Here is a 113,422-nt window from a genome sequence, read left to right on the forward strand (position 1 = left end):
GCAAGCGATACGATTTTCATGAAGTTCGCGTAGCGCACTTCACGGCTCACGGGTCCGAAAATACGCGTTCCGATCGGCTCCTTCTTCGCATCGAGGATAACCGCCGCGTTGTCGTCGAAACGGATAAGAGAACCGTTTTCGCGCTGGATCTCTTTTTTCGTGCGGACGACGACCGCTTTGACGACCTGTCCCTTCTTCACTTTGCCGTTGGGCAGCGCTTTCTTGACGGATGCCACGATGATGTCGCCGACGCTGGCGTACCGGCGCTTGCTGCCGCCCAGGACCTTGATACACATGATCTCTTTCGCGCCGCTGTTGTCCGCGACGTTCAGTCTTGTGAAACTTTGAATCATGATCCGACTCCTCTACTCACGATCTCTTTGAGACGGAACGACTTGGTTTTGGAGATCGGTCGGCATTCGATGGCCGTCACCACATCGCCAACGTTGGTCGTGTTGTTCTCGTCGTGAATCAGATATTTCTTGAATCGTTTGACAGTTTTGTGATAGCGCGGGTGCATGATGCGACGCTCGACCAGAATGGTCGCCGTCTTGTCGCCCGCTTTCTTGACAACTGTTCCTTGAATAATACGTTTATGAGACGCCATAATCTAAATCCTTATGCATTCTTCTGCGCGCTGATGGCAGTCTTGATGCGTGCGATATCCTTGCGGCACGCACGAATCTCGTTCGGGTTTGTCAGCTGCATCGTCTTGAGCTTGAGTTTGAGCTCAAACAGCTCCATCTTCTTCTCTTTCAACATCTTTTCGAGCTCTTCGCGGCTCTTTTCGCTGATTTCAGTATATTTCATTGCTAGCCTCTTGCGTGACGATTTTTGTTTTGAAAGGAAGTTTGTGCATCGCAAGCGTCAGCGCTTCGCGCGCCAGCTTCTCTTCGACACCCGCCATTTCGTAAATGATGCGGCCGGGCTTGATGTTCATGACCCATTTGTCCACCGCACCTTTACCTTTACCCATCCGTGTTTCGAGAGGCTTGGCAGTGATCGGCTTGTCCGGGAAGACACGGATCCAGACTTTGCCGCTACGCTTGACGTGACGTGTCATCGCGACACGCGCCGCTTCGATCTGGCGGCTGTCGATACGTCCGGCTTCGGTCGCTTTGATTCCGATGCTGCCGAATGCCAGCTGGTTGCCGCGATACGCTTTGCCGCGGTTTCGGCCTTTCTGCTGTTTTCGATATTTTGTTCGTTTAGGCATCAACATGATTAACTCCTCCCACGTCTCGGTGCTCGGCGACCGCGTTTCTCTTCAACAGGCTCGGGCTGGATTCCTTTTTGCAGAACCTCGCCTTTGAAAATCCATACTTTGACACCGATGATTCCGTAAGTTGTATAGGCCTGCGCGAAACCGTAGTCGATCTTCGCCCGCAGCGTATGCAGCGGCACGCGGCCTTCGAGATACCATTCGGTACGCGCCATTTCGGCACCGCCGAGGCGTCCGGCGACCTGGACCTTGATCCCCTTCGCGCCCGCTTTCTGGGCGGCCTGGATCACCTTCTTCATCGCGCGTCTAAAGGCGACGCGGCGCTCAAGCTGTGTCGCGATGTTCTCCGCCGCCAGCTGGGCGCTCGCCTGGGGACGCTTCTCTTCGCGGATGTTCAGTGCCACCGGCTTGCCCACCATGTTCTGCAGACGCGTTTTCAGTTTCTCGATGTCGGCGCCTTTTTTGCCGATGATGATGCCGGGGCGCGCCGCGACGATCGTCACGCGAAGGCGTTTGGCGGTCCGCTCGATGATAATGTCCGCGATACCCGCATAGTAGAGCTCCTTTTTCAGGAATCGGCGGATTTTCTCGTCCTCCGCGACGAAAGCGGGGACGCGCTGCCAGTTCGGATACCAGCGGGACGACCAGTTACGGTTGATACCAAGGCGCAAACCAATCGGATTGACTTTCTGACCCATTACTTATCCTTCGCTTCTGTGACTTCGACGATCACGTGAGATGTTGGTTTCATGATGCGTGATGCACGGCCGCGTGCACGGGGCTTCCAGCGCTTGAGAACCGGACCCTTGTCGATACGGCAGGAAGAGATGACAACCTCTTCGGGTTCGTACCCGCCGTTGGCGACTGCCGACGCGATCACCTTGGAGATGACTTTCGCCGCCTTGTTGGGCATGAACTCCAGGCTGGCCAGCGCCAGCTCGGCGTTCATCCCCTGTACTTCGCGGGCGATCAGCCGTGCTTTCGTTGGGCTGAGGCGAATGAATTTCAGTGTTGCTCTACTCATGCTCACCCCTTACTTCCCGATCTTTTTCTGTACCGAGCCCTTGTGGCCGCGGAACGTGCGTGTCGGAGCAAACTCGCCGAGTTTGTAGCCGACGTGGTTCTCTGTAATGTATACAGGAACGAACTGGCGTCCGTTGTGGACGTTGATGGTCAAACCGATCATCTCCGGGAAGATGGTGCTTCGGCGTGACCAGGTCTTAATCGGTTTCGTATCACCGGTCTCTTTCGCTTTGAGCACTTTTTTCATCAGATGCTCGTCGATAAAAGGACCTTTTTTAATCGATCTTGCCATGTCTACCTATCCTCTTATTTTTTCTTGCGTCGTGAAATGATCAGTTTATCGCTGGCTTTCTTACGACGGGTTTTGAAACCTTTGGTCGGCATACCCCAGGGCGTCACCGGATGGCGTCCCGCATTGGTCTTGCCTTCACCACCACCGTGCGGGTGATCGACCGGGTTCATCGCGCTACCGCGTGTCTGCGGACGGATACCCAGATGTCGGCTGCGACCCGCTTTGCCGATAACGATGTTGCTGAACTCCTCGTTTCCGACGGTACCGACTGTGGCCATGCACTCGCCGAGAATCTTGCGCATCTCGGAGCTAGGCATGCGGAGAATGACATATTTGTCTTCGCGTCCCATGATCTGGGCGTATCCGCCGGCGCTTCGCACAAGCTGTCCGCCCTTGCCCGGCTTCATCTCGATGTTGTGCACGAGCGTACCGACCGGAATGTTTTTGAGCTTCATCGCGTTGCCCGGCTTGATGTCCAGCCCGCCTTCTGCCGCCTGGATCTTGTCGCCCACTTTCAGACCGCTGGGCTGAAGGATGTAGCGCTTCTCGCCGTCTGCGTAGTTGATCAGGCAGATGCGGCAGTTTCGGTACGGATCGTATTCGATCGTCGCCACAGTCCCTTCGATGCCGAACTTGTTGCGCTTGAAGTCGATGATACGGTAGAGTTTCTTCGCGCCCGCCTCTTTGTGGCGTGACGTGATGCGGCCGCGGTTGTTGCGTCCCGCTTTGGCGGGAAGCTTCTTCAGCAGTTTGCGGACCGTCGGTTTGCTTGTGATGTCGCTGCTGTCGACGACGCTCATGTAGCGTCGGCTCGGTGTATACGGTTTGTATGTTTTGATTGCCATTGCCTATCCCTTACGCACTCAAGCTCTCGATGTTCGCGCCTTCCGGCAGCTTCACATAGAACTTTTTGAAATCCGGACGTTTCCCCTCTTTGCCGCGGAAACGCTTCACTTTGCCGCTCTGGCGAAGCGAATTGACCTTCAGCGGGTTGACGCCGAAATACTCTTTGAAGATCGCTTTGAGCTGATTCTTCGTCACTTTCGGAGAGGTCTGTACCACGATGACACCCTCTTCCTGAAGGCCCAGTGTCTTTTCAGTATAAAGTATCGATTTGATATCTGTAATATCCGCCATCTCAGCCCTCTTTCGTCAGATTTTCCCAAACCGCTCTCTCGATGACAACCGCGCGATACGCCGCTGCAAGATAGCCGTTGAGTTCATTCTCTTCGATCAAATAACAGTTCGGAAGATTTCTAAATGCCAGGTAGGTTTTGTCATCGATCAGAGACTTGACCCACAGAGCATCACGCTCGCCCAGTTTGTTCATCATCGCCGACGCGTCTTTCGTCTTGCCGCTGGCCACTTCGATGGTGTCGACGATATAGAGTTTGCCGTTGGCCGCTTTTTCGGCCAGAGCGTGCATCAGTGCCAGGCGCTTCTGCTTCTTGTTGACTTTCTGGTCGTAATTGCGGTTCGCTTTCGGTCCGAACGCGACGCCGCCGCCCACGAAGAGCGGAGAGCGGATGGAGCCGGCGCGGGCGCCACCGCGGCCTTTCTGGCTCCAGGGTTTCTTGCCGCCGCCGCTGACAGCCGAACGGTTTTTGCTGTGTGCGGTATTGGCGCGAAGTGCCGCCTGATACGACTTGACATATAAATATAGGTTGTGCGGACTCGCTTCGAGGAAGTTCGCGGGAACTTCCGCTTCGCCCGCTTTTTCCAGGTTTTCGTTCAAAACTACTGCTGTACTCATTTGGTAATCCTTACTCGACCCATACCGCCGTTCGGTCCCGGTACCGCACCCTTGACGACAAGGATCCTGTTTTCCGGATCGAACGATACGATCTCGTTTTTGACTGTCACTTTCGCGTTGCCGTACTGACCCGGCATCTTCTGTCCCGGCTGGACACGTCCGGGCCATTCGCAGTTACCGATGGAACCCGGTGCTCTGTGGAAACGGGAACCGTGGCTTCGGGGACCGCCCGCGAAGTTCCATCGCTTCATGACGCCCGAAAAGCCGCGACCTTTGCTGGTGAACGTGACTTTGACCTTCTTCGCTTCGGCAAGCGGCGTCAAGTCGATATCACCCGCTTCGGTATTGGCGACTTTCAGTGTCGCGAAACGGTTGTACTCGGGGCTCAGCCCGTACTTCTTCTGCTGACCTTCGATCGCCTTGTTGCGTTTCTTGCCGCTGGCATACGCAACGATAGCACGACCGTCTTCGGTGATTTCGCATACTTTGATATCCTGCACTTTCAAAAGCGTGACAGGGATACTCGGTACATTGATTGTCCGGCTCATGCCGATTTTTTCTACGATGAATTCCATCCGTTACCCCTTGTTACCCATAGATCGTACTTCGACGTCTACCTCAGGTGCCAGATCCAGCTTCATCAGCGAATCGACGGTATCGGGCGTCGCAGAGACGATGTCGATCATGCGTGCGTGAATTCTGATTTCGAATTGTTCGCGTGAATCTTTGTTGATATGAGGCGATCTGAGCACTGTATAGCGTCGGATCTTTGTAGGCATAGGAATTGGGCCGCGTATTTCCGCTCCCGTTCGCTTGACTGCTTCCACGATTGCAGCAACTGACCGATCAAGCACACGGTGATCGTACGCTTTAAGCTTAAGTCGAATTTTTTCCATAGGTTTTCCCTTAAAAGAACTTGTTGGTATGCGACCAACGCTTTTTGGAGCCAAGATTATACTCAAAACTTTTTGCAAAATCAACGCATTACAGGTATTTTCTCGTTTTTTGCCTCCATTTTGTTTCCTTTCAGAAAGGAAAACTATTGAAGATTGGGCCATTTCAGACTCCCGGCGGCCAAAAACTGTTTTGGCTCTGAAATTTTTCTTGATACAATTACGAACAGCGATACAGCAAGAAGGTTTTTCATGGACGCAAACAGCACCGCATCGACCCTCACCGGCAAACTGCCCGATCTGCCCTATCTGCATATGGGCTCCGGCTTCATGATCGGGCTGGCTGTCGGCTATTTCCTGAAGAAGAGTTTCAAACTGCTTCTGCTGCTGCTGGGCATCGCCCTGGTTCTGATGTTCGTACTCGAGCACTACGGCATCGTCGCCATCAACGAAACGGGCCTGGAGCATACCGTTTCGGCCGGAACGAGCGCGTTCAGAGAGTTCGGCACGTTTCTCAAAGAGCGTCTCGACGAGTTCGGATTCGCCGGAAGCGCTTCGGCGATCGGCGGCTTCGCGGTGGGCCTGAAGATCGGCTGATTCCGGCCGCTTCGCTCAATGCAGCAGCTCGAAGCGTTCTACGAATCGACCCCGAAAGCGGTCGGGTTCATCGAACGAAAAATCACGATCCCCTCCCATACGCTCAATCTCTACGGGCCGCCCCGCTCCGGAAAGAGCTGGGCCGTTTTGGACTATCTCGCGACGATTCCCAAACGAAAACAGATCTACATCGACCTGGCCGATCTGCGGGTGGAGAAAAGCTCTCTGGCCAAAGAGGTCCAGGGGTTCATCGACATGCACGGCATCGAAACCGTTGTCATCGACCACTACGACGGCTCCTTTCCGATGCCCAGGAGCCGCCAGACGATCCTGGTGACCCAGGCCCCCTATACCGAAAACCCCATGATGCCGCTTCTGGAGCTTCCTCCTCTCGATTTCGAGGAGTACCTCGCTTTCGAAAAGCGCCCCACCCATCCGGAGCACTCCTTCTCCCTCTATCTTCGCACCGGCTCCCTCCCGGCCATGGCCGCCGTGCACGAATCGATCCTGACACTCCGGCTCCACGACCATATCCGTGCGATTTTCCCCACCGACGGCGAACGGACCCTCTTCCGCTACGCGTCACGCTTTCTCGGCAAACCCGTCACCCCCAACCAGCTCTACACGGCGATGAAAAGGGAGCACAGGGTCTCGAAAGACTGGCTCTACAAAACCATCAAATCGTGGGAAGAGAGACGGATTCTCCGATGGCTCGGGAAATACGGCCAGCCCAAAGCGGCCCGTCGCCTGCTTCTCTACGACTTCGCGATGCCCGCTTCGATGTATTTCGAAAAGTCGCTGATGGGGCAGCTCTACACGATCGCGGCCCGCAGACTCCTTCGGGACAGACCCGACATCGCATATACCGACCTGCTCGACTTCTACGACCCTGCGACGAAAAGCGCCATTTTGCTTTCCCCCTTCGCCAACCCCCAAAGCGCCGCCGCGAAGGTGGGCGGAATGATCGCAGAGATCGACCGGCTCGGCGTCGCCTCGGTCACGATTCTAACCATCTCCAACAGCTTCGCATTCCATTTCGATACGATGGAAGTGACGGCCAAGCCTTTTTTCATGTGGATTCTGGAAGAGTAGTCCCTGGCTTGCATCTTCTTCAAATATGCCACCCTCTTTGCCGATTCTTGATGGCCCACTCCCCCGAGCCGCTGTAACCATTCGACAACAATATGCCAAACTGTTTTTCAAATACGATACTTTGTACGCGGCTTTTGAGTTTTTTCCAAAGCGTCTAGAATTTCAAATCGCTTCGAAGACGTTCGAACGCATCGGAGGCATCTTTTTCATCGGCGGGATGGGAAAGGTCGATATAGTAACTGTACAGCGGTGTCAGGCCCCGACGCACCTCCAGACGCAGAAAATGGTGGGGGAATGCCGTGAGCGCCTTGCGCTGGGCATTCTGGTTGCTGTTGCAGCAGATATTCTCCTTGTGCTTGACCTCCAGGACGACATCGCACCGCTTGGAAAACGGGTAAAGAGAGCGCAGAGTCGCCTCAAGATCCTTTTGCGGCGGATAGATACTCAGCCGAAGGCATGTGATCGGCCGTTCATGTGCTGCCTTGTAGAGTTTGACGACGGGCTTTTGCGTACAGCCGACCCACACCGCCGCGACGATCGCCAACCCGGCCCTCTTCATCAACCAACCCATCGCCAAATCTCTCCTTCAGCATGAAATCTATATGATTCTGGCATGAAAAGTCTATGCGGCATCGACGAAGCCGGACGGGGTCCCCTGGCGGGGCCGCTGGTCATGGCGGGCGTCATTCTCTACGAACCGATCGAAGGGCTCACCGACTCCAAGAAGCTCACCGAAAAACGGCGCGAAGCGCTTTATGAGACCATTGTCAAAGATGCCGCGTGGCATATCGTCTCCTTCGATGCCGCCGCGATCGACAAAAAAGGGATCAGCGCCTGCCTGATCGCCGGATTGAAAGAGATCATGCGGACCCTCTTGGCCGCCGAATACCTTTTCGACGGCAACACGACATTCGGCATTGCGGGCCTGCGATGCCAAGTCAAAGCCGACCTGACGGTTCCCCAAGTGAGTGCCGCGAGCATCCTGGCCAAGGTGACGCGGGACAGAACCATGGTCGAGCTTGCGAAAGCCTACCCGGCCTACGGATTCGAGCGTCACAAAGGGTACGGGACCCAAAGCCACATCGAAGCGATTCGCAAAAACGGATACACACCCGTCCATCGCAGAAGCTACCGAATCAAAGCGCTCGAACAGCCCACCTTCGATTTTTAAAGGGCGTCGAGCAGATCCTCGTCGAACATCGTATTGTCGGTGCTGTTGATCTCGAAGGTCGTTTCGACGGTCTCGTTGGTGTCCAGGTCGGTCACTCTCACATGCCATACCCCTTTCGCGCGCCCGGGCAGAAAACGGTAGTCGTAGACCGAACCGTGCTGCGGAGGCACCTGAAAATGGCGTATCCGGTTGTCCGCCGCCGAGGCCGGCGAGATCCATTCGAACTCCACGTTCTTGCCGTTCTGGTTGTCCGACCTGTTGAGATAGTAGGTACAGTATATTCTTTCGCTCTCTATATTGCACTGCACTTTGGCAGCCATCAGCACGCTCGCGAAAATCGGGAAAAGAAAGAGTGTTACGCGTTTCATAGCTACGATTATACCATGTCGCCCTGAAGTGTCGCGACCAGATGGCGCGCGCCGCCACGGTTTCTCGCCTCGATCAGGTAGATTCCCTGCCACGTGCCCAGAGCGAACCTTCCGTGTGTCACCGGAATCGTCAGCTGGCATCCAAACAGCATCGACTTGAGATGGGCCGGCATATCGTCGCGTCCCTCCAGCAGATGGGAGAATTTCGGGTACCCGTCGGGAATCAGGTCGTCGATGAAGGTTTCGGTGTCATACCGCACGTCCGGATCGGCGTTTTCGTTGATCGCCAGACCTGCGCTCGTGTGCTGTAGAAAAAGGTGAAGAAGCCCCTTTTCGCACCGTTGGATCTGCGGCAGCTGCGAAAGGATCTCCTCTGTCACCAGGTGGACGCCGCGGGGTTTGGCCTGAAGCCGGATCCTGGCCTGCAGAATCTCCATCACGACCCGAAGATGAACTTGAAGACCCTCTTGATGACGCAGGTCTCGTCTTCGCGCTCTTCGCGCTCCTCTTCGACCGTTTGGGTCACCGTCACCGTGTCGTCGATATAGCCGATGCGCTCCTTCGCCTTGGCGAGCGCCTCGGTATCGCTCGAAGCCATCGTCAGGACAACCGCCATGCGCCGCCCGGCGTGGCTTTCGGGCTTGCCGAAGATCCGTACGAAAGAGTCGGGCGCGAACGTCCCCTCCTCGACCCGCAGCACCGGTGCCACGCTCTCGCTTTTTGCCTTGTATGCGGCGCTCGCGCCGGGCGTGAAGAACGTGAACCCCAGGGGCAACCCCAAAACCGCCCTCAGATGGAGGGCGAACTCGCTCTGACTCTGGGTGATCAGCGTCACCATACCCGTATCGTGGGGCCTCGGGCTCACTTCGGAGAAGTAGACCTCATCCCCTTTGACGAAGAGCTCGACACCGAAGATGCCGCGGCCGCCCAGGCCGTCCGTCACTTTTTTCGCGATCGTCTGCGCCTTTTTGAGCGCCTCGGGCGTCATGAAGGCCGGCTGCCAGCTGAAGATGTAGTCGCCATCCTTCTGCTCGTGGGCGATCGGCTCGCAAAAGACCGTCTCCTTCTCCGTGCGCGCCGTCAAAAGGGTGATTTCGTAATCGAACCGCACGAACTCCTCGACAATCAGTTCGCTGGCGTCCCCCCGCGCCTCCTTGGCGATCTCCCACGAAACCTGCAGATCTTCGGGGCTTTTGGCCACGCTCTGACCGTGCCCCGACGAGCTCATCACCGGTTTGATGACACAGGGGTACCCGACCGCTTCCGCCGCCTCTTTCAGCTCCTCGAAAGTCGAGACGAAGCGGTAGGCGCTCGTCACAAGCCCCAGCTCCTCGGCCGCGAATTTGCGGATGTTCTTGCGGTTCATCGTCTTGTTGACCGCTTCGGCGTTGGGAATGACATGGAACCCCTCCCTTTCCGCCTCGAAGAGCGCCTCGATGCTGATCGCCTCGATCTCGGGGAGAATGTAGGTGGGCCTGACGCGACGGATCAGGTCGAGCACCGCCTCCTTGTTCTGCATGTCGATGACGTGCGCTTCGTGGGCCACCTGATGCGCCGGCGCGTCGGGATAGCGGTCCACCGCGATCACTTCGATGCCCAGCCGCTGCGCCTCGATCGCGACCTCCTTGCCGAGTTCGCCGCTTCCAAGCAGCATGATTTTCAGGGCGTTCGATTTCAAAGGTGTCGGAAAATGCATGCGCAATCCTTACTGCTTTTTTGGTAATATATCCTAAAACTTATAAAGGAAGTGTTATGGCATGTCAAATGGGAACACAGGATCGTCTGAGCCGGATCGTCGCGGGTGTCATTCTCATCGGATTCGCAATGATCACCGGCAATCCCATCGGCTGGCTCGGCATCATTCCACTGGTCACCGGCGTCATCGGATGGTGCCTCATCTACGGACCGCTGGGCATCAATACATGCGAAGAGAGATCCCAAGAGCACGGCGGGCATTGATTGGCAGATAGCAGGCGACGAAGAGTTCGCTTGCGTGTGGGTCAAAAAGCCCCGGGCGGGGCTTTGCCGCTTAGAGACGGGATTCGTATCTGCGCAGCATGAAAAGACGCTTGAGCAGTTTTTTGCGTGCCGCAATCTTCTGCTTCTTGCGCTTTTCGGTCATCGGCTCATAGAACCGACGGGCACGAGCTTCCGTGACGATCAGGTTGCGATCGACCTGCTTCTTGAAGCGGCGATACGCCTCGTCGAAAGACTCGTTTTCGCGTACGAGGATGCCAGGCATACTGACATCACCCCCTTTCGGTGAAATTTTTGCGAGCGAAATTATAGCATAGTTTTGTTATCATTCCGATATGACGCGCAGAACGGAGACAGCCCGTTTTCGGCGGGGGGCGACCTCCCCCGCGTCCTGCGAAACTTCGAAACCATCCGTTTTCGAGACGACGCGCTTTTTGGGAAATCGCGTCGTGTCGGGTCATTGAAATTCCGTTTCGCCAAGCGGACGAAAGGTGAGCCATGCAAAAGATTTTCGACAACTGTTACGATCTTGACAGGCGCTGCTACGAGAAGTACGGCCTGAACGAAGATATTCTGATGGAGCATGCCGCCGAAGCGATGGCGCGGCACATCCGCGACCGCGGGCAAGGCTCCGAGAGCATCCTGATCGTCGCGGGTCCGGGCAACAACGGGGCGGACGGCATCACGCTGGCGCGCCTTCTGCATGCCGATTTTGATGTCACCCTCCATCTTCCCTACGGGGCGAAATCGGCCATGGCCAAACTCCAGCTCGAACGCCTCTGCCAGCTGGGCCTCGAGCCGACCCCTTCGCTCCCCGAACGGGCCGACATCGTCGTCGACGCCCTTTTCGGAGCCGGTTTCTCCAAACCGCTGGATACCCGAGGCATCGATACCGTCGATGCCCTCAACCGGATGGAGGGGTACAAAATCGCCTGCGACATCCCCACCGGCATCGATCCGAAAGGCAATCCCAACCCCATCGCTTTCCGGGCCGACGTCACGATCACGATGGGCGCGCTGAAGATCGCCCTCTACGGCGATCACGCCAAACCCTACGTCGGCGCCATCGAGGTGGCCGATCTGGGGGTGAGCCGGACTCTCTACGAGCAGCACAGCAGCACCTTTCTTCTCGATGCCGAAGATTTCAATCCGCCCCTGCGGACCAACCCCGCCTCCCACAAGGGCAATTTCGGGCATCTGTGTGTCGTGGCGGGCAGCAAGCGGGGCGCCGCCGTACTCTGCGCAATGGCGGGGCTTCGCTTCGGCGCCGGACTCGTGACGCTTATTAGCGACAGACCGATCGAGCATCTGCCCTACTCCCTGATGCAGAGCCACGAACTGCCCGAGAGCGTCAGCGCCGTCGCCATGGGCATGGGGATGGGGTACGACTACGACCCGATCATGGTCAAAACGAAGATTCTGGAAGAGGACATCCCCCTTCTGATGGATGCCGACATCTGCCATCTGCCCTGGGTCGCGACCCTTCTTGAAAAATGCAGCAAAACCGTCATCACCCCCCACCCCAAAGAGTTTTCCGTACTCCTCAAAACGCTCGGTATCGAGGATGTGAGCGTCGCGCAGATCCAGAGGGAGCGTTTCGACTGGGCGAAGCGCTTCTCGGAGCGCTACCCCGATACGGTGCTGATTTTAAAAGGGGCCAATACGCTCATCGCCCACCGGGAGATTCTCTACGTCAATCCCCTCGGCACACCGGTACTCTCCCAGGCGGGCAGCGGCGACATCCTCAGCGGGCTCGTCGCCTCGCTGCTGGCACAGGGCTACACGCCGCTCAACGCCGCCATCAACGGGTCGCTCGCCCATACCTTCTGCGCCCGCAATTTCGAAGGGGCGAACTTCAGCGCCGTACCGGAAGATCTGATCGGGGAGATCCGTTGGCTCGCGACATAAAGATCGCCGTCCTCTTCAGCGGCGAGGGGACCAATCTCGAAAATCTGATCCGCCATTTTCACGGCAAAAGGTTCGGAGAGAAAACCATCGGGATCGTTCCGATCACGAACCGGCCGGAAGCTGGGGGGATCGAACGGGCGAAGAGGCATGGAATCGACACGATCGTCATCGACCACCGGGATTTCCCCAACAGGGAATCGTTCGACGGAAAACTGGTCGAGACACTCCGCGCCCTCGCTCCGGATCTTGTCGTGATGGCGGGGTTCATGCGCATCCTGACGCCGGTTTTCACGTCCCAAATCGAAGCGATCAACCTCCACCCCTCCCTTCTTCCGCTTTTCAAGGGCGCCGACGCGATCAGAAAAAGCTTCGAAAGCGGCATGAAAGTGGGCGGCGTGACGATTCACCGTGTCACGCAGGAGCTCGACAGCGGCAAGATTCTGGCGCAGTCGTGCGTTTCCCTTGAAAACCACGACACGCTGGAGAGTTTCACCCACAAAATCCGGCAGACCGAATACCGCCTCCTGCCCGAAACGATCCGGGAGCTGCTGGGGATCTGTGGCTGGTAGCGAGGCCTTTCGCCCAAAATCGCGCTAATCGATCCGCTTGGCGCCGCAGAAGCGGATGCCGTGGAATTTGGGTTCGCTGTGGTAGACCACTTCGAAGCGGATTTTCTCAAGGCCGTTGACCGGCCTGTCGAATGTCACCACGCCTTTGACGCCTTCAAGACCGGCTGCGTTGCAGTGGTTCGCCTCGTCGATCCCGTAGAACGAGAGGCCTTTCTCCGACACGTCGAAAACGAATCCCCGGTCGACGATGCCGTTTTCGTACTCGATCGTGATGGCGACCGGCGGCGAGACGATGGTCCTGGGCATCTTTCTTTGGTTCACGACCGTTTCGAATCCGTCGCTGAGCACCTTGAGTTCGGCACTCTCTTCGGAGATCATCGTCATCACCGACTCGACATTCTTCGTGCTTTCGACGATGCGCCGGTTGCCTTCCGTCACCGAATCGAGCCGGTCCAGAATCTTCGCATACGCTTCGTACTCCTTGGCGAACTCCTGGCCGAAATGGTCCATCGTCCTGATCGTTTCGCGCTGGGTCGACTCGATCTCCTGAAAATAGTTTCCGACCCGTTCCGAACTCTCCTGAAGATTGAGGAAGAAGGATTTCGTATGGGTGGCGTTTTGGACGACACCGTCGATGTTTCTGACCATCGACTGGATGATGCGGCGGGTATTGTTCGCATTCTCCATCGACACTTCCGCCAGCTCCCGCACCTTCTCCGCCACGACGGCGAACCCCCGGCCGTGCTCGCCGGCACGGGCCGCTTCGATCGCCGCGTTGAGCGCGATGAGATTGGTCTCGTCGGCGATCTCCGAAATGAGTTCGATCGTTTTTGAGACGCTTTCCGAGAAGCCTTTGAGCTCCTCGATCGAATGGATCGTGTCCTCCAGCGCTTCCGAAGCCTTCCGGGTCTCTTTCGCGTTCTCCCGCATCTGCTCCTGCCCCCGCTCGATCAGCCGGACCGACGCGTCCACGTGGGTCACGAGCTCTTCGAGCTGGCCGCTGAGGGCCTGGTTCATCCGGCCGATCTCCCGGAGGCTCTCGGCGACATGTTCCACCTCTTTGGTCTGATCCATCACCGACTCGTTGGAGGCTTTCAGGCGAACCAGCCCGTAGGAGGCCTCGAAAGCGACGTTTTTCGACTGGGTCACCACCTTCGCGATCACCGGACGCAGGACATCGACCATCTGCTTGAGATGGAGAAAGAGCTGGTCGATCTCGTTCCGGCTCTTCTCGTCGATCTTCGCGTCCTCCCCCAGAATGTCGTCGATGATGAACTTCCCCCTCTCCACACGCTTGAAGATCTGCAGCAGCTTCTCAAGCCGCTCGGCGATCACCCGCCGGAAGAGAAAATGGATCACCAGCAACACCACGGCGACGTTGACGAACCAGTTCAAAAAGGAGTAGAGAATGTTGCCTTCGAGCGCCGCTTTGTAGTCGCTCAGATCGATCCTCGCCGCCTCGATGGCGATGACGTCGCCGGGTGTCCATGTGGGATGGCAGAGTTTGCACCGCTTTTCCGCGATCATCGGCCTGGCGAGCATGTAGTACGATTTGCCCTTCTGCTCGACCTCCGTCGCGTACTCTTTTTTATCCCTGTGCTGCTGGAAATAGTCGATCGCCCGCTCTTCGAAGGGCAGCGCCCTGTTTTTCGGGTCCATCGGCATTTTGGAGGCCTCCTTGAAGAAGACCTTGCCCTCGCTGACTGCCGTGAATTTGTCGAATACCTCGTTCTGGATCATCTGGGGAACCTCGGGCGATTCGCCCGAGAAGAACTTTTCGTTGCGGCTTTGCAGCAAAACGTCGGCGAAATTGAGCACGCTTTTCGCTTCGTTGTAGAGGTTCTGTTTCAGCGCCTTTTTGTTCTCGTCGAACTGGTACCAGTAGATGGCCGCGGAGATCACGACCATGGCGCCGGCGATCAGAATCGAGAACATGACGGAGAGCGGTTGTTTGCGGATATATTCGGGAATATACATGAAGAGGACCTTCCGTGCTGTCTGAATGAATTTCCGATAAATACATTATAGTATCGTCCAACGGGAAAATCACTTGACAGACATCAACGATCTTCGCTTCTTTCCGTCGCGGTCGCCTCCTCGGCCAGCTCCTTGGGCATCTGCCTGCTGACTCGGGCGCCGAGTTCTCTGAGATCCTCGATCTGCCGGACGATATTGCCCCGCCCCTCTTTGAGCCTGCTGAACGCGCCGGCATAGGTTCGCTGGAGGGTCTCGAGCTGCCTGCCCACTTTCTGGAGCTCCTCCGCGAATCCGACGAATTTGTCGTAAAGGAGTCCGGCCCGCCTGGCGATCTCCATCGCGTTGCGGTTCTGCCGGTCGTGCCGCCATGTGTTCTCCACCGCCCGCAGCGCCACGAGCAGCGTCGTCGGGCTCACCAGGACGATCCGCTTGGCAAACGCTTTGTCGTAGAGCTTCGGATCGCTCTGAAGCGCCAGCGTCAGCGCCCCTTCGATCGGCATGAACATGAAGACGAAATCGAGGGTGTTGAGCCCTTCAAGCTGCGTGTAGCTTTTGTCGCCGAGTCTGTCGATATGGCTTTTGACCGCCGCAAGATGGCGCTTCGCGTAGAGCGCTTTCTCCTCTTCGGTTTCGGCGTTGACGTAGCGCTCGTAGGCCACCAGCGACGTCTTCGCGTCGATGACGATGTCGCGATCGTCGGGCAGGTGAACGATCACGTCGGGCCGGTACCGCCTGCTCTGGGCGTCGTGCAGGCTCACCTCCCGCTCGTACTCCTCCCCCTCCCTCAGGCCCGAAGCCTCCAGGACCCGCTCCAGCACCATCTCGCCCCAGATCCCCCGGGTTTTGCTTTCGCCGCGCAGCGCCCGGGTCAGATTCACCGCCTCTTCGCCGATTTTTTGGTTGATCTCCCTGAGATTCCTGATCTCCGTCAAAAGGGAGGAGAGGCTCTTCGTCTCTTCGGTATGCACCGTCTCCAGACGTCTTTTGAACTCCCCCACCTGCTCCCTGAGAGGCTTGAGCACGGCTTCTACGCCCTCTTTGGAGAGGTCGCCGAACCGTTTGCTGTTCTCCTCCATGATGCCGGAGGCGAGCACTTTGAACTCTTTTCGCATCGCCTCCCGCGCCTCTTTGAGCTCCTCCAGGCGGACGGCGGCCTGCTTGCGCTCCGCCTCCAGCCGCGTCCGCAGTTCGGCCAGCTCCTTTTCCAGGGCCACGTTGCGCTCCCGGGCTCCGTGAAGCTCCGCATCGCTGCGCTCAAGCTCCTTTTCGAGGGTTTTTAATTGCGTGACGCGCTCCTGAAGCGTCGCCACGGTGATGTTCGCCTCCTGCAGCATGCGGTCGAGCCGCTGCGTCTGCTGCCGCGATTCACGCAGCTGGACCATGTCCGACTCCTTCCGCCGCTCCGCCTCCGCGCGGAGCGCCTCCAGCCGCTTCGCGTGTTCGGCCTCTCTTCTGCTTAGAAGAATATAAGCGACAAGGGTCGCCGCCAGCACGCCCGCTGCGGCACCGGCGGCGAAATAGAGCCATATCAGGGGTATCTGCATCGTTCAACCTTTACGAATGGTGGGCGCATGGGATACAAAGGGGAAGAAACCGTCATCTCCGTCTCTCAACGGCTGGAGTAAAAGGGGAATGGAAGGGATGAGGGGGAGCTTACGACGTCTTTTTGGCCACCTCCTTGATCGCCTCCTGGACCGCCCTGCTGATTTTGCGTTTCATGTCTTCGATCTGATCGAGCTGGCGCTCTATGTTTTCCGCTTCCGCCGCCATCTGCGCCTCCAGTTTTCCGATCATCTGCTCCAGTTCCGCGATCCGTTCGTTGAGTTTCATGTTGATCGTCCGCTCGTGCTCGAGTTCCCGCCGCACGTCACCCAGCTGTTTGAGCCGCTCAAGCAGCGACGCCTTTTCCACATACTCCTGGTTCAGCGTGCTCTCAAGCTCTTTGAAGCGCCGTTTGAGGGGCCGAAGCTCCTGTTCGAGCTCCTCGTTCGCCTGAAGCAGCTCGTCGATCTCCACCTGGAACATCGCCTGCTTCCGGTCCGCCTTGCTTCGTGCGAGAATATACCCCGCCACGAACGCGATGATGGCGCCGGCGCTGATTCCCAACAACAAAAAAACAAACTCTTTTCCCATCGTCCGTGCCTTCTACCAAATTGCGCAATGGTATCACAAATTCACTATATCTTTCTTGAAATCGGCATCGGAGGAGGAACGGAAGATGCTTGGGCGATGCCATGAACAAATCGCACGACTACGACAAAATCCTGACCCGGCTGACGACGATTCTGCAGCGGCTCTACAGCGGGGAGACGCTCGGCGTCACGGAACTGGCCGAAGAGTTCAACGTCTCGCCCAAAACGATCCAGCGCGACTTCAACGAACGGCTAATCCGCTTCCCGATCGAAAAGGCGGGCCGACGCTGGAGGATGCAGCCGGGCCATCGGATCGAAAAGGTCCAGGACATTGACAACCTATTGACACTCCAGATACTCGAAACCATCGCCGAAGGGATCGGCAGCGGCTTCGCCGAACGGTCGAAGTCACTGCTCGGACGGCTCAAGAACGACACGGGACCGATCATACGGAGCTACCTTTCCATCGAGGATGTCACCTCCCACACCCTCCTTTTCAAACAGATCGAGGAGGCGATCGTGTCAACCCGCTGTCTGCGTTTTGACTACCACAAAAAACGCCGTCATGTCCACCCCTACCGCATTGTCAATTTCGACGGCTACTGGTATCTGCTGGCGCGCGAGCCGGCCAGCGGCCTGGTCAAGAAGTTCTATATCAAGGAGATCACGAACGCCGACGTCACCACAGAACCTTTCACCCCCGACGCGACGCTCCACGAGCGGATCGCCGGAGCGCTCAACGCATGGTTCGACCCCAACCGCGACCCCTTCGAACTGCACCTGCTCGCCAAGGCGCCCATCGTCAAGTACCTCAAAAGACGCCCCCTGAGCCCGACCCAGTGCATCGTCGCCGAACACGCCGGCAGGGACCTGGAACTGACGGTCAGGGCCACTTCGACGCAGGAGGCCCTGGGCCTCGTGAAGGCGTGGCTTCCCGACCTGATCGTGCTGGGACCCCCCGACGTGAGAGAGGCGTTCGAAAATCTCCTGCAAAAAACGCTCCGTCGGCAAACCGGACACGACGCCGTCTAAGACCTCCTCTATCATGGCATCATCCATCCAGACAAGGAGATGCCATGATCATAAAGAGTCTCGAAACCCTCTCGGCCAACCCCAACGTCGTGTGGGGAACCTTCGCCCTGGGATTTCTGCTTCCCTGGTGTTTTCTGCCCTTTTTGATTCTCGCCGCCATGGCCGCGTTCAGAGAGCTTGGCGGCGAATACGGGGAGGTCACCGCCTTCTGGCGGCAAAGAGTCGAAGAGACGGCCCGATCGATCGAAGCGAAGGCCGCGCCCTCCTGCCGCGCGGGCGTGGCGGCATAAAGGGAAGCGGAACGAAAGAGCCGGCACCTTTTAAAATGTTATAATCCCGGAAACTCTATCCGTTCACATCCGTTCCCAAGGAATCCCATGGAAGACCGCTTTTTCAAACGGCTTTTCGCCACGGCGCTGGCCATCATGGTGTTGATGCTCTTTTGGCAGAGCATCCCCTTCATCCAGAGTCTGCTTGTCTTGCAGAAGGCGCAGCCGCGTCCCGTCACGCCCCGCGGGAATCTGGCCGAAGACGAGAAGGCGACCATCGAACTCTTCGAGCGCACCAAAAACTCGGTCGTCTACATCGCCACGACCAAGGCGGTCATCGACCCCTGGACCCGCAACATCTACAATATCCCCCGGGGAACCGGCTCCGGATTCGTCTGGGACGAGCTGGGGCACATCGTCACGAACTACCATGTCATCGAAGGGGCCAGCGAAGCGCGCGTCAGGCTCAGCGACGGGCGCGACTACCACGCCGTGCTGGTCGGCGCCTCCGCCCGCCACGACCTGGCGGTGCTGCGCATCAATGTCCCCTTCAAACGCCCCACCCCCGTCATGATAGGCACCAGCCACGACCTGAAAGTGGGGCAGAAAACCTTCGCCATCGGCAACCCCTTCGGGCTCGACTGGACCCTCACCACCGGCATCGTCTCCGCTCTCGATCGCACCATGACCGAAAACACGGGCGCCGTGATCCACAATCTCATACAGACCGATGCCGCCATCAACCCCGGAAACTCCGGCGGGCCGCTGCTTGACAGCGCCGGGCGGCTCATCGGCGTCAACACCGCCATCTTCAGCCCCTCCGGCGCCTATGCCGGCATCGGGTTCGCCATCCCCGTCGACACCGTCAACCGCATCGTTCCCCAGCTCATCGCCTACGGCAGATATCTCGAACCCTCGCTGGGCATCCGGACCGACGAACGCATCAACCGCCTCGCCAAGGCCCGGCTCGGATTCGACGGCGTCATGGTGCTGCAGGTTATTCCTGGCACCTCCGCGGAGAAGGCGGGACTGCGGGGCATCACCCTCTACCCGGACGGCTCCTTCGACCCGGGCGACATCATCCTCTCTATCGACGGCAAGCCGGTCCATTCGGTCAAAGAGCTGAACGATATCCTCGAAAACTACAGCATCGGCGACGTCGTCACGGTTGAAATCGCCAGAGAGGGCCGCGTCGTAAAGAAAAAACTGATGCTCGAGCCGGCCAGGAGCGGATGAAAAAATGGAGAAGGAGAGAGTGAAGACAATGGGAAGAGTTCCGAAATTCCTCCTTTTTGCCGGCGCTGCGCTACTCTTTCTTTCGTTCCTTTTTTTCAATCTCGGCAGTTTTCTGGACACATCCCAGCCTCCCGTGAAAGCCGATCTCGTTGTCTCTCTCGGAGGCGACAGAAACTACGACCACATCCAAAAAGCGTACGAACTCCTCCAAAAAGGGTATTCGAAAGAGGGCTTTATCATGGTCAACGGCTTCGACTATATCGAAAAAGAAAGGGTTCGCGACATTTTTGCAACCCCGACCAGCCGATTCCTGCTGCAAAAAGGCATCCCGAAAAAAAGAATTCTCTTCATGCACCATGCAGGCAATACCATGGAAGAGCTCCGCTATGTCAAAAACTATCTCGTCTCCCGGCGGCTGCATTCGGTCATCATCGTCTCCAGTCCTCCCCACCTGCGCCGCATACGTTTTCTGGCATGGATGAACGGGTATGACAAAGCCGGCATTTGTCTGATTACCGTAGGCTCCGACGCTGCATGGTGGGACCCCCACCGCTGGTATAAAAACCCCGTTGCGCGGGCTTTCGTATTCAGCGAACTGGTCAAATTCCCGTACAATTTCGTCAAATACGCCATTCTCGAACCGTTGGGACCGCTGCAAAGCTGTCGGGACACTTGCCGCCCCCTGCTGTTACGCCTGCACAGACTTTTCGATTTTGCCCTTTTTCACATCAGACGATGTTGATACATGCGATAGACGGGATTTTTGTATAATTTGATGCGTCATGATTATGCTTTTTTTTAAATGGGGACCATTTGGAAATCCTTACAGACAAACGAATGTGTGAAAAGATCCTGGCCGGACTGGACAACTCCATTCTCGACGGTTTCGGCTACAAAAAGATACTCAATGACTGGTATCGGCCGCAAACATATCTTTTCTTCCGTTTCGGCCGAGAGATTGTTCCCCTCGTGATCAAGGATAACCTTGTGACATTTTACGGCGGTTCACAGTTTAATCATGCGAACTTTCTTCCCGAAAATCCCGAGCTCATCAATTCGACCATCCGATACCTCATGAAACATCACCGCCACTTTCGTCTCACATCCATTACCAATGACATCTTTCCCCTTCTGGAGAAAGCCCATATGCGGTTCGATGTTCCCTACCCACCTGAATGGCATTACGAAAAAGGAGAGATTTTCCATCCGGAAACTTTCATCAGCCGCCTTCAAGGATATAAAATCCGGCGTTCCTTCAAATACGCCTTCAACAAAAAAAAGGGGTACTCCTTTCAGACGCTTGCCTTTGATCAATTTCATACATTGTTTCCAAAACTTGTGCAAAAACATATTGAGTATTTCAAAGAAAGGGGGCTGGAATCCGCCTGGGAAGGCAAAGAGAATCTGCTCTTTTCCATTTTGGAATATTTCGAAAAAAACATGCATCTGCTCATTCGGTACATTTCCCATCGTGGGAATCCCGCCGCTCTCTACACGATCGTCTACAGCGAAAAAGAGATGATTCTCTACTTCGGAGGTTCGCTCAACAAGGATGACCATTACATTTCCAAAATCTGGTATTACGACATGCTGGAGCAGGCCACCACGATCGCCGACAGGCTTCAAATCCCAACCATCAATGCATTGCGAGGCAATTTCGCAAACAAAAGGCGCTTCGGTTTCACACCCCGTCCCCTCTATGCTTTGGTCAATGATCCCGAATGGGAGATCCGCAAAGATCCCAACATAAGGGAAGAGGAGTACGAAAACTTATATGGAAGAGCCTTCGGATCGGAAATGTTTGAGAAGGCATGAATTGATTCAAAAAGCAGCCAATCCTTTTTCGCGCCGCATTCAACTCTTTAAAAGCGCAAATTCACTAAAATCCACCAAATTCCGATTATGTGCAAAGAAAATTATTCCGAGGTAAACCGTTTCATGACCAATATCATTCTCTGCGGAGGCAACGGCACGCGGTTGTGGCCCATCAGCCGCAAGCTGATGCCCAAGCAGTTCATCAAGCTTTTCGACGGCCAGTCGCTTTTCCAGATGACCGTCAAACGCAACAGCGCGTTCTGCCGCTCCCAGTTCATCGTCTCCAACGAAGATCAGTACTTCCTGGCCATCGACCAGATCGAGGAGATCAACGACGGGAGGGCCTACAACATCCGCCACACGGCCTTTTTGCTCGAACCCGTGGGCAGAAACACGGCGCCCGCCATCGCCCTGGCCTGCTTCGCCATCGATGCGGAGCAGGTGGTGCTGGTGACGCCGAGCGACCACCTCATCAAGGACCAGGCCGCCTACGAAAAGGTGATAAAAAGGGCCGCGAAGCTCGCCGAAGCGGGCCACATGGTCACCTTCGGCATCCAGCCCGACTCCCCCAACACGGGCTACGGCTACATCGAGGCCAACGGCGAGGATGTCGTGGCATTCCACGAAAAACCGGACGCCCAAACGGCACGCAGCTATCTTGAGAGCGGCAGATTTTTCTGGAACAGCGGCATGTTCTGTTTCAAAGCCGGGGTCTACCTGGAGGAGCTTCAAACCCACGCCCCCGAAATCTTCGAAGCCTCCAAAAAGGCTTACGAGCGGGCGAAACTCAACGGCATGATCCGCATCGGGCTCGACGAGATGGAGAGCATCCCCGAGGAGAGCATCGACTACGCCGTCATGGAAAAGAGCCGCAACGTCAAAGTGGTTCCCGCCGACATCGGATGGAACGACGTGGGCAGCTTCGATGCCCTCGATGAAGAGTACCCCAAAGATAGCGACGGCAACACCGCCACGGAGAAGCTGATCGCCATAAACAGCCGGAACAACCTGATCGTGGGCCACGAGCGCACGATCGCCACGATCGAGGTGGAGGACCTCTACATCGTCGATACGCCCGACGCCCTGCTCGTGGGCAAAAAAGGCACCTCCCAGAAGATCAAGGAGGTGGTCGCGCGTCTTAAAAAGCAGGAGAGCGAACTTCCCAACATCCACCTGACCGTCCACCGGCCCTGGGGCACCTACACGGTGCTGGAAAACAGCGACCGCTACAAGATCAAGAAGATCATGGTCAAACCGGGCAAGCGCCTGAGCCTGCAGAAGCACTACCACCGCAACGAGCACTGGATCGTCGTCAGCGGCACCGCGCTGGTCCGTGTCGGCGACGACGAGAGGATCGTAAGGGCCAACGAATCGACCTATATCCCGATGGGCGAACTGCACCGTCTCGAAAATCCCGGCAAGATTCCGCTGATCCTCATCGAGGCGCAGGTGGGCGAGTACACGGGCGAAGACGACATTGTCCGCATCGACGACGATTTCGACCGCTGCTGAGGGAGAGGATGAAGAGACTGGCGCCGGAGATTTTCGAGTGCGTCGTCGAGCATACGCCGCTCGTATCAATCGACCTGATCCTGGTGCGCGAAGGGCGCGTGCTGCTGGGAAGACGGAAAAACCCGCCGGCCAAAGGCTACTGGTTCACCCTGGGCGGACGCGTCTTCAAAAACGAGCGCATCCGGGAGGCGATACGGCGCATCATGCGCGAGGAGACGGGGCGCGAAGTGATAGGTGAACAGACGTTCATAGGCGTTTTCGAGCACCTCTACGACGACGGCATCTTCGAAAACGTCTCGACCCACTACATCAACCTCGCCTACCGAATCGCCGTCGAGGAGATGGGCACTCTCCCAACGGACCAGCACGAGGCGTACCGGTGGTTCACCCTCAAGGAGCTGATGGAAAGCCCCGAGGTGCACCCCTATGTCAAAGACTATTTCACCCAAGAGAAAGGAACCATACCCCAATGAACAACGAAAAGAAAGTGGCACTCATCACAGGCATCACGGGCCAGGACGGCTCCTACCTGGCCGAGTTTCTGCTCAAAAAAGGCTACATCGTCCACGGCATCAAACGCCGTGCCTCGCTTTTTAACACCGACCGCATCGACCACCTCTACCAGGACCCCCATGTCGAAAACCGCGACTTCATCCTCCACTACGGCGACATGACCGACTCCATGAACCTCACCCGCATCATCCAGGAGGTCCAGCCCGACGAGATCTACAACCTCGCCGCCATGAGCCACGTCGCCGTCAGTTTCGAAACCCCCGAATACACGGCCAACGCCGACGGCATCGGGACCCTGCGCATCCTCGAGGCGGTGCGCCTGCTGGGGCTGGAGAAGAAAACCAAGATCTACCAGGCCTCCACGTCCGAACTCTACGGCAAGGTCCAGGAGATCCCCCAGACCGAAAAGACCCCCTTCTACCCCAGAAGCCCCTACGCCGTGGCCAAGATGTACGCCTTCTGGATCACCGTCAACTACCGCGAGGCATACGACATGTTCGCCTGCAACGGCATCCTCTTCAACCACGAGTCCCCGGTGCGGGGCGAAACCTTCGTCACCCGCAAGATCACCCGCGCCGCCAGCAAGATCGCCCTGGGGCTGCAAAACAAGCTCTACCTGGGCAACCTCGACGCCAAGCGCGACTGGGGCCACGCCAAGGACTACATCCGCATGATGTGGATGATCCTCCAGGCCGACAAACCCGAAGACTGGGTCATCGCCACGGGCCAGACCACCAGCGTCAGGGATTTCGTGCGCATGGCCTTCGGGTACGCCGGCATCGAGATCGCCTTCAAAGGCACCGGCGTCGACGAAACCGGTTTCGTGGCTTCCATCGACGCGGAGCGCATGAAAGAGCTGGGGCTTGATCCCTCGATCCTCAAAGAGGGCCGCGAGATCGTCGCCGTCGATCCCCGCTATTTCCGCCCCACCGAAGTGGATCTGCTCATCGGCGACGCCACCAAGGCCAGGGAGAAGCTGGGGTGGGTCCCCGAATACAGCCTCGAGGAGCTCGTCCACGACATGATGGCAAGCGACCTGAAACTGATGAAAAAAGACGAATACCTCAAAGAGGGCGGCTACACGATCATGAACTATTTCGAGTGATGTTTGACTGGAAGATATAATTATTATATTATATTGTAAAACATTCAGAGGGTCAGGGGATGCATTCTCTAAAAGAGCTGGAAAAACAACAGGTAGGCCTGAGACTGCCGAAATACCTTATCGACGAGATCGATGAATTGACCGCAAAATTTTCGCTCAATCGCACGGAAGTGATCATAGAGGCTGTCAAATCGTATGTCGAGGCGCAAAAAGAGGAACTTTTTTATGAAGAGTTCGACAACGCTTCAAAGGAGCTCAAAAAAGTGTTGAAAAAGGAGGATCATCACAACCTTCAGACACTGGATGCCCTGATCGATGAACTTGAAAATCGTTAGTCTGGGCACCTTCACCAAAGAGGTAAAAAGGCTTCATAAAAAATACAAAAACATCGCCAAAGATCTCAAAGATCTGGAAGAGATACTGCGAGCCGACCCGAATGCCGGGACGGAACTGGGCAGGCACTGCTACAAAATACGGCTTGCCAACTCATCGATTTCTGTCGGAAAAAGCGGAGGTTTCAGAGTGGTCTATTATTACCGTCAACAGGAGTTCATCTACTTGATGAGTATCTATTTGAAAACGGAACTGCCCACTATCAGTGATGAGAGAATCACTGAAATTTTAGAAGAAAATGGATTGTTGTAAATGCAAAAAGAGTCAAAAATTTTCGTCGCCGGAGGCACGGGCCTCGTAGGTTCGGCCATTGTCAAAAACCTGATAGCAAAAGGCTACACGAACATCGTCGCCAACTACCACAGCCGCGAACCCGAAAACGGCCTGCCCGTACAGTGGGAAAGGCTCGATCTCCTCGATCCGTCGGCCGTGAAAGCGTTTTTCGAAAAACAAAAGCCCGACTTTGTCTTTCTCGCGGCCGCCAAAGTGGGCGGCATCGTCGCCAACAACGTCTACCGGGCCGACTTTATCTACCAGAACCTGAGAATTCAGAACAACGTCATCCACCAAAGCTACCTCAACGGCGTCAAGAAGCTGATGTTTCTGGGCAGCACCTGCATCTACCCCAAAGAGTGCCCCCAGCCGATGAAAGAGGAGTACCTCCTCACCGGTGAGCTGGAGTACACCAACGAGCCCTACGCCATCGCCAAGATCGCCGGCATCAAGATGTGCGAAAGCTACAACCTCCAGTACGGCACCAACTACATCAGCGTCATGCCCACCAATCTCTACGGCCCCAACGACAATTTCGACCTCGAAAAATCCCACGTCCTGCCGGCGCTGATTAGAAAGATCCACCTGGGCAGAGCCCTGGAAAACAACGACTGGCAGGCGATCCGAAAAGATCTGGACGCCCTCCCCATCGAAGGCGTCGACGGCGGCGCCACCGAAGAGGAGATTCTTGCCATTTTGGGAAAATACGGCATCACGATCGGCGACATGCAGCGGGTCTCCATCGAAATCTGGGGGTCGGGCAGACCGATGAGGGAGTTCCTCTGGAGCGAAGACATGGCCGACGCGTGCGTCTTTTTGATGGAGCGCGTCGATTTTTCCGATATCGTGAGAAACCAGTTCGGTCCCGAAGCGGCCCTCTCGACGGAAGGCGACGGAAAGAGCTGCGAAGCGTTGACGGCGCCGAAAGCGCCGGCCGCCGAGATCCGAAACACCCACATCAACATCGGCACCGGCATCGATATCTCCATCCGCGACCTCGCCCATCTTGTGAAGAAAATCGTAGGTTTCGGCGGCGACTTTGTTTTCAACACCGACAAACCCGACGGCACGATGAAAAAACTCACCGATGTGACCCGGCTCAACGCTCTGGGATGGCGGCACCGCGTGGAGCTGAAAGAGGGGATCGAAAAGATGTACGCCTGGTACTCCCAAAAGGCCGAGTCCAAATGATCCCTGCGCGCCGCGACGGGGATTTTGGGACCGGTTCTAACAAAAAACCTCAAAAATACCGATATAATATCGCTGAAATTTCAAAGATCATTTGACCCAACGGAGTAAAAACATGAAAATAGCCATCGCCGGAACCGGCTATGTGGGCCTCTCCAACGGCCTGCTGCTGGCACAGCACAACGAAGTGGTCGCGCTGGACATCGTCCCCGAAAAGGTCGAGATGCTCAACCGCGGCGAGTCCCCCATCGAAGACAGGGAGATCGAAGCGTTTTTGCATCCCGAAAAAGCGCGGAGCATGGCTCTCGACGATGCGGTGCGCGAACGTGTGGAAAATCTCGACCTCGACTTCCGCGCCACCCTCGATAAAGAGGAGGCCTACAAAGGCGCCGACTACGTCATCATCGCCACGCCGACCGACTACGACCCCATCACCAACTACTTCAACACCAAAAGCGTCGAAGCGGTCATCGGGGATGTCCTGGCGATCAACCCCGACACGACGATGGTCATCAAATCGACCGTACCCGTCGGCTACACCAGGGAGGTTCGCGAACGCTTCGGCACCGACAACATCCTCTTCTCACCCGAATTCCTCAGAGAGGGCAAGGCGCTCTACGACAACCTCTTCCCTTCGCGCATCATCGTCGGCGAACGGAGCGAGCGCGCCGAAACCTTCGCCAACCTCCTCAAGGAGGGGGCCATCAAGGAGGATATCCCCGTCCTCTTCACCGACAGCACCGAAGCCGAGGCGATCAAACTCTTCGCCAACACCTACCTGGCCATGCGCGTCGCCTTCTTCAACGAACTCGACAGCTACGCCGAAACCCACGGGCTCGACACACGCCAGATCATCGAAGGGGTCGGCCTCGATCCGCGTATCGGCATGCACTACAACAACCCCTCCTTCGGCTACGGCGGCTACTGCCTCCCCAAAGACACCAAGCAGCTGCTGGCCAACTACGCCAACGTGCCCAGCAACCTCATCCGCGCCATCGTCGACGCCAACCGTACCCGCAAGGATTTCATCGCCGATCGCATCGTCGCCAAAAATCCCAAAATCGTCGGTGTCTACCGCCTCGTCATGAAAGCGGGCTCCGACAACTTCCGCAGCTCCGCCATCCAGGGCATCATGAAGCGCGTCAAGGCCAAAGGCATCGAAGTGGTCGTCTACGAACCGGTACTCAAAGAAGAGGAGTTCTTCCGCTCGCGTGTCATCCGCGACCTCGACGAGTTCAAACGCATCTCCGATGTCATCGTCGCCAACCGCCACGCCCCCGAACTCGAAGATGTCAGGGAGAAAGTCTACACCCGGGACCTCTTCGGCAACGACTGAGACGCATCCTCTTGCGTGCCAGTCGGCCACTTTGTCCCAGTGGTCCGATTGGGATACCGCATCCTTTTTACCGCCGCGTTTCCTGATACCCGATATCGTCACGATAGTATGCACTCAAGTTCGCAATTTCGCTTGAAAGCCTCCGAAGGAGTTGGATGGATTTTCCGGTGAGAAAAAACAGGATAGAGAAGTCTACCCATGAACATGAAAAATGAAAGCGAAATTTTCCAAGAGATCCTAACCGGATTCGTCACAGAAGAGGATCCATTGTTGTCCATTAGAAAAAGATGATGGATCCGTTGATGCAGATCGAGGCGCAGGTGAAAGTGGGCGCATCCAAAGGAGAGCACCGTAGTGAGCGAAAGAGCCATTTCATAGAGAATGCAATCAGGTTTATACCCTTGGTCATATTCTACAACTTTGATATAAGGATATCTCTTTTTTAGGTCAAAGCTATGTACTTCTTTTTTTCTACAAGATGCGGTGGCATCGCAAGTTCAGTTAGCCGTCAAGTCGTCTTGCTATAGAGGTATCCACCATGATTATCTCAACCCTATATCAAGCCTCATCCCAAGTGCTTCGGCATATTTCATAAGCGTAGCAAGGTTGGGCATATAGTTATTGTTTAAACTTTCAAGTCTTGATATATTTGATTTGGAAGTTCCGATTTTCTTAGCAATTTCCTCTTGCGTAAGCCCTTTGGAAATACGTGCTGCCACCAGCTATTTTTTATGGCAAAAAGAGGTTTGAGTGCATCATATTCCTTGCGTACCTCTTCATTTTGCAGTGCTTTTTTCTTGAAGTTGGCAAATGTAGGTCTTTTAGTTGTTTGCATTGTCTATCTCCTTTTTGCGTTTAAGAGCAATTTGCAAATCTTTTTTTGGTGTTTTTTGATCCTTTTTTACAGGCAAATGGCGGAAGGCGGCTACGGTCTTGTACGCACGAGTCTCGCGCATTGCCCGACACCCGGTAGGAAGGCTTTTTCTCTTTTTTCGCCGATGCGGGAGACTTCGCATTCGCGCCCGATGACGCCTTCGTCTGCGGCATTTGGCCGCAACGGCTACAATCCTCGGTGCCGCCGGGGATTGTATATGTTTTGCGCAAAACTCTTTTCGACGACGCGCTGAAGGATCTCCATACGGTTCTCTTCGATCAGCGCAGCAATTGCCTCAGTGTTTCTGCGAGTCGTTGCGTAACATTGTCCATGACGCTGGAAAATTGCATTTGTTGTTTTTCGAGCGAACTTTCCAACGCCTTTGAGTATTTCAGCAAGCCTCTGTTCAATGCCGTTTCGAATTTTTCCACAAAATGCAAATCGTCGGATTCCTTCTGCAGCTCCTCCAATAACGCCTGCATGAGTTTTTCCAAACCATCCATCCTCTTTCCCAGATGCGCCAAGTACGCTTGATTTTGCGTTTGCGTCTTTTGATTTTCCGAGAGTACGCTCGAGATGATTTGCAAGCTCTTTAAAATTTCCAATGACATATTCATGATACATCTCTTCCTTTATGAGAGTATAATTCAGACTTTCAGGCACCGGAGGCACCTGTTCCAGCGCCATATGACGCAACCGGGAGTTGTAACCGAACATTTCGTGTATCTCAACCGGACCGTCACGCTCTCTGTATTGTCTCATCGTCTCGAAATCTTTTTTTACGCCGGATGTCTTGCGCTTGACCTCCACGGCATGGGTGCTGCCGCGTTTTTCATCGTAAAAGAGAAGGCGTACCGTGACGTATTTTTCGTTGCTGTTCACCTGGACCCCCTCAAAACCGACATGCCTAAACGCCCTTTTCAGCGCCTCAAAACCCGTCACGTTCTTGAACACTTCGCTGGCGATGTCGTTGACGATGTTCCCGTAATAGTTCTCATCCTTCAGGGGCCTTTGGGCTATGCGTCTTGCAAGGTCCGCGGCGAGCGCCCTGTCGTACTTAATGTCGTCGAGCAAAAGGGTGTATCGCTCAAAAATGTCGAACAGACGCGAAGGCAGGCCGAAAGTCCGTTTTACATATTCCCTGATAATCTGCGACCTGAAAACGACCCTCTCCTCCAAGCTGCCCGACTCCCCGCCGCTGCGCAGCCACTCGATCGCCCTGACCTCGCTCGTTAACAGAAAAATCGGAAAATCCCGCCACAGGTCGTGCCCCCTGTAGCGGATCTTTATGCCGTTGTCACAAAGCCTGGTTTGCAGATGCTGCATCACCTTGGCGTAATAGGAGAGGTTTCCGTATTTTTCGAGTATTTGTAAAAACTGTCCAACTGTTTCAGAAAATTCTTTCTTTGGACAAATTGTATGAAATCGCTTTCACTCGATCCGGAGATAGCCCACGTAAACCGGCTCATTTTCGCTTTTTCCGATCTGGGCGGCTCCAGATGATTGATCTCGTCATAATGCGGCACCACGCCGAACTCTTTGCAAACGTGACGGATCGCATTTTTGACGATGACGTAATTCTCGCCTCTTTTGACACTCTGAGGCATTAGAATATGAAAGTGGTAGTGCGTGGCGTTGCCGTACTGGTCGTTCGCATGCAGCGCGATCAGCGCCTTCCCGCCCAGCCGGAAAGCGACCTTCGTCCATTTCTGCACCTTTTTTCTTTCGCTCTTTTTGTATCGCCACCCGTTTTTCACGCGAATCTCGATCGTTTGCTGCAGACGTTCGAACATCTCGGTCAGCCTCTGCTCCACATACTCTCTGGCATCCTCGTTCTCTTTGAGATTCGTCAGCAGTCCGATGATTTCCATCGAAAATTTGAAGTGGTGGCACACATGAGGCGCCAATTCTTCCAGGGTCGGATTCTTCGTAATCAACATGGCGTGATGCGCGATGTATATGTATTGCTTGATCGTTTCCGTCATGGAAATCATTTTTATTATTTCTTTAAGGAAATTGTTCACACAAAAGAATTGTTTCACATTTTACATTACTATTTTCTTAAACTATTTGTGCCTCAATCAATTTCTCTGGGATAACAAGACCATAAATACGAAGTTTCAGTCGCAAAATCTCTTGCATTTCAAGCAGCCAACGGGAATACAAACATGCATATTTGTAATTGTCTCCCCAGGGAAGGCCCACGTCATTTTGTCGGATTTCCAGCCGATAATGCAATATTTCCCGATATTGTGGTACCATTCCACAAAAGGAGCGACGATGGAACCAAGGGACGGTTTTGAAAAAATCACTATCAAGGAGTACGCCTCGCTGACGGGCAAAAGTCTGCGGACCATCTACTATATGATCGAAAGGGGAGAGCTGACAACCATCAAAGAGCAAAACAGGATGTACGTCCTGGTCAACAAAAACGAATTCTCACTCATCCAGCGGCTCGAAAAGGAGGTCGAAGATCTGAGAAAAGAGATCACGCTGCTTCGGCACGAATACGACATGTTGAAGTCCGATCTGGAGACATTTGAAAAATTCACCAAACAGAAGTTCAAGGAGATCCTGAAAAAGCTCCATGAGAAATAGACCAAAACACGAGAAACCGCAAACACCATAGAACTCGGCCGCGGCGCAGAAGCGACTCAAAATGCCCCGCCGGTCTCTCTTGCTGCGATCGTGCCAGCGGCAATGCCGCGATCGCACTTCCTGCTTCTTAAAGAAATAGCGAATTCGTCGATAATTAACGTATACATCTGACAAATTTTAGATGGCTTTTATTAAAATAAAAACAAAAAAAGAAGGAATGTTTCCCATGCAAACCGACCAATGTTATCAGCCGAATGTCCCCAAAGTTGTCGACGAAATATTCGAAGACGAGATTATCGTTATCAACTTTGATAATGGCGACTATTTCAGTCTCAGAAAGAGTGCCATCGATATCTGGAAGGGCATCAAAGAGGGGCAGAGTGTCGGCTCCATTCTCGAAAACCTTCAAGACAAATATGAGGCCGAAGCAGAAGAGATCCGCAACTCCATCGACGAGATGATCGGCACCTTTCTGAAAGAAAATCTCATCAGCGAAGCCGATGCATCCACTCAGAAAAAAGAGACATCCGACCAGAAAACCGGCGGAAAAGTTCCCTTCCAACCGCCGGTTTTCGAAAAATTCACCGATATGAACGATCTGCTCGTCCTCGACCCTGTGCACGACGTCGACGAAAGCGGATGGCCCCACGTCAACCCCAACACCCAGGCCAAATAACCGATGCACAAAGCGGAAAAACTTTTCGAAAAAATCGAAAAAGTCTCTTACGACGCGATGGAAAAGGAAACCATCGCAAAAGATTATCGCATCGCGGGCCATCATGTCCGGCTGCTCTTCGCAGGGCCGGCCCTCGTTCCCCGCATCACGCCGGCTCTGGAGCATCTCGCCTGCGAAAAACCGGACAATCCCGACCTCACCGTACACCTATGGGACACCGCTTCAACCGGCTGCAGCCTACCACCCGTCGAATGGGGTCCCGACGACTACCTGGAACACGGCCTCATCCGAGGATACAACACCCAGAACATCGCCACCACGTTCAATCTCGACTCGGGTACCCTTAACATTTTCAACACCGAAAAAAACCTCGCCCTTTTCTGGGTCAGGGATGCCCGAACGCTTCCCTATTACGAAACGGGTTCTCCCCTCCGCAACGCATTTTTCTGGTGGGGCATCCGAAAAGGGCTTCAGTACGCTCACGCCGCCGCCATCGGTACGGACGAAGGCGCAGTCCTGCTGGTCGGCAAAGGCGGCTCCGGCAAATCGACCTCGGCACTTTCGTGCCTGTCGCATCCGGATCTTTTCTATATCGGGGACGACTATGTACTCGTGCAGAAAGATCCTGTACCCGTCGTCCACAGTCTCTACAACTCGGCCAAACTCAACGCCGACCATGCCATCAACTTCCCCCACCTGTTGAAACACGCCAGCAACGCCGACCGACTCGACACTGAAAAAGCGCTTCTTTTCATTAACGAATTCCAGCCGCAAAAGTTGAGAAAATCACTGCCGCTGCGCGCCATCGTCATGCCCCATGTCACAGGCAGACCCGAAAGCGGGTACGACAAGGCATCGGCATCGGCCGCTTTGCGCGCCCTGGCTCCCAGCAGCATGTTTCAGCTGCCAGGAAGCGACCGCGGCACATTCGCTTATTTCGCACAGCTCGTCCGAAAGCTTCCGGCCTACAACCTTCGCGCCGGAACGCGCTACGAAGAGATACCAGAAACGATACTCTCTATTTTGAAGGAGGCTTCCCATGCCGGCTGAGACTCCCCTGGTTTCCGTCATCATACCCACTTACAACGCCGCCAGACACCTTCCGGACGCCATCGAAAGCATTCTGCGGCAAGAATACCCGAATCTCGAAATCATCGTCGTCGACGACGGCTCCACAGACAATACGGAAGAGGTTCTGCAACCCTACCGCGACCTCATCTCCTACCACCGCAAGGAAAACGGCGGCCCCGCCTCCGCCAGAAACTACGGCCTCAGACTGGCCCGTGGCGAATTCATCGCTTTTTTGGACGCCGACGATATCTGGCCCGACGACAAGCTGGCACGGCAGCTCGCGCACTTCCGAAAGCATCCGGACGCGCTGATCGTTCTTGGACGTCAGAGGGTCGACTATCTTCCCGACGCCAGGGAACTCGCCTACGGCGACGACCTGGTTACCGAGCCGCAGATTTGCCAAAGCATGCCCGTCGCGCTGGTGCGCCGCGAAGCTTTCGACAAGATCGGCCTTTTCGACGAAGAGCTCATCTACTACGAGGACTGGGACTGGCATCTGCGTGCCAGGGAGAAGGAGCTGAAGATCCTGGCCTACGACGAAGTCACCAACATTCACCGGCGTCACGACGCCAACATGACCCATGACATGCGCCGCATGAGCAAATACGCTTTTCAGATGTTTCGCAAATCCCTCAAACGCCGCCGTGAAAACCCGAACATCAAGGCGAAACTCCCCTCCTACAGCGACCTGGAAGGAAAATCGGAACATGCCTGAGCGAACCGATCCCTCCGTCAGCGTCATCATCCCTACATACAACCGTCGAAGATATCTGGACGAAGCCATCGAGAGCGTTTTGGCCCAGCGCTACGAACCCCTCGAACTCATCGTCGTCGATGACGGCTCGACCGACGGAACGCAGGAGATCGTAGCCCGCTACCCCTTCATTCGCTACATCTATCAGGAAAACGCGGGACAGGCGGCGGCCAGAAACAGGGGCATACGGGAGGCCACCGGCGAGTTTCTGGCTTTTCTCGACTCCGACGACCTCTGGATGCCGGGCAAGCTCCGGCGCCAGGTGGCCTACCTGCAGGACCATCCGCATGTCCAAATGCTTTTCGCCCATGTCGAGCAGTTCAGCACCGAAGAGCACAGGCATCTTCATAAAGCGGAAGCGGGAAAGACCCTTCCCGGCCTCGTGTTCGGGACGCTGCTCATCCGTCGGGAGGATTTTTTGCAAGTCGGTTACCTGCAGGAAAAATGGCGGGTGGGAGAGTTTGTCGAGTGGTTCGGCCGCGCCACGGAAGCGGGGCTTGCCTTTCACACCCTTGACGAAACGCTGTTAAGGCGCCGCCTCCACGATACCAACATCGGCCTGGAAAACAGGGCCGGCCGCAACGATTTCGCCCGCATCCTGCAGGAGAGACTCCGCAAAAAACGCGCCCGGAAACAAGAGAGGGAGGATCACTCCGATGAAAACACCCACTGACTACCACGGCGGCTACTGGCCCTCGCAAGAGGACACATACCTTCTCGAAGCCATTCTCCTGCCCAAAGACGCCGCCCTCGAAGCCTGGGAAAAGTGGCTGCGGACCGTAAACTACGAAGCGCTGCAGGAGGGGCCGCAGCGCATGTTTCCCCTGCTCTACATGAAGCTAAGAAAAGAGGGCGTGGAGCATCCTTTGATGCAGCGTTTCAAAGGAATCTACAGACGGGCCTGGTACAAAAACCAGATGACGTTCCATCGCATCCGCCCGCTCATGGAAGCCCTCGACGAAGCGGGGGTGCGGACCGTCATCCTCAAAGGCGCGGCGATGATCGCACTGTATTACAGAGACCTTGGCTTGCGCCCCATGAACGACTTCGACTTTCTGATCCGGCTTTCCGACGTGGCAAAAGCCCTCCCCGTCCTTAAAAAAGAGGGGTACGAACCCATCGACGGCACCTGGGAGATGTTCGACGAGGAACTCTTCTACTTTATGCACGGCTTCGGCTTCAGACACACGCAGACCGGACAGGAGCTCGACCTGCACTGGCATCTGCTCAGGGAGAACTGCGGCACCCATGACGACGATGCCCTCTGGCAACGCGTTCAACCCGTGGATTTCAACGGTTTTTCCACCTATACTCTCGATGCCACGGACCACCTCATGCATACATGCGTCCATGGCCTCGAATGGAACCCTGTCGCCTCCATTCGCTGGATCGCCGACGCGAAAACCATCATCGACAACAGCGAAATCGACTGGCCGCGGCTTCTCGACGACGCGCGGACCCGGCATGTCGTTCTGCCGCTTCTTTACTCGCTGCGCTACCTGTGGGAGCGGTTTCATGCATCGATTCCAGAGGATGCCCTGACGGGACTTGAGGCTATCGAACCCAAAAGAATCGAATACTACCGGGATGCCGTCAAACGCTACGGTGAGAACCTCACCTTCAAAGAAGAGCTGCTTAAAAGAATCTACATGTACCTCAACTATGTGCAGGCCCGCTCCAAACGCCCCTACGCTTTTTTGAACCCCGTGTGGGCCTTCTCCTTTTTGAAGCTGTACTGGCGGCTCTCCTCCATATGGCAGATACCGGGGGAGCTGGCCGGGCTTTCCGTACGTGTTTTCAAAAGAGCCGTCACATGAAACCCGACCAGGCGGCACCGCTTCTCTAGCGGCCATGCGAACCGGACGCAAAACGCAAAGAGACCGAAACATGCATACACTGACCGAAGACAAAAAGAGGCTTCTTTCGAACTTCTTTTCGCTCTCGGCTCTGCACGGCATCAACATGCTCCTGCCCCTTGTCACGCTGCCGTATCTCGTCAGGGTGCTGGGCGTGGAAAACTACGGTCTTGTCAACTTCGCCCTCTCCGTCATCATGTATTTCAACATCCTCGTAAGTTTCGGTTTCGAGCTCTCAGCGACCCGAGAGATCTCCGTCAACAGAGACGACAGTCGCAAAGTGACGGAAATCTTCTCCACCGTCATGCTCATCAAGGCTTTTTTCGCGTTCGTCTCCTTTCTTCTGCTCGGACTGCTTGTAAACGGCATCGAACTACTCAGCCGCCACGCGGCGCTCTACTATGCTACATTCGGCCTGGTCGTCGGAAACGTCCTCTTTCCCACCTGGTTTTTTCAGGGGATGGAGAGAATGAAATACATCACATTCATCAACGTCGCTTCGCGCATCGCCTTTACCGTGCTCATTTTCGTTTTCGTCAAAGAGAGCGACGACTACATCTACGTACCCATTCTCAACGCATCGGGCGCCATTCTCGGGGGGCTCTACTCCCTGTGGCTCATATTTCGGCGTTTCGGCATAAAAAAAATCGTCCTGCCCACCCGGGCAACGCTCCGCGGCCAACTGCGGGAGAGCTTTCATTTTTTCCTCTCCCGCGTCGCGGGAAACGGCGCGCAGCATCTGGCCACCGTCATCGTCGGTCTCTGCTTCGGCAACCTCATCGTCGGCTACTTCTCCATGGTGGGCAAGCTGACCATGGCCTTTTCGAGTCTGGGAGGCATCCTCTCCCAAACCATCTATCCCTACATGAGCCGCACCAGAAATATCCGCTTTTTCAAAAAGCTCTTTTACGGCACGACCGTTTTCGCGACACTCGCCATCCTTCCGATTCTCTATTTCAACGAATCCCTCTTTCTTTTCGTATTCGGCGTCCAAAACAGTACCCTGTCGCACCTTTTCATCATCATCTTCGGCGCCTCCGTGTTCGGCATCATGAACGCGCTTGTAGGGTACCCCCTGCTTGCCGCTTTCGGCTACACCAAAGAGGCGAACAACTCTCTCATTTACGCATCCGCTCTCTACATTCTCTTCGTGCTCATAGGCGCACTGGTTTTTCGCGACTTCTACCTGGTGGCCTACGCGCACGTTTTCAACATGCTCACCGCCCTTGCCATCAGATTCCACTACATCCGCAAACATCGCCTGTGGAACATCTGAGCGCAATTTTTCTACCATCATGCTCCCCCCTTCCGGCCTTTGGGCCGCAACGCCGCGATCTTCGCTTCCAGTTTGCCGCCATTTTCCTGCAAAGCGCTTTCAAAGCCAAAATTCACTACAATTCCTAAAAATTTAACAATTTAAAATATTACAAATATGCCGATATTGGGATGCGCAAGCAAAACGGTACCGGCCAAAAACCATAGAGAACGAGTGTAGCGATAGAACAGAATACAATGACCATTTGCCGCGGTGAACTGCGATGAGCAAACGAAAAAACAGCAATATCATGGGTTACAATGTCTTTTGTGACGATCTGAAAAAGATACAGATTCCGAAAAACGGCAAAAAGATCATCAATACCCTAAATCCCCACTCCTATGTGGAAGCCAAAAAAGATCCTCTTTTTCAGAAAGCCCTGCACGCTTCGGACATGCTGATGCCCGACGGAACCGGCATCGCGATGGCTTCGAAATTCGTGAACAACGACCCCATAGAAAGAATCGCGGGAGCGGACCTGCACAAGCACCTGCTGGAACTTCTCAACGCCGAGCACGGCAGATGCTTTTACATGGGCTCTACATGGGACACACTGGAAAAGATAAAAGAAAGACTGGACAGAGAATACCCCAACATCGACGCCGGATTCCACTCGCCCCCCTTCAAAGAGAAGTTTACGAAAGAGGACAACGAGGAAATTCTCGCCGCCATCCATGCGCACAGTCCCGATGTGCTCTTCATCGGCATGACGGCGCCCAAGCAGGAAAAATGGCTCTACGAGCACAAAGACAAAATCGATGCCAACATCATCTGCTCCATCGGAGCCGTCTTCGACTTTTACGCCGGCACCATCAAAAGGCCGTCGGAATTCTGGCAAAAAAGAGGACTGGAGTGGCTGCCCAGACTGGTCAACGAGCCCAGACGCCTGTGGAAAAGAAATTTCGTCTCCACGCCCAAGTTTCTTTTCGAGATGATGCTGTACAAAGTCAAAAAATATTAATAATGTTTTTTTCAAATATTTTTAATAATTTAAAAGTTTTAAAAAATCTTGATCCTGCTTCAATGAATTTATTTAAGCATATTGGATTATCCAGTATTTTTAAAGTCGGTTCAATCATTGTAAGTTTTTTTCTTGTGCCTTTGTCTATCAATTATTTAGGGAAAGAAAATTATGGTTTATGGTTAACTTTGTTTTCTTTTTTGGGATGGTTCGCTATAGCTGACTTTGGAATTGGCAATGGACTTAGAAACAAACTTGCCCAAACTCTTGCTAGCGATAATTATGAGTTAGCAAAAGGATATGTTAGTACAGCTTATATAAGCACTGCCATTATTTCTTTTATAACTTTTATTTTATTTATTACAATTTTCCCTTTTATCCCTTGGCATTCTATTTTCAACTATAATCCAATCGACCTTTCCGTATCTCACCTTATTTTGATATCTTTCTTTTTCTTTTCAATCAACTTATCTTTAAAAAATATTTCTATTCTTTTTTATGCAGATCAAAAAGCATCCATTCCCGAATTGCTTACTTTCATTGGACAACTATTTATTTTAATTTGTGTATATATAATGATGCATATCACAACTACATCTATATTTCTTTATGGAATGATAGTACTTGGTATCCCAGTTATTATACATATGGTTGTAACCTTTATGGCATTTACTGGAAAATACAACATAATAAAACCCAGTTTTAAATATTTCAAAAAAGAACTGATAACAGATATTCTGAATTTGGGTGGAAAATTTTTTATTATTCAAATAAGCTATATTATTTTATATACAACTGATAACTTTATAATCAACAAAATATTGGGCTCTAGTGATGTAACTGCATATAATATTACATATAAATACTTCATGGTTATGCTAACAATAACCACATTGATCACCACTCCATATTGGTCAGCATTTACTAATGCTTATACTAAAAATGACTCTATCTGGCTTCATAAATCAATGAAATTATTGACAAAAATTAGTATTATCATATCGATACTGACCTTTTTAATGATATTCATTGCCAATAGAATATATGATATATGGATAGGAAATGTAATAGATATACCATTTTTACTTACATTTTTCATGGGAATAACAACAATTCTAAGAATTTATAGATACCCATTTGTAATGTTTATTAATGGGACAGGAAAGATTCAAATTCAACTTTATTTAGGTTTCTTCCTAGCATTAACAAATATACCTCTTTCAATTTATTTGGCAAAAAATGCACATTTTGGTGTTTCAGGGGTAATATTGGCTACATTGCTTGTTAATGCAATTGAAATTATTGTGTTCCCTATTCAAGTGAATAAAATAATTCACAATAAAGCTTCGGGTATATGGAATAAATGAAAATCAACCAAGAAAAAGCGATAAAAATAATTTTGTTATTTTCACTTATCAATATTTCTTCTTATTATGCATTCAACTTGGGTGCATATAGCATTTATGTAAAAATATTTCTTTCATTATTAATGAATATTTCAGGTATTTTACTCATTATTTATTTTTTTAAACTCAAAAAAAAGATAAACAAACACATACATTTATATTTTAAAACTTTACTTTATTTATCTATTTTTTGGGGATTGATCACGATTATGAGAAGTTTATCATTTGACTTAAAAGCAATGATGTCATTATTCGGCAACTTTCTTATGGGCTGGACTTGGTTAATGCCTTTGGCATATGTTTTTGGAGCAAAATTACAAAACTGGATTGCCCTCTTTGGCTTTTTAAGAAAATTATTATATACAGGCACTTTTCTGTTATTCTCCAATCTTATATTTCCATTAGGTCTCTATGGTATATTAAAATGGTTGAAATTTTGGCCAGTATTCCTTATGACTTATCCATACCAAACCAAAAAAAATATATTGAGTCTAATTATTTCACTTATTGCCTTCGTTATAGCCAGTATTTGGTCATCACAACGAACCAATGCTTTATTTTTGGGACTTTTTTTCATTTTTTTTACTATTGAATACTTGAGGCAAACAAATAATACCCTTTTTTATAAAAAATTAGCTTTTTTTTTAATAGGAATATCTTTTGCTATCATTATTATTGTTCAATTTAATTCATATATTAATGGCTTGAAAAAAAATGAAGATTTGACAAGAGACACTAGAACATTTGTAGTAATTGAAATGCTAGATGACATGTCTTTATCTGATGAGATAATAGGGCGTGGTGCCATGGGAACTTTTTTCAGTCCTTATTTCTATCGTTTAAAAAAAGCAGGTATTGAAGGAGGAGATGCAGCAAATCGGCAAGTTAATGAAGTTGGATTTATGCATATTGTTCTAAAGGGTGGTTATATCATGCTTTTTTTATGGATATCCATCCTTTTACCCGCCTCCTTCCTAGGTATTTTAAGATCAAAAAATATTATCTCCAAAATGAGTGGATATTATATTTTATCATATTTGCTAACATGGTTTATCAGCTATGCCCCTTTTTTTTCCCCAGAGTTTATACTTTTATGGATGGCCACAGGAACTTGTATCTCAAAAAAAGTCCGAGAAACGAAAAATGAAGATTTCATGAAAAAAATAAATGGGAAACTATTTTTCAATGTCTAAAACAAAAAAACCACTTGTCAGTATTATAACTGTGGTTTACAATGGCGAAAAATATTTGGAACAGACCATTCAAAGCGTCATAAAACAGACTTACGAAAATATTGAATACATTATTGTTGATGGCGGCTCCACCGATGGCACGCTCGACATCATAAAAAAGTATGAAAAAAATATATCCAAATGGGTCAGTGAGCCGGATGAAGGTCTTTATGACGCAATGAACAAAGGCATCAGAATGGCAAATGGCGAACTTATAGGTATGATCAACAGCGACGACTGGTATGAAACCGATGCTGTAGAAACGATGGTAAAAGCTTATTTGGAGCATCCGAGCAAACATATTTTTCATGCGGATCGGTACGATATTAAAGAAGATGGTTCTCGAGCTATCAAAAAGTTTCATCCATCGGTTTTCAAGTTCAAATATTATGGCATGACATACAACCATCCTTCGATGTTTATTACAAAAAAAGAGTACGAAAAACATCTTTACAATACGAAATTAAAGGCCTTGTCTGATTATCAATTCGTTCTCGAGGCATTTCTACGGGATCCAAATATTTTTCAATACATAGAAAAACCCATTGTCAATTATAGGCTTGAAGGGGTAAGCGCCCAAATGCATATTAAAGAAAAACTAGAAGAAGGTTTTGCAGCAAGAAAAAATGCAGATATGAATCTTTATGAAAATATTTTTTCAGTAATATTCAGGTTTATAATTGCAACATTTTATAAATTAAAAGGAACTTTATGAAAAAAATTTATCTTTTGTTCTATTATAGTTTTATTCAGTTTCTTCCAATGCAGCCTTTCCCCGGATACAAACTATATTATAAAATTAGATATTTTTTTACTAAAAAAATTATAAAAAATTGTGGAAAAGATGTAATTGTAAAAAATAGATGTTATTTTGGTAATGGTGATAGGCTGAGTGTCGGCAATAGAAGCCAATTGGGACAAAATGCAAGATTAGGAGGCACCATTACCATAGGGGATGATGTTTTAATGGGGCCAGATGTAGTTATGATGGCAACTTCTCATGCTTATGATAGAGCAAATATCCCAATAAATCAACAAGGAGCAATAAAAGAAAAGCCCATTTTCATTGGTAATGATGTTTGGATAGGCACAAGAGTAATTATTTTGCCAGGTGTTGAAATAGGGGATCATTCTATTATAGCTGCGGGTTCAGTGGTCACAAAATCGTGTGAGCCGTATAGTATAATCGGTGGAGTGCCTGCCAAGCTTATTAAGAAAAGAACTTGATGATATTTGAGCTTTTCACATTTTTTAAAAAAAATAAAATTAACTTTTGTCTTATAAATGGATACGAGGATATTGTCTATAATCAGCAGACAGATTCAGACATAGATATATTACTAAAAAAGCAGCATTTTCGAAAAATAGAAAGCCTTTTAGAACAGTTTTGTCTGGAAAAAGATCTTTTAATAGTTCAAGTTTTACACCATGATCTGTGGGCAAAAAACATCTTTTTATATGATCTGAAAAACAATAGTTATCTAAACCTTGACCTGTATGGAGAACTCTCTCGAAAAGAAATTGAATTTTTTAAAGAAGATGATATTTTTAATACTTTAACAACCTATGAAAATATTCCTATTTTATCTTCAGAGAAAGAATTTTTAAACTATTTTATTAAAAAATTGGATAAAAATGATCTAAATATAGAGACGTTTGAACACTTATATACATTGTACTTTAAAAGTAAAAACAGAAACAAAAATATTTTAAGAAAATTTTTTCCAAAATATCATAATTTAATAATTAATGCTTTTTCCAACAATACTTTTTCAGTTATTTTTGATAACAGACAAAGGTTAATATCTGATTTTTACAGTACTCGCAAAATTAATATAAAACGTAGAATTTTAAATACTCTTCGTGTTATAAAGCGTATTGTTCAACCGACAGGCTTAATTATTTCTATTCTCGGGCCTGATGGTTCTGGTAAATCCACTGTTATTGATACACTGATAACTCAACAACTTCCTTTTCGCAGAAAAAACTATTTTCATCTCAAACCCATTAAAAGCCAAAAAACCGATATTGATACTGTAGTGACTGATCCACATAAATTTCCACCATACTCAAAAGTCAAGTCATATGTAAAGCTTTTATACTTTATATATCAATACAATTTTGGGTGGATAAAAAATATATTACCACTGAAAATAAAATCTTCTTTAATCATTTTTGATCGATATTACGATGATATTCTTGTCGATTATAGACGTTATCGCTACGGAGGTTGGCGAAGCATAGCTAAGTTTGCACGGTTTTTTATACCAAAACCTGATATCTACTTCATTCTTATCGCAGAACCAGAAGTCATCTACGTACGAAAAAAAGAAGTTCCATTCGAAGAACTGAAGAGGCAAATTACAGCTTATAACTCTCTGGCCGATGGAAAAAAATATTTTAGAATTGATGTAAATCGATCCCCTGATGAGATAACTAAAGAGATCGTGGCTATTATGATGGAAAAAATGAATGAACGCTTCTAATTGCTTTTCATCGAATGAATATCTCTTTTTGCCTACAAAAAAAGATCCAAAAGTGGCACTGGTTATTGACAATGCTGCTTTGTCGAACAATTCATTCAAACTTTACAATCCATTTTCGAAGAAAGCCAGACTGCTTAAAAAAATGACGAAAAAAGCTTTTACAGATTACAATATGCTTTCGAAAAAGCTTTTCAGTACCGAGACAAAAAAAAAGTTTAACTTCATTAAGTTCATGGAAGAGAGGCTGGGAGAGCAGCTGGTCGTATCCGTCTATTTTGCCACGGCAAGAGACAAGCTGGTATTGCAGCTTCAAACACCTGACGCAAAGATCATAGGATATATAAAGTTTCCGTTGAGCGAAACTGGTTTGAAACGTCTGAACAATGAAAAAAAGGCTTTGGACATCCTCTCGTCAAAACGGATAGTCGAAAAATATTTACTCTGGGAGAAATACGAAAATATACCGTTTCTACTGCTATCCGAAACAAATGGAAACATAGGTCATCCCAACAGCAAGGCCATCGATGATTTGCTTTTGCGTTTCAGAAGAAAAGAGTCCTATTCGCTGGCAAATCATCCCCGCATTCAATATATGATAGACAAAGCAAAACAGTTGAATGTATCAAAACTTGAAAAAACGATAGAAAAAATTCGACGCGAATCTGCAACAAAATATTTTCTGGTTTACGAACACGGAGATTTCGCCCCATGGAACATCATAAATACAAGTAAAGGCACAGTGCCTTTTGATTTCGAATATTTCGTAGAAGATGGCCTGGAATATTTCGACCTCATCAAATACCACTATCAGATTGGCAAGCTTTTAAAAGGAATGCGACCCGATACATTGGCCAATTATGTGATAGAAAAAATTCTTGTAGACGAAGCAAACATTCTTTTGAAACTTTTTCTGGCAAAAGAGATTTTGGTAAAAATGGAAGAGTGTGAAGATTACGGCTTCGAACAAAAAATGCTCGATTTTTTGGAGAAATAGATGAATATATTGCTTGAAGCTTATGCCTGCGAACCCCACAAAGGAAGCGAGCCGGAAGTGGGTTGGCAAATGGCCAATGAAATCGCGAAAATTTTTCCGAACGATACTATACATGTCATTACAAAAGCGAACAATCAAGAGGTCATAGAAAAAGAGAGTTATCCGCCAAATCTGAAGTTTTACTATTACGAACCACCAAAATGGTTGACTTTCTGGAAGAAGGGGGGGCACGGGGTTCGCACTTATTACTATTTATGGCTGATAGGTGCGGCTCTTTTTCTGAAAAAGCGGAAAATTGATTTCGACATTATCCATCATGTAACTTTCGTAAACGATTGGTTACCGAGTTATCTCTTTTTATTGAAAAACAGGAATAACAGTTTTATCTGGGGACCCATAGGAAGCCATGACCCGATCGATCCAAAGTTTCTCGAAAGCCAAAAGCGAAAAACCGTAGAAAAAATTCGCATTGGTCTGCAAATATTTTTTAGAAATTTCGACCCCGCTTTTTATATTTGCAAAGCGAAATCAGACTGTATTGTCGGAATAAACAGCAATGTCCGCCACAAACTCGGGTTGCGAAAAAACGATTGCTTCATCGCCGAACCGGCCATCGCCTTGAAAAAAAGCGATACCGAAAATATACAGCACTTTAAAAGCGAATCAGACTGCTTCACCATCGTTTCGGTGGGCCGCCTAATGTATATAAAAAACTTCGCGATGTCTCTTCGTATTTTCGCAAAATTTGTGAAAAATGTTCCAAGCACCAAAGCAAAACTGCAAATCATAGGGGATGGAGAAGATCGGAAAGAGCTGGAAAAACTGGCTAAAGAACTGAATATTAAAAAGAATGTAGAATTTATGGGCAACATTCCCCGAAAAAAAGTCATGGCACAATTTGCCCATGCCGATGTGTTTATGTTCCCTACACTTGAAAACGCCGGATTCGTGATCTTGGAAGCCATGGCCTACGCTTTGCCTGTACTCGCGATGAAGTATGGTGGTCCACAGCAGTTTGTGCTCAATTATAAAGATGAACAACTGGTTTCGCCACATTTGGCTTATAAAGAAATCGTCGAAATGCTGGCCGAACGCCTCGAAACGCTATACAGAAACGAAGATTTGCGCAAGAAAATCGGCATACAAAACAGGCAAGATGTTCTAGAGCACTTCACATGGGAAGCCAAAGCTAGGAAAATGAAAGATATTTATACAAAGGTGCTTCATGAAAAAACCTAAGCTTCTTTGCATATTGCACCGCTCTCCACCCGCACATGGTGCGGCGAAAGTGGGGGATTTCATAGCATCCAGCATTAAACTCAAAGAAGTATACGACTGCAGATTCGTAACGATAAGATCGTCGGATACCATTGGCGACATAGGAAAAGTGAGCTTCAAAAAAATTTACCTGTTAACGGAGCTTTATGCCAAAGTATTATGGGCATTAGTAACATTCAGGCCGGATAAAATATATTATACCGCTTCAGTACAGGGTGTGGCGTTTTACAGAGACTTGCTCATCTCGACATTGTGGAAAGCATACAGAACTTTCAAAGATGGGGAGGTTTTTTACCATTATCACACCAAAGGTGTCGATGAGTTTGTTTCGGCATCCAGACGCAATCTGATATTGACGCGTTTTTTCGTGAAAGATGTAAACCTGATACTGCTCAGTCCTTGGCTAGAAAAAGATTTCGAAAAAGTGAAGACATACAAAAAAGTTCTTTATCTACCCAATGGCGTAGAAGATCCCATGGCCAATGAAAACTTCGAAGCGTATATTGACAAGAAATATTCGAATATAAAAACGATCAATGTCTTATATCTCGCTCATATGATGAAAGAAAAAGGATATTGGGAAGTTCTAGAATTAGCCAATAAAACGAAAGATTTCGATATTCATTACGATTTCGCGGGAAGTTGGCAAAGTATTGAAGATGAAAAGGGGTTTTTTAATTTTTTGGAAACACGCAATCTCAAAAAGAGAGTGACTTATCATGGATATGTCTCCGGAAAAAAGAAACACAACCTTTTCAAAAAAGCGCATTTACTTATGTACCCGTCAAAGAATGATGCTTTTCCACTTACATTGATCGAATCACTTTCTTATGGCATACCCGCCATAGCAACTGATGAAGGATCTATTCCATTTATATTGAATGAAAAATGTGGCATTGTATTGAATAAGAACAATATGGATTTGTATGAAGCATTGCAAAAAGGGAAAGAAAAGTTTTTAAACAAAAAGACTGCCCAGTATTGCAGGAAACGATATTCGAAATATTTCACTCTCGAACAGTTCGAAAAGAACCTCGTGAAGATTTTCGATGATGATATGAAAGAGAAAATATACTGACCAAGCTTTGCGCGACATTCCTTCCTTGGCCCCATGTGGGACATTGACCAAAATGTTGTGGATAGTATACATTTTATATTTTATTCAATTTGATGAACTTCAAATACGGAAAGTATTAAGGCAACTGTATACCTATTTTTTCATAAGGCAATGGTTTAAACGAAGTTGATTTTTCGTTTACAGGAGAATCACTAAAATAGGTATAATACCCAAAGTTATTCTTAAAAGGTCCCCTCGCCCACTTTAAGTATTCTGCGCCAGCATTGTTTTTAAAACTGTTGCCTTCGGGATACAACCAGTGACTTCCTTTTATCTGGCTCCAATTATTGGGTATTGCCGCCAATTTGGGATAGGTGCTTTTCCATATACCTGATTGATATTGAACACCATCTTCTTTTAATCTCTCAAGTAGATTATGGCTGCTCCCAGATATATTATTGATATATTTTGAACCATAATTTGTTCCAACGTATACTGTTGCCACATGATAAAACAAATTATTTTCAATTTTGTTGTCACGTCCACCATTTATGAAAACCGCATTTCCATCGATATTGTAAAAAATATTTCCAACCACGTCATTACCACTTAGTGAATCATCAAAATAGACTCCCACAATCATACGATTTCCATAATTATTTATAATATCATGTATGAAATTATAATGCACTTCGTTCCCACGCCATCCCCAATGCCTCCCTGAGTAGATGCCCCCGGCATCTTCTGCATAAAGGTTGCAACGATAGATATTGTTATACCTGATTTTATGATTGTTTCCCTGGAAGTTGATCGCCTGGTGAAACATATCGTGAATATCGTTGTGTTCCACTATATTTCCAACTCCGTTTATTCTAAAAGCGCCAGTGCTGGTCCAATGCCAACGATTAATATGATGAATATGGTTATTAATGGCAAAATTGTATGCCGAAACCAAACGAGCACGATCTCCTCCGGAAATTTCGATAGCTTGCAAACCAGAATCTGTTAAATCACTATATGTTATTCCATTGAATTTTCCTGTAATTTTGATAAGTGATTTGCCTGATGCTCGCAACTTAGTGAAAGTAAATAGATTATGGTCACCTTCTTTTATTTCAATAAGATTGCCTCGATTGCACTCTATAGTCATTCCATTAAATTCTATCCATGAGGTGTCGTTGAGCCGAATTACGCCCTTTTTGTTTATAGACACAAAAAAACGGCTTTTTTTAATGTTTTTTTCTGGCCATAGATAGAGTTTCCCTCTTTTTCTATCGATATAATATTCACCTGGTGATGTAAGTTCTTCTAAAATGTTGTATGCATAGTACGCTTTTTTCTGCCGTCCTCGCAATATTCCGTAAAGTGGCGCTTTTTCGAGGTGGAAAATGTGGTTGACTTTGTCGATTTTTTTTATTTTCATCCGAGAATTGGACCAGGCGTATTTCAGCATCCCATTAATCCAGAGATCGCCATCGTTTTTCCATCGGTTTGGCCTGTCACCATAATATCGGAATGCCGTATCGGTAAGGCCTTCCATAGTGAATGCAAAACCGAATTGTTTCTCCCCGGGTTTTACAAGTGATGGTGTACCTTTTGCGCCATTGTGCCGTGATAAAAACTCTTTCGGAAGGCCATAGCCAAGTCCATCCTGTTTCCAGAACACTTTCCCGTCATCCCGGACAATTCTCCAAGAACGCCTTTCACTAATGGTTTTGCCTTCTACCCTCTTTATATAAAATTGATGGCCATTAACAAGTCCAACTCTTTTGTAAACAGGAAATTTTGAACCGATTTTTACATACGTTCCCGCAACATTAGGCCGAAGTTTTCCATAAACATGTACCTCAGCATCTTTCAAAGAAGGAATGTAAGTAGTTTCGTTCTTGTCCGGCCATCGTGCAAGACTTAGCATCTTGTCATCTTCGAAAAGTTCCATATGCACTGCGTCTTTGTATCGGTTCCAATCCATTTTTCCATAATCAAATATCCCATGCTTCATGAGTTCGACCACATAGACATGGCTGCGTGCATCTTTGTTCAGTCTGTACCATGCCGGATCGTTTGGCGAAAGAGGTTTTAGCCACTCTTTTTTCAACTCAATTCCACCTGTAAAATGCACATCTTCCCCAGGATACGCTCTGTAGACCACTCTGCGGCCTTCCACTCCGGAGTCGGCGTAGTACAAATCGAAGGGTTCTAAAAAAGTATATGTTCCACCCCGTATCCAAACCACGATACCACCTATCGGTAGATTATGATTCTGCTTGTACTCAAAAACCGCTCTCCTTGCTCTCTCCAAGGTTTTAAAAGGTTTCGTTTTGATACCAGGATTTTCATCCGAACCCTGTGTACTTACGAAAAACTCCATGCCATAATTTGGAATGTGGGGATTTTTCTTCAACATTTTCATCAAAGCACTTTTTGCATCAGATGTTCTGATCAACAAATTTTTAATTTTTGTTTCTATTATTTCATGTATTCCGTTATGTTGTTTTGCATCTTCTTTGTCTACGGAGAGGTCCTTTTTTTTGATATTAAAAGCATTCGCTTCTGAACTTTTTAGGGCCAATTCATCGTCGGCGGCTTGAGAGACTGTGATTATTAATAAAATAAAAAAGGATATAAACAGTTTCAAGGACAAATTTTGCATTTCATGGATCCATAAGAAAAAGATGAGGCATTTCAGGTTATTATATCTTTAAAAACCACAGAGAAAATGCCTTTTGAACAAAAAAAATGATTTATTTTTACTTACAACACTACTTACACATGACATTGGTGATCAGAATATCGACTTTCTAAATATTGTATCAATTGCCAATCGCCAATATTTGACCGCGGCGCTGTTTTGGTCTCTTTATAAACATGGCTTTTTTTCAAAAAGCCGTGATAAAGAACTTCATGCATATCTGTATGAAATTTTTCAGATAAATGCACAACGAAACAGATTGATTATCGAACAAATCAAGGAAATCGTCTCCCTTTTGAATCACGAGGGAATCGAACCGCTTTTGCTCAAAGGTTCAGCCGCATTGGTTGAAAATGATTTCGAACATATCGGTATAAGATTTTTGTCCGATATCGATTTGATGGTGAATAAAGAGGATATCGACAGAGCCTACAGATTACTGCAGGATGCAGGGTATTCCGAAGCAAAAATAGCGAACATTCGGGCAACATACCATCACATGCCACCAGTGCAAAAATCAGACAGACCGGTCATCGTCGAACTGCATAAAAGAGTGTCAGGCGGACATAGTAAGATAGAGTATATCCCTTTCAATTCAGAAACTTCTATGAGATGCACACATTCCGATTTTTCAGGAGCATGGGTTCTGAAGCCGACATATCGTCTCTATCACGCTTTTTTGCATACGGAGATCGATGACAAAAATTATATGTTGAGGCGACTCGATCTTCGTCATCTTCACGATTTCTGTGTACTGGCAAACAAATATGCCGATAAAATCGAATGGGATAAACTGGATGCACTGGTTCGATCACGCAAACTGCAAAAGCATTTTAATGCCTATCTGTACCAGGCAAAAGTGTTTTTTTCGCTCGATACGCCTTTGACTGTTGAAACCAAAGAGGTAAAGAAACATCTTGAAGGGGTTTTAAAATCTTTCGAAATGGAAGGCTCTGTACGTGGCGAATTCTATCCGTTAATGCAGAAACTACAAGTGTGGTATCACCCTGAAACATTAAAAGATCGTTATAACTATCAATCAATGTGGCTGTATCCTTACTATCTGATTATCCAAATAATCGATCAACTAACACGATACGTTTTCTGCAAAGGCTGTCTTAAAGAGATCATCTCGAAGTGGTGACTCCCTACTCCTCCAGTCTGATCATCTCGTCAATCGCCCGCACCGCCTCGTCGCGGTCCGAAAACATCAGCTCGTACTTCGGCAGGGCGACGAGGTTGGCGAGGATCTTCTCGAACTTGCGTTCGTCCATGTTGTACTGCACCTGGTAGCTGGCCTCTTTGATGCGGGCGAGGGCCTCTTTGGCGCTCAGGGGGCGCAGCGCGGTTTTGGCGCCGGGGCGGTAGGTGGGAAAGAGAAGGTGGCTGGCTTTTCGCGGGCCGGCGTGCATGTTTTTTGGCGGCAGAAAGCGGATGCTCTGGCCGTCAAAACGTTTGTGGACGTCGCGGCCCCCAAGTTCGGGGTACTCTTTTTCCAGGACTTTCCAGCTTCCCTCTTTGATGTTCATGCAAAAAGGCAGCGGCTGCACGCAGCCCTCGTAGTCCAGGGCCGCCACCTCGTCGCTGAAGAGGCTAAAGCCCCGGGCGACGAGCGTGGCGATGAGGGTGGTCTTGCCCGACTCGGCGGTGGCGGGCATGACGATGACTCTTCCTTCTCTTTCCACCGCGCCGGCATGCAGGGCGATGAGGTATTTGCGCGCCTGGTAGGCGCCGGTCATCATCTTCTCCTGCAAGAAGGTGGCCATCTGGGGCTGGGGCACCTCCATCTGCACCGGCTTGCCGTTCCAGTAGATGACCCACCCCTCCGGGGCCTCCTGGAAATCGACGGCGACCTTGTTGCGCAGGTGCCTGGGCTCGGCGGGCGTGTGCAGGTGCAAAAAGACGGGGTGAATGCGCCGCGCGAAGGCTTCGTCGGGGTAGTGGACGCCGTAGGCGATGCTCTCTGTCACGTACCAAAAGCGCGTCTTTTCGTCCGGCACGTAGCGCCCCGGCTCGATGTCGGCCTCGTACTCGACGACATCCAGCTCCTCCCGGCCCGACGCCAGCTCGACCATCTCCTTCAGCACGGCGGGATCGACGCCGGGGAAGGCCTCGGCGATCTCTTCGGGGGTGCGGCTTTTGACCATCTCGTCGATCTTCAGAAAGAGCGCCGCGCCCTCTTTTTCGAAGCCGTAGACGTTCTGCGTGTTTTTGGAATAGACCAGCAGGCTCTCGTCCAGCAGATAGGCCGAAAGCGCCGCGGATGCGAGTGGGAGTTTGTAGATTTCGTCGGTTTTCATGGGTGTTCCGGTTGTTTGTTTGATTGTAAAAACATATCGTCAATTAATCATTTATTTTAACATATATCACGCTACTTTGCGGAGGGGCATTGAAGCCGGAAGCAAGATGGGGCCCTTTGGCGCGCCTCGGCGTCAACGTTTCATCTTTTTTGCCGATTATTAATCTGACTTTTGAAATTTTATTACTTTTGAAACGAAAGGATCGACAATGGTAGTGCTTTACGACTGCTTGAAGAAGACTCCCAAAAAGGTGGAGGAGTGGAACGACGAAAACGAGTTTCTGCACAGCGGCTTCATGAAACGCTCGGAGCTTTTCTACCTTCTGGCCCACTCCAACGAAGTGATCACCCGGGACGAAGACCTCTACGGCTACATGCTCAAGGTGGACAAAGCCCCAAAAACAACAGCAGATTCGCCGCGAAGCGGCAACCCCTACGACGCCGCGGCCTCGTGACGTGCGGCGAACGCCGCGCGTGAAGCCTCGCGGCGCGCCTCTTCTTCTTTTTGACCCTGTTGTCAACGTGTTGTCAACGTTGTCAAAGGGTGGGAAGCCGCCCTTTCCCTACCGGCGCGTCTGGTCGCCGGCTGGGTGGCTCTTCATTATCCGCTCGAGCTCTTTTTGCGCCTCCTGCGGGGTGATGTGCCGATACTGCCGGGGGACGGGTATTTTCTTGCATCCCAGAAACTCCTCCTGTTTCGCCTCGACGTAGCAGGCGAGCTGCTCCGCCAGGCCCGGGCCGTCGAGCCGAAGCTCCCAGACGAAAACTCCTTTTCTCGACCTGTCGCCAAAACCCGGGGCCCGGTGCATGTACTCCGCCGGCGCCAGGTTGGCTCTCAGTTTCACACGGGGGTGGGCGCGCCACCACGGCCCCATTTCGTGACGCATGGCGGCCTCGATGGCCTTTTCCGGCGTGAGCGCGACCCCTTCAATACGGATGCGCGAATAGCTGGACTCCCGCATGCCGAGGTATCGGCCGTTGGCAAAGTCGAGCCTGTAGCACTTGGACTCTTCGTGCGCCGCCTCCTTTTTTGGCGAGAAGAAGGTGAAGGAGCCGCCCGCAAACGTCAGGTCGCGCGTGCCCCCGTCGTAGGCCACACGCACCAGATAGGCGGAAGGGTCCGTCGCATGGGCCTTTTTTACGGCCATTTGCAGAAGCTCTTCGGCCCCCATCGCCCCCTTCTGCGCGGCTGCCGCCGTGCCGCAGGATAGGAGCACCGCTAGGCCCAGAGCCCATGCCGCCGCCGTTTTTCTAATGCGCCACATAGGTCATCTTCACCGAACTTTTTTTGACGGCGGTATGGCCCATGCTGCGGCCTCTTCCTTCGTTGGAGACCTCGATGACGATGGGCGATTTGAAGGTGCACTTGACGGTGTATTTGACGCATCCGTGGCTGGGGTAGCCGATGCCGTGCGAATTGCCCGCACCCGCAAGGTCTTTGAGCAGCGGGCAGTCGTTTTTCAAAGTCAGACGTTTCCTTGCCCCGTGCCCAAGATGCACCTGCAGAGTAGAATCGTGTCCGGCGCCGCCGTTGACGCCGTTGGTCGAAAGGGTCGAGAAGCAGAACACGACCTCCCCTCCAAACAATCCCCCCGGGCAGGCGAAGACCCATTTGGCCTTCTCGCCCCGGTGGCGCAGCCAGTGCCAGCCGGCGATCTTCGGGCCGTTGGACGAGAAGCTGGTGGCCGATGCCTGCTTTAGCGTCCCCGCTTGCGACGAAAGCGCGCCGAGCACCAGGATGCCCGCGACGCAAACTGCCAATTTTTTCATACTCTCTCCTTTTTCCTGGCTCATGCGGTTGGGCGCAGAAAGACGCCGCTACCAATGACCCAGCGTGACACGGGTGCTTTTGTAGCCTCCGGCCTCCGGATCCCACTCGAGCACCCAGTAGTTACTCGGTACATACAGCAGAATCTGCATTTTGATATTAGAGCGCGGGATGCCTTTGTCGTGCATGAAATCGCCGCGCCATTCGTGTTTGCCGGTGTGTCCCCTTTTGATCCGCTTGTTGTCACTGGCGGACCAGAGCACCGAGTCGTCATCCTTGTTGACGATGCGCACGCCTTTGACCCAGAAATCGAGGCGGTTGCCGTTGCGCTTGGTGCCCGTGTTTCTCAGTTCGTACTTCACCTGGTCCAAAATACCCTCGTGGCCGCGCCAGCCGATTCTGAGCTTCGCCTCGAAAAGGGCGGTCTTGTCGTTGGAGTCGATGATGGAATGGATATGATGTTTGGGATTGGTTTGGTGATGGCCCGCCCATCCCGCCGTCGCTATGCCAAGCAGCATGACGAATGCCAAAAGGGTGGTTCGCCACAGCGTTGTCTCTTTCATTGTCGCTCCTTTCGTTCGACTTTTGCCGATGCCGCGGATGGCGGCACCTCTTTCGCCCGCCGCGCGCCGAGAGGGCGCGGAGGGCACCGCGCTTTCATGTTGGTTAAAGAGTGGGTTTAATCTATTGTAAAAAAGGAAAATTGAATGTTCAATTAAAATCCCCCGGGCAAGAGAGGGCGCCCGGGCATGGAAGAAAAAAGGAGCGGCTCAGCCCTCCTCTTCGCTGTCGCGCATCTGCTTCATGATCCAGTCGGCGGCGTTGCCGTCGTTCCATCGGCGGCGGAAGGAGGTGACGTACTGGTGGTTGCGGTAGCGTTTTTCGACGAAGATGACCTGCTGCTTTTTGTTGACGACGACTTTGTGGATCTCCTTCCAGAAGTCGCCGGCGCGGTCCTTGTAGCGGTAGACCTTGCGCTCGATGGTTCCGGGTTTGACATAGGTGACAACGGACGAGGAGGAGGGGTCCATGAGCACGTCGATGCTCTCGCCGTGCAGCCGGATGCTCTGATAGTTTTGAAGAAACCGCTTCTTGTGGCCTTCGTCCTCGACAATCGAAACGGTTTTTTGGATTCGCTTTTCCTCGGATGCCACGACTGCGTCCCGCCTTTTTAAGAGTGATGATAGGGGATTATACAAGAGCCTCTCTCAAAAGTCTCTTTGCGCGCTCCCTTTGAAGGAAAAAACAGTGAAAGCGGCGCGCGGGGTCGGCGGGGCGAAGGCGCCCCGGGCATCAAAGACCGGCGCCGGCAAGAGGGCGCGCGCTCCACGCAAAGCGGGAGCGGGAGGCTTTCAAAGGCCCGTGACCGTCCAGCGGATTTTGTCGCTTCCCGCCTTTCTCCAGGCTTTCCAGTGGCCGTCGACGGTGCCGTCGTTGCCGATGTCGACGACCCCCTTGCCGACCCATTTGTTTTTGTTCTCCCTGTAGTTCCACACGCCTTTCCATGTGCCGCTTTGCAGATTGCCCCGCTCTTTGTACGTGAAGATGCCGGTACTTTTGTACCGGTCCTCATCGACGCGGTGGAAGTAGCCGTCCCAGTTTCGCTCTCCGGCGTGGATCGCCTTGCTTCTCCATTTGCCGCCGGCGATGATGTCGCCTTCGTTTTCTCCGGGCATGGAAAATTTGACTTTCGCCCTGCCTTTGATGGCGTAGTTGTTGGCCGAGGAGAGCGAGGGCGTCATCAGCGTCGCCATGCCCGCGCCCACGACGGCGTACTTTCCGAATTTTTTCATGAACGCCCGTTTTTTGGCGTCGACTCGTTCCGTTTCCGGTGTCTTGATGGTTTCTACAGACATCGGCATCCCCTTGAAAAAGATTTCGCGTATTCGGTATGCATACACGAGATGGGTCATTATCGCCTACTCTCGCTTAATCTTTGCTCAAAACAGCGGGGTCGCGGTACGGGGAAAAGGGGAGTTTTGCCGGCGGATGAAGGGGAGAGGGCTCTCCCCTTGCCTTACGTGCCGGGACAGTAGGTCCAGGTGATGTCACGGGTCGCGGGATCGCCGATGGCTTCCCATGCCCATGTCTGGCCCTGGAAATCGGCGGTGCCGCTGCCTTTCCAGAGATTGTCCTCTTCGGGCCAGAGGCGGCCGGTGAAGGTGCCCGCGTGCAGATTGTCATCGGTCGAGATGGTGCCCTGGGCGATCTCGTAGCCGGTGTCGGTCCGTCGAAGCTGCGCCATCCACCCCTCTTCGTTGTAGATCCGGTCGGCGTCCCATGTGCCGTGAAGAACGCGGGCGTCGCCGACCTCCATCTCCGTCGAGACGTGGCCGCTGCCCTCTCCGCAGTAGCTGTTGGCCGACGAGAGCGTCGGCGTCATCAGCGTCGCCATGCCCGCGCCCACGACGGCGTATTTTCCGAACTTTTTCATGAACGCGCGTTTTCGCACGTCGACGATACTTCCTTCCGTTGCCGCTTTGATCATTCGTGCAGACATCGGTACCCCCTTCTATCGATTTGGGTCGTCATTTGTGAAAAAACGGACAACCGAAAACAAGATCGGCGCAATCGCTCAAAGGTTGAGGGGTGAGGGGAAAAGAGGAGAGAAAACCTGGCGCGGCGGGGGTCCCCGCCGGCGCGTCACATGGATTGCGGGCAGTAACTCCAGGTGATGTCGCGGGTTGAGGCGTCGCCCAGCGCCGTCCAGCTCCACGACTGGCCCTGGAAGACGGCCGTGCCCTGGCCGTTCCAGAGGTTCTCATCTATGGGCCACAGATCGCCGGTGAAGGTGCCGGCATGGAGGTTGTCGGTCGTCGAGATGGTGCCCTGCTCGATGTGGTACCCCGTCTCGGTCCGGTCGAGCTGGGCCATCCAGCCGTCTTCGTTGTCGATGGCATTGGTGTCCCACGTGCCCGAGACGACACGCGAATCGCCCACCTGCATTTCGTTGGTGACGTGGCCGCTGCCGCTTCCGCAGTAGTTGTTGGCCGACGAGAGCGTCGGCGTCATCAGCGTCGCCATGCCGGCGCCCACGACCGCGTACTTTCCGAACTTCTTCATGAACGCCCGTTTTTTGGCGTCGACTACTTCCACTTCCGGTGTCTTGATGATTTCTGCAGACATCGGCATCCCCTTGACTGGATTTTCGCATGCGGCTTTGAAACCGTACGCGAATTGACTGATTATCACAATTTTTCGCTTAATGTTTGGTGAAACGGGCGTTGGAGCGGCCAGGAGGCCGCTTCAATGTTTCTTAGACGTAGTACTTGTTGCTGTAGCCGTAGTTGGCGCCGTAGGCGAACCCGTAGGCCCCTTTCTTGGCGCTGACCTTGACGTCGTTGAGGATGATGCCGGCGGTGATGTCGTATTCGGCGGCCAGCCAGTTGATGTTTTTGAGGAAGGCTTTCTTCGAATAGTCGGCACGCATGACAAAAAGGGTGATGTCCGAGATGCGCATCGGCGCCATGGCGTCGGAGACGACCCCGATGGGGGGCGAGTCAAGAAGGATGTAGTCGTACTCGCTCTGCAGCGAGGCGATGAGGCTGCGGAAGCTTTTGGACATCAGCAGCTCGGAGGGGTTCGGGGGCGTCGGGCCCGCCGTAATGACGTGAAAGCCCTTCTCCTGGGTGTACTGCACGCTCTCCTTGAGGGTCGATTTGTTGACCAGCAGGGTGCTCACCCCCCTCTCGTTGGCGAGGCGGAAGAGCTGGTGGACCCGGGCGCGGCGCAGGTCGAGGTCGAGGAGGATCACCCTCTTGCCGCTTTTGGCGATGATCTTGCCCAGCTCGGTCACGATGGAGGATTTCCCCTCCTTGGGGACCGTGGAGGTGATCGTGATCACCTTGGAGCTGCCTTTGTTCTGCAAAAACTCCAGGTTGGTCCGGATCACCCGCAGCGCCTCGTGGAAGGCGCTGATGTTCTTGCGCCCCGTGAAGTGGGGCACGACGCCGTAGAGGGGGATCTTGGTCAGGCGCTCGAGCCCCTCGGCGCTCTTGATCGTGTCATCGAGGAAGTTGCGCAAGAACGCGAAAGCGATGCCCAGGATGAGCCCCAGCACGACGCCCAGCACGATGATCAGGCCGCGCTTGGGCTTGACGGGCCGCTCCCCGACGAAGGCGTTTTCGGCCACCCTGACCTTCGGCACGGCGGAGGCGGCGACGATGGCGGTCTCGGCCCGTTTTTCCAGCAGGTAGTTGTAGATCTTCTCGTTGACCATGAAGTTGCGGTTGAGCTGGGCGAGTTTGCGCTCCTCTTCGGGAAGCGCCTGCAGCTCCTTCTCGTTCTCCTCGATGATGCCCAGCAGCGACTGCTTGCGGTTTTCGAGCCCGCGGATGCTGCTTTTGATCGATTCGATCAGGGAGTGGCGGAGGCTCTCGAGCTCCTTGGTCACCTTCACGACGTCAGGATGCGATTCGGTCACCGACGCCAGCAGCGTGTCGCGCTGGGCGTAAAGCTCCTGGATCTTGAGGATCAGCGAGGTGATCGTCGGGTTGGAGGCGGACATCGTCTCGACGTTGATCCCTTTGATGTTGCGGTGGGTCTTGAGGTATTCGAGCAGGTTTTTGAGCACCGAGAGGCGCATGTCGATTTCGTAGAGCTGGCGCTGGAGTTCGCTGATCTTCTCGGCCGTCAGCGTCGCCTTCTGGCCGATCTTGGTGATGATGTGGCTGCTCTTGAACTCCTGCAGCTTCTCGGCGGACCCCTGCAGGGCTTTGTTGATGGCGGCGAGCTGCTCGTCGAGGAACTTGAGCTTCTTCTGCGCGCTCTGGGCGGAGAGATCGATCGACTCGCCCATGTAGGCGTTGATCAGGGCGTTGACGATCTCCTTGGCCCGCTGCGGCACCGGGTCCAAAAAGGAGATCTCGACGATGGTCCCCTCCTTCGAGAGGGGCGCGACGGAGAGATTTTGCTGGATGAAGCCCAGCATCATCGGGTTGGGGGTGAGGGTGAAGGCGTACTCTCCGTCCGCGGGGTCGTAGACTTTCTGCACGGTCAGGGAGAACCATTGCGAATCGATCTCCTCGCCGTAGTTGTGGGCGTGGTCGTAGGAGAAGGGGCGTTCCTCGGGCGGGACGTCGCCGATCAGGCCGCGCACGCCGTCTGCGATCTTCTCCTTGAGGCTCGGCTCGACCACGAGACGGAACGACTCCTCGTTGATGGGGAAGATTTTAAAGGTGCTGCGCAGAGCGTTGGGGGCGGTCATCTTCGGGATGACGACGAAAGGGGAGTTGCGGTAGAGCTCGCGCTTTCTGAAGTTCTTTATCAGGTAGTAGCGTATGCCGATCGTGACCTGCTCGAGGGCCTTGAGGCCGATGTGGGGCATCTGGAAGGTGTCGATGACGTTGTTGATGTTGGCTCCGACACCGGAGGAGGCCATGGCCAGGAAGTCCCGCATGTTGCCGGGACCGTTTTCGTCCTCCTGGACCTCGATGTAGGCCTTGGCCTGGTAGATGCTCGGCGCGACGTAGGCGTAGAGGGCGGCGCCCAGCGTCAGCAGCAGCGTAATGACGACGATCGAGATTTTGTAGCGCTTGAGGGTGTCGAATATCTCCTTGATATCGATCTCGTCCTCGTCGATCTCATGCTTTGTTTCGGTTGCCATAACTTTTTCCTGCGGTTTTTCATCGTAATAGATATAATCGGCAATTGTACAAAAAAGTTATTGATACTTTGCTGACGCAAAAAGGCCGGAAGCGGCGAAAACCCAAAGGCCCCCTTCGCGCACATCCCGCACGCCGCCGGGGCCTCGGCGAACCTTATTTTAAAATATCTTATGAGTGAATATGCTATCGTTATAGACCAGACCAGGAGGAAAAGGAGCGGTTATGGTTCTGTACATACACGGTTTCGCCAGCAGCGGACGGGGCGAAAAGGCGCGGATGGTCCGGCGATATTTCGGCAAGAAGTCGCTGGCCCCGACCCTTTCGCACATTCCCGACCTGGCCCTCGACACGCTTTCGCAGATCGTGGAGCGAACGATCGTTCACGAACCGGTCCACGTCATCGGCTCGTCGCTCGGGGGCTTCTACGCCATCGAACTGGCGGAGCTCTACGACCTCAAGGCGGTGCTCGTGAACCCCTCCACGGAGCCGCACAAAACCCTGACGCAAAGCGGCATGGTTCCCAACTTCTACGACCTCAGCCGCTTCGAATGGAGCCCCAGCCACATCGAAACCCTCAAACGAATCCGCATCGAGACCATCGAGCACCCCGAAAAGTATATGCTCCTGCTGCAGACCGGCGACGAGGTGCTCGACTACCGCGTCGCGATGGAGCGGCTCAAAGGGGCCAGAACGATCGTCGAGGAGGGGGGCTCCCACGTCTTCGAGGGGTTCGAGAAGCATCTGCCGACGATCGAAGCCTTCTTTCACGGCGCGGCGTGAACCCTGCGGCGGAAGGATCGAACGATCCACGTCCCCTGCCGCTCCATCGCTGGCAGCATCCCAAATAGACGATGAGAGAGCCGGAGTGACGCATGCCGGCATCAGAGTGTGTCGCATGTTGAAACATTCAAATCCTCACTCTGTGCGATCTGATCCAGGGATCTTCCCATCAGGTTTTCGTAGAGGTCTCTTCCCAGCTCGATTCCCTCCAGATCGACGGCGTACTCCATCGTATCGGTGAGGATGTCTCCGGAGACCGCGCCTTCGGCCAGCAGCGCGACCCTTTCGGGATCGAGAAGATCGATGTCGATCTCCGAGGCCCGGTCGGGGTGCTCGCTGAAGTAGGCGTAGGCGAACGCGTAGAGGGCCATCCCGAAGAGATGGTAGCGCGCGCCGCTTTCGTCCCCGCCGTCGCCCCGGTAGTTCTGCAGCGCGCGCTGGATGGAGGCGTCGCGCCGGTGTTCCCGCAGGAGGTTGTGGGCCGCCACGAGGGCCAGGAAGATATCGCCCCCGCTCAGGCTCGCGGCCTCCCCGAAAAGCGCCGCCAGCGTCGTGCCATGCTCGGGACTCTCGCCCCGTGCCGTCGCGTCGGCACGCGCCCGCATCCATGCCAGCAGCGCCTCTTCGGTGCCGCTTTCGACCCGCCCTTTTTCGAAGCCCAGATAGTTGATGAGCGCGACAAGGGAGGGGATGCGGTCCGCATCGGCGTCGGGCGCTTCGCTCCTGCAGTAGAGCACTTCGGCGAACTCCCCGAACGTATTTTGGGGCAGTTGGGCCCTCGCCTGCGCCACCCGCTCGTCGGTGGGAACGTCGAGCGCTTCGAGCATCGCTTCGATCTGCTCCTCGTAATAGGCCGATACGGCGTCGGCCACGCTCTTTTCGGCGCCGCCCCCGCCGCAGCCTCCCAGTACCAGTGCCAGGCCCACGAAGAGTCCCGCTGCCACCCTTTTGACCATCGCGCCCCTCCTTTGCGCCCCACTCCCCCGCTGCAGCCGGGCAGGGAGCGGGTTTTTTGTATTATACCAGTTAAAGGGCATCGGACGCGGCATCAGCGGGTTTCACAGAGCGTGCAGTTGACGAAGACATACTCCTCGTCGCGCTTGACGGAGGCGTCCGTACCGCCCAGCCCCAGCACCCTCCGCAGCGCGTCGTCGCTCATGCCTTCGACATCCTCCCGGGCGAAGATGCAGGTGCGGACGACGATCTCCTCCCACACCCACTCTTCGTAGACGCAGCGAAGCGAGCCCACTTCGATCTCCCGGCGGCTCAGCAACTTCGTTCCGGTATCGGATCTAAGATCCCTGAATTTTTCGCTCAGCTCCTCTATCGGTGTGATTTTCATGGTTCACTCCTCCTGACAATTTATCTTCATACCCTCATGATGCCGCTTTCACGCGCCAAGCGCCAGAGCATTTTTCATAGAAGAGGCCGGGAAGAAACGGCTACCTCTTTCGCGATCTGTCGAAATTTCGATAAAGTTCCATAAAAAAAGATGCAAAGGGAAGACGCATGAACCGGACATCCATCACCTGCCCCAACTGCGGCACCGAGATCGATATCAGCCAGAGTCTCTACGCCAAACTGGAGCACGAGGCGAAGGCGAAACTGCAAAAAGAGGTGGCGGAGCACCGCGCCCGATACAAAGAGGCGATGGAGCAGCTCAAGCAGAAAGAGGAGGCGATCAGGGCCCAGGAGGCGGCGTTTCAAAAAGAGCTGGAGCGCGCGACCCGCGAGCAGGTGGCCCAACAGCTCAAGCGCGAACGGCGGCAGCTCGAAGAGGAGCTCAAGACAAAAATCGCGGAGGAGCAGAAAGAGCAGATAGAGATGCTCAACAAGGAACTGGCCGAAAAGAGCGAGCAGGTCAAGGAGCTCAACCGGGCCAAGGCCCAGATCGAGCAGCTCAAGCGCGCCGGCGAGGAGGCCGTAGAAAAGGCGAAGCTCGAAGCGGAGAAGATGCTGAGCGAGCGGCTGGCGAAGGAGCGCGACAAGATCGCCAAAACCCTGGCCGAGCAGAGCGAACTGAAACTCAAAGAGAAGGAGAGCCAGCTCGAGCAGCTGCGGCGGCAGCTGGAGGAGGCGAAACGGAAGGCGGAGCAGGGAAGCCAGCAGATGCAAGGAGAAGTCCAGGAGCTCGCCATCGAAACGTGGCTGAGCGCGCACTTCCCTTTCGATACGATCGAGGAGATCAGAAAAGGGGTGCGGGGTGCCGATTGCCTGCAGATCGTCAACACCCGCGAAATCCCCAACTGCGGCACCATCTACTACGAGAGCAAACGCACGAAAGAGTTCCAGAAAAGCTGGATCGAAAAGTTCAAGGCCGACATCCGGGAAAAGGGGGCCGACATCGGCGTGCTGGTGACCGAGGCGCTTCCGAAAGGGATGGAGCGAATGGGGCTCGTGGAGGGCGTGTGGGTCTGCACCTACGAAGAGTTCAAAGCGCTTTCGGCCATTTTGCGGGAACAGATCATCCGCGTGGCTCTGACCGCGCAGTCGCAGGAGAACCGAAGCGACAAGATGAGCCTGCTCTACAGCTACCTCACCTCCAACGAGTTTCGGATGCAGATCGAAGCGATCGTGGAAGGGTTCACCCAGATGCAGGCGGATCTGGAGAGCGAAAAAAGGGCGATGATGCGGATCTGGAAGCAAAGAGAGAAGCAGATCGCCAAAGTCCTCGACAACACCACCGCCCTCTACGGCTCGATCCGGGGCATCGCCGGCAACGCCATCGGCCATATCCGGGCGCTGGAACTCCCCCATGCGGGGGAGGAGGAGGCCTAAACGTTTTTTTCACTACGCCCCCTTCTCTCTTTCGGCCCGCACGAACAGGTCGAATTTAAAAAAACGATCGTGGAAATATGCCCTTCTCCCCCGCCGCCGATTTCGCCACAATGGCATCAACGGAGCCAGGAAGGAAAAAGAATGAGAAGCAAGAGACCATCTTCCCGCACGGCCGCGCGGAGGTGCCGCCGGGGATCGGGGCAGCGGGCATGATGCCTTTTTCAAAGAGCCCAAAGCAGAGGATCTATCCGTTCGACGACGACACCGAAGAGGAATTTTCCATCGGGCTTAAAGCGCTCTATCGGCAACGGCACGACCTCTACCGCCGTCTCAAAGAGGGGAGTCTCTCCCGGGAGGGCTATCTGCTATCGATCGCCCCGCTCGATAGCGAAATCGACCGGCTGGAACTTTCGCTTCTTAGCGGTTGCGATGTTTTGAAAAAAGTATTCGGATCATCGTCTCGGAAGAGAGCATCGCGAAAAGATCGTTGCGGTAGGCGTTGATCGCCGTGTCGCCGTCTGTGTAGGTATCGGTATGTTCGAGCGGCATATTCTGGGCGATGCGGACCGTTTCGGGCATGGATGAGACGAAACCGACCTCTTCGATCTCGGACTGATGGGCGATGAGATGGGCATAGAGCCTGGCCGAAAGCAGCGTGCCTATCTGCTGGGTCAGGGAGAAAAAGGCGAGAAGATAGATGCAAGCGGGCTCCCCCGCCATGGCGAAATCCTCCTCTTTGAGCTCATTTTTGCGCTTTTTAAACCGCATGAGGGCATCGAAACTCTCCGGCTTCAGACGGAGCATGAAAAAGAACCCGAGAAAGGTGTCCTTGTAGGCGGCGGCGACGAAAAGATGGTCGGGATACGCCATCCAGCGCTTCAGGCGCTCAGCGGAAACGCGGGTATAGGGAGAGTTGGTTTCGTCGATCATCATGGCCGTCAGTTCGAGAATCTCGCCGGCACGGGGATGCCCCCGCAGAGACAGAAGCGAAAACCCCTTCGCGAAATCGACCGAAAGAGGTGTGTTTTGCACCATTCTCCTGGGATGTCCCAACATTCGGGAGACCTCTCCGCTGTAGGTCAACGTCTCGACATCGCGCTCTTTCATCGCGCCCCAACAGGGCAGCGGCTTGCCGCTTTTTGCCTGGAAGAAGCGTATCAACGCCGACATGCGCGCAACGGGAGGATGGGTGACTCCCCTCTCCCATTTGCTGATTGTCGTCATATCGACACCCTGAAAACGGTCGTCGTCGAAAAGATAGAGCGCTTCCGCAAGCCCCTCCTGCGTCAGCCCCAATCTCTCGCGACACTCTCTGATGTAATGACCATGCTGCATGACAACTCCATCGTTTCGATGCTATATTCTAATAAAAAAATCCCGGGGTCACAAATGCAAGGAGAGAAAAGCGAGAGAATGGATGGGTAAATAGGTCGAACGGGACAAAAGGTATGGTGTGGATAAGGATTCAATCCGATAGCACCCTGGATACTTCTGTCAAGTATTATTACGAAACCCACCAAAAACCACCTGGATGGACGTTAAACGACGACGTCCAAAAATGTACCAGCGACGACGTCCAAATTTGCATGATGCACTTCTTGAAATACCGAACAGCGTGATGAAATTGGTTTTTCAAAAGTCCTGTCATTGGCAAGAGACCCAAAAACACCGATCGGCAGATGCAAAATTCAAACGAGAAATCGGCATCGACAATCTCTTTTATATGAGGAATATTCTGGTATCCACCTTGACGGAAAACAATATCAGGCAATTGTCTTGAGAGGAATTCTCGGTCACAAGGACATAGGTTCAATCAACAAACGTCTATCAGCCAACCATTTCAAAAAAGCCAGAAAGGAAAACGAAAAGTTGGACCGTATCTTGAAACAAAAAGGGTGAATACATAACACGGGACCGTTAGAAATTTTGTGTCAACGTAGTGGAATGTTGGATTTATCAGGCCGATAAACAATTTCCAACGGTCCCCTTGTTTTCACATAAGAACATATCGCAATCGCGGTTTGTCGCTCGACCTTTCGATATGACGATTCATTCCCGGCTACTTCGTTGTTGGCATACGCGTTTGTTCATACCACACACTTCCGCCTTCATTCGAACATCTCTACGTCATTTCACTTAGATTGGCGGAACCAATACTTCATTCGAAATCGGATAGATCCCAACTCACTTCGAACAAATGAAAAATTTAAGAAAACCCTCCAAACCCAATACCGATACCGATTCTTCAATTTTTTCGTTCATCTCAATATTTTCCAAAGAAGAATTCCAGGCCGTCAGGAACGTGGAGCAAGAGCTTCCCTCGGCCAATTCTTTTTCGAAATCGAATACATCGATGGTTTCACCCAACTAGACAGTCCCGATTTTTTCCAAGTTTTGAAAAAAATGGATTCAGCATGATTGTCAGAACGGATAAATTATTTCCGATTTCGAAATCACCCGACAAGAATACGATGTCCATTTTCGGACTAAATGGATCGACGATTCGCCTCCATACAATGTGACAATGGATTTGTCGAACGTTCTTTCGAAATCCGCTTCGCGACTTTCGGAAAATAGATGAGGATGCGATCTCTAAAGACGAACCAAAAATTACCGAATCTTTCATTCTTTCGACAGTCGACTCCTTTACCATAAATGCGTCATCAAGCGATTCGAAATGCCATGTTTCTCATCCACATTCGATTTTCCGATCGTAAATCACGAGTCGTCCAATAATTTTTCTTCCAATCCCGAAACATCGTCTATCGAATCGTTCGGTACTTCCGCGAATCGTACGTCGGACTTCAACCAACGGACGACTTCTTCGATCGTTCGTTCCACTTTCCCGGTATCTTTCCCTTTCAACGAGCACTCCCATACGACGAGTACTCTCCATCCCATTTCGAGAAGTTTCTCGACGTTGCGGCGATCTCGTGCGACATTGTCCTCGAACTTCTTCGTCCAGAACTCGACACGGCTCTTCGGCATGGTGGCGTATTTGCACCCTTCGTGCCGATGCCAGAAACAACCGTGTACGAAAATCGCCGCCTTGTATTTCGGCAGTACGATATCCGGAGATCCCGGTAATTTCTTCACGTTGAGCCGGTATCGGAATCCTCTGGCGAACAGGGCTTTTCGCAGTTTCATCTCCGGTCCCGTCGCTTCGCGTCCGACTTTCGACATGATCTTCGATCGAGTGGCTCTGTCGACGGTATCCATCACTCCACTCTCTTTATCTTTTTCGTCGTCACCAGGGCTTCCAGGTGTTCGTGGAGTCTTTTCGGTACCTCTCCACCTTCGATCAGAACACCAAGCTCCATGTTCCGTTCCATCGCCGCACCTGTGAGATTGGCACTCGTGATGAACGCGTTTTTCCCATCGACCACGGCACCTTTGGCGTGAACCGAAGCGTTCTCTTCGTCCCACCAGTAGAATATGGCTCCGGGCAATTTCTCACGTAGGAGTCCGATCGAATCCATGGTCACTCTCCCACCATGAGCCTCCGTCGATTCCATCAGCAACTCGATCTTCACTCCCCGTTCCAGCGCTTTTCCGAGCGCCTGGACGATAGAATCCACGTCGTAAGCGACGTAGCTGACCAGAAAGAGAGAACTTCTCGCCCGCCCGACGATGTCGATCAGAACGCTTTTCGTGCTCCTCGTGGATACGAAAGGGGTTGTCGGTCCAGTCCACACCAGTGAGACTTTTTCACGGCTTCTTTCGTTTTCCAGAGTCATCGTGGCAGTACGCAACGCTTCGGCACAGAGGGAAGAATCCAGATCGGACGAACGTTCGCACATTTCGGCAAGCGTTTCCAGATCGTCGGTATTCATCCACCCACCCAATCGATTCACGATCGAAGGTAATTTCTCCATCGTCGAAATTCCATCGAGAAGCTTGGCCAGATATTCGCTTTTCTCCCTCCCGTATCTGGAGGCCAGTTCGACGAGAAAGGAGCGCAGCTCCGGATTCATCGTGAACTCTCGTCGAAGAACGCGGTGCCTTTCGTGGCGTAGGTCTCCACGACGAACGCCCGATCGACATGACGATTGCCTCTTTCGCAGGAAGTTTCGGAAACGAAGACACAGGCGTGGCATGCCGCTCCGTGGGTCGTCGCGTCCCTGTCCGGTTCATGCTCGGCGCAGAGAGGATCCGAAGCGCAGACTTTCGCTCTCTCGAGTGCCTGTCGAATGGTACGGCCCAGCGCTTCGGGTTCGGCCAGTTCGACGAGACCGCCAAGAGTACCGTCCGAATCCGGTGCGGCGGTGTAGATCAGTACACCGGCCATCCCCTCGTCGGCATAGATCCGTTCTCGCAGGCTGGCCGAATTGTATCCGCATTCGAGCGCCAGCTCGCGAATCAACAGATGGGCGAAGGTGTGGATCATGACGTAACGAGCCCCCGGATATCCGATGGAAGGATCCAGTCCACGTGCGTTACGCCACCCCACATGTCCTTTTCTCAACGATTCGTCTCGCTCACGGACGGCTGTCCTCTCTTCCCACCGTTTCACGGCCTCTTCGTCGAAACGGAGGAAAATCCCCTCACCGTGCACTTCCGAGACCGGAACCCATTCGGGGGCCGTGCGCGAGAGTGGCGCCGAGGGCGGACGCTCTTCCTCCTCCACCGCTTCGTCGAGCGCTTCGATACGCGTGAAACCCACGAGCGCGACCACCTCCCGTAGGCGTTTCAACTGGAGAACGCTTCGGAACTCACTTTCGAAACCTTTCGGAGGTCCCACCTCCTCCGCGAGGAAATGGGGCCAGTCCTTCGGCGGTTCGGAGCTCGTCAACACTTTCCATTCGGGCCTCTTCACGTCTTCCTCCTTCACGGAAGTCGTCTCGCCCTTTCGTTTCCTTTCGATCGCTTTCCACAGTTCTTCGAGATCGTATTTCTCGATTCCATGCAGTTTGTTGGCCTTCTTCAACGTCTTCAGCACCACCTTCAATTCCGCTTCGTCTTCCACGTCTTCGAAGTAATCCCAACCGTCCTCCACGAACTGATCCAGCGATTCTTCCAATGGAATGGCGAGTACGGAGACGGTGGTCGGAAACCAGGCGTTGGAGGCTCCCAGCAATATCGCTTTCGCCTCCTCCTCGCAATCTCCATCGAACATATGTAGATGTGGATGTCGCCCCCTACAAGCCGGTAGATTGTTCACTCCCGCCTTCCCGAAGGCCCGGGCCATCGATTTTTTCTTGCCGCACGTCTTGCATTCCACCCAGAGGTTCTCGGTCTGCAAGGAAGCGCCCGTTTCGTAGAATTTCAACACTCCTCGACAATCGGAAGGGCCGTCGTGAACGAACCAGTGCCAGGGAAAATCGTCGAGATGTCCCGCCCGACAGGCCAGCATGAAACGTGTGGGCACCGCGGGTGCCGGTCGTCCACGATTCTTATCGCAAGTCACGTGTTCGTAGTGAGTCGTGTCCGGTCTGTAGGGATTGGTTCTGACTTTGAACAGTCCCGAATCCACCGTGGCGAGAGTGCCGCACTTCACGCAACGGAGCCATCGAGGAAAGACGAGTACCGGAACTCCCACCTTAGCTTCGGCCGAGAAGGGATCGGCCTCCTCGTTCTCCGGTATGGGTGGGAGAAAGAGGTTTTTCACCTGTGGACCGAGCGTCCTGCGAACGATGGAGAGCAGGCGGGCCTCTTCGACCCGCTCGCATCGACCGACGTCCCAATGATCCAGTCCCATCGTCACCACCGAAAGGTTCGGTAGGTCGATCATCGCACCGGGACCGTAGGTCCAGAGCAGTTGGCTGGGGCGTATCGATCCCACCACGTATCTATCGGCCATCGTTCTCCCCTTTCCTTTCGCGTATTCTCCATGTCGGCATGTCGCTCTCCTGCAGCGTTCTCTCTTCCAAGACGAGTCTCACGCCGGGCTCCACCTCCCGCATCGAGGTGGGTACCGTGAAGATATCCCAGGGTTCGACACCTGGCCGCTTCAACAACGCGGCGACCTCTCCTTTCTTCCTTTTCACGTCGTAACCGAGTCTGCGGCCTTTCTCGTTCGCCTCCTTCGTCCATCGATCCACCCGTTCCTCCATCATACTTCTAGCCAGTTGACCGGCGGATACATCCTTCACTCTTTCCATCCGCGCGACGATCTCCTCTTCCACGGACACGATTCTGGAGTCCGACGGACTCTTCAGCTCGCCGGCCCCCTCGTTGGGGGCCAACTCTTCGTATCTCGTACGTGCCATGGACACCATCGTACCCGTCAGTCCCCTGTCCATCGCTCTCGGAGAGAAAGGGGTCACCGATTGGGCCTCGACGTGCTTGTAGAAGCAATCGTGGTAGTGTTCGAAGGTTTCGTAGTGCGAAAGGTCGCGGGGTCTAGCCCAGGTGAGAACGGTGTAGACTATCCCGGGATAGGAACGCCCCACACGGCTGGTGGCCTGGATGTATTCGGCGGTGTTCTTCGGTTGTCCGTTGACCACCATGAGACCGATGCGGTCCACGTCGACGCCGACCGAGAGCATGTTGGTCGCCAGGACGATGTCCACGGCCGATTCTTTCCCTTTTTTCACCACTTTCCACCCGTCGCCATCGGCTCGCTCCACGACGAACGGCTTTTCGAGCTCGTCCAGCATCTTCGGAATGTCCGCGCTGGCCACCCTCGACGTGAGCTCCACGATGGTGGAGGGATCCCTCTGTGCCAGATGGGGCCTTTCGATGTTTCGATCCATCCGGACCTTGTAGGAGCGTGTCCGTACGTCGTCTTCGGCTAGACGGCGCATCCCTCCCAGTTCCCTCAAGGAGTTGAAGTAACCCACCAGAGTCATGTACGGATCGGCCGCCTCTCCGAAACGCTCCGCCAGTTCCTGCGCCGCCGTCAGGAGCGCGACGTAGACACGGATCAGCATGGCCGGACGGGAACTTCCCGCGGAAAAAATCCCCACGTACTTCCGCCCGGGCACTTCGTTCGTAGGACGTTGGACGGAAAAGAAGTTGTCTTCGATATCGATACCCGACGGCGGGAAGATCGAAACCCGTCGGACGAAGACGTTCTTCACCTGCTCGTCGGCCTTTCGTACCGTCGCCGTGGAAGCGACGATCTTGGGACGCACGCGCTTTCCGTCGCACTCCCAGGAACACGCGTCGTCCACCGCCGTTTCGTAGAGTCCCACCATCGTACCGAGTGGGCCGGAAATCAGGTGGAACTCGTCCTGAATCACGAGATCGGGTGGACGGAGCGGATCGATGGGCCTGGCTTTCGTCGCCTCCGAACGGCCCTTTTTCCGGTGATCGCCGCAATGGAGAGAATCCGGGGCGATCAGACCGTGACGGGGGCACTCCATCGTCGCCTTTCCGAAAAGCGTTCTCACCTCCCCTTTCCACGCCATCTGGGCGAACTTGTCGACCGTGGCGATCAGCATGGATGGAGGCCGTCTATAGAGCTCTTCGTCGACCACGACGACGGGAACGCCGATTCCAGGCGATCTTCTTCTGGAAAAATCGCATTTTCCACGCGGATCTCCACAGTACAGTACGGTACGCGTACGATCCTTGTCGACCTCTATGTCCCGTCCCGGTGCGATCTCCGAGCCGCACCAGGGACAGCTCGACAGCTGGGTCGGAGAGGAGGCGGTGACCTTCTTGCCGTTTCGTATCTCCTCTATCGCCCTATGAGCCTCTTCCGTCGTGTTGGGTGTCACTTTCTGTCCGACCCACAACCCGATGCGAAAAGGTTCCTCGCCCCACTTTTCGGGATTCCTTCTCCTTTCCACCTCCATGGCGCATATCAAGGTGGTCGCCCGTTGGAACTGCTGGATCGTCAGGAGACGCAAGGTGTATCGCATGATCACCCCGAGCCCTCGCGTCGCGTCGTATCCATCCGCCTTTCCCTGTAGTCTACGTATCCCCATCGCGAAGGCGGCGACACCCAGATAGGCTTCGGTCTTTCCTCCCCCTGTCGGGAACCAGAGCAGATCGGCGTAGGCTTCCAACGGCGAAGTTCGGTCACGATGCGTGGGATCGGCGAGTGCGGGAACCGAAAGCAGCAGGAAGGCGAGCTGGAAGGCACGCCAGGATCGGTTACCCGGAACTCGTAGCGAGTCGAGATCCACCGCCTTTCCTCGTCGCCGTTTCAGGGTGTAGATACTGTGGATGCGCTGTTCCGCCATCGCTCGATTGGCGAAACGAAAGGCTTCGAGCGCTCTTTCGTCCTTTTTCAGCGTTTCGACCCCCTCCACGAGCCGCTCATGGATTTCCCGGCACCGATTCATCGAATCCCGTGCACTTCTCCTTCTCGATTCGGGCAACTCTTCGTCGATTCGCGCTTCGTTCTCTTCGATCCATCGTGCGTAGTCGTCGGTGAGCGTGCGTAACGCCGTTTCCAAAGCTTCCACTTCCATCGAAGCCAGACGCTCCATGTCGAGATGACCTTTTTCGACCATCTCCCTCATCGCGGGACGATCCCGGTCTCGCAGACCCGGTGTCTCCGTGACGGCTATTTCCTTTTCGGGCATCGTCACGGTCTCCACACGCATCGCTCGCTCCGAATTCCCTTCGGAGACTTCGGCGTGGACGGATACGCCGTGACCGATGGCGAATTCCACCCGCTTGCGGTAGAGTGTCTCCAACGTCTCCCGCTCCGGATCGTAGGCACTCTCTTCGAGCACGGGACGTCTGCGGAAGATCGCCTCCCCTTCGGGGTGCGAAACCGAGAGTTTCGGCTGGAAGACCCACGCGGCGTCGCGATTTTCCAATGGTTCCTGCTGAGTGTCGACCAGAAAGAGCGTCACGAGTCTGTCGCCGTTCTCCAGAGGCTGCGAGATCTTTCCCTGTATCACCACGCCTGGAGCCGTTGGATCGGGTTCCTTCGGTTCCACGATTCCTTCCTTCACGTCGAGAACGATCTTCCCTCCACAGGGTATCCTTTTCCAGCAACGCAACGGTTTTTCGTTCTCACCCACTTTCGTCTCGCTTTCGGTCCTCTCGTAGCGCCCCCATTCCGCTTCCACGGACAGCTGCCGTACGGCGGCATCCACACAGAATGTGAGTCCGAACGACGAGGGGACGAGCGACTGGTTGGAAGTGGTGTCGACCTCTTTCGTCGAGTCGTCCTCGTTCGACTCTTCCGCCGAATCCAGTTCCACCATCTCCGTCTGTTCCGGTTTCGCGTTCACCGGTGCGAGTTTACCCATCAGATAGCGCTCACGCACGCTCATGCCGATAATCTCTTCGTGCGGTCCCATGGCGGGTCCCAAAAGATCGTCCTGCACGGCGAGCTGCAGCAAGGACCGTATATACGCCCTCTCCATCGGATCTTTCCCTTCGATCGGCGGAATCTCTTCGAAAGAGACCCCACAAGCACGACGACACGCCTCTTCGAATCGATCGTGGCCCAGACGTCGGACGACGATATTTTCAGGTGACGATTCCAGTCCGAGTTCCGCCAGTGACATGAAAGAGTCCAGTCGATGGATCTTGTCGAAGTAGAAGGTCGTCTCTTTCGTGGTTTCACGGATACGATAGATGCGAGCGAAAGCGACGATGCCGTCGGTATCGTTCACGAGTAGGAAAGCATCACCTTCTTCGATATCGGGGAAGGAGATGCTTCCAGTGTGACGAAAGGTCACGTGGAATCTTTTCAGAATCGTATTTCGGGTGATTTTCAATATCCAAGCGGTGGTATTGTTCATAGGCATCATGTTGTTTCCTTTTCTTCGGTAGTGGGCAGACACAATTCCTTTACAACCAAATCTTTGATAATAGCATTCGCTTCTTCGTCGTATGCATCGAACTCGTAAGAACTTCTCAGAAAAGTATTGATGTCTTGATGAGTCTTGTGATAATCTTTCAAATAATCCTCAAGTACTTTCGGTATTGGCTGTCCACATGTCATCGACAACATCTCCAAAGACTCTATATCCATAATGTAAAAATCGCTCATTGTGACGGCAGTACGTACTTCTTTGACCAAGGATGCCATTACGAGATGAGGGATATCGTAATAAACCAATATTTTGACGATTTTTTTAGCTCGTTCCGTTTCGGTCAATCTGCATTTCACGAATCTTTCAATGTTCTTTTCCGACTTCGACACGTCGTCTTTCATTCTTTCCAAATGCGTCGGCTCCCTTTCCTTTAGTAGTCCCAGAGAAAAAGGTGTGCTTTTACATTCGATACAGAGTATGTAATCGTCGGTTTTGAACACGATATCCGGCTCGTCGTACTCGTTCTTGCCTACTTTGTATTTTTCGTTACCACCTATGAATCCATCCAAGTCGTTTTCTCTGTCGTATCGAAAAAAGAGATCACGAACGTAATCCTCGAATAGTGGTCCCGCATATCTCGATTTGAATTCGATATCCGCGAATTCTTCGGTCATCGTTCTATAGAAGCCCCTCAGCTTGAGATATTCTTTATATGCGGTGTAGGAAACCAAAGTATACGTTCCATTTTCGTTGTCGATCATTGGATAGAAATAAGAAACTTTTGGCAATCCTCTGTCGAACGCTTCACGTTGCTCCCATCCGTACCAAGATCCGTCCGGTGTTTGTCTCAATGAAAAATATCTCTTCCTGAACACCTCCCTCCTCAACGCTATCAGATTGAAAAAAGATTCGATCTCTTCCGAACTCACATCGATAGACTTGCAAAAATCGATAAAAGAATTCTTATCGATCGTTCCACTCATCTTTTCATCCTTCGAAAGAAAGGTGAAGAGTACCCAGGACAGAATGATGCTTTTTTTGAGTGATAGACCTTTTCTCTCTTCGAAAATTTCGTTTATTTCTTCGTTGATAGCATAAATTTTATGGAATCTCACAAAAGACGACATATATTTATCTTGCAATTCCATTTGTTCGTATATTATAGGTAGTATCAAATCAGCCAAAGGGTCGATTTTAGGAACACGATGTACGTGAATATCATTGAATGTATTGTAAAGTTTCGAAAAAAGCAATCTATCTGAATGTGAAACTTTCTGTCCCTCCACATTCGACCAATACTCGGTATCTATGAAAAGCCTTTTCCTCCCATGGGCATAGACGACATACATTTCCAGAATGTAACTCGAGAATATTATCGTCCGTAACCATCTCGTTTCGTCAGGGTCTTCGATCGTACCGGTTATTCGATCGATTTTCTTGAAAGGATCGATTCCCTTGTCACCCAATGCACCGAAACGATCGATAGCCAAAAAAACTCCATAGTTGTAAGGTTCATACGACAGTTCTCCAACAAAACGAATCAATTTTTTCAATTTGGACATCGTTTCTATATCTATACGAACGAATCCGGATCACTATCTTCCATTTTTTTCGTGACGACGGTGGTACCGTCGCAATCGGAGGTTTCTACGTAGTTGTCCTCATCCGATGCTTCTGTCACCTCTGTCAAAATCGTATCCGCTGCTGAATAGGTTTTTGTCCTCATATCGGTTTCGTAATTCGAAATATAAGGTTTTTTATACATCCTTCATTCCCCTTTCGTAAAGCTTGTCTTCATCGCTGATTTCGATTGTACGAGTAAGTGTAGTATCGTCCTTCGACAATTTCTTCTCCTCGTTGGACGACCTATTTTCATTGTCTTTCTCTTCATATTTGGATATATAGGGCTTTTTCATCGTATCTACCTCCATAAAAATTTGAATATCGTCAAAATCAAATACCAAAAAAACAATATTCTTATAAATTTTTCGGTATTCAATATAAAATTGGTGTCTTTCCAAGAATATTTTTGAAGTCGTAAAAATTTGGTGTACCAAAGATAGTACAAACCTTTTTCTTCGTTGTCGATTTCATCCCTGAACGTCGAATATTTCATCAATCTATAACCACCTACACCGATATAGGCCAGGAGTATGACCACGATATTGAGCAAATAAAGCATTATCAGTCCATATAGAAGATGTTCGATATCCAATCTGAGTCCATTGCCGTCGAAATTGTCAATTCTGCTAATATATACCGACATTATGGCGGCGACGATCGTTATATAGAAAGTCGCTTTGATGGAGGCGGTATTTCTTATTTCCGAGTAATATTGACAACGGGATTTCAAAAAATCGACATGTCGACCGATATCACCGTTTCTGACTTTACTCCAACTCTTGGAAAAATTTTTTTCGATATCCTTTTCCATTCGTTTTATCTCGGGATCGTTTATGTCTTCGATCAGCTTCAACACTTTGATGAAACTGAATCCATCCGTGTCTGAATATGAAAATAGATATATTTTATAAATACCGAAAGGAATATAGATCAATGAAATTCTAAGTGATTCCGTGAAGTTCATCACTTCATGAAAATATCTGTCCTGACTGATTTGTAGAATAGGAAGTTCCGATAAAAGAGAATCCAGGAAATTGAAAACAACCATGTTTCGATATTCGCACTTCAACCCTTTTGTCGTCATTGCAATTAAAGAAAGTAAAAAATATACGATCAGAAATTTATCAGGCATTCAGGTACTCCAGAATATGTTTGGATATATCGAGTGACAATTTTTTTTCCAACCATAACCATTGACCGTTTGGATTGCATTCCAAGAAACGATATTTACCTTTCGAAAAAATATAGTCGAAACATCCAAAACGCATGCCTATTTTTTTCAAGAATTTTTTACATTCTTTTTCGACATCATACGGAGTAGGTATCAATTCATATATGTTATTATGTTCGTTTTTCCTCCAGTCTGTCTTATCGGAAGCGATTATTTTTACAGTGTAGAATTTGTCGTCTATCACAGTGACTCTAAGTTCGTATTCCTTCTCTACATATTCTTGAAGATATATCGGAGAAAGTTCGATGTTTTCGATGGTGTCGGTAACGATTTTATTCGTTTGGACGATCGCATTTTCATTGAGCTTTCCCGTGGTAACGGGTTTCACGATCCAATCACCCCTCTCTATAGTCGATGTCGCGTATTCGGGATCGTTCGTTATCGAAGAGTTCGGAACGTCGAATCCAAGTTCCTTGGCTAAAAAAAGTTGATATATCTTGTTTTCGGTTCGTCTGAGGATGTATGGCTTCGTCAGCACTTTACCGACGAAGCTATCGACAAGACCTGACACGAATCCATATATTTCTTTGAGCATATATGAACGATACCTCTTGTCATATTCGTTCAGTTCCGGAAAAAAAATCTTTCTGAAATAGATCGAGGATATATCATTGAACAAATCGTTGGAACAAAAATTTTCGGACACGAATTTCACTTTTTGTGTACCACTTGTAGTGTCTATCGAAATCCCGTATTTGTCCATTCTATCTATATCGAATCTTACGAAACTGAAATCGTCCTCGTATTTTTCGATCATATAATCCACGGTTCCATCGAAAGAAGAAGCGACCACGAAAATCGGTTTTTTCAAAACAACCCTCCTGCGTCTCTTTTCACTCTCTTCCCGCCACCTTTCTTCCTGGCGGCTTCCTCTTCGACTTCCTTACGGTGGCGTTCTTCGTTGAGATCGAGGAGGCGTTTCAGGATCTCGAGGCGGGCTTTTTCGGAGACGGTGAAGCGGATCCGGTCCTTTTCGGGAAGGTATGGGACTTCGTGGAAACCGTGTTCCAGGTCGAGGTGTATCCAGCCGTAGGCCTCCTTGACCGCTTCGTCCATTTCGACATGGAGTCGGCGTAACTCTTCGATGTCGTGGTCCTTCACGGTGGGATCGTGGAAGAGGTTGTAGAGATCGGTCAAGCCGATCCAGCGGTCGAGCATGATCTTTCTTCTGTTTTCGTGGTAACGCTCGCCGATGGTTTCGAGTTTCGCGACGACGGGATCGTCGAAATCGACCTGTCGCCAATCGGGATGCAACGCTACCGGGAACGGGAAGGTTTCGAAACAATCGGAGGGGGTATAGCGAAGCCTCGTTTCAAGTGTCGAAGCGTTCTTCCACGTCCATTCGTTATGGAAAGCGGATTGGAGAAGGGCAAAGTAGGAAAACTTTTCATAAGCTATAACAACGACGGCATCTGAAAAAATAATAGTATTGGAAATTAGTGCGACAGTAAGCATTTTTGAAACACGAGGAATAATACAAACTTTTTTGAATGGTTCTTTTGGCCATTCTCCTGCTGGATGTTTCTCAAATAAATTTCCACGACCGATTGCATGAAACATTCTAGACCCATTATGTTCAAATTGCCACCATAATTTTCTAATAGATTCCGTGGTAATTCTCCAAGAACCATCTTCTTTTCTTTCTTCTCGAACAGGCTTCACTCGTTCCTCGACAATCGACAACACTATTGGATAGTTCTTGGCTTTATCCAGCGGCCAATCCCAAAAATTTATCACATATCTACTAGGTTGTTGGACTGGTGAGGAAGTGAAATCTCGTCCATTCATGAAAGGTTGAACGACAATTTCGTATTCATCATGTTCGTCAAGTATTCTTTCTCCTTCGATTTTGTCGAGAATAAAGCCTGTTCCTCGTGTAATACATCCTTGAAAAGTCCTATCGTGATTGTTTTTCAATTTAGTCGGAGTTCTATCGTCTTCATCCGTAAGAAAGCTATTGATTTTCGATACGTTGTTTTCATTTAATATAATCGAACCCTTCCATTCGTTGGACTTCATCAAATGAATTCGGCTCGTCACTACGGCGGCGTTGCCAGGCCATCGTTCATTCGGATAAGCTCTGACGATCAAAGCATCTTCTTTTTCAAGTAAATTTTTCAAGCCAACTTCTCGTGTGATACCTTCCGCGATGGTATTCGTAGCCAACAGACCAAATAGTCCTTCATGTTTCAACAATTCATACGCTCGCAAAAAGAAATAGGCGACAAGATCGGCTGCACCATCTTTTTTGGCGATATTTTCCACGAGATAATCTCGATAAGTTTTTCCAAACATGGAAGTTATTTTTCTTCCACCTAGAAACGGCGGATTGCCCACGATCGCGTCGAATCCGTCGGCATCGACGAAGACTTCGGGAAACTCCAACGCCCAGTGGAAAGGCTTTCTCGGTGGTGCTCCTTCGGGTAGGTCGATGGAGAGGTCGTTCTTCGCCGTGGCTTCGATTCGCGCCAGGGCATCGTGGTCGCCTTCGAGCGCTTCGGCCACCTCGGCGGAGAGCGCTTCGAGAGTGCGTACGAGATCTCTCGTCTTGCCGCCGGTTCTCAGAACTTCACCGACGAAAGCGTCGGCCACGGTCTTCAGAGCGGCGAGTCGACGTTCGGCTTCCGCGTCGATGCGCCCCATCTCCCGAACGTCTTCGATATCGCGGATCGCGATTTCGCGCAACGTCTTTCGCATGTTCAAGACCTCTCGCAGCTCCTTTCGTAGGATCGGAGCGAAGAGCGTGGGTCTGGCCCTATCGGGATCCATGGAGAACGTCTCCAGCTTCCGGATATCCTCCACGCCCAGGAGCGAATCCCCCACCTTGAAGGCATGGTCCAGGAAACCGAAAGGTCGGTCCTTGGCGAGTGTGACCAGCCAGATGGAGAGTTTCGCCAATTCCACAGCCATGGGATTCAGATCCACACCGTAGAGACATCGCTCGGCCACCAGTCGACGCGCCACGAGGAGTCGTTCGTCGATGTCGGACACCATGGGTTCCTCGTCCATAAGAGTCGCCTTCACCTCCCCGTCGATCGTCACGCGATACCCCTCGCGTTCCGCTTCGTTCCAGGCTTCCACCAGGCGTTCGGCCAGATAACGACAGACCTGCACCAGGAAGGCTCCCGATCCCATGGCCGGATCGCAGATCTTCAGGTCGAGGATCTCCCGTGCGGATCGAAGTCTCCACTCCTCTTTCGGTCTCCCTTCCGCGGGGCCTTCGTAGAGGACGGGCTCCAAGGTGGTGGCGACGACCGCTTCGGTGAGAGATTTCGGCGTGTAGTGGGCACCCGTGGCGGCACGATCGCCCCCGGGAACGACGGCGAAGGAACCGTCGCCGTATACCACGAATTCACCCCAGGCGTCCCGACGGAGCAGATGGGCGAAAGGAGCGACGCGATCGGCGAGTGCCGTGTCTCCATCACAGGCCTGGAGCACCTCGGAATACAACGTGTCGTCGACCTCTTCGGAGAGCTCCTTCTGCAACGCGGAGAGCGAACGTCCAGTGAGATCCTTCAACTTCTTCGCGGCGGTTTCGACACCCGTGTCCATCCACCTTTCGAGATCTTCGAGACCGACGGTGGGATCGTGTATCTTGCTGGAACCTTTCAGACCCAGCGTCGCTCCGTGGACTCGTCGGACGGTGTAGTCGAGCAGACCTTCGTAGACGTGGCCGATCTGTTCGACGTCGAGCCCCTTGTAGGAGAGTTTCGTCACTCCGCCCGAACGTTCGAGGATCTGGAGGGCGCGTAGGGCCAGAAGGACGGTCCGATTGTCGATGGGAAGGGGTTCGGCGTTCTCTTCCTTCCAACGGGATCCTTTCGATCTGCCTTCCAGAAAGGGAAAACGGTCCGGATCGAAGAGGGAACCACCCAGAGCCGGCATACGCATGCTCTCGTGCTCCACTCCATCGTAGACGGCACGAAAGAGCGCCAGCAGTCTCGACCATGCGTCGTAGCGGCGCTCCAACACCTCCGCGCCGTGACGGTCGCGTTCCTCCTCGAGTTTCGCCCGCAATCCCGAAACGGCGTAGTGCTGGTCGTAGAGGGGATCTCCCAGTGGCAGCAACGATCGTTCCTCGGCCGAAAGCAGGAAGACCAGGCGCATCATCACCGTCAAGGCCGCTTCGTAGAGCTCTTCGCTCTCCACATCCCGGAGCAGTTCCCGATTTCGGTCTTCGTCGGCGCGGTCGAGTGCCTGTACCAGCACCTCCACGGCACGACGGACCTGTTCGCCCAGAGTGACGGTGACCTCCTCCTGTCGTTCCAGGGTAGCGTCGATCATGGCCTCCAGACGTTCATCGTCGGGTCCGTAGAGACGGCGCACACCGAGTAGTGTCGTGAAGGCGCGAAGCGTGTCGGGTTCCTGGAACCAGAGTCTGGCGTACCAGGTAACGGTGGAGGCCACCGATCCAGCGGGTGCGTTCACCAACGTCCAACGCTCCCCGTTCGTGACGAGGCCGAATCGTACGCCGACGGCACGACAGAGCGCCGTCATACGCTCCACGGTGGTAGCGGGCCAGCCATCCTTTTCGGGAACCGAGTCCGGAGTCGACGAGGGTGGAAGGATACGAACGAGAAAGGATGGGATCTTCTCTCCTTCTTTCACTATCGCCATGTCGACGTGGAAACTCGCGTCGTAACCGGCCGGTTCGTAACGGTACGCCTTTTCGTTCACTTTCACGCACTCTCTCTCGTCGTAACCCAGAGCCTCCGAGAGTACCATGTCGATCCAGGCACGGTGCAGCGCGTCGAAGTCGGGATCGTCGCCGTAGAGTGCGTCCTCCCACTCGTCGAAGGCGATTCCCAGACGTTTTCGCAAGGAAGCGTCGACGGTTTCGAGTCCTTGCGGCAGAACCTCCCTCAATACCTCGACCGAGAGGAAAGGGCCCGATATCTCCAGAAGGGAGAGCCACTCGTAGTGTCTCACGTCGCGACTCATCGCCCACCCCCTTCGTAGATTTCGGCGGGAACCAGGAACGTCACGGCGACGGGGAAGGTGCGGTGGCGCCGGTCGGCGTATCTTCTTTCGATCGTTTCGATCTCCTTCTTCTTCTCTTCAGGGATGCGTTTCAGACGTCTTTCGAGAGCCCGCTCGTCCTTGACGAACTGTGCCCGCTCCTCTTCGGCGAAGTCGAAGAGCAGCTGTGTCGGTTTCTTCATCTCCTCCAGTTCACGGCGTATCGTCTCCTCGAGTTCGTCGAAGATTTTCGTCACGTCTCGAATTTCTCCGTCCCTGCGGCGATCGAGGGCGTTGTGAAGATGTTCCAGGCGCTCCTTGGAGCGCGCTTCGGCGGCACGCAGGATGGCCTCGCCGTGGCGGTCGTATCTTCTCTTCAGAATATCGGCGAGTACGGGGTCGGGCGAGATCGGTACGGCGACGTCCAACCATTCTTCCATGGTTCCCAACGTCCGTATACGGGCGTGGGCGTTCTCTCGCAGATACCCGCCGGAGAGAACGATCTCTTCGTGGAGAGTCGCGAAATCCCCTCCCGTCACCACGAGGCGCGAACGCAGGATGGCGACGATCTCCTCAAGCCCTTTCACGGCGCGGACATCGGCTCTGTGGAGCTTCCCCACGTCTTCGGGACTCCAGAGCTCCTCGCGCAACAGGCGCAACGACATCTGGACGAGCTTGTGCTCGAGATGGACGAGCACCACGTCTTCACGTCCTTTGGCGACCTCGTAGTCGAACGTGACGGGGCGGAGTTCGTGGGTGAAAGGATGGTGCAGTCCTTCCAAGGCCTTGGACCACGAACCGGACAGTGGTGGAACACGATAGAGGCTTCCCTCCGGATATCCTTCCATGGAGACCGGCTCCAAAGGGGGTTTTCCCGCCAGTTCGAGAGCGAGAGAGACGGCGCGACGCACGTACTCCGGCGAGAGGTGGTAGTCTCTTCTCGTCTCCACGAGTTTCGCGTGGAGCTTCGCGATACGTTCCTTCGTCGCCCGTTCGGTGGCGAGTATCCGTCTGGCCTTCTCGGCCTTCTCTTCCGCCCGTTTCGTGTCGAGTTCGCGACGGCGACCGAGCATCGCCTCTTCGATCTGTTTCGCCACCACGGAGCCGACGCTACCGAGATCCTCCCGAATCGCGTTCACCTTCATGGCGGCTCGCATCAGGAATTCCATGTCGCCGGCGAGCGAGGAGAATTTCCCGCCCGAAGCGCTCTCTCGTTCGTAATCCTTGCCGACGGGATGCCAGACGACGACTTCGGAAGCCTTCTGTCCATGCCGGTCTATACGGCCGTTGCGCTGTTCCATGACGTTGGGGTTCCAAGGAATTTCCACGTGAACGAGGTAGTGGCAGTGGTTCTGCAGGTCGATGCCTTCGGAAGCGGCGTCGGTGGCGAGAAGAATCCTTACCGGAGAGATGGCCGGATCGGTCTGGAAGGCAGCTTTGATCTCCTCGCGCTCGTCGCTGGGCGTACCACCGTGCAGGATGGCGAGGCGCTTTCCACCGTATCCGTGGGAAACGAGGATCTCCTGCAACCAGTTCTGAGTGGCGCGGTATTCGGTGAAGAGAACGACCCGCTCGTCGTTCCATTCGCCATGATCCTTCAGATGGTTTTCGAGCCAGGATAGAATCGCTTCGGCTTTGGAATCGGCACGACCCTCGGCGATGGAAACCCAGGAGAGGAGCTCTTGCAACATTCCCTTCTCTTCGTCGTCGAGAGGCACGGTCGCTTCGCTCGCCAGCTCCACCGCTTCGTCGAGCGCCTCTTCGTGACGTCCTTCGTCGGCGTATTCCTCCGCGGCTTCGGCGATCGCCTTGTGGAGGATCTTCTCGTCGACCACCGTCTTTCGTCTCTCTCTCACGCCCTTCAGGACCCGATCCGCGTATTTTCGAAGGGTCGTCGCGAAGGCCCGTGGTGAGGAGAAGAGACGTTTCTTGAGAAGTTTGAGCACGAAAGTTTCGCCGAAGGCCCAACGCGTTCCCTCGGAGCGTGCGATACGTGAAAGGGTGTAGCGTCGCAACGTTTCGTGCGCTTTCAATTCCTCCTCGTCGTAGTCTATTTCGAGCGCTTTCAGGATACGCCGGGGATAGAGAGGCTTACCTTCGGCGTCGACGAGATCGCTCTTGAGACGGCGTACCATCACCTTTTCGAGGGTTTTTCCATCGGGAACGACGTTGCGCGCGAAGCGGCGATCGTCGAGCAGTTCCAGAAGGGAGGTGAAGGATTCGGTGTAACCGTTGTGCGGCGTCGCACTGAGGAAGAGTCGATGCTCGAAGTGAGGCGAGAGCAGACGCATCGCCTTCGTACGCAGACTTTCGATGGCGTATCTTCCCGTACCGGAGGGAGCGACGTTGTGAGCTTCGTCGACGATCAACACGTCGAAGCGTCTGGGGTAGGTGACGTGAGGAGGTAGTACGTCACGGAGGGTGCGAAGACCTTCGCCGGTCTTGATCCAGTCCATGGAGACGATCAGGCGCGGAAAGGAGGTCCAGGGGTTGGCGGTGACGCCTCTTTCCCTTCTGAGCCCGCGGATATAGTCGGTATCGACGATCCGGAATTCGAGGCCGAATTTCTCCCACATCTCCGTCTTCCACTTTATCTGAAGGGACGCCGGACAGACCACCAGTACGCTACGTGCACGGTGACGCACGAGAAGTTCCTGCACGACGAGTCCGGCTTCGATGGTCTTTCCCAGTCCGACATCGTCCGCGATCAGAAGAGTGACACGGGACATGTCGATGGAGCGCACCAGTGGATCGAGTTGGTAGTCCTCGATGGCGATACCACTCCTGAAGGGAGCCTGGAGAAAGTTTCGATCGGCGTTGGTGACGGCACCCCATCCGACCGCGTCGAGGAAAGTTTCCAGTCTTTCGGTATCGTCGAAACCCGTGAGTTTCGGAAGACTCGCCCTTTCGAGAACGCGTGCGCCCGGTTCGATCTGCCAGATCACCTGTAGCTCCTCTCCGAGGGAGTCTTCGTCGATGGAAGCGAGTGTGACCAGATGCTGGTTCGCCATCGCCGAACCCTCGATCGCGGATACGATCCATCGCCGTCTACGTACTTCCACCAATTGACCGGGTTCGGGAAGCCTCCCGATCGATAGACGATCCTCGGGTGTCCTCATGCCACGTTCTTTCCATGTGTATGTCGTCGAACGTGTTCCACGAGACTCGCACCGATCGCTTCGGCGAGCGTCACGGGAACGGCGTTCCCGATCATCCTGCCTATCGTCTTCATATGGATGGGAGCATCGGGCGGAACGAATTCGTAATCGGGCGGAAATCCTTGGAATATCGCTCCTTCCCGCAGGGAGATGGCTCTATCCTGCTCCGGGTGGCCGAAACGGCCGTTGCCGTATCCGTAGAACTGAGTGGTCATCGTGGGTGCCGGTTCGTCCCACGTCATTCGAGCGTAGACTCCCGGATAGGTCTTGCCGGAAGATTTTCTGTGACATTCGGCCACGAGATGCGGGGGCCAATCGCGCCAGGTACCACCGGGCTTCGAATGACGGATGCGTTCCTCGTTGAGAGGGGACAGAGCGGAGCAGCGATGCAGGGGATCGTTCGGGTCGGCTTCTCCATGTCGTAGAGGCGGGAGCTCCGCGATGGCGTCACGAACGGTTCTGGTCGTCGTTCCGAGCCATTCGGGAGAGAGCATTTCGATCTCCCCGATTCTAGAAGCGAGAAGAACGAGACGTTTTCGACGCTGAGGCAAACCGTACACGGATGCGTCCACGACGTCGCACCAGACGCGATAACCGTTTTTCTTCAATTTCTCGACGAAATCGTCGAACACGTCCCGATCCTTCAGTCCCGGGACGTTCTCCATCGTGACCAGTTCGGGATTCACCTCTTCGACGAGTCGTCCGAATTCCGACAACAACCACCAACGACGATCGGTCGGACAGGCCTTCTGGTTGTACGTCGAGAAAGTCTGGCAAGGTGCACAACCGGCCAACAGACGTGTCGAACCCCCGCCATAACGTTCCAGCAGTTCCTCTCCAGTCACCTCGTCCACGGACTTCACGAGAAAATCGGCCTCGTTGTTCTTCACGTAGGCATACTCGCAAGCGCGGTCCACGTCCACCCCGAGTCGTACGCGGATCCCAGCACGCTTCAATCCGTGGGTCAATCCTCCCACCCCACAGAACAGGTCTATCGCTTCGATTTTCACTCATCTTCTCCAATCGATTGATGTATTTTATTCTATCCAAAAACCGTTCAGAAAAAGAGAAGAGGATCCTATGAATATGGAGTTGATGAAAACGGCAAACGGCAAATGGTTTTCGAATGGGCGCAGTCTATGACAAGACCCCTCCCTTTCTGCACACCTAAGCCGCTAAACGAAATACCTCTACAGGTGTTTTTTATCGCAGCGCCGAATGTTTGCGTTTGTGGTTGTAGAAGTCGATCCAGTCTCCGATGATTTTGGTGGCCTCCTTGAGCGATTTGAAGTTGTGATGCCAGATGCACTCCTCTTTGATGGTGCGGAAGAAACGCTCGATCATGCCGTTTTGTCCTCGGCTCCGCCTGCGGGGCTGTCGCCTTCGGCTCGGACGCTCTGGGATGTAGGGCGTGATGAACTCCTGGGAAAGATTGTAATCTTTGACCGTTTTGGCGAACGACTTGCTGGTGAAGACCAATCCGTTGTCGCTTCGCAAGGTGATCTCTCTTTCCACCCTTTTGAGTCTGCCGAAACGGTAGATGAGCCCCTCCTGCAGTGCCGCCTCCGCCGTCTTGGCTTTGCCGCTTTTTGAGAGCCTCCAGCCCACAATCTCTCGGGTACAGGTATCGATGACGGCGGCCAGGGTGCTCCAGCCATCCTTTTGGCTCCATACGCGGGTCATGTCGATGGCCCATCTTCGATCGGGAATCTGTGAGCGTGAGGGCATCGCCTTGGCCCTTGGCCTATGGCCTTTGGAACGTTTTCGCACCTGCCAGCCTTTGAGCCGCAGAATGCGCTGGACCACCTTTTTGTTCATTCCCACCAGCAGGGCCAGGCGCCGGTAGCCGTAGGTCGGAAACTCGTTTATTTTCTCCTTGACTTTTCTGACGCGCTCTTCATCCAGTTTCGGCGTTCTTTGGATGGGCTTGTAATAGAAACTCCTACGAGGAATGTCGAACAGACGACAGAGCTTCGTGATGCTGATCGGATGGCCTTCATTTCTCATTTCGCTCTGAACTCGCATCACTTCTTCTCTTCCCCTACAGAAAAGTCGTACTTTTTTCTCGAAGAGAGTGATTCGCTGCGCGAACCGCTTCGCTTCACAAGAAAGCGATGTTCTCCAACGTCAGCTCTCCCATGACCTCTTTCATCGCTTTGATCTTCTCTTCGTACACTGCGGCGATATCTTTCGGTCTGGCCCGCAACTGGTTCTCCATCCCCGCTCGGGCCTCCTCCATCCACTCTTCAATGGTGGCGGGTGTCAGATCATACTTGCGCGACACTTCGGCCACGGTCGTCTTGCCCTAGAATATATCCATCACGATATCCATTTTCTTTTTGGCCGTAAAGCGTTTGATCTGTGGTTGCTGTTCTTCCAACTTTTTGCTCCTGTATTTCCTGTATTATACATTGTGCAGTTGGGCTGGGGGTCAGTATAAAAACTCATTTGATACCGCATACGCGAGGGAGTTCGGGAGATGGCTCAATCCGGGTTGTTCAGCCAAGAAGTAAGTATATTATCGTTTATGTTTATTATAAATTATAATTAATCTCACTTTAAGAGAGTTTCTTTACCGTTCATCAAAAACAAAAGGAAATCGAATGCGGATCAATCTCAAAACCAAAAGGCGTCATGCCATTGCGTCGACAAGGCTCCTCCCGAAAACGGCATATCGCTTTCTTCATAGAAAAGTTGTCTCCTGCAAATATCCGTGAAGCGGAATCTCTCAGGGACAAGACATTCCCCAATCCCGACAATGGGGAAGAACAACTGCTCAGGGCAAGCCTCGAGGCCGTAAAATATTCCAATGTTCTTCTTCGAAACGATGTAGAAACTTTGTCTTACCGGGTCGCAAAGGACCAAAGCAGCTTCAACGTAATCGGATTGACAGGTCTTTATACGGAGATCGGGGACGATCCTGACAACTGCTGGCTGGGGTGGTTTTGCGTGCAGGAAAGGTTCAGGGGTTTTGGCATCGGCAAAAAACTGCTCGATTTCTCCATCGAAATGGCAGGGAAAATGGGGAAAAAATGGTTGCATGTATATACATATGATTCAAACACATTTCGTCCCGCGATCAATCTGTACAGGAAACACGGTTTCGAAATGTATAATGAATCGAAAGCAGGCGGTAATAGAATATATTTGAAAAGAAAAATCGACAAAGGAGATTTCAAACGCACAAACGAAATAACATAGACAAAAAGACGACTTTCGACAAAAAACCTTTAGTAGTCGCCAATTAAAATTTTGAAGTGGTGCGGACGAGAGGACTTGAACCTCCACACCTTGCGGCACCAGATCCTAAGTCTGGCGTGTCTACCAATTCCACCACGTCCGCGGTTGTATTGAAATATCAATGAAGTGGTACGCCCATCAGGATTCGAACCTGAGACCTACGGCTTAGCTTACCATCTACAGTTTTCACTGCCCCGTTTACGGGTTTGTGGTCTGGACCATCTCTTCACCATCTCAGGTGTTGCACGTATGGCCTCTACGGAACTCTGCGATAATCTTCAAGCAGTTTTACTCCCGCTTTCTGATTATTTCTCGGTGCTTCTACCCTCAAGGTGACAGATCTGTTGAATCGCTTTGGATCAAAATAGTAACATCGATCCATCTGAGGCACATAGATACAATAAATATCTATCTCTTCTTTATTGACCGAATTCTCATGAATACCATGCCTGTCCGCCCATGAAGAACGGAAATGTATGGTAACCGATCCTCTGCTGTCAACAGCTCTATATTTGACCTGTACCCTCTTGAATTGACCCTCTTTGTATATACAAAGATCGAATGGGGCATGTTCCGTTTGGGGCAGCAGGATCATATAACCCTGCTCAAACAGGTCGACTTGAGCCTTCAAAACACCTAAGTCGCCTTTGGTTTTGGTATGGTGCATACTACACAACCTTTTGCGACTACAGATTTCCTCGGGGTTGCCATCAGCACGATCTGTTAAGGGTTCCCCGATACAGTGCAATCCACTCTATAGGTTCCGTTTCCCTATAGAGGCTCCTTTTTTCGTATGTAACAATAGCTAAAGGCCGTTGCTCTATCCAGCTGAGCTATGGGCGCTCAAGTTTGGATTGACGGTGGCGCGCCCGGGAGGAGTCGAACCCCCAGCCTACGGATCCGAAGTCCGTCGCTCTATCCAATTGAGCTACGGGCGCTGAAAATTGGGGTGTTTGCCTGGTTGTCAACGATGGGGTGGATGATGGGAATCGAACCCACGACCTCCAGAGCCACAATCTGGCGCTCTAACCGACTGAGCTACACCCACCATCTAAGACTTTGCGTGGTCGGGGTGAAAGGATTCGAACCTTCGACCCCCTGGTCCCAAACCAGGTGCGCTAACCAGGCTGCGCTACACCCCGTCCAAAAGTGGACTGCAATTATAGTCAAAAAGCTTTTTGTTGTCAACAAAATGGTATAATTGTCGCTATTTTTCAGAAGCTGAATGAAGATAATATACAAAAGGCAGACAACGATGAAAGTGGCACAGTTCAGTCGAATAGGATTCATCATGGCGGCTGCGGGTTCGGCGGTAGGCCTGGGCAATATCTGGAAATTCCCCTATATGACCGGAGAGTATGGGGGCGGGGCTTTCGTACTGGTCTATCTCATCACAATCACTTTTGTCGGCTTTTCTGTCATGGTAGCCGAAATGCTTGTTGGCGCCCTGGGCCGGCTCGATACGGTCGGAAGCTTCGAGAAGCTGGCACCGCCGAATCAAAAGGGGTGGAAATATGCCGGTTTCATGGGCTTCAACGGTCTTATTATCATGACATTTTATTCCGTCGTCATCGGCTGGATTTTCTACTATCTTTTCGAAATCTTTTCGGGACTTCCGATTCAGACGGATCAGGCAAAAGCGGCTTTTGACGCGCTGGTGGGCGAGAAAGCGGGAATCCAGATTTTCTGGCATACGGTCGCGGTTATCATCGTGGGATATATCGTCCACAAAGGGATCAAGGGCGGTATCGAAAAATTCAATCTGATTCTGATGCCAACCCTGTTGCTGATTCTTTTCGGGATGCTGGCATACGCCATGACACTCGACGGCTTTTCGAAGGCTTGGGATTTCATGTTCGCGTCCGACTGGAGCAAGATCAACTCCGAGGCGATCGTCCGGGCGGTGGGACACTCGTTTTTTACCCTCTCGCTCGGCATGGGGGCCATCATGACCTATGCCGCCTCTCTACCGAAAAACGCCAGTATTACCAAAACCGCCTTTATCGTCACATTTATGGATACGCTGATCGCCCTGGTGGCGGGGCTTGTCATCTACAGCTTCCTCTTCCACGAAGGCGCACCCGCTGCCCAGGGGCCCGGTCTGGTCTTCATCTCGCTGCCGGTGGTTCTCTCCAACTTCGGCACGCTGGGCACGGTGCTCGCACTGCTCTTTTTCCTCGCCCTCGCTTTTGCGGGACTGACATCGGCCATATCGCTTGTCGAACCGGTGGTTCAGTACCTCATCGACCGTTTCGGCTGGACACGCCACAAAGCGGTCATTTTCTCTTCTTTGCTCTATTGGCTGGTGGGTATCGGCGCGCTGCTGAGCTACACGAAAGCGTGGGGCGCACTCTTCTCCATCGGCGGAAAGCCGCTTTTTGACATACTCGAATATACGACCGACTCGATTCTGCTGCCGCTGGGCGGATTGCTTATCGCGATTTTTGTAGGATATATCCTGCAGAAGGAGCGCGTTTACGCCGCTCTCGAACACGAGATGGGAGAAAAATATTTCAATGTATGGCGTTTCAGCATACGCTACATCGCACCGATTGCGCTGGTTTTCATGATGCTGAATCTGATGGGAATTTTGAACATATAAAAATTCCCTTTCTTTTTATTGAATGGATTTGCGTAGGGGATGGGTCAAGCCATGCACTCGTCTCAGCGCATCAGGTAGGAGTCGTCGACGATTCTGTCGCTGTTTTGGATGGCAACGACAAAGAGCGTCAGCAGCCGTTTCAGCGCCTCGTTGAGCTCATCGTCCGGTTTGAGCTGCGTGATGGCGATGCGGTTTTTGCTGTTGTCGGCGCCGTGTTCTAGATGAATTCGCAGATTGTCGATCGCCTTCATCGTATTGGAAATTTCGGTATTTCCGTAAAGAAGCAGAAAATGTTTTTCCGCCAGTGGAATCAAATGATCGGTGCGGCGGCTGTGACGGTGGAACTTCTTTTCGAACTCCGGATCTTCGGAACGGTACATGACGATGGTCACAGGACTTCCGTAGCGCTTGAGCCGATAGAGCTCCCTGTCGACGCACCCTTTCGCGTCGCTTGATTCGATCCATCCGCTCAACTCGTTTTTGACATTCAGTCCATTAAAATGCATCTCGTATCCTTTCTGCGCGACACAACGCTGCAGGACGGCATCAGAACTGGATCATTCCTTCTGTCGGGCTCGACGCCGTCGCATAGGGGCGCTTGGGAATACGTCCCGCCAGATAACTCATGCGGCCTGCTATAACGGCATGTTTCATGGCTTCCGCCATGATGATCGGCTCTTTCGCCTGAGCGATGGCGGTATTGGTCAGTACCGCATCGGCACCGAGTTCCATGGCGGCAGCCGCATCGCTTGCCTGGCCGATTCCCGCATCGACGACCACCGGCACACTGACCGCTTCGCGTACGAATACCACATTATACCGATTTTGCACGCCGAGTCCGCTTCCGATCGGTGCGGCGAGCGGCATGACGGCTGCGGCCCCCGCATCTTCGAGACGTTTCGCGATGATCGGATCATCGTTGGTATAGGCCATGACGGTGAACCCGTCTTTGGCCAGTACCTCGCACGCTTCGATGGTTTCGACAACATCGGGATAGAGTGTTTTTTGAGTATCGCCGATCACTTCGAGTTTGATCAAATCGATCCCTGTCGCCTCACGAGTGAGCCTGAAAAGGGTGATGGCTTCTTCCGCCGTTGTACAGCCGGCGCTGTTGGGGAGAAATTTGACATTGGTGTCTTTGAAGTAATCCATCAGGTTCTCTTCGTCAGGATTGGTGATGTTGACACGCCGTACCGCCACCGTGATCATCTCGGCACCGCTTGCGAGCGTTGCATCCCTTGTTGTCTGAAAATCGGGATATTTACCGCTTCCAACAATCAAACGGCTGGTGAATTCGTACCTGCCGATTTTTAAAATATCGCTCATCGTGAGGAACTCCTGATTGTAATGTTCTTAGAAGATTTATAACATAGGGGGACTTGAAGAAAATTGAAAGCAGGCAAGCGAAGGGCCCAAAGGCCGCTTCGCTTACTTTACAGGAATCTCTTTGACCTCTTTTTCCTCTTTTTTCACTTTCGGCAACGTGATGCGCAATACACCCTCTTCCGTCTTCGCTTCGATGTTCTCTGCATCCACGTTTTCCGGCAGAGAGAAGGAGCGCATGAACTTGCCGTAGCTGGACTCTATCTTGTAGTAGTCCTCTTTTTTGACCTCTTTTTCGAACTTTCGTTCTCCGGAGATGGTCAATGTCCGTTTTTCAGAATCGACGTTGACTTTGATGTCCTCTTTTTTGACACCCGGCACATCGACTTCTATTACGTATGCATTTTCATCTTCGCGTGTGTTGACACTCGGAAGAAATGCGCTTACAGCCTCTTTTTCACCTTTTGCCGGGACTTCAACCGCTCCAAGCAGTCGTTTTTCCAGTTCCCGGATTTCAGCGAAAGGATCAAATCGTGTTACCAGCATGATAACCTCCTTTTCAATGATTTTGCATAATTATATCAAGTTGATACTGTTTTTGTCAAGTTTTTTGCATTTTTATTGTTAAATATTTGCTTATGCTTGTATAAACTATGCGGCAGCCAAGGGAAACTGCGGGCCATTTTGATACAATGCTTCAAAAAAGGATGGCGATGACTGTTTTCATTACCGGAACCAATTCGGGTATCGGCAAGGCGCTCGCCGAAGAGTATCTAGCAGGCGGTGTTGCGGTTTACGGTGTCGGGAGGAGGAGCAAAGCGACGATTCGGCACGAAAATTTTCATTATCTTTCTCTCGATCTGCGGGCGACCGAGAGTATATCTGCCCATTTGCGGTTGTTTCTAAACCGGTTGGATGCGCTGCATCTGGTCATCCTCAACGCGGGTGTCCTCGGTGAGATCAAAGAGATGCGGCACACTTCTCTCTACGAACTCGAATCGGTCATGCTCACCAACGTCTGGGCGAACAAAGTCATTCTCGATACATTGATCACGATGAATCTTTCCGTCAGGCAGATTGTGGGCATCTCATCCGGCGCTGCCGTCAACGCGAGCAAAGGATGGGGAAGCTATTCGCTTTCGAAATCGGCCCTCAACACGCTGTTAAAGCTCTACAGCCGGGAAATGGAGTCGACCCATATTACCGCACTCGCACCCGGTGTCGTGGATACACCGATGGTCAGACATATCACGGAAAAGGTCGACGAAACCAAATACCCCTCCGCGAAACGCTTGAAGAATGGGCCCATCATGACACCGAAAGAGGCAGCGCAGCGGCTGATTGAGGCGTTCGAAAAAGTCAAAAAATATGAAAGCGGCAGTTTTCTGGATGTTCGGACGATGGAGTAGTTGAATGACATGGTATGAATGGGGGAGAAAAGACTCCTCCCCAGATCCCTGCGGCACCCGGCGAGACAGGGTGGGCTGCTACGTTCCCGTCCTGACCCGTTGTCCTGCCAAGCCGTTGCACAGGTCTGAAGAGGAGCGCTCAAACCGCCCTGGCGGACTGAACGCTCGTCTACAGTATGGCAGAGGGGAAGGGATTCGAACCCTCGGTAGGCGTAAACCTACACACGCGTTCCAGGCGTGCTCCTTCGACCACTCGGACACCCCTCTAGCGAGAATCGGGTTGTGAGCAGTGAGCTTTTTGGATGCTTTACTCGATACTCACGACTCAACACTCGTAACTTATCTCTGTGGCCGGGGGACAGGGATTCGAACCCTGGGAGGTGTGACCCTCAACGGTTTTCAAGACCGCCGCTTTCGACCACTCAGCCATCCCCCGTCAACCTACGAAAGCTCTCATCTGGAGGCGGCACCCGGAGTTGAACACGGGGATCACAGCCTTGCGGGGCTGCTGCCTTAGCACTTGGCTATACCGCCATATGAAAATTGGATGTTGGAGGCGACACCCGGATTCGAACCGGGGATCAGGGCTTTGCAGGCCCGTGCCTTACCACTTGGCTATGTCGCCGTATAAAAATGGAGGCGGCACCCGGAGTTGAACACGGGGATCACAGCCTTGCGGGGCTGCTGCCTTAGCACTTGGCTATACCGCCACACCGAGAATTGGTGCCCGGAGCCGGACTTGAACCGGCACGAACAAATGTTCGAGGGATTTTAAGTCCCTTGCGTCTACCGATTCCGCCATCCGGGCAGAAAAATTTGTTCGGTTATCAAAACGATACAAATTTCTGTGGATTTTCAAAACCTATGGAGCGGGAGACGGGGGTCGAACCCGCGACCCCGACCTTGGCAAGGTCGTGCTCTACCACTGAGCTACTCCCGCATGTTTTGGGACCGGTATTATATCCCAAAATCTTTTTGATGTAAAGAGTCCCTTCACTGTTTTGGGTGTCCGAGCCGATGTTGTAAGGCTCTTTTCGATACAATTACCAAAAATTTTCGGAAGGATATTCATGCGAAGCGACATTATCAAAAAAGGTTTTGAACGTGCACCGCACCGGAGTCTTCTTCGAGCGACCGGCCTCAAAGACGAAGATTTCGACAAGCCGTTTATCGGCGTGGCCAACAGTTATATCGACATCATTCCGGGACACTTCTTTCTTCAGGAGTATGGACGCATCGTCAAAGAGGCGATACGCGAAGCGGGTGGCGTGCCCTTCGAGTTCAACACCATCGGCGTGGATGACGGCATCGCGATGGGACACGACGGCATGCTCTACTCACTTCCCAGCCGCGAAATCATCGCCGACAGCATCGAGACGGTAATGAACGCCCACAAACTCGACGCACTCATCTGCATTCCCAACTGCGACAAGATCGTTCCGGGCATGGTCATGGGAGCCCTGCGGGTCAACGTGCCCACCATCTTCGTCTCCGGCGGCCCGATGAAAGCGGGCCACCTCAAAGACGGAACGGCGATCGACCTGGCGACGGCATTCGAAGCGGTCGGGCAGCGGGCCAAAGGGGAGATCACCGACGAACAGCTCTACGAAATCGAATGCGAAGCGTGCCCCAGCGGAGGCTCGTGCTCCGGCATGTTCACCGCCAACTCCATGAACACGCTGTGCGAAGCGATGGGCATCGCACTGCCTGGCAACGGAACCGTTTTGGCGATGAGCGAAGAGCGTCTGGAGATGGTACGCACGGCGGCCAAGCGGATCGTCGAAATGGCCAAGGCCGAAGGGCCAAACATCCGCGACATTCTGAATGAAAAAGCGGTCAACAACGCGTTTGTCGTCGACATGGCCATGGGCGGAAGCACCAACACCGTACTGCACATGATGGCGATTGCCGAAGAGGCGGAGGTCGATTTCGATCTGGCTAAAATCAACGAACTAAGCGACAGTGTCGCCAACATCGCCAAGATTTCACCGTCGTTATCGACCGTTCATATGGAGGACATCAACAACGCGGGCGGTGTCAGTGCGGTCATGAAAGAGATCAGCAAGCGGGGCGACGTTTTGAAACTCGACGCCATGACCGTGACGGGCGAGACGATCGGCGAGCGCATCGCCGACGCCGAAATCAGGGACACTTCCATCATCCACCCCATCGACAACCCCTACTCTCAAGTCGGCGGTCTCTCCATCCTTTACGGCAACCTCGCCGAAGAGGGGGCCGTGGTCAAGAGTGCGGGCATCGCACCCCATATGCGCAAATTCCGCGGCACCGCGGTCTGTTTCGACAGCCAGCCCGAAGCGATCGAAGGGATCATGAAAGGCAAAGTGAAAGAAGGCGATGTCGTCGTCATCCGTTACGAAGGCCCCAAAGGGGGGCCGGGCATGCAGGAGATGCTGGCCCCGACCAGCCTGATCATGGGCATGGGGCTGGGTGACAAAGTGGCACTCATCACCGACGGGCGTTTCAGCGGCGCCACCCACGGCGCTTCGATCGGCCACGTAAGCCCGGAGGCGGCCGAGGGGGGCGTCATCGGCCTGCTTCGTGACGGCGACATCATCGAACTGGATGTAGATGCCCACATTCTCCGTGTGAACCTCAGCGACGAGGAGCTCGAAGCCCGCAGAAAAACGTGGCAGCCGAAGAAAAAGGAGATCGCCAGCAAGTGGCTCAAACGCTACAGCCTGTTGGTTTCCAACGCCGCCCACGGCGCCGTTTTGAAGACAGAGTGCTGACCGGACTCAGGCGCTCTTCTCTCTTCCGTCCGGCTCCGCGCCCGGCTTCTTGAGCCGGTCGACCTCCCGCCGCATGAATTCGGGAACGATCCTCTTCAAAACCTCCGGTTTGTTGTCCGACTCAAGAAGTTCGTCGATATCGCGGTTGAGTTCGTCGATATCGTAATGGGTCGACTTGGCCACGTAGATCGATTCATACCGCGTTTTGCACTCCGCTTCGTCGATCAACAGCTCTTCATAAAGCTTTTCGCCCGGGCGCAGCCCTGTAAACTCGATATCGATCTCGTCTTCCTTTCCGTACAGACGGATCATCTTTTTCGCCAGATCGACGATTTTGACCGGCTCGCCCATATCGAGAATGAAGAGCTCACCCCCTTTCGCCATGGCTGCCGCCTGCAGTACGAGCTGGCAGGCTTCGGGGATCAGCATGAAATAGCGGGTGATTTCCGGGTGTGTGACGGTGACGGGTCCTCCTTTTTGTATCTGTTCCCTGAATTTGGGCACGACGCTGCCGCTTGAGCCCAATACATTGCCGAAACGCACCGATACGATTTCGGTCTTTTCGGAAGGGACGTTCTGCGCATAAAGCTCCCCGACCCGCTTCGTCGCGCCCATGACATTGGTAGGGCGGACCGCTTTGTCGCTCGATATGTTGACGACTTTTTCCACTTCGTACCGGATCGAGAGGTCGATGACGTTTTTGACACCCAGAATGTTGTTTTCAACCGCCATTTCGACATTCTCTTCGCACAGGGGAACATGTTTGTAGGCGGCCGCGTGCAGAACGATCTGGGGGCGGTACTTGGCAAATAGCTGCGCCAGTCTCTTGCGATCGAGTACCGAAACCAGTTTTGCCACCGATCGCGACGGATCCATCTGTTCGGCGATCTGGTAGAGGTTGTACTCGGAGTTGTCAACCATGACAAGTCGCGCGGCACCGAATTTGAGTACCTGCCGGCATATTTCACTGCCGATGCTGCCGCCAGCACCCGTGACCAGTATCGTTTTGCCCTTTACAAACTTTTCGATCGCTTTCGTATCGAGGTCTTTTGGCTGCCGGGCCAGCAGGTCTTCGATGGCGATGTCTTTGAGCTGCTCGTTGCGATCGGCAAGCAGAGAGACCATTTTCAGTTCCCGGACACCCAGGGCATCGAGTTTTTCGACAAGTTCATCGAGCTCTTTGGGTTCGAACCGCTGTGCGATCAGCGCGGCCTTCGCCTCTTCCTTCTCGATGACCTCCGCCAGCCGGTCCATGCCGTAGACTTTGACATTCTCCACATAGGTGCCGGACATGGTGCCCTGCGTGTCGATGACTGCAGCGGGGTAGTAGGGAATCTCCCCGGAGAGCGCGCTTTTGATGATCTGGGATGTACGGGGTGTTACGCCGACAATCAGACACTTTTTCTTCTCCCTGTCGCCGGCCGATTCGATGACAAGCCGCTTCGAGATGCGCAACCCTCCGAGCACCATCATCGAAAGAACGAAATCGATGGCGATGGCGCTTCGGGGCATCGGTATGAACCACTCCCTGGCAGCGAGGAAGAGTGCGACGAAGGCGGTATAGGCCGCCACATGGCCGTAAAAGAGCCGCTTGAAATCCTGCAGGCCGAAAAAGCGCCAGGAGCTGAAATAGATACGAAAAAAGAAAAAGGCGGCGATTTTAAAAAGGACCAATACGCTGTAAATTCGCCAGAAGTTGTCGAGAAAGTGGGAGGGTATCGCGAAGTTGAACCGGAGCGCATAGGCCAGGTAGAGCGTGGCCGCACTCAAAAAAAGATCGCTCAACACAAAGAAAAGGATCCTTTTTCCGAATGTGGGTTTCATCATAGGGCTCTCCGGACAATCGATGTGATTTTTTCAATATCCTCTTTTCGCAACGCCGTGCCGCTGGGCAGGCACAGGCCTTTCGCGAAAAGCCTTTCGCTCACCATGCCGCCGTATACGGGGGCATTTTTAAATAGAGGCTGCATGTGCATCGGCTTCCAGAGGGGTCTGGACTCGATGCTCTCCTGCGCAAGCGCCCGGATGATCTTCATGGGATCGGCCGACGCGAATGTCAGGGTGGTGAGCCAGCGGTTGCCGCGGGAACCTTCGACTTCCGGCATCCACGCGATCTCTTCGATATCTCCCAAAAGCTCTCTGTACCATCCGAAAATCTCCCGTCTTTTTGCGATCCTTTCGGGCAGTACCTCCATCTGCCCCACCCCGATGGCCGCCAGCACGTTGCTCATGCGATAGTTGTAGCCCAATTCGGTATGTTCGTACCACAACGTCTCCTCGCGCGCCTGGGTGGAGAGCTTTTTCGCTCGGGCGATATCCTCTTTGCCCTGCCCTACCAGCATCCCCCCGCCGCTTGTCGTGATGATTTTGTTCCCGTTGAAGGAATAGATGCCGAATCGCCCGTAGGTGCCGGTATGTCTTCCCCTGTAGAGGGCACCGAGACTCTCCGCGGCATCTTCGATCAGCACAACCCCCTCGTTCTCGCAAATAGCTGCGATTTCGGCGATTTTCGCCGATTGGCCGTAGAGGTGGGTGACGATCAGGGCTTTGGGTTTTTGTTTCTCTATCGCCTCTGCCAGCAGGTGGGGGTCGAGATTCCAGCTTTCATCCGAATCGATAAAGACCGGCTCGGCTCCCTGGTAGAGTATGGGCGCCACCGAACCGATGAAAGTGAAAGTGGAGGCGAGAACTTTGTCGCCCCGCCCCACTCCGGCGACACGCAGTGCCAGATGGATGGCGGCCGTTCCGGAGCTGAGCGCGAGGGCATGTTTCGCGCCGGTGTATGCGGCGACCGACGCTTCGAAACGGTCGATGAACGCACCGATGGGGGCGATATAGTTGCTTTCGAAAACCTCTTTGACATACCGAAGTTCGCTGCCGCCCATATGGGGAGGTGAGAGAAAAATCTTTTCGGCCATCTATGCGCCCCCGATCGTTTTGATGATGATTTTGATATCTTCCGCCAGACTCCAGTTTCGGATGTACTCTTTGTTGATCCTGACTTTGTCGGGCCATATCACTTCGCGGTTGTAGCGTTCCGGATCGTGCCTGCCGGCGAGTATCTCCTCTTCGTCCCGGTATTTGAGCGTGGCAGGACCCGTAATGCCCGGACGTACCGAAAGAACGATTCTGTCATCGCCCTCCAGCCTGTCCGCAAATCCCGGTACGTCGGGCCGGGGCCCCACAAAACTCATATCTCCCAGGAGGATATTCCAAAGTTGGGGAAGCTCGTCGATCTTCGTTTTCCTGAAAAAACGGCCGCTTTTTGTGATGCGGACATCCGTCGATGTCGTGACATTCGTCGCAATGCCCCGGACCGGTTTCATCGTCTTGATCTTCACGACACGGAAAAGCCGCCCGTTTCTGCCGACACGGGTTTGAAAAAAGAATCCGTTGCTTCGCGTCTCCACGGAGGCCACGACCCATGCCGCCGCGATGAGCGGCCAAAGCAGCACCAGTCCCGCCGCCGCAAGCGCAATGTCGAAAGTCCGCTTGATGACCTCATCGGACGGTTTCATAGCCTGATTCTGTAAACCTTCGCCCACGGTGAGTCCTCAACCAGCTCGAAAAGCTCGGGGTCGTAACGGCCCAGGACAAACAGCTGCACGAACAGGGAGTTGAACATCTTTTCATCAAGCAGCAGAAAACTCCCGTAGCTTTTCATGAAAATCAGCGATAGATCGGCATCGGCATGGACGGTCTGGACATTTGCATGCGTTTTGCCCCGATTGTCGATCACTGTCGTCGCAAAACGGTGCAGCGGCATCTCCTGACGTCCAAGATGCAGAACGCCCCGGCGTTTGTCGAGCTTCACACCGCCGCCCAGGATCAATTCATCGGGAGTGTCCCGGAAATTGGTAATCTTGTAAAAGATGGGCCGCCGATGCTGCCTTCCCGTTTTCAGATCGAGATTGCTAAAAAGGGTCACTGTCGGGAAGATGTCTGTCATACGATAGGGAAGATAGAGATAGATCTCGCGGCTTTTCGCCGGCAGCTTCACCGACTCCTCTTCGGCGAGCTGCCTGAGATAACGTTCGGGATCGATCGGCGTGGACCCTTTCTGCGCAAAGAGCGTATCGGCGACAACCTTGTAGCCCGAAGAGACATAGGTTTCGACGGCGATACGGCTCAGCCTCGCCGCTTCGAGTTGTGACGATGTCGCCAGTATTTCGGAAACGATAAAGTTGTCATGATCGTGTTTTCCGCCGTCTATGAGCGTGTTCTTGTCGGCATAATACCAGATGGGGTAACCGTAGTCCCACCATGTCACGACATAGTCCCTGTCGTCACCCATCTTTTTCAGACGGTCAAGAACCCGGACTTCGTCGGCATTGAAAACAGTGGGCACCTTGTAGCTTTGGATATGGATGATATTGGGCCAGAGCGCCAGAAACGTCAACGCCCCTATCGCAAAAAGCCGCAACCGGCTGTTTTGCATGAAAGAGGTCGCGACAAAAACAAGGTAGACAAGGCTCAGCGCCGCCACCGGCACGGCGTAGACGGTAAATCGCAATCCTCCCCACAACGAGAAGACCCCGATGCCGATGAGCGGAAGCGCCAGTATGAAGGAGCGGTGCCTGAAAACCAGCAGCAGATAGCCCAGCAGTGCCGCAAAAAGACCCGGCACCGAGCCGCTGATACGTTTGGCCATCAGTTCGAAAGGAATTTTGCCCGCCTCCCTCACCGTGGCATTGACCTGGAAAAAGTGCAGCCCACCGCTTTCGGTGCCCCGGACGGCATAACTCGCTATCTTGTGCCATATAAGAGGGAAAACATCGCCCAGCCATAAAAAGAGCAGCACAGCCACCGCCGCGACCAGTTTTTCATGCAGGGGCCCAAGAAGATCGCGCTTGAAAACAATGGCGGCAATCGCCACCGCCGCCACTTTGAGAGGCCAGTAAAAGGGCATCAGAGCCAATGCGACAATGGCGGCGGCCTGGTAGGTAAAACGCTCTTTTCTGTGAAAAACGACCATGTAAAGCATGAACATGAGGCCCATGGCATAGACAATCGAGAGTCCCATGTCATAAAGAAAAGGGTATAGAACGATCATCGCCGCCGCAAGAAGCAGATGGAGATAGTCCTCTTTTTCGATGGCACCGATGAGAAAGTAGAGGATGAACATGGGCGCCATGGCCGAGAACATATCGGTGTCGTAATAGCCCACCATCGTCCGGTTGTAATAGCTCCACGCAATGGCCCCCAGCAGCGCGGCGAAGAAGCCCATGAGCGTCGAATGGTAGAGACGGCCGATCAGGATGATGGGTACGACCACGAGGCTCGAAATGACCGCCGGCATGTAGAGGATCACCGTATCAAGAGAAAAGGGCAAAAGCTTGGCAGCCAGGTAGGTGAAAAAGACGGTGGCGGTATAGAAAATATCGGGGACCCGGGGATTGTGCTGAAGAGTGCCGAAAAGCTCTTTTTGAACACCCGAAGCGAAAAAATAGCCGTCATTGGTGTTGATCATGATTTCGCCGTTCCAAAAAAATTCGGGATGGCCGGCCGCCCAGTGCGCCCAGATCAGCCGCAGTGCGATACCAAAAAGGTAGGCAAATGCCATCAGCCAAAGCATCTGGCCGACGGAGAGTTCCTCTACTCTTTTATCTTCGAAAAATTTCATCGCAACCTCTTGTAGAGAATTTTTTTCAGCCATCCCGGTGCAACATTGACTCCAAAGAGTGCCAGGGCGTAAAAATATGCATCAAAATTATATCCTAAAGTCCGTATGACGAGCAGGCGGTCTTTCAAGTCGCTCCACGCCTTTTTCAGACCTCCCCGACGCCCGAAAAAGGAAGATGTCACCCGGACTCTGACCACAATGTCCGGTATATTGGCGAAACGGCAGCCGTTACGGAACCCTTCCATCCACATGAGCGTATCTTCGTTTGTCGGAGATTGCGTGGGGTAGTATCCCGCCTTTTCGAAAAAAGTACGGCGAAAGAAAGCCGTGACATGCGCCAGAGGTACGCGCTTTTTGAAAAACCGGAACATCGCTTCATGGCTCAAGGGATAGCGGACAATCTTTCTGTAATCTCCGTCATCGGAAAACTCTTCGATCGCTCCGCCGACCACATCGACATCGGGATGGGCCTGCATGAAATCGTACTGCTTTCTGATGCGGTCCGGCATGCTGATGTCGTCGGCATCCATGCGGGCGATGTACGCATAGTCCTGTTTCAGCACCACGTGAAGAAGATCGTTCAAACTGTCTGCGAGTCCCAGGTTTTCTTTTCGTTTTCCAAGATACTTTATTCTTCTGTTTCGCAACTCTTCATCCAGCCATTTTTCCATTGCATCGGATACAGGGCCGTCGATTTGAATAAAAATATCCAGACGATACGACTGGCAATAGAGACTTTCAAGCGCTTCTTTTACTTTCTTTGGATTGTCTCCGCTATAAAGGCTCATAATCACGGCTGTCTTTTTTTCCATTCTTCCTCTTTGGGACATGGGGTATGGGGATAAATTTTGATACTGTGCGCTTTCCTCTTTTCTACAGGAGGCAGCGTCATAAAATCAGGGCCGAAAATCTTTTCCAACACATAGTCGGTATCGCCAGGAGCGGGATACTCTCCTCCCTCGAAGGAGATCTGCCGTAAAGGAAACAGATGCTTTTTCCCATAAGGTTTGAACCAATGCAGACTCTCTCCTCCCGCAACGACTGTCTCCCCCTCATTTTGGCAGAACTGCTCCAGCAGTCGAATGCCCATTCGTGCCGCCCAATCGACATGCATATATCGGTTGGAAAAAATTTTGGTGACAAAGAGAATCTTTTTGTAAAGCTCCACCTTGCGGGTTTCTACAAAGCATACCGGAAAGATATCGATAAAGATACCCTGATGGTAGGGAACTTCCCGTCCTGCTTCCTCCACTTCGACAAGCCAGCTGCCCCTGTGACGCAGCTTGATATAGTGGTTGGGGACCCCAGGATCTGTACGCTTGTGCTGAAGAAAAATCGTTTCGGGCAGCTCTTTTCCAGCCACTTGCATAAACTTTTTGTAATCCCCCAAAGGCATGCTGACATCAAGATCATCGTCCCAGGGAATAAAACCTCCGTGACGTCGGGCACCAAGAAGTGTTCCAAAATCGAGCCAATAGGTCAATTTATGCCTGCGACATACCCTGTCGAAAGCTTTCAAAAGCTCCAGCATCGTTCGCTGGGCTTTTTGTACGTTATCCATTTTCAAGATTGGCAAGCCTTACATCGATCACCTGACCGGTCGCATCGAGCAATAAAGACTGAAGGGATACTCGGGCGACATCGGTGGGTTGAAGAAGTGTCTTCTCATCCTCTTTTCCGAATGTCCGACGGCGCATGGGAGTGGCCGTTCTTTCAGGGTTGATACAGTTGACCGTCACGCCGAAAGGTTCCCATTCACTTGCAATAGCCTGTACGAAATTCACAATCGCCGCTTTTGTCGAAGAGTAGATACTGTACATGGCTCGCCCGCGTGTGTAGGAACTCGAAGTAAAAAGCAGTAAAGCGCCTTTTGTCTCTTTCAGGTAGCGAAAAGACTCTTTTGCCACATTGACGCTTCCCAGATAATTGACACGAATCTCCTCCTCAATCCGGGAATAATCCATATGGTTGAGAGGCTCTTTGTGCAGAAGTCCCGCCGTATTAATGACATAATCGATTGCGCCCTTTTTTTCATAGACGCTCCGTAACGCTTCGGCAACACTCTTGGGGTCGGAGACATCCACTTTTCCTTTTTGACGACTGAAACCGTGAACATGAGCTCCATTTGCTTCGGCAAGCTCGACAATACTCTGCCCAATTCCATAGCTGGCTCCGAAAACGACGATGCTTTTTCCTTCCAATCTTTTGAGAAGAGATGGATCGTTGTCGAGATTTTGGATACTTTTGAGTTGGAAAAGTTTGTCCAAAAGATAAAAATCTTCCTTGTAAGTCAATTTCATGTTAGCCTCTTCGCCCGCTACGACATAAATTTTCTCTTCGGGTAGATATCGTTTGACGACACCACAATCGTCTGTTACCTTGAATGCGGAATCCTGCAGTGCAAAATCATAGGCCTTTTTGATAGTCTCCCTCCTGAACCCCTGAGGAGTCTGTCCCCTATAAAGTCGGCTGCGGTCTGGAATGTTGACGATGCGGTCATTTTCTACTTCGATGATGGTATCGGCAGCCGGGATCGCCACATCTACGGCATTGTATCGGTTCAACGCCTCCACCACATCTTTGATAATCCGGTCGCTTACCAGCGGCCTGACTGCATCGTGGAAAATGAGATGTAAATCTTCATCATAAGCTTCGATTGCCGTTAGAGAGGATTCATAACGCTCTTTTCCCCCCTGAAGAATTTTCTTGACTTTGTCATAGCTGTTGTGGTTGACAATCTCTTCAATCAAAGTAAGAAAATCAGCATGGGAAACGATGGCTATTTCATCAATCAGAGGGTGTTTCTGAAATCTTTCTATGGTATGTTCAATGACAAGTTTTCCTGCAATTTTCATAAATTGCTTCGGTTTTTCGTATCCGGCCCTCGTACCACTTCCACCTGCTAAAATCACAGCCACATTTTTTCTCATTGCCAACCTTTTGATGTTTTACTGATACTTCTTTAAAAATTTGATAATTTCGTACTCTTTTTCTCCTGACGTTTTTGCCAGAGCGAACTTGAAGAGAATTTTCAAAGGATCCATTAACAATTCCCTGTATAAACGATGTTCCAGATTTCGCATAACACTCTCTTTTATGCGCTGAGTGATAAAACCGAAATTTCCGTTTTGTGTCGATACGCCACCAAGTGCAAATTTTACGATAACCCGATCGATAAAAAGATAGCCGATCTCTTTTTTTGCACGAAGCTTGTAATCCAAATCGGCGGTAATTTTGTATTTTAAATCATATTGATGTTTTTTATAAAAACTTTTCGGGAAAAATATCGCCTGATGGTTGGGATCGTGGCTTTTCAACCACTCCGTTATGGCGGGTGCCTCGACAGAAGGATAGAGCCAGGATATCCGCTCTTCCGAACCAGTCAACGCACGTCCAAACAGTACTTTTGCAGGATTCTCTTTCAGCTTTTGTGCCACCTCGGAAAGCACCGTTTCCGAATAGAGAGTATCGCCTGCATTCAAAAACTGTATATAGTCGCCATCGGCCAGCTCAGCACCCCTGTTCATGGCGTCATAGATACCCCTGTCGGGACGGCTGATCCATCTACTGACCACCTTTTCACTACTTTTCAGGAATTCGATCGTTCCATCGGTCGATCCCCCATCCACGACAATGTACTCCAGATGGGGATAGGTTTGACTGGCTACACTTTGAACGGTTTTTTTCAACTCTTCCAGCGCATTGTACACAACTGTAACAATTGTGATTTTCGGACCATCCGGATTGCTTGTCGTCCGAGGCATCATTCTCTCCGGCTTTGTGGATTTTCGGCCCGCATCACATTCCGATAGAGATCTATATACTGTTTTGTTACTTTTTTGCTCCCGAACTTTTTCAAAATTTTTTTTCGGGCATTGATGCGCAAAAGGGTATAATCCTCATTTTCCAAAACCCATCCGATTCCATCGGCCAAATCTTTGACGTCGTAAGGTTTTGCCAAGTATCCGTCCTCTTTATGATTTACGATATCCGGCAATCCCGTACTCTCGAAAGCTACGACAGGAGTCCCGCAACTCATCGCTTCGCTTGCCGTTTGTCCAAAGGCCTCCTGAATACTTGAAACAACCATCACGTCCACTGCATTGTAAAGCGAGACCAGTGCGGCATCATCATGAAGGTGGCCGACATAGTGAACCTTGAAATCAAAACCGTCACCCCTTTCGGGTTTCCCGCTGCCAAATACCACCAATTCGACATCTTTCGTCTTTTTATAAACCAATGAAAGTGCTTTACGTAGTTCATTAAAACCTTTTCGCGGATCCTCCGTAGCTGAAACTGCTCCAAAAAGGATCAATTGTTTGTTTTCCGGCAGTTGCCACAATGCTCTTGCCACATGCCTGTCAATCGGTTTGTAAAGTGTGGTATCGATCGGGTTTGGAAGATGGACATGAGGAATATCTCCAAGCAGTATGCTCTTTTGCGACAGATTACCAATCCAGTGGCTCAGTCCCACGATTGTAAGCCTGTTTTGCACTCTTTTATATATTTTTGCTTTCCGCCGAAAGACCCGGCGACTCAGATCGCCATTCTTCGTGCTCCCGAGCTTCGGACACCTGCCACAGCCATCGAGAAATCTGTCACAATCACCACTGTAATGGCATCCGCCGGTAAAAGGCCACATGTCATGGAGTGTCCAGACAATGGGCTGTTCTATTTCTGCCAATTCTTCCAGGCGGAGTGTTCCACCGCATATCCAATGCAAATGTACGATATCGGGCTTTTTCGATCGGATTTTTTTCAGCATTTTTCGGGAGAGGAGAAAAGAAGGGCTGAACAATACATTCTCTCTTTTTCCGTAGAGCAAGAGCGGCATTTGATCCAGAGTCGGACGAAGAATTGCAAAAAAACGTTCGATTTTCCCCTGCGGACCATCCACGGTATAGTCATCTCCCTCTTTCAGTTGAACGAGCATTTCACTCTTCACTCCTGCTTCAAGCAATCCTTTGTGTAAACGATAGGCAGCTTTGGCAGCACCTCCCGATTTATCCAGAAGATTGATATGCAGCACTTTCATTTCGTTTCCCGCAATAGTGTAATTTCACCAATATGATCGTGTCCTGACCTGATGGGCGTCATATAGTTTTCTCCGTACAGAGCTTTAAGGTATCGATCGATATCATGGGGGGCATTGTACTCTTTCCCTTCGAATTCGACTTTTCCGGGAGGAAGATAAACCTCTTTTGGTCGAATCGATTTGAAAAAAGCCCAGGGACAGACAAGACCATTGCCCACATCCTCTTCGCTTTTAAAAATATAGTTGAGCCCAAAGGCCAGCTTATACAGAAATCTATATATCGAGTTTTTGTCTACCAAATACTTGAGACTTTTTTTCAGCCAGATTTTCTCTCTCCGAAACTCTACTGCATAACGAAGGCCCACGATCGTTTGGATGATGGCATACTGGATTTTCAGAATAAATTTTGATTTCGGAACATAATCAAAGGGAAAAATATCGATAAATACACCGTTATAGGTATACTCGATATCTCCATGTATATGAGAGTGGCGATCTCTGACTTTGGCGAACATAAAGCCATATTTGGGATCGGTCGAGAGTGTTTGCAGCACAAGATCGTCTGGAAGCTCAACGGCCAGATATTTTATCAAGTTTTCGTAATCATCTCTCATTAAACCGATATCGATGTCGTCATCCCATGGTATGAACCCTTGGTGCCTCACGGCACCGAGCAGTGTACCGGCATCGAGCCAATAGGCTAGATTGTGACGGCGGCATATCTCCGTCACAGTATCCAGTATATAGAGTTGACGCCGACGTATGAAATGTTTCGCATCCTCGTAGGAGTATCTCCGTTCTATCACGCTATGCGGTTCCTGTATTGCATAATTTCGGGAAGCCACCGATACGGCATCATCACAAAAGCCATGGCACGCAGTTTCTGAAAAAAGACAATTCGTGCACTTTTATCCAGATAATCATATAGAAAATTGGCTAAAAACTGTGACAAAAGTGTCGTAAATGCCGCTCCATACGCTCCAAAGGAAGGAATAAGCATCAAATTACCGATAATATTGAACCCTACTCCGAAAAGATTCCTGTATAAAATTTTCTTTTCTTGCTTTTCGTTGATGAACCAACGACTGCTTGCTGCACCAAAATAGGAAAAGAGATTTGCAATAACCAGAATATTCAAAACAGAAGCTGCCTGTCTATATTTTTCTCCGAATGTCATGCCGACAATGAAGTCCGACAATATCCACGTTGCGGCCAGGACCAAAAAACTGTAAAGAGCTAAAAGTTTATATAGACTGGCATAGGATGATACAACACTCTCCTTTATCTTCTCTTCCGAATACATCAATGAAGGGGTAACCACAACCAAAATGACCGAAGGCAGGAGTGACCATACCGAATTCAACCGTACTGCTGCAGCATATCGTCCAACCGTTTCGGCATCGGCCATATGTTTCAACATAACCTGATCCAGTTGTGCGTAAATTGCGATAATGAATGTCGACAGCAGCAGCGGTGCACTGTGACGGAGAAGAAGTGCAATTTCAGAAAATTGTACTTTGTCAAAAAAGTGCAAAAAATCTGAAAACTTCTTTGCAGTGGCTTTAAGATAAAAAAGAAGAAGATTCATTGCAAGCACCGCACTATCGAAGAGAAGAGCCCAAACATACGCGTACAAGGGTGCATTGTAAACAATCAGAAAAAATTTAAGCAGCGCAGAGAGAATCAGCATAACAATGTTGGCCAAGGCACTATACTGATTCAGCGTTTGGCTCTGGAAATAGAGATCAAGAACATTGAAAGCCTGAAAAAAGAGACCTGCTGAAGCCAATAATATCAGATTTTCGAGCCTACTGTCAGGGGCAAACCATCGGAGCAATACAAATATCAGAACCATGGTACCCAAAGCTCCGAAAAACCTCAACGTAAAGGCGTTTGCAAGAATTGCATCGCTTTTCTCCGGATTGGCAACAATCTCCCGAATAACGATGCCGCTGATACCCAATGTGGTGAAGGCGGAAAAGAGGGCTACGAAACTTTGAATATAACTCAAATTGCCATACTCTCCAGGACCCAAAACTCTGGCAATCCATATACCGATAAACAGTCCGATGATCAGCCTGAGAATTTTTTCTACAAGAAGCCATGAACTGTTTTTCACATATTTTTTATAGTCCTTTCGAACCATTACTTCTTGCTTTGGCAAACCATGTCTTTACGAAGCGAAGTCAATCCATGTCCCTTTTTAAACCTTGTAGAAACCTTTGTACCACTCCACAAACTTTCCTATTCCCTCATCCAATCCGGTCTGCGGCCTGTATCCGAAATGGTTTTCCAATGCGCTCGTATCGGCCCATGTCGCCTCGACGTCTCCGGGCTGCATCGGCATCATGTTCATTTGCGCTTTTTTGCCGAGATGTTTTTCGAGTGTCGTGATGAAGTCCATCAGTTTGACGGGGCTGCCGTTGCCGATATTGTAGACTCTGTAGGGGGCAGGTGATGCAGCGGGGTCCGGGTGATGAAAGTCGAAGTTTTCATCGGGGTCGGCAGGTTTTTCTATCACATGGACCACCCCTTCGACGATGTCGTCGACATAGGTGAAATCCCGCTCCATCTTGCCGTAGTTGAATACGTTGATGGGACGGCCATTCAAAATGGCATCGGCAAAAAGCATCGGTGCCATATCGGGACGGCCCCATGGGCCGTAGACGGTAAAAAAGCGCAGACCGGTTGTTCTGATGCCGTAAAGATGGCTGTAGGTGTGGGCCATCAGTTCGTTGCTCTTTTTCGTCGCCGCATAGAGGCTGACCGGGTGGTCGACACTGTCGCTTACCTTGAATGGCATCGATTTGTTCAGGCCGTAGACACTCGAACTGCTGGCGTAGCAGAGATTTTCGACATCGTGGTTGCGGCATCCTTCCAGAATGTTGGCAAAACCGGTGAGGTTGCTCTGAATATAGGCCATCGGATTTTCGAGTGAATAGCGCACACCGGCTTGGGCGGCGAGATTGCAGACCGCATCGAATTTCTCTTCTGCAAAAAGTTTGTTGACGGCTTTGGAATCCGCCAGATCCATTTTGTAAAAACAGTGTCCGTCAATGGTGCTGTCAACCCGTTTGTTGGGCTCGATTTTGTCGGAATCTATTCCGAGCTCTTTCAGTCTTCCGTATTTCAGGCCGACATCGTAATAGTCGTTGATATTGTCCAACCCAACGACTTCGTACCCTTTCCCAAGAAGTCTTTTGGCCAGATAAAACCCGATAAATCCGGCGGTTCCGGTCACCAATATCTTCATTTGACCGTCACTTCCGACCGGATTTTTTCCACGGTTTTCGGTCCAATCCCTCGTACATTCTGTAACGCTTCAATGTTTTTGAATCGGCCATGCGCTTTTCTGTAATCGACAATCGCTTTCGCTTTGACGGGGCCTATGCCCTTTATTTGTGTCAATGTTTCAACATCTGCTGTGTTGACATTGACAGCCGCCCATAACGACAGGCACGCAAACAGCATAAGTGCCAACAGTTTTTTCATCGATACACCTTAGATGTTTTTAGGTGATATTATATCGAAAGTGCGAAGAGGAGAATAGTGAAGAGAAGTTGAAAAACCCGCCCGCGGAAGGCGGGAAGGTTCGTTACGCCAGAGCGGCTTTGGACTGCTCGACGATTTTGGCAAATGCTGCCGGGTTGTTCATCGCCATATCGGCCAGAATCTTGCGATCGAGTTCGATACCGGCTTTTTTCAATCCGTGCATGAAAGTGGAGTAGTTCATATCGTTCAGACGGCACGCTGCGTTGATACGGATAATCCAGAGTTTTCTGAACTCTCTTTTTTTCTGTTTTCTGTCGCGGTAGGCATAGACCAGGCTTCTTTCAACCTGCTCTTTCGCTTTCCTGAAGTGTTTTCTTCGACCGCTGTAGAAGCCTTTGGCAAGCTTCAGAATTTTCTTGTGTCGGCGTCGTCGTACGACTCCCGTTTTGACTCGTGGCATGTTTTTTTCCTTTCTTTACCTTACATCTTTTTGATGATTCGGTGCCGGAGCTTTGCCGGACTTGCCCTTTTCAGGGGAACGCTTGCTTGATACCTGTCGGAATTATTTCATTCCGAGCATCGTTTTGACACGTGCTGCATCGACATCCGCTACATACTGCGGATTGCGAAGATTGCGTTTGCGTTTCTGACTCATCTTGGTCAAAATGTGGCTTCGAAACGCACTGCCGCGTTTGATTTTGCCGCTTTTCTTGACCTTGAAACGCTTTGCAGCGCCGCGTACCGTCTTCATTTTGGGCATGAACTTCCTCCTTTGTAAGATCGACACGGAGAATCCGTGTGCAAAATGGGGCGTAATTATAGCAAAAAAGTCGAAAATGCAGAAATCGGCGGCAACGAATCAATCACCGATTCGGCCCCGAGCCTATGGCCGCTCTGCCAAAGCCGAACTACTTTTTGCCGGGTTTCTCTTTTTTGGGAACCACGTACATATTGATGTAGCGTCCTTCGTGGAAAGGCCCCTTTTCGAGTTCGGCGATATCTTCGACCATCGGCCAAACTTTTTTGAGTACTTCGACACCCGCTTCCGGGTTGGCCATCTCCCGCCCCCGCAGGAAGACACGGAACTTGACATGCTTGCCCTGTTCGAGAAACTCCCTGGCGTGCTTGACTTTGTAGCCGATATCGTTGTCGGCGATCTTGACGGAGAGTTTGATCTCTTTAACTTCGATCTGTTTCTGCTTCTTTTTCGCCTCTTTTTTCTTCTTCTCCTGCTGGTACTTGAACTTCCCGTAGTCCATGATTTTGGCGACCGGCGGATTGGCCTGCGGCGCAATCAGAACGAGGTCGAGCCCCATATCGGCCGCCTTGTTCAGCGCCTCGTCGCGGCTGACAACGCCGTACTGCGTACCGTCATCGCCTACAAGGCGAACCTCCCGGGCCCGAATGTCGTCGTTCATGATTACGTCGTTTTTTTTACTCAAATTTTGACCTCACTTGTCTGCTCCTTGATCAGTTTGATAAATGCTTCCGCGTCCAGATCGAACTGTTCGCGTTTCCTTCTGTCGCGAACCGCCACTTTGCGGTTCGCCACCTCTTCGTCTCCGATAATGGCGATCATCGGCACCTTCTGCTTCTCCGCCATCCGCACCCGTTTGGCCAGTGATTCGTTCCTGTCGTCGATATCGCAGTCGATATCGAATTCGGCCAGTTCGTTCGCCAGCTCCTTGGCGTAGGCGACATGATTCTCGGCGATCGGCACGAAAATCACCTGCGTCGGTGCGATGAACATCGGAAACTCCCCGGCGAAATGCTCCGTCAAAATGGCGATGAAGCGCTCGAAACTGCCGAGAATCGCGCGGTGGATCATCACCGGACGCGCCCGCTCGTTTTTTTCATCCACATACTCCATTTCGAATCGTTCAGGAAGATTGAAATCGACCTGAATCGTTCCGCACTGCCATTTCCTTCTCAAAGCATCGGTAATTTTGATATCGATTTTAGGGCCGTAAAAGGCTCCGCCCCCTTCGTCGATCCCGTATTTGAAGCCGTTTTCGTCCAGCGCCTCTTTCAGGGCCTCTGTCGCCGTTTCCCATATTTCGTCGCTTCCGATCGCTTTTTCGGGCTTGGTGGAGATCTCCATCTCATAATCGAAACCGAAGACTTCCATCACTTTGTCGACGAATTCGAGCACCTCGATGACGACGGGTTTGATCTGATCGGGTGTGCAGAAGATGTGGGCGTCATCCTGGGTAAATTCCCTGACACGCAACAGACCGTGAAGGACGCCGCTTTGCTCATGGCGATGAACGACGCCGTACTCGAAATATTTGAGCGGCAGCTCCCGATAGCTGTGGATATCTTTTTTGTAGATGAGAATGTGGCCGATGCAGTTCATCGGCTTGAGGCCATACTCCTGGCCGTCGATTTCGGTCAGGTACATGTTTTCGCCATAGCAGGCGTAATGGCCGCTGGTACGCCACATGTCGGCTTTGAGAATTTCGGGTCCGCGTACCGGCTCATACCCGCGGCGACGGTGGGCTTTCCAGAGAATCTGCTCGATCTTGCTGCGAAGACGCGCCCCTTTGGGCATCCAGAAAGGCAACCCCGCCCCCGCTTCGTCGTCGAACATGAAAAGCCCGAGCTCCGTGCCGATTTTGCGGTGGTCGCGTTTTTTGGCCTCTTCGATCATCGCCAGGTACTCTTTGAGCGTCTCCTTGTCGGCGAAGGCGATGCCATAGATGCGGGTGAGCATCTCTTTGTCGGAGTCGCCACCCAGGTAGGCCCCCGCCACGCGGGTGAGTTTGACGTTTCTGAGGTATTTCGTGTTGGGAACGTGGGGACCGCGGCAGAGGTCTTCGAAGTCCCCCTGGCGGTAGATGCAGAGCCTTTCGTCCTCGATCCGCTTCATCACTTCCTGCTTCAGATCGTCTCCGGCAAACTTCTTTTCCGCTTCGCTTTTGGGAATGCAGTAGCGTTCGATCGGGATCTTTTTGTTCGCCAGCTTCTGCATGGTTTTTTCGATCTTTTTGAGATCGCTGTCGCTGATCTTCTCGTCGACGCGAAAATCGTAGTAGAATCCCTCCTCAACAACAGGGCCGACGAAAAACTGCGCATCGGGATAGAGCTGTTTGATCGCCTGCGCCATCAGGTGGGCGGCGGAGTGGCGGATGACTTCCAAGGCTTCGGGGGAGTTGTCGAAGTAGACAGGTTCGCAGTCGCTGCAATCGGTTTCGGCAGCGGTTTGGGTATCGATTATCTGCCCATCTCTTTTTTTATAGGCAATGATCTCTTTTTCTTCCAAGCAATTCCTTGTTTAAACCGGTTAAAATTTCGAATGTTCGGAGTATTATACATGAAAGAAGTATAAAAAAACATTTAAGGCTGGAAATTCAGGGATTTTGGAGAGAAGCGAAGTGGTGGCCACGACAGGACTTGAACCTGTGACCACTACCATGTCAAGGTAGTGCTCTACCAACTGAGCTACGCGACCACTGTTGGTAGCGGAATTATACAAAAGATTCTTTTATTTTTTCTTAAAATTCAGAATCAAAATCCACAGAACCGCCAGGTCGATCATCACGTCGGCGAAGTTGAAAACAGCGAAGTCGAAACCGCAGTGCCAATCGACATAGTCGACGACACCCCCGTGCACGAAGCGGTCGGAGATATTGCTCAGACCCGCCCCGAAAAGCAGGCCCAGGGGGAGGCTGTAGCGCTTCAGGTGGCTTCCGCGGACCACGTATCCCAGCACGCCCGCCAGAAGCGCCAGCTGAATCCATTTGAGCCAGGGACCGAGAAAGGCGAACATCGAAAAGGCGACACCCCGGTTGAAAACTAGTGTCAGCGAAATGCATGGACTCTCCCATCGCCAACCGGCGAGGAAGATCGATTTGATGCTCTGATCGATCAGAAAGATGCCCGCGAGCGCCAGCAGAAAAACGGCCCACGACCTAGGCATTGAGCGCTTTTTTGAAAAATTTCTCCAGATCCTCCATCCAGCTTTCGATCTTTTTGGCGCTTTTGCCTTCCAGCAGGATGCGGAGTTTGTTTTCGGTGCCGCTGTAGCGGATCAGGGAGCGAAGGCCGTCCGCTTTGATGGCGGCTTCCTTCTCCTTCAACCCCTCGATCGACTCGAGCGGTCTCTTTTCGGCCACCCTCAGGTTGAGCAGCTTCTGCGGGTAGAGCTCGAAAGGGTTCAAAACTTCGCTTGTCTTTTTCCCGCTGCGAAGAACCAGCGCGATCGTCTGCAGCGCCGTCACCAGGCCGTCGCCTGTTTTGGCGTATTCGCTGAAGATGACATGGCCGCTCTGTTCGCCCCCCAGAACGCAGTCGTTCTTCTGCATCTCTTCGAGCACGTACTTGTCCCCCACATTGGAGCGCACCAGCCTGATGCCGTGCCTGCCCAGAAAATCCTCGAATCCCTGGTTGCTCATGACCGTCGCGACGACACAGTCGTTTTTGAGCCGTCCATCCTTTTTCATATAAAGAGCCAGGGCGCCGATCAGCTTGTCGCCATCCACCTGTTCACCCTTTTCGTCCACGACCACGAGCCTGTCGGCATCCCCGTCGAAGGCAAAGCCGATATCGGCGCGGTATTCCCGTACCTTTTCGCTGAGCGTCTCCGGATGCATCGCCCCGCAGTTGTCGTTGATGTTGTAGCCGTTGGGCTTGTTGTTGATAACGATCACATCGGCACCCAGCTCCTCAAATACGGTGGGGGCGACGCGATAGGCCGCGCCGTTGGCGGTATCGAGAACCACGCGGATATCGTTGAGCGTCAGATCGAGAGGAAAGGAGTTTTTCAGCTGAACGATATAGCGGCCGATCACGTCGTCGATCCGCTTGGAGGAGCCGATCTCCTTGCCGGTTTTCTGTGCGTGAATCATCCGCTCGGTATCGAAAAAGATCTTTTCGATCGCCGCCTCGTCCTTTTCGTTCAGTTTGTTCCCGCGCGAATCGAAAAACTTGATCCCGTTGTCTTCGTATGGGTTGTGGCTGGCGCTGATCATGATGCCCGCGTCACACCGCATGTTTTCGGTCAAAAAGGCGATGGCCGGCGTGGGCATGGGGCCGATCTGGATGACGTTGTAACCTACCGCTGTCAAGCCGCTGACAAGGGCGTTTTCTATCATGTAACCGCTTCGTCGGGTATCTTTGCCCACGAGTATCTTGTTGGTCTTCGCATACTGCCTGAAATAGATCCCCGCCGCCATGGCGAGCT

Annotated in this window: 115 protein-coding genes, 12 tRNA genes, 1 other RNA gene and 2 pseudogenes (2 of these 130 cut by a window edge); 45 read left to right on the top strand and 85 right to left on the bottom strand. The window is 51.9% G+C overall.

What is annotated here, in order from left to right:
• The 12 genes in view from rplN to rpsJ are tightly spaced (at most 14 nt apart) and all read right to left on the bottom strand, a layout consistent with a single transcriptional unit that may run on beyond the window.
• Window positions 1-353: the 5' portion of a 50S ribosomal protein L14 gene (rplN, locus tag JMG82_RS06890; RefSeq protein WP_201351988.1), read on the bottom strand. It extends 16 nt beyond the left edge of the window; 353 of the gene's 369 nt are visible here — the first part of the coding sequence; it begins with the start codon at window positions 351-353; its stop codon lies off the left edge, out of view.
• Window positions 350-607, bottom strand: coding sequence for a 30S ribosomal protein S17 (rpsQ, locus tag JMG82_RS06895; protein ID WP_201351989.1), 258 nt, complete (start codon window positions 605-607; stop codon window positions 350-352). Before rpsQ ends, rplN begins: the two co-directional genes overlap by 4 nt.
• 11 nt (window positions 608-618) lie before the next feature.
• Entirely contained in the window at window positions 619-810 is a 192-nt protein-coding gene (rpmC, locus tag JMG82_RS06900) for a 50S ribosomal protein L29 (protein WP_201351990.1), read from the bottom strand.
• Complete coding sequence (gene rplP, locus JMG82_RS06905; RefSeq protein ID WP_201351991.1) at window positions 797-1,222, bottom strand: 50S ribosomal protein L16; 426 nt, start codon at window positions 1,220-1,222, stop codon at window positions 797-799. The genes rpmC and rplP overlap by 14 nt, the downstream gene beginning before the upstream one ends.
• A 2-nt stretch (window positions 1,223-1,224) precedes the next feature.
• Entirely contained in the window at window positions 1,225-1,920 is a 696-nt protein-coding gene (gene rpsC / locus JMG82_RS06910) for a 30S ribosomal protein S3 (protein ID WP_201351992.1), read from the bottom strand.
• Window positions 1,920-2,246, bottom strand: coding sequence for a 50S ribosomal protein L22 (gene rplV / locus JMG82_RS06915; protein ID WP_201351993.1), 327 nt, complete (start codon window positions 2,244-2,246; stop codon window positions 1,920-1,922). The genes rpsC and rplV overlap by 1 nt, the downstream gene beginning before the upstream one ends.
• Before the next feature lie 9 nt (window positions 2,247-2,255).
• Entirely contained in the window at window positions 2,256-2,537 is a 282-nt protein-coding gene (gene rpsS / locus JMG82_RS06920; protein WP_201351994.1) for a 30S ribosomal protein S19, read from the bottom strand.
• Window positions 2,538-2,551: 14 nt separating this feature from the next.
• Entirely contained in the window at window positions 2,552-3,382 is an 831-nt protein-coding gene (gene rplB, locus JMG82_RS06925; RefSeq protein WP_201351995.1) for a 50S ribosomal protein L2, read from the bottom strand.
• 10 nt (window positions 3,383-3,392) lie between these two features.
• Window positions 3,393-3,674: a 50S ribosomal protein L23 gene (locus JMG82_RS06930; protein ID WP_201351996.1), complete on the bottom strand. Its 282-nt coding sequence runs from the start codon at window positions 3,672-3,674 to the stop codon at window positions 3,393-3,395.
• Window position 3,675: 1 nt separating this feature from the next.
• Window positions 3,676-4,290 (bottom strand): 50S ribosomal protein L4, encoded by a 615-nt coding sequence (gene rplD, locus JMG82_RS06935; RefSeq protein ID WP_201351997.1) that lies wholly within the window; start codon window positions 4,288-4,290, stop codon window positions 3,676-3,678.
• The gene (rplC, locus tag JMG82_RS06940; RefSeq protein WP_201351998.1) at window positions 4,287-4,865 is read right to left on the bottom strand and encodes a 50S ribosomal protein L3; all 579 of its coding nucleotides are present in this window, start codon (window positions 4,863-4,865) and stop codon (window positions 4,287-4,289) included. Before rplC ends, rplD begins: the two co-directional genes overlap by 4 nt.
• 3 nt (window positions 4,866-4,868) lie before the next feature.
• Entirely contained in the window at window positions 4,869-5,186 is a 318-nt protein-coding gene (gene rpsJ / locus JMG82_RS06945; RefSeq protein WP_092912963.1) for a 30S ribosomal protein S10, read from the bottom strand.
• A 249-nt stretch (window positions 5,187-5,435) separates the two neighbouring features.
• Here rpsJ and JMG82_RS06950 point away from each other — a divergent pair, with 249 nt between their 5' ends.
• Window positions 5,436-5,780 carry an FUN14 domain-containing protein gene (locus JMG82_RS06950; RefSeq protein ID WP_201351999.1) on the top strand — a complete coding sequence of 115 codons (345 nt, stop codon included), beginning with the start codon at window positions 5,436-5,438 and terminating at the stop codon, window positions 5,778-5,780.
• Between the two features lie 18 nt (window positions 5,781-5,798).
• Complete coding sequence (locus JMG82_RS06955; RefSeq protein ID WP_201352000.1) at window positions 5,799-6,872, top strand: ATP-binding protein; 1,074 nt, start codon at window positions 5,799-5,801, stop codon at window positions 6,870-6,872.
• A gap of 154 nt (window positions 6,873-7,026) precedes the next feature.
• On the opposite strand, the gene JMG82_RS06960 is transcribed toward JMG82_RS06955, so the two are convergent.
• Window positions 7,027-7,443, bottom strand: coding sequence for a hypothetical protein (locus JMG82_RS06960; RefSeq protein ID WP_201352001.1), 417 nt, complete (start codon window positions 7,441-7,443; stop codon window positions 7,027-7,029).
• Between the two features lie 42 nt (window positions 7,444-7,485).
• Here JMG82_RS06960 and rnhB point away from each other — a divergent pair, with 42 nt between their 5' ends.
• Window positions 7,486-8,043, top strand: coding sequence for a ribonuclease HII (gene rnhB, locus JMG82_RS06965; RefSeq protein ID WP_201352002.1), 558 nt, complete (start codon window positions 7,486-7,488; stop codon window positions 8,041-8,043).
• On the opposite strand, the gene JMG82_RS06970 is transcribed toward rnhB, so the two are convergent.
• From JMG82_RS06970 to purT, 3 genes are read right to left on the bottom strand one after another with little or no spacing between them, the layout of a single operon-like run.
• Window positions 8,040-8,411 (bottom strand): hypothetical protein, encoded by a 372-nt coding sequence (locus tag JMG82_RS06970; RefSeq protein ID WP_201352003.1) that lies wholly within the window; start codon window positions 8,409-8,411, stop codon window positions 8,040-8,042. The two genes, rnhB and JMG82_RS06970, sit on opposite strands and share 4 nt — an antisense overlap.
• Window positions 8,412-8,419: 8 nt before the next feature.
• The gene (locus JMG82_RS06975; RefSeq protein WP_201352004.1) at window positions 8,420-8,848 is read right to left on the bottom strand and encodes a secondary thiamine-phosphate synthase enzyme YjbQ; all 429 of its coding nucleotides are present in this window, start codon (window positions 8,846-8,848) and stop codon (window positions 8,420-8,422) included.
• Complete coding sequence (gene purT, locus JMG82_RS06980; protein WP_201352005.1) at window positions 8,848-10,107, bottom strand: formate-dependent phosphoribosylglycinamide formyltransferase; 1,260 nt, start codon at window positions 10,105-10,107, stop codon at window positions 8,848-8,850. Before purT ends, JMG82_RS06975 begins: the two co-directional genes overlap by 1 nt.
• A 56-nt stretch (window positions 10,108-10,163) precedes the next feature.
• Here purT and JMG82_RS06985 point away from each other — a divergent pair, with 56 nt between their 5' ends.
• Window positions 10,164-10,370 (top strand): YgaP family membrane protein, encoded by a 207-nt coding sequence (locus tag JMG82_RS06985; RefSeq protein WP_201352006.1) that lies wholly within the window; start codon window positions 10,164-10,166, stop codon window positions 10,368-10,370.
• Window positions 10,371-10,440: 70 nt separating this feature from the next.
• Here the strand turns inward: JMG82_RS06985 and rpsU are convergent, their stop codons facing one another.
• Window positions 10,441-10,653: a 30S ribosomal protein S21 gene (gene rpsU / locus JMG82_RS06990; RefSeq protein ID WP_092913660.1), complete on the bottom strand. Its 213-nt coding sequence runs from the start codon at window positions 10,651-10,653 to the stop codon at window positions 10,441-10,443.
• 233 nt (window positions 10,654-10,886) lie between these two features.
• Here rpsU and JMG82_RS06995 point away from each other — a divergent pair, with 233 nt between their 5' ends.
• Together JMG82_RS06995 and purN are read left to right on the top strand one after the other, a co-directional pair.
• The gene (locus JMG82_RS06995; protein WP_201352007.1) at window positions 10,887-12,296 is read left to right on the top strand and encodes an NAD(P)H-hydrate dehydratase; all 1,410 of its coding nucleotides are present in this window, start codon (window positions 10,887-10,889) and stop codon (window positions 12,294-12,296) included.
• The gene (gene purN, locus JMG82_RS07000; RefSeq protein WP_236579111.1) at window positions 12,281-12,865 is read left to right on the top strand and encodes a phosphoribosylglycinamide formyltransferase; all 585 of its coding nucleotides are present in this window, start codon (window positions 12,281-12,283) and stop codon (window positions 12,863-12,865) included. Before JMG82_RS06995 ends, purN begins: the two co-directional genes overlap by 16 nt.
• Before the next feature lie 24 nt (window positions 12,866-12,889).
• On the opposite strand, the gene JMG82_RS07005 is transcribed toward purN, so the two are convergent.
• The 3 genes from JMG82_RS07005 to JMG82_RS07015 all read right to left on the bottom strand — a co-directional run bounded on the left by JMG82_RS07005 (window position 12,890) and on the right by JMG82_RS07015 (window position 16,975).
• Complete coding sequence (locus tag JMG82_RS07005) at window positions 12,890-14,842, bottom strand: methyl-accepting chemotaxis protein (protein WP_201352008.1); 1,953 nt, start codon at window positions 14,840-14,842, stop codon at window positions 12,890-12,892.
• Window positions 14,843-14,925: 83 nt separating this feature from the next.
• The gene (locus JMG82_RS07010; protein ID WP_201352009.1) at window positions 14,926-16,386 is read right to left on the bottom strand and encodes a DNA recombination protein RmuC; all 1,461 of its coding nucleotides are present in this window, start codon (window positions 16,384-16,386) and stop codon (window positions 14,926-14,928) included.
• A 109-nt stretch (window positions 16,387-16,495) separates the two neighbouring features.
• Window positions 16,496-16,975: a hypothetical protein gene (locus tag JMG82_RS07015; protein WP_201352010.1), complete on the bottom strand. Its 480-nt coding sequence runs from the start codon at window positions 16,973-16,975 to the stop codon at window positions 16,496-16,498.
• 101 nt (window positions 16,976-17,076) lie between these two features.
• Here JMG82_RS07015 and JMG82_RS07020 point away from each other — a divergent pair, with 101 nt between their 5' ends.
• The 12 genes from JMG82_RS07020 (at window position 17,077) to JMG82_RS07075 (ending at window position 27,646) form a co-directional block, all read left to right on the top strand.
• Window positions 17,077-18,006, top strand: coding sequence for a helix-turn-helix transcriptional regulator (locus JMG82_RS07020; protein ID WP_201352011.1), 930 nt, complete (start codon window positions 17,077-17,079; stop codon window positions 18,004-18,006).
• 44 nt (window positions 18,007-18,050) lie between these two features.
• Window positions 18,051-18,296 carry a hypothetical protein gene (locus JMG82_RS07025; protein ID WP_201352012.1) on the top strand — a complete coding sequence of 82 codons (246 nt, stop codon included), beginning with the start codon at window positions 18,051-18,053 and terminating at the stop codon, window positions 18,294-18,296.
• An 87-nt stretch (window positions 18,297-18,383) separates the two neighbouring features.
• Entirely contained in the window at window positions 18,384-19,511 is a 1,128-nt protein-coding gene (locus JMG82_RS07030; protein WP_201352013.1) for a S1C family serine protease, read from the top strand.
• Between the two features lie 28 nt (window positions 19,512-19,539).
• Window positions 19,540-20,253, top strand: coding sequence for a YdcF family protein (locus JMG82_RS07035; RefSeq protein WP_201352014.1), 714 nt, complete (start codon window positions 19,540-19,542; stop codon window positions 20,251-20,253).
• Window positions 20,254-20,348: 95 nt separating this feature from the next.
• Window positions 20,349-21,326: a hypothetical protein gene (locus tag JMG82_RS07040; protein ID WP_201352015.1), complete on the top strand. Its 978-nt coding sequence runs from the start codon at window positions 20,349-20,351 to the stop codon at window positions 21,324-21,326.
• Window positions 21,327-21,449: 123 nt separating this feature from the next.
• Window positions 21,450-22,838: a mannose-1-phosphate guanylyltransferase/mannose-6-phosphate isomerase gene (locus tag JMG82_RS07045; protein WP_201352016.1), complete on the top strand. Its 1,389-nt coding sequence runs from the start codon at window positions 21,450-21,452 to the stop codon at window positions 22,836-22,838.
• 8 nt (window positions 22,839-22,846) lie between these two features.
• Window positions 22,847-23,311 (top strand): GDP-mannose mannosyl hydrolase, encoded by a 465-nt coding sequence (locus tag JMG82_RS07050; protein WP_201352017.1) that lies wholly within the window; start codon window positions 22,847-22,849, stop codon window positions 23,309-23,311.
• The gene (gmd, locus tag JMG82_RS07055; protein WP_201352018.1) at window positions 23,308-24,456 is read left to right on the top strand and encodes a GDP-mannose 4,6-dehydratase; all 1,149 of its coding nucleotides are present in this window, start codon (window positions 23,308-23,310) and stop codon (window positions 24,454-24,456) included. Before JMG82_RS07050 ends, gmd begins: the two co-directional genes overlap by 4 nt.
• Window positions 24,457-24,515: 59 nt before the next feature.
• Window positions 24,516-24,791 carry a ribbon-helix-helix domain-containing protein gene (locus JMG82_RS07060; protein WP_201352019.1) on the top strand — a complete coding sequence of 92 codons (276 nt, stop codon included), beginning with the start codon at window positions 24,516-24,518 and terminating at the stop codon, window positions 24,789-24,791.
• Entirely contained in the window at window positions 24,778-25,101 is a 324-nt protein-coding gene (locus JMG82_RS07065) for a hypothetical protein (RefSeq protein ID WP_201352020.1), read from the top strand. The genes JMG82_RS07060 and JMG82_RS07065 overlap by 14 nt, the downstream gene beginning before the upstream one ends.
• On the top strand, window positions 25,102-26,313 hold the full coding sequence (locus JMG82_RS07070) for a GDP-L-fucose synthase family protein (protein ID WP_201352021.1): 1,212 nt from the start codon (window positions 25,102-25,104) through the stop codon (window positions 26,311-26,313).
• Between the two features lie 112 nt (window positions 26,314-26,425).
• Window positions 26,426-27,646 (top strand): nucleotide sugar dehydrogenase, encoded by a 1,221-nt coding sequence (locus tag JMG82_RS07075; RefSeq protein ID WP_201352022.1) that lies wholly within the window; start codon window positions 26,426-26,428, stop codon window positions 27,644-27,646.
• A 542-nt stretch (window positions 27,647-28,188) separates the two neighbouring features.
• Here the strand turns inward: JMG82_RS07075 and JMG82_RS11720 are convergent.
• From JMG82_RS11720 to JMG82_RS07085, 3 genes are all read right to left on the bottom strand, one after another.
• Entirely contained in the window at window positions 28,189-28,326 is a 138-nt protein-coding gene (locus JMG82_RS11720; protein WP_236579214.1) for a helix-turn-helix domain-containing protein, read from the bottom strand.
• A complete protein-coding gene (locus JMG82_RS07080) occupies window positions 28,272-28,481 on the bottom strand; it encodes a hypothetical protein (RefSeq protein WP_236579222.1) in 210 nt (69 codons plus the stop codon). Before JMG82_RS07080 ends, JMG82_RS11720 begins: the two co-directional genes overlap by 55 nt.
• Window positions 28,482-28,706: 225 nt before the next feature.
• Window positions 28,707-29,594, bottom strand: a complete 888-nt coding sequence (locus JMG82_RS07085; protein ID WP_201352023.1) for a hypothetical protein — start codon at window positions 29,592-29,594, stop codon at window positions 28,707-28,709.
• 19 nt (window positions 29,595-29,613) lie between these two features.
• On the opposite strand from JMG82_RS07085, the gene JMG82_RS07090 reads away from it, so the two are divergent.
• Window positions 29,614-29,799: a hypothetical protein gene (locus JMG82_RS07090; protein WP_201352024.1), complete on the top strand. Its 186-nt coding sequence runs from the start codon at window positions 29,614-29,616 to the stop codon at window positions 29,797-29,799.
• 46 nt (window positions 29,800-29,845) lie between these two features.
• Here JMG82_RS07090 and JMG82_RS07095 read toward each other — a convergent pair whose 3' ends face one another.
• The gene (locus JMG82_RS07095) at window positions 29,846-30,505 is read right to left on the bottom strand and encodes a hypothetical protein (protein WP_201352025.1); all 660 of its coding nucleotides are present in this window, start codon (window positions 30,503-30,505) and stop codon (window positions 29,846-29,848) included.
• Between the two features lie 295 nt (window positions 30,506-30,800).
• On the opposite strand from JMG82_RS07095, the gene JMG82_RS07100 reads away from it, so the two are divergent.
• From JMG82_RS07100 to JMG82_RS07175, 16 genes and pseudogenes are all read left to right on the top strand, one after another.
• A complete protein-coding gene (locus JMG82_RS07100; protein WP_201352026.1) occupies window positions 30,801-31,118 on the top strand; it encodes a hypothetical protein in 318 nt (105 codons plus the stop codon).
• 226 nt (window positions 31,119-31,344) lie between these two features.
• Window positions 31,345-31,794 carry a PqqD family protein gene (locus JMG82_RS07105; RefSeq protein ID WP_201352027.1) on the top strand — a complete coding sequence of 150 codons (450 nt, stop codon included), beginning with the start codon at window positions 31,345-31,347 and terminating at the stop codon, window positions 31,792-31,794.
• Window positions 31,795-31,797: 3 nt separating this feature from the next.
• The gene (locus tag JMG82_RS07110) at window positions 31,798-32,844 is read left to right on the top strand and encodes a phosphoenolpyruvate carboxykinase (ATP) (RefSeq protein WP_201352028.1); all 1,047 of its coding nucleotides are present in this window, start codon (window positions 31,798-31,800) and stop codon (window positions 32,842-32,844) included.
• Window positions 32,834-33,580 (top strand): glycosyltransferase family 2 protein, encoded by a 747-nt coding sequence (locus tag JMG82_RS07115; protein ID WP_201352029.1) that lies wholly within the window; start codon window positions 32,834-32,836, stop codon window positions 33,578-33,580. Before JMG82_RS07110 ends, JMG82_RS07115 begins: the two co-directional genes overlap by 11 nt.
• Window positions 33,573-34,292: a glycosyltransferase family 2 protein gene (locus JMG82_RS07120; RefSeq protein ID WP_201352030.1), complete on the top strand. Its 720-nt coding sequence runs from the start codon at window positions 33,573-33,575 to the stop codon at window positions 34,290-34,292. Before JMG82_RS07115 ends, JMG82_RS07120 begins: the two co-directional genes overlap by 8 nt.
• Complete coding sequence (locus JMG82_RS07125) at window positions 34,276-35,436, top strand: nucleotidyltransferase domain-containing protein (RefSeq protein WP_201352031.1); 1,161 nt, start codon at window positions 34,276-34,278, stop codon at window positions 35,434-35,436. Before JMG82_RS07120 ends, JMG82_RS07125 begins: the two co-directional genes overlap by 17 nt.
• A gap of 70 nt (window positions 35,437-35,506) precedes the next feature.
• Complete coding sequence (rfbX, locus tag JMG82_RS07130; protein ID WP_201352032.1) at window positions 35,507-36,751, top strand: oligosaccharide flippase family protein; 1,245 nt, start codon at window positions 35,507-35,509, stop codon at window positions 36,749-36,751.
• Between the two features lie 262 nt (window positions 36,752-37,013).
• Complete coding sequence (locus tag JMG82_RS07135) at window positions 37,014-37,751, top strand: WecB/TagA/CpsF family glycosyltransferase (RefSeq protein WP_201352033.1); 738 nt, start codon at window positions 37,014-37,016, stop codon at window positions 37,749-37,751.
• Window positions 37,643-39,118, top strand: coding sequence for a lipopolysaccharide biosynthesis protein (locus tag JMG82_RS07140; RefSeq protein WP_201352034.1), 1,476 nt, complete (start codon window positions 37,643-37,645; stop codon window positions 39,116-39,118). Before JMG82_RS07135 ends, JMG82_RS07140 begins: the two co-directional genes overlap by 109 nt.
• Complete coding sequence (locus JMG82_RS07145) at window positions 39,115-40,350, top strand: hypothetical protein (RefSeq protein ID WP_201352035.1); 1,236 nt, start codon at window positions 39,115-39,117, stop codon at window positions 40,348-40,350. The genes JMG82_RS07140 and JMG82_RS07145 overlap by 4 nt, the downstream gene beginning before the upstream one ends.
• Window positions 40,343-41,104 (top strand): glycosyltransferase family 2 protein, encoded by a 762-nt coding sequence (locus tag JMG82_RS07150; protein WP_236579112.1) that lies wholly within the window; start codon window positions 40,343-40,345, stop codon window positions 41,102-41,104. Before JMG82_RS07145 ends, JMG82_RS07150 begins: the two co-directional genes overlap by 8 nt.
• A gap of 350 nt (window positions 41,105-41,454) precedes the next feature.
• Window positions 41,455-41,616 (top strand): annotated as a pseudogene (locus JMG82_RS11880) (DapH/DapD/GlmU-related protein); the annotation flags it as partial.
• A complete protein-coding gene (locus JMG82_RS07160; RefSeq protein ID WP_201352038.1) occupies window positions 41,616-42,875 on the top strand; it encodes a dTMP kinase in 1,260 nt (419 codons plus the stop codon). The pseudogene JMG82_RS11880 and the gene JMG82_RS07160, both read left to right, overlap by 1 nt.
• Window positions 42,862-43,869, top strand: coding sequence for a hypothetical protein (locus tag JMG82_RS07165; protein WP_201352039.1), 1,008 nt, complete (start codon window positions 42,862-42,864; stop codon window positions 43,867-43,869). Before JMG82_RS07160 ends, JMG82_RS07165 begins: the two co-directional genes overlap by 14 nt.
• Window positions 43,870-45,108: a glycosyltransferase family 4 protein gene (locus tag JMG82_RS07170; RefSeq protein ID WP_201352040.1), complete on the top strand. Its 1,239-nt coding sequence runs from the start codon at window positions 43,870-43,872 to the stop codon at window positions 45,106-45,108. It abuts the gene before it with no gap.
• Window positions 45,095-46,225, top strand: coding sequence for a glycosyltransferase family 4 protein (locus tag JMG82_RS07175; protein ID WP_201352041.1), 1,131 nt, complete (start codon window positions 45,095-45,097; stop codon window positions 46,223-46,225). The genes JMG82_RS07170 and JMG82_RS07175 overlap by 14 nt, the downstream gene beginning before the upstream one ends.
• A 115-nt stretch (window positions 46,226-46,340) precedes the next feature.
• On the opposite strand, the gene JMG82_RS07180 is transcribed toward JMG82_RS07175, so the two are convergent.
• Window positions 46,341-48,857 (bottom strand): right-handed parallel beta-helix repeat-containing protein, encoded by a 2,517-nt coding sequence (locus JMG82_RS07180; RefSeq protein WP_201352042.1) that lies wholly within the window; start codon window positions 48,855-48,857, stop codon window positions 46,341-46,343.
• 73 nt (window positions 48,858-48,930) lie between these two features.
• Between JMG82_RS07180 and JMG82_RS07185 the strand changes: the two genes are divergently transcribed.
• Window positions 48,931-50,040 carry a nucleotidyltransferase domain-containing protein gene (locus JMG82_RS07185; RefSeq protein ID WP_201352043.1) on the top strand — a complete coding sequence of 370 codons (1,110 nt, stop codon included), beginning with the start codon at window positions 48,931-48,933 and terminating at the stop codon, window positions 50,038-50,040.
• 4 nt (window positions 50,041-50,044) lie between these two features.
• On the opposite strand, the gene JMG82_RS07190 is transcribed toward JMG82_RS07185, so the two are convergent.
• The gene (locus JMG82_RS07190) at window positions 50,045-51,196 is read right to left on the bottom strand and encodes a hypothetical protein (protein ID WP_201352044.1); all 1,152 of its coding nucleotides are present in this window, start codon (window positions 51,194-51,196) and stop codon (window positions 50,045-50,047) included.
• Between the two features lie 208 nt (window positions 51,197-51,404).
• Here JMG82_RS07190 and JMG82_RS07195 point away from each other — a divergent pair, with 208 nt between their 5' ends.
• Window positions 51,405-51,650 (top strand): hypothetical protein, encoded by a 246-nt coding sequence (locus JMG82_RS07195; RefSeq protein WP_201352045.1) that lies wholly within the window; start codon window positions 51,405-51,407, stop codon window positions 51,648-51,650.
• 108 nt (window positions 51,651-51,758) lie between these two features.
• On the opposite strand, the gene JMG82_RS07200 is transcribed toward JMG82_RS07195, so the two are convergent.
• From JMG82_RS07200 to JMG82_RS07235, 8 genes are all read right to left on the bottom strand, one after another.
• Window positions 51,759-52,460 (bottom strand): hypothetical protein, encoded by a 702-nt coding sequence (locus JMG82_RS07200; protein WP_201352046.1) that lies wholly within the window; start codon window positions 52,458-52,460, stop codon window positions 51,759-51,761.
• The gene (locus JMG82_RS07205; RefSeq protein ID WP_201352047.1) at window positions 52,447-52,965 is read right to left on the bottom strand and encodes a hypothetical protein; all 519 of its coding nucleotides are present in this window, start codon (window positions 52,963-52,965) and stop codon (window positions 52,447-52,449) included. The genes JMG82_RS07200 and JMG82_RS07205 overlap by 14 nt, the downstream gene beginning before the upstream one ends.
• Window positions 52,966-53,013: 48 nt before the next feature.
• Window positions 53,014-53,526 carry a hypothetical protein gene (locus JMG82_RS07210; protein ID WP_201352048.1) on the bottom strand — a complete coding sequence of 171 codons (513 nt, stop codon included), beginning with the start codon at window positions 53,524-53,526 and terminating at the stop codon, window positions 53,014-53,016.
• A gap of 207 nt (window positions 53,527-53,733) precedes the next feature.
• A complete protein-coding gene (locus tag JMG82_RS07215) occupies window positions 53,734-54,117 on the bottom strand; it encodes a hypothetical protein (RefSeq protein WP_201352049.1) in 384 nt (127 codons plus the stop codon).
• A 198-nt stretch (window positions 54,118-54,315) separates the two neighbouring features.
• Window positions 54,316-54,819, bottom strand: a complete 504-nt coding sequence (locus JMG82_RS07220) for a hypothetical protein (protein WP_201352050.1) — start codon at window positions 54,817-54,819, stop codon at window positions 54,316-54,318.
• 161 nt (window positions 54,820-54,980) lie between these two features.
• Window positions 54,981-55,463, bottom strand: a complete 483-nt coding sequence (locus JMG82_RS07225; RefSeq protein ID WP_201352051.1) for a hypothetical protein — start codon at window positions 55,461-55,463, stop codon at window positions 54,981-54,983.
• A gap of 143 nt (window positions 55,464-55,606) precedes the next feature.
• Window positions 55,607-56,155 carry a hypothetical protein gene (locus tag JMG82_RS07230; protein ID WP_201352052.1) on the bottom strand — a complete coding sequence of 183 codons (549 nt, stop codon included), beginning with the start codon at window positions 56,153-56,155 and terminating at the stop codon, window positions 55,607-55,609.
• 64 nt (window positions 56,156-56,219) lie between these two features.
• Window positions 56,220-58,568 carry a polysaccharide biosynthesis tyrosine autokinase gene (locus JMG82_RS07235; RefSeq protein ID WP_201352053.1) on the bottom strand — a complete coding sequence of 783 codons (2,349 nt, stop codon included), beginning with the start codon at window positions 58,566-58,568 and terminating at the stop codon, window positions 56,220-56,222.
• A gap of 223 nt (window positions 58,569-58,791) precedes the next feature.
• Between JMG82_RS07235 and JMG82_RS07240 the strand changes: the two genes are divergently transcribed.
• Window positions 58,792-59,349: a YqiA/YcfP family alpha/beta fold hydrolase gene (locus JMG82_RS07240; protein WP_201352054.1), complete on the top strand. Its 558-nt coding sequence runs from the start codon at window positions 58,792-58,794 to the stop codon at window positions 59,347-59,349.
• 101 nt (window positions 59,350-59,450) lie between these two features.
• Here JMG82_RS07240 and JMG82_RS07245 read toward each other — a convergent pair whose 3' ends face one another.
• Both JMG82_RS07245 and JMG82_RS07250 read right to left on the bottom strand, forming a co-directional pair.
• The gene (locus tag JMG82_RS07245) at window positions 59,451-60,305 is read right to left on the bottom strand and encodes a hypothetical protein (RefSeq protein WP_201352055.1); all 855 of its coding nucleotides are present in this window, start codon (window positions 60,303-60,305) and stop codon (window positions 59,451-59,453) included.
• Window positions 60,306-60,397: 92 nt separating this feature from the next.
• Window positions 60,398-60,691 carry a hypothetical protein gene (locus JMG82_RS07250; RefSeq protein WP_201352056.1) on the bottom strand — a complete coding sequence of 98 codons (294 nt, stop codon included), beginning with the start codon at window positions 60,689-60,691 and terminating at the stop codon, window positions 60,398-60,400.
• A 167-nt stretch (window positions 60,692-60,858) separates the two neighbouring features.
• On the opposite strand from JMG82_RS07250, the gene JMG82_RS07255 reads away from it, so the two are divergent.
• Window positions 60,859-62,127, top strand: a complete 1,269-nt coding sequence (locus JMG82_RS07255) for a DUF2130 domain-containing protein (protein ID WP_201352057.1) — start codon at window positions 60,859-60,861, stop codon at window positions 62,125-62,127.
• A 77-nt stretch (window positions 62,128-62,204) separates the two neighbouring features.
• Entirely contained in the window at window positions 62,205-62,630 is a 426-nt protein-coding gene (locus tag JMG82_RS07260) for a hypothetical protein (RefSeq protein ID WP_201352058.1), read from the top strand.
• On the opposite strand, the gene JMG82_RS07265 is transcribed toward JMG82_RS07260, so the two are convergent.
• The 7 genes from JMG82_RS07265 to JMG82_RS07295 all read right to left on the bottom strand — a co-directional run bounded on the left by JMG82_RS07265 (window position 62,545) and on the right by JMG82_RS07295 (window position 73,560).
• Window positions 62,545-63,462 carry a helix-turn-helix domain-containing protein gene (locus JMG82_RS07265; RefSeq protein ID WP_201352059.1) on the bottom strand — a complete coding sequence of 306 codons (918 nt, stop codon included), beginning with the start codon at window positions 63,460-63,462 and terminating at the stop codon, window positions 62,545-62,547. The two genes, JMG82_RS07260 and JMG82_RS07265, sit on opposite strands and share 86 nt — an antisense overlap.
• A 1,383-nt stretch (window positions 63,463-64,845) precedes the next feature.
• The gene (locus JMG82_RS07270; protein WP_201354271.1) at window positions 64,846-65,346 is read right to left on the bottom strand and encodes a very short patch repair endonuclease; all 501 of its coding nucleotides are present in this window, start codon (window positions 65,344-65,346) and stop codon (window positions 64,846-64,848) included.
• The gene (gene drmC, locus JMG82_RS07275; protein ID WP_201352060.1) at window positions 65,346-66,101 is read right to left on the bottom strand and encodes a DISARM system phospholipase D-like protein DrmC; all 756 of its coding nucleotides are present in this window, start codon (window positions 66,099-66,101) and stop codon (window positions 65,346-65,348) included. The genes JMG82_RS07270 and drmC overlap by 1 nt, the downstream gene beginning before the upstream one ends.
• Entirely contained in the window at window positions 66,098-67,927 is a 1,830-nt protein-coding gene (gene drmB / locus JMG82_RS07280) for a DUF1998 domain-containing protein (protein WP_201352061.1), read from the bottom strand. Before drmB ends, drmC begins: the two co-directional genes overlap by 4 nt.
• The gene (gene drmA, locus JMG82_RS07285; RefSeq protein ID WP_201352062.1) at window positions 67,917-71,789 is read right to left on the bottom strand and encodes a DISARM system helicase DrmA; all 3,873 of its coding nucleotides are present in this window, start codon (window positions 71,787-71,789) and stop codon (window positions 67,917-67,919) included. Before drmA ends, drmB begins: the two co-directional genes overlap by 11 nt.
• On the bottom strand, window positions 71,786-73,285 hold the full coding sequence (locus tag JMG82_RS07290) for a hypothetical protein (protein WP_201352063.1): 1,500 nt from the start codon (window positions 73,283-73,285) through the stop codon (window positions 71,786-71,788). The genes drmA and JMG82_RS07290 overlap by 4 nt, the downstream gene beginning before the upstream one ends.
• A gap of 83 nt (window positions 73,286-73,368) precedes the next feature.
• Window positions 73,369-73,560, bottom strand: coding sequence for a hypothetical protein (locus JMG82_RS07295; RefSeq protein WP_201352064.1), 192 nt, complete (start codon window positions 73,558-73,560; stop codon window positions 73,369-73,371).
• A gap of 435 nt (window positions 73,561-73,995) precedes the next feature.
• Between JMG82_RS07295 and JMG82_RS07300 the strand changes: the two genes are divergently transcribed.
• On the top strand, window positions 73,996-74,304 hold the full coding sequence (locus JMG82_RS07300) for a hypothetical protein (protein WP_201352065.1): 309 nt from the start codon (window positions 73,996-73,998) through the stop codon (window positions 74,302-74,304).
• A gap of 238 nt (window positions 74,305-74,542) precedes the next feature.
• Here the strand turns inward: JMG82_RS07300 and JMG82_RS07305 are convergent, their stop codons facing one another.
• From JMG82_RS07305 to JMG82_RS07330, 6 genes and pseudogenes are all read right to left on the bottom strand, one after another.
• Window positions 74,543-75,460 carry an MvdC/MvdD family ATP grasp protein gene (locus JMG82_RS07305; protein WP_201352066.1) on the bottom strand — a complete coding sequence of 306 codons (918 nt, stop codon included), beginning with the start codon at window positions 75,458-75,460 and terminating at the stop codon, window positions 74,543-74,545.
• Window positions 75,457-79,590 (bottom strand): Eco57I restriction-modification methylase domain-containing protein, encoded by a 4,134-nt coding sequence (locus JMG82_RS07310; protein WP_201352067.1) that lies wholly within the window; start codon window positions 79,588-79,590, stop codon window positions 75,457-75,459. Before JMG82_RS07310 ends, JMG82_RS07305 begins: the two co-directional genes overlap by 4 nt.
• The gene (drmD, locus tag JMG82_RS07315; protein WP_201352068.1) at window positions 79,587-82,727 is read right to left on the bottom strand and encodes a DISARM system SNF2-like helicase DrmD; all 3,141 of its coding nucleotides are present in this window, start codon (window positions 82,725-82,727) and stop codon (window positions 79,587-79,589) included. Before drmD ends, JMG82_RS07310 begins: the two co-directional genes overlap by 4 nt.
• Window positions 82,724-83,776 (bottom strand): DNA cytosine methyltransferase, encoded by a 1,053-nt coding sequence (locus JMG82_RS07320; RefSeq protein ID WP_201352069.1) that lies wholly within the window; start codon window positions 83,774-83,776, stop codon window positions 82,724-82,726. The genes drmD and JMG82_RS07320 overlap by 4 nt, the downstream gene beginning before the upstream one ends.
• A gap of 193 nt (window positions 83,777-83,969) precedes the next feature.
• Window positions 83,970-84,857, bottom strand: a pseudogene (locus JMG82_RS07325) (IS3 family transposase); the annotation flags it as partial.
• A gap of 10 nt (window positions 84,858-84,867) precedes the next feature.
• Window positions 84,868-85,050, bottom strand: coding sequence for a hypothetical protein (locus JMG82_RS07330; protein ID WP_236579113.1), 183 nt, complete (start codon window positions 85,048-85,050; stop codon window positions 84,868-84,870).
• A 350-nt stretch (window positions 85,051-85,400) separates the two neighbouring features.
• Here JMG82_RS07330 and JMG82_RS07335 point away from each other — a divergent pair, with 350 nt between their 5' ends.
• The gene (locus tag JMG82_RS07335) at window positions 85,401-85,967 is read left to right on the top strand and encodes a GNAT family N-acetyltransferase (protein WP_201352070.1); all 567 of its coding nucleotides are present in this window, start codon (window positions 85,401-85,403) and stop codon (window positions 85,965-85,967) included.
• A gap of 57 nt (window positions 85,968-86,024) precedes the next feature.
• Here the strand turns inward: JMG82_RS07335 and JMG82_RS07340 are convergent.
• The 5 genes from JMG82_RS07340 to JMG82_RS07360 form a co-directional block, all read right to left on the bottom strand.
• A tRNA-Leu gene (locus tag JMG82_RS07340) sits at window positions 86,025-86,109 on the bottom strand.
• 153 nt (window positions 86,110-86,262) lie between these two features.
• Window positions 86,263-86,673, bottom strand: coding sequence for a group I intron-associated PD-(D/E)XK endonuclease (locus JMG82_RS07345; protein ID WP_201352071.1), 411 nt, complete (start codon window positions 86,671-86,673; stop codon window positions 86,263-86,265).
• A 194-nt stretch (window positions 86,674-86,867) separates the two neighbouring features.
• Window positions 86,868-86,944, bottom strand: a tRNA-Arg gene (locus JMG82_RS07350).
• A 33-nt stretch (window positions 86,945-86,977) separates the two neighbouring features.
• Window positions 86,978-87,054, bottom strand: a tRNA-His gene (locus JMG82_RS07355).
• Window positions 87,055-87,070: 16 nt separating this feature from the next.
• Window positions 87,071-87,148 (bottom strand) — tRNA-Pro (locus tag JMG82_RS07360).
• Between the two features lie 83 nt (window positions 87,149-87,231).
• Between JMG82_RS07360 and JMG82_RS07365 the strand changes: the two genes are divergently transcribed.
• A complete protein-coding gene (locus JMG82_RS07365; RefSeq protein WP_236579114.1) occupies window positions 87,232-88,608 on the top strand; it encodes a sodium-dependent transporter in 1,377 nt (458 codons plus the stop codon).
• A gap of 62 nt (window positions 88,609-88,670) precedes the next feature.
• On the opposite strand, the gene JMG82_RS07370 is transcribed toward JMG82_RS07365, so the two are convergent.
• From JMG82_RS07370 to JMG82_RS07380, 3 genes are all read right to left on the bottom strand, one after another.
• Window positions 88,671-89,114: a hypothetical protein gene (locus tag JMG82_RS07370; RefSeq protein WP_201352072.1), complete on the bottom strand. Its 444-nt coding sequence runs from the start codon at window positions 89,112-89,114 to the stop codon at window positions 88,671-88,673.
• A gap of 40 nt (window positions 89,115-89,154) precedes the next feature.
• Window positions 89,155-89,934, bottom strand: a complete 780-nt coding sequence (locus JMG82_RS07375) for a thiazole synthase (protein WP_201352073.1) — start codon at window positions 89,932-89,934, stop codon at window positions 89,155-89,157.
• A gap of 102 nt (window positions 89,935-90,036) precedes the next feature.
• On the bottom strand, window positions 90,037-90,477 hold the full coding sequence (locus JMG82_RS07380; protein ID WP_201352074.1) for an Hsp20/alpha crystallin family protein: 441 nt from the start codon (window positions 90,475-90,477) through the stop codon (window positions 90,037-90,039).
• 167 nt (window positions 90,478-90,644) lie between these two features.
• On the opposite strand from JMG82_RS07380, the gene JMG82_RS07385 reads away from it, so the two are divergent.
• Window positions 90,645-91,340, top strand: coding sequence for an SDR family NAD(P)-dependent oxidoreductase (locus JMG82_RS07385; protein WP_201352075.1), 696 nt, complete (start codon window positions 90,645-90,647; stop codon window positions 91,338-91,340).
• A 34-nt stretch (window positions 91,341-91,374) separates the two neighbouring features.
• Here the strand turns inward: JMG82_RS07385 and ffs are convergent.
• The 8 genes from ffs to JMG82_RS07425 all read right to left on the bottom strand — a co-directional run bounded on the left by ffs (window position 91,375) and on the right by JMG82_RS07425 (window position 92,280).
• Window positions 91,375-91,472: signal recognition particle sRNA small type (gene ffs / locus JMG82_RS07390), an RNA gene on the bottom strand.
• Between the two features lie 45 nt (window positions 91,473-91,517).
• A tRNA-Ser gene (locus JMG82_RS07395) sits at window positions 91,518-91,607 on the bottom strand.
• A gap of 81 nt (window positions 91,608-91,688) precedes the next feature.
• Window positions 91,689-91,776: transfer RNA gene (locus JMG82_RS07400), tRNA-Ser, on the bottom strand.
• A 22-nt stretch (window positions 91,777-91,798) separates the two neighbouring features.
• Window positions 91,799-91,874 (bottom strand) — tRNA-Ala (locus JMG82_RS07405).
• Window positions 91,875-91,891: 17 nt separating this feature from the next.
• A tRNA-Cys gene (locus JMG82_RS07410) sits at window positions 91,892-91,965 on the bottom strand.
• Window positions 91,966-91,974: 9 nt separating this feature from the next.
• A tRNA-Ala gene (locus tag JMG82_RS07415) sits at window positions 91,975-92,050 on the bottom strand.
• Between the two features lie 11 nt (window positions 92,051-92,061).
• A tRNA-Leu gene (locus tag JMG82_RS07420) sits at window positions 92,062-92,148 on the bottom strand.
• Window positions 92,149-92,205: 57 nt separating this feature from the next.
• A tRNA-Gly gene (locus JMG82_RS07425) sits at window positions 92,206-92,280 on the bottom strand.
• 130 nt (window positions 92,281-92,410) lie between these two features.
• Between JMG82_RS07425 and ilvD the strand changes: the two genes are divergently transcribed.
• On the top strand, window positions 92,411-94,090 hold the full coding sequence (gene ilvD, locus JMG82_RS07430) for a dihydroxy-acid dehydratase (RefSeq protein ID WP_201352076.1): 1,680 nt from the start codon (window positions 92,411-92,413) through the stop codon (window positions 94,088-94,090).
• A 6-nt stretch (window positions 94,091-94,096) separates the two neighbouring features.
• On the opposite strand, the gene JMG82_RS07435 is transcribed toward ilvD, so the two are convergent.
• The 20 genes from JMG82_RS07435 to glmM all read right to left on the bottom strand — a co-directional run.
• Complete coding sequence (locus JMG82_RS07435) at window positions 94,097-95,917, bottom strand: polysaccharide biosynthesis protein (protein WP_201352077.1); 1,821 nt, start codon at window positions 95,915-95,917, stop codon at window positions 94,097-94,099.
• Window positions 95,914-97,008 carry an aminotransferase class I/II-fold pyridoxal phosphate-dependent enzyme gene (locus tag JMG82_RS07440; RefSeq protein ID WP_201352078.1) on the bottom strand — a complete coding sequence of 365 codons (1,095 nt, stop codon included), beginning with the start codon at window positions 97,006-97,008 and terminating at the stop codon, window positions 95,914-95,916. Before JMG82_RS07440 ends, JMG82_RS07435 begins: the two co-directional genes overlap by 4 nt.
• Window positions 97,009-97,608 (bottom strand): sugar transferase, encoded by a 600-nt coding sequence (locus JMG82_RS07445; RefSeq protein WP_201352079.1) that lies wholly within the window; start codon window positions 97,606-97,608, stop codon window positions 97,009-97,011.
• Complete coding sequence (locus JMG82_RS07450; RefSeq protein ID WP_201352080.1) at window positions 97,605-99,713, bottom strand: STT3 domain-containing protein; 2,109 nt, start codon at window positions 99,711-99,713, stop codon at window positions 97,605-97,607. Before JMG82_RS07450 ends, JMG82_RS07445 begins: the two co-directional genes overlap by 4 nt.
• Window positions 99,710-100,525 (bottom strand): glycosyltransferase, encoded by an 816-nt coding sequence (locus JMG82_RS07455; RefSeq protein ID WP_201352081.1) that lies wholly within the window; start codon window positions 100,523-100,525, stop codon window positions 99,710-99,712. The genes JMG82_RS07450 and JMG82_RS07455 overlap by 4 nt, the downstream gene beginning before the upstream one ends.
• Window positions 100,504-101,274 (bottom strand): LicD family protein, encoded by a 771-nt coding sequence (locus JMG82_RS07460; RefSeq protein WP_201352082.1) that lies wholly within the window; start codon window positions 101,272-101,274, stop codon window positions 100,504-100,506. The genes JMG82_RS07455 and JMG82_RS07460 overlap by 22 nt, the downstream gene beginning before the upstream one ends.
• Complete coding sequence (ispD, locus tag JMG82_RS07465; RefSeq protein WP_201352083.1) at window positions 101,267-102,643, bottom strand: 2-C-methyl-D-erythritol 4-phosphate cytidylyltransferase; 1,377 nt, start codon at window positions 102,641-102,643, stop codon at window positions 101,267-101,269. The genes JMG82_RS07460 and ispD overlap by 8 nt, the downstream gene beginning before the upstream one ends.
• Window positions 102,644-102,661: 18 nt before the next feature.
• Window positions 102,662-103,477 (bottom strand): glycosyltransferase family 2 protein, encoded by an 816-nt coding sequence (locus JMG82_RS07470; protein ID WP_236579115.1) that lies wholly within the window; start codon window positions 103,475-103,477, stop codon window positions 102,662-102,664.
• A complete protein-coding gene (locus JMG82_RS07475; RefSeq protein WP_201352085.1) occupies window positions 103,477-104,748 on the bottom strand; it encodes a glycosyltransferase family 4 protein in 1,272 nt (423 codons plus the stop codon). Before JMG82_RS07475 ends, JMG82_RS07470 begins: the two co-directional genes overlap by 1 nt.
• Window positions 104,745-105,479: a LicD family protein gene (locus tag JMG82_RS07480; RefSeq protein WP_201352086.1), complete on the bottom strand. Its 735-nt coding sequence runs from the start codon at window positions 105,477-105,479 to the stop codon at window positions 104,745-104,747. The genes JMG82_RS07475 and JMG82_RS07480 overlap by 4 nt, the downstream gene beginning before the upstream one ends.
• A gap of 71 nt (window positions 105,480-105,550) precedes the next feature.
• Window positions 105,551-106,867 carry a flippase gene (locus JMG82_RS07485; protein ID WP_201352087.1) on the bottom strand — a complete coding sequence of 439 codons (1,317 nt, stop codon included), beginning with the start codon at window positions 106,865-106,867 and terminating at the stop codon, window positions 105,551-105,553.
• An 84-nt stretch (window positions 106,868-106,951) separates the two neighbouring features.
• A complete protein-coding gene (locus JMG82_RS07490; RefSeq protein WP_201352088.1) occupies window positions 106,952-108,001 on the bottom strand; it encodes an NAD-dependent epimerase in 1,050 nt (349 codons plus the stop codon).
• Window positions 107,998-108,240 carry a ComEA family DNA-binding protein gene (locus tag JMG82_RS07495; RefSeq protein ID WP_201352089.1) on the bottom strand — a complete coding sequence of 81 codons (243 nt, stop codon included), beginning with the start codon at window positions 108,238-108,240 and terminating at the stop codon, window positions 107,998-108,000. Before JMG82_RS07495 ends, JMG82_RS07490 begins: the two co-directional genes overlap by 4 nt.
• 103 nt (window positions 108,241-108,343) lie before the next feature.
• The gene (rplT, locus tag JMG82_RS07500) at window positions 108,344-108,700 is read right to left on the bottom strand and encodes a 50S ribosomal protein L20 (RefSeq protein WP_201352090.1); all 357 of its coding nucleotides are present in this window, start codon (window positions 108,698-108,700) and stop codon (window positions 108,344-108,346) included.
• Window positions 108,701-108,802: 102 nt separating this feature from the next.
• Window positions 108,803-109,000 carry a 50S ribosomal protein L35 gene (rpmI, locus tag JMG82_RS07505; protein ID WP_201352091.1) on the bottom strand — a complete coding sequence of 66 codons (198 nt, stop codon included), beginning with the start codon at window positions 108,998-109,000 and terminating at the stop codon, window positions 108,803-108,805.
• Between the two features lie 148 nt (window positions 109,001-109,148).
• Complete coding sequence (infC, locus tag JMG82_RS07510) at window positions 109,149-109,682, bottom strand: translation initiation factor IF-3 (protein ID WP_201352092.1); 534 nt, start codon at window positions 109,680-109,682, stop codon at window positions 109,149-109,151.
• Window positions 109,679-111,502, bottom strand: a complete 1,824-nt coding sequence (gene thrS, locus JMG82_RS07515; protein ID WP_201352093.1) for a threonine--tRNA ligase — start codon at window positions 111,500-111,502, stop codon at window positions 109,679-109,681. The genes infC and thrS overlap by 4 nt, the downstream gene beginning before the upstream one ends.
• Window positions 111,503-111,615: 113 nt before the next feature.
• Window positions 111,616-111,691: transfer RNA gene (locus tag JMG82_RS07520), tRNA-Val, on the bottom strand.
• Between the two features lie 33 nt (window positions 111,692-111,724).
• Window positions 111,725-112,159 (bottom strand): signal peptidase II, encoded by a 435-nt coding sequence (lspA, locus tag JMG82_RS07525; RefSeq protein ID WP_201352094.1) that lies wholly within the window; start codon window positions 112,157-112,159, stop codon window positions 111,725-111,727.
• Window positions 112,152-113,422, bottom strand: the 3' portion of a protein-coding gene (glmM, locus tag JMG82_RS07530; protein WP_201352095.1) for a phosphoglucosamine mutase. It continues 70 nt past the right edge of the window; only the last 1,271 of its 1,341 coding nucleotides appear in the window; its start codon lies beyond the right edge, outside the window; its stop codon occupies window positions 112,152-112,154. Before glmM ends, lspA begins: the two co-directional genes overlap by 8 nt.

Source organism: Hydrogenimonas urashimensis (assembly GCF_016593255.1).
GTDB lineage: Bacteria > Campylobacterota > Campylobacteria > Campylobacterales > Hydrogenimonadaceae > Hydrogenimonas > Hydrogenimonas urashimensis.

Coding starts and splice junctions, on each gene's coding strand:
- lspA (WP_201352094.1), bottom strand. CDS start 112,159: ATGCCTAGGTCGTGGGCCGTTTTTCTGCTGGCGCTCGCGGGCATCTTT.
- JMG82_RS07245 (WP_201352055.1), bottom strand. CDS start 60,305: ATGGTCAAAAGGGTGGCAGCGGGACTCTTCGTGGGCCTGGCACTGGTA.
- rplD (WP_201351997.1), bottom strand. CDS start 4,290: ATGAGTACAGCAGTAGTTTTGAACGAAAACCTGGAAAAAGCGGGCGAA.
- JMG82_RS07265 (WP_201352059.1), bottom strand. CDS start 63,462: ATGCAGCATGGTCATTACATCAGAGAGTGTCGCGAGAGATTGGGGCTG.
- rpmC (WP_201351990.1), bottom strand. CDS start 810: ATGAAATATACTGAAATCAGCGAAAAGAGCCGCGAAGAGCTCGAAAAG.
- JMG82_RS07445 (WP_201352079.1), bottom strand. CDS start 97,608: ATGAAACCGTCCGATGAGGTCATCAAGCGGACTTTCGACATTGCGCTT.
- JMG82_RS07495 (WP_201352089.1), bottom strand. CDS start 108,240: ATGAAAAAACTGTTGGCACTTATGCTGTTTGCGTGCCTGTCGTTATGG.
- JMG82_RS07455 (WP_201352081.1), bottom strand. CDS start 100,525: ATGGAAAAAAAGACAGCCGTGATTATGAGCCTTTATAGCGGAGACAAT.
- JMG82_RS07060 (WP_201352019.1), top strand. CDS start 24,516: ATGCATTCTCTAAAAGAGCTGGAAAAACAACAGGTAGGCCTGAGACTG.
- JMG82_RS06950 (WP_201351999.1), top strand. CDS start 5,436: ATGGACGCAAACAGCACCGCATCGACCCTCACCGGCAAACTGCCCGAT.
- JMG82_RS07070 (WP_201352021.1), top strand. CDS start 25,102: ATGCAAAAAGAGTCAAAAATTTTCGTCGCCGGAGGCACGGGCCTCGTA.
- rplP (WP_201351991.1), bottom strand. CDS start 1,222: ATGTTGATGCCTAAACGAACAAAATATCGAAAACAGCAGAAAGGCCGA.
- JMG82_RS07135 (WP_201352033.1), top strand. CDS start 37,014: ATGAGCAAACGAAAAAACAGCAATATCATGGGTTACAATGTCTTTTGT.
- JMG82_RS07295 (WP_201352064.1), bottom strand. CDS start 73,560: ATGTATAAAAAACCTTATATTTCGAATTACGAAACCGATATGAGGACA.
- JMG82_RS07440 (WP_201352078.1), bottom strand. CDS start 97,008: ATGGCCGAAAAGATTTTTCTCTCACCTCCCCATATGGGCGGCAGCGAA.
- JMG82_RS07300 (WP_201352065.1), top strand. CDS start 73,996: ATGTTCGATATCCAATCTGAGTCCATTGCCGTCGAAATTGTCAATTCT.
- JMG82_RS07270 (WP_201354271.1), bottom strand. CDS start 65,346: ATGGATACCGTCGACAGAGCCACTCGATCGAAGATCATGTCGAAAGTC.
- JMG82_RS07020 (WP_201352011.1), top strand. CDS start 17,077: ATGAACAAATCGCACGACTACGACAAAATCCTGACCCGGCTGACGACG.
- rfbX (WP_201352032.1), top strand. CDS start 35,507: ATGCATACACTGACCGAAGACAAAAAGAGGCTTCTTTCGAACTTCTTT.
- JMG82_RS07170 (WP_201352040.1), top strand. CDS start 43,870: ATGAATATATTGCTTGAAGCTTATGCCTGCGAACCCCACAAAGGAAGC.
- rpsS (WP_201351994.1), bottom strand. CDS start 2,537: ATGGCAAGATCGATTAAAAAAGGTCCTTTTATCGACGAGCATCTGATG.
- rplC (WP_201351998.1), bottom strand. CDS start 4,865: ATGGAATTCATCGTAGAAAAAATCGGCATGAGCCGGACAATCAATGTA.
- JMG82_RS06970 (WP_201352003.1), bottom strand. CDS start 8,411: ATGAAACGCGTAACACTCTTTCTTTTCCCGATTTTCGCGAGCGTGCTG.
- JMG82_RS07035 (WP_201352014.1), top strand. CDS start 19,540: ATGGGAAGAGTTCCGAAATTCCTCCTTTTTGCCGGCGCTGCGCTACTC.
- JMG82_RS07110 (WP_201352028.1), top strand. CDS start 31,798: ATGCACAAAGCGGAAAAACTTTTCGAAAAAATCGAAAAAGTCTCTTAC.
- JMG82_RS07310 (WP_201352067.1), bottom strand. CDS start 79,590: ATGAGTCGCGACGTGAGACACTACGAGTGGCTCTCCCTTCTGGAGATA.
- JMG82_RS07125 (WP_201352031.1), top strand. CDS start 34,276: ATGAAAACACCCACTGACTACCACGGCGGCTACTGGCCCTCGCAAGAG.
- JMG82_RS07165 (WP_201352039.1), top strand. CDS start 42,862: ATGAACGCTTCTAATTGCTTTTCATCGAATGAATATCTCTTTTTGCCT.
- ilvD (WP_201352076.1), top strand. CDS start 92,411: ATGCGAAGCGACATTATCAAAAAAGGTTTTGAACGTGCACCGCACCGG.
- JMG82_RS07385 (WP_201352075.1), top strand. CDS start 90,645: ATGACTGTTTTCATTACCGGAACCAATTCGGGTATCGGCAAGGCGCTC.
- JMG82_RS07105 (WP_201352027.1), top strand. CDS start 31,345: ATGCAAACCGACCAATGTTATCAGCCGAATGTCCCCAAAGTTGTCGAC.
- JMG82_RS07175 (WP_201352041.1), top strand. CDS start 45,095: ATGAAAAAACCTAAGCTTCTTTGCATATTGCACCGCTCTCCACCCGCA.
- JMG82_RS07190 (WP_201352044.1), bottom strand. CDS start 51,196: ATGAAAACCGACGAAATCTACAAACTCCCACTCGCATCCGCGGCGCTT.
- JMG82_RS07115 (WP_201352029.1), top strand. CDS start 32,834: ATGCCGGCTGAGACTCCCCTGGTTTCCGTCATCATACCCACTTACAAC.
- drmA (WP_201352062.1), bottom strand. CDS start 71,789: ATGATGCCTATGAACAATACCACCGCTTGGATATTGAAAATCACCCGA.
- rpsU (WP_092913660.1), bottom strand. CDS start 10,653: ATGCCTGGCATCCTCGTACGCGAAAACGAGTCTTTCGACGAGGCGTAT.
- JMG82_RS07205 (WP_201352047.1), bottom strand. CDS start 52,965: ATGAAAAAATTGGCAGTTTGCGTCGCGGGCATCCTGGTGCTCGGCGCG.
- JMG82_RS06975 (WP_201352004.1), bottom strand. CDS start 8,848: ATGGAGATTCTGCAGGCCAGGATCCGGCTTCAGGCCAAACCCCGCGGC.
- JMG82_RS07090 (WP_201352024.1), top strand. CDS start 29,614: ATGTCGAACAGACGCGAAGGCAGGCCGAAAGTCCGTTTTACATATTCC.
- drmB (WP_201352061.1), bottom strand. CDS start 67,927: ATGGCCGATAGATACGTGGTGGGATCGATACGCCCCAGCCAACTGCTC.
- rpmI (WP_201352091.1), bottom strand. CDS start 109,000: ATGCCCAAAATGAAGACGGTACGCGGCGCTGCAAAGCGTTTCAAGGTC.
- JMG82_RS07095 (WP_201352025.1), bottom strand. CDS start 30,505: ATGACGGAAACGATCAAGCAATACATATACATCGCGCATCACGCCATG.
- JMG82_RS07255 (WP_201352057.1), top strand. CDS start 60,859: ATGAACCGGACATCCATCACCTGCCCCAACTGCGGCACCGAGATCGAT.
- JMG82_RS07180 (WP_201352042.1), bottom strand. CDS start 48,857: ATGCAAAATTTGTCCTTGAAACTGTTTATATCCTTTTTTATTTTATTA.
- drmC (WP_201352060.1), bottom strand. CDS start 66,101: ATGAATCCGGAGCTGCGCTCCTTTCTCGTCGAACTGGCCTCCAGATAC.
- JMG82_RS07075 (WP_201352022.1), top strand. CDS start 26,426: ATGAAAATAGCCATCGCCGGAACCGGCTATGTGGGCCTCTCCAACGGC.
- JMG82_RS06960 (WP_201352001.1), bottom strand. CDS start 7,443: ATGGGTTGGTTGATGAAGAGGGCCGGGTTGGCGATCGTCGCGGCGGTG.
- rplV (WP_201351993.1), bottom strand. CDS start 2,246: ATGAGTAGAGCAACACTGAAATTCATTCGCCTCAGCCCAACGAAAGCA.
- rplB (WP_201351995.1), bottom strand. CDS start 3,382: ATGGCAATCAAAACATACAAACCGTATACACCGAGCCGACGCTACATG.
- JMG82_RS07435 (WP_201352077.1), bottom strand. CDS start 95,917: ATGATGAAACCCACATTCGGAAAAAGGATCCTTTTCTTTGTGTTGAGC.
- JMG82_RS07460 (WP_201352082.1), bottom strand. CDS start 101,274: ATGGATAACGTACAAAAAGCCCAGCGAACGATGCTGGAGCTTTTGAAA.
- rnhB (WP_201352002.1), top strand. CDS start 7,486: ATGAAAAGTCTATGCGGCATCGACGAAGCCGGACGGGGTCCCCTGGCG.
- JMG82_RS07370 (WP_201352072.1), bottom strand. CDS start 89,114: ATGCATTTTAATGGACTGAATGTCAAAAACGAGTTGAGCGGATGGATC.
- JMG82_RS07160 (WP_201352038.1), top strand. CDS start 41,616: ATGATATTTGAGCTTTTCACATTTTTTAAAAAAAATAAAATTAACTTT.
- rplT (WP_201352090.1), bottom strand. CDS start 108,700: ATGCCACGAGTCAAAACGGGAGTCGTACGACGACGCCGACACAAGAAA.
- JMG82_RS07040 (WP_201352015.1), top strand. CDS start 20,349: ATGTGTGAAAAGATCCTGGCCGGACTGGACAACTCCATTCTCGACGGT.
- JMG82_RS06995 (WP_201352007.1), top strand. CDS start 10,887: ATGCAAAAGATTTTCGACAACTGTTACGATCTTGACAGGCGCTGCTAC.
- JMG82_RS07225 (WP_201352051.1), bottom strand. CDS start 55,463: ATGTCTGCACGAATGATCAAAGCGGCAACGGAAGGAAGTATCGTCGAC.
- JMG82_RS07375 (WP_201352073.1), bottom strand. CDS start 89,934: ATGAGCGATATTTTAAAAATCGGCAGGTACGAATTCACCAGCCGTTTG.
- JMG82_RS07050 (WP_201352017.1), top strand. CDS start 22,847: ATGAAGAGACTGGCGCCGGAGATTTTCGAGTGCGTCGTCGAGCATACG.
- JMG82_RS07335 (WP_201352070.1), top strand. CDS start 85,401: ATGCCATTGCGTCGACAAGGCTCCTCCCGAAAACGGCATATCGCTTTC.
- JMG82_RS07080 (WP_236579222.1), bottom strand. CDS start 28,481: ATGCAAACAACTAAAAGACCTACATTTGCCAACTTCAAGAAAAAAGCA.
- JMG82_RS06985 (WP_201352006.1), top strand. CDS start 10,164: ATGGCATGTCAAATGGGAACACAGGATCGTCTGAGCCGGATCGTCGCG.
- JMG82_RS07005 (WP_201352008.1), bottom strand. CDS start 14,842: ATGTATATTCCCGAATATATCCGCAAACAACCGCTCTCCGTCATGTTC.
- JMG82_RS07470 (WP_236579115.1), bottom strand. CDS start 103,477: ATGCCTCGGACGACAAGCAATCCGGATGGTCCGAAAATCACAATTGTT.
- JMG82_RS07235 (WP_201352053.1), bottom strand. CDS start 58,568: ATGGCAACCGAAACAAAGCATGAGATCGACGAGGACGAGATCGATATC.
- drmD (WP_201352068.1), bottom strand. CDS start 82,727: ATGAGGACACCCGAGGATCGTCTATCGATCGGGAGGCTTCCCGAACCC.
- ispD (WP_201352083.1), bottom strand. CDS start 102,643: ATGAGAAAAAATGTGGCTGTGATTTTAGCAGGTGGAAGTGGTACGAGG.
- JMG82_RS07120 (WP_201352030.1), top strand. CDS start 33,573: ATGCCTGAGCGAACCGATCCCTCCGTCAGCGTCATCATCCCTACATAC.
- JMG82_RS07210 (WP_201352048.1), bottom strand. CDS start 53,526: ATGAAAGAGACAACGCTGTGGCGAACCACCCTTTTGGCATTCGTCATG.
- JMG82_RS07240 (WP_201352054.1), top strand. CDS start 58,792: ATGGTTCTGTACATACACGGTTTCGCCAGCAGCGGACGGGGCGAAAAG.
- rpsC (WP_201351992.1), bottom strand. CDS start 1,920: ATGGGTCAGAAAGTCAATCCGATTGGTTTGCGCCTTGGTATCAACCGT.
- JMG82_RS07100 (WP_201352026.1), top strand. CDS start 30,801: ATGGAACCAAGGGACGGTTTTGAAAAAATCACTATCAAGGAGTACGCC.
- rpsQ (WP_201351989.1), bottom strand. CDS start 607: ATGGCGTCTCATAAACGTATTATTCAAGGAACAGTTGTCAAGAAAGCG.
- JMG82_RS07015 (WP_201352010.1), bottom strand. CDS start 16,975: ATGGGAAAAGAGTTTGTTTTTTTGTTGTTGGGAATCAGCGCCGGCGCC.
- JMG82_RS07365 (WP_236579114.1), top strand. CDS start 87,232: ATGAAGATAATATACAAAAGGCAGACAACGATGAAAGTGGCACAGTTC.
- JMG82_RS07200 (WP_201352046.1), bottom strand. CDS start 52,460: ATGTGGCGCATTAGAAAAACGGCGGCGGCATGGGCTCTGGGCCTAGCG.
- JMG82_RS07490 (WP_201352088.1), bottom strand. CDS start 108,001: ATGAAGATATTGGTGACCGGAACCGCCGGATTTATCGGGTTTTATCTG.
- JMG82_RS07030 (WP_201352013.1), top strand. CDS start 18,384: ATGGAAGACCGCTTTTTCAAACGGCTTTTCGCCACGGCGCTGGCCATC.
- purT (WP_201352005.1), bottom strand. CDS start 10,107: ATGCATTTTCCGACACCTTTGAAATCGAACGCCCTGAAAATCATGCTG.
- JMG82_RS07195 (WP_201352045.1), top strand. CDS start 51,405: ATGGTAGTGCTTTACGACTGCTTGAAGAAGACTCCCAAAAAGGTGGAG.
- JMG82_RS07145 (WP_201352035.1), top strand. CDS start 39,115: ATGAAAATCAACCAAGAAAAAGCGATAAAAATAATTTTGTTATTTTCA.
- rpsJ (WP_092912963.1), bottom strand. CDS start 5,186: ATGGAAAAAATTCGACTTAAGCTTAAAGCGTACGATCACCGTGTGCTT.
- JMG82_RS06955 (WP_201352000.1), top strand. CDS start 5,799: ATGCAGCAGCTCGAAGCGTTCTACGAATCGACCCCGAAAGCGGTCGGG.
- JMG82_RS07450 (WP_201352080.1), bottom strand. CDS start 99,713: ATGAAATTTTTCGAAGATAAAAGAGTAGAGGAACTCTCCGTCGGCCAG.
- JMG82_RS07010 (WP_201352009.1), bottom strand. CDS start 16,386: ATGCAGATACCCCTGATATGGCTCTATTTCGCCGCCGGTGCCGCAGCG.
- JMG82_RS07045 (WP_201352016.1), top strand. CDS start 21,450: ATGACCAATATCATTCTCTGCGGAGGCAACGGCACGCGGTTGTGGCCC.
- JMG82_RS07150 (WP_236579112.1), top strand. CDS start 40,343: ATGTCTAAAACAAAAAAACCACTTGTCAGTATTATAACTGTGGTTTAC.
- JMG82_RS07345 (WP_201352071.1), bottom strand. CDS start 86,673: ATGCACCATACCAAAACCAAAGGCGACTTAGGTGTTTTGAAGGCTCAA.
- JMG82_RS07025 (WP_201352012.1), top strand. CDS start 18,051: ATGATCATAAAGAGTCTCGAAACCCTCTCGGCCAACCCCAACGTCGTG.
- JMG82_RS07250 (WP_201352056.1), bottom strand. CDS start 60,691: ATGAAAATCACACCGATAGAGGAGCTGAGCGAAAAATTCAGGGATCTT.
- JMG82_RS07220 (WP_201352050.1), bottom strand. CDS start 54,819: ATGTCTGTAGAAACCATCAAGACACCGGAAACGGAACGAGTCGACGCC.
- JMG82_RS07260 (WP_201352058.1), top strand. CDS start 62,205: ATGCCCTTCTCCCCCGCCGCCGATTTCGCCACAATGGCATCAACGGAG.
- JMG82_RS06930 (WP_201351996.1), bottom strand. CDS start 3,674: ATGGCGGATATTACAGATATCAAATCGATACTTTATACTGAAAAGACA.
- JMG82_RS07475 (WP_201352085.1), bottom strand. CDS start 104,748: ATGAAAGTGCTGCATATCAATCTTCTGGATAAATCGGGAGGTGCTGCC.
- gmd (WP_201352018.1), top strand. CDS start 23,308: ATGAACAACGAAAAGAAAGTGGCACTCATCACAGGCATCACGGGCCAG.
- JMG82_RS07380 (WP_201352074.1), bottom strand. CDS start 90,477: ATGCTGGTAACACGATTTGATCCTTTCGCTGAAATCCGGGAACTGGAA.